The organism is Halomonas sp. H10-59, from assembly GCF_040070555.1.
GTDB lineage: Bacteria > Pseudomonadota > Gammaproteobacteria > Pseudomonadales > Halomonadaceae > Halomonas > Halomonas litopenaei.
Window position 1 is genome coordinate 506,836 of record NZ_CP098828.1, and the last position, 113,208, is coordinate 620,043.

Annotated in this window: 101 protein-coding genes, 1 tRNA gene and 1 pseudogene (2 of these 103 cut by a window edge); 54 read left to right on the forward strand and 49 right to left on the reverse strand. The window is 65.7% G+C overall.

The genetic code is table 11. The features are described from left to right. A protein-coding gene (locus NFG57_RS02340) for a hypothetical protein (RefSeq protein ID WP_045991348.1) crosses the window boundary here: on the reverse strand, positions 1-686 show its 5' portion. Its footprint begins 118 nt before the window's first position; 686 of the gene's 804 nt are visible here — the first part of the coding sequence; its start codon is at positions 684-686; its stop codon lies off the left edge, out of view. 62 nt (positions 687-748) lie between these two features. Between NFG57_RS02340 and NFG57_RS02345 the strand changes: the two genes are divergently transcribed. Further along, a complete protein-coding gene (locus NFG57_RS02345; protein WP_045991373.1) occupies positions 749-1,084 on the forward strand; it encodes a hypothetical protein in 336 nt (111 codons plus the stop codon). Between the two features lie 16 nt (positions 1,085-1,100). On the opposite strand, the gene NFG57_RS02350 is transcribed toward NFG57_RS02345, so the two are convergent. After that, positions 1,101-1,535, reverse strand: coding sequence for a hypothetical protein (locus NFG57_RS02350; RefSeq protein WP_222515822.1), 435 nt, complete (start codon positions 1,533-1,535; stop codon positions 1,101-1,103). Between the two features lie 83 nt (positions 1,536-1,618). On the opposite strand from NFG57_RS02350, the gene NFG57_RS02355 reads away from it, so the two are divergent. Next, entirely contained in the window at positions 1,619-2,803 is a 1,185-nt protein-coding gene (locus NFG57_RS02355; protein WP_348815279.1) for a PatB family C-S lyase, read from the forward strand. A gap of 104 nt (positions 2,804-2,907) precedes the next feature. On the opposite strand, the gene NFG57_RS02360 is transcribed toward NFG57_RS02355, so the two are convergent. Both NFG57_RS02360 and NFG57_RS02365 read right to left on the reverse strand, forming a co-directional pair. Then, complete coding sequence (locus NFG57_RS02360; protein WP_045991346.1) at positions 2,908-3,852, reverse strand: co-chaperone YbbN; 945 nt, start codon at positions 3,850-3,852, stop codon at positions 2,908-2,910. Between the two features lie 402 nt (positions 3,853-4,254). Then, a tRNA-Met gene (locus tag NFG57_RS02365) sits at positions 4,255-4,331 on the reverse strand. Positions 4,332-4,700: 369 nt separating this feature from the next. Here NFG57_RS02365 and phbB point away from each other — a divergent pair. Beyond that, positions 4,701-5,447, forward strand: coding sequence for an acetoacetyl-CoA reductase (phbB, locus tag NFG57_RS02370; protein ID WP_045991345.1), 747 nt, complete (start codon positions 4,701-4,703; stop codon positions 5,445-5,447). Positions 5,448-5,580: 133 nt separating this feature from the next. Here the strand turns inward: phbB and NFG57_RS02375 are convergent, their stop codons facing one another. Continuing rightward, entirely contained in the window at positions 5,581-8,358 is a 2,778-nt protein-coding gene (locus tag NFG57_RS02375) for a DUF349 domain-containing protein (RefSeq protein ID WP_348815280.1), read from the reverse strand. 258 nt (positions 8,359-8,616) lie between these two features. On the opposite strand from NFG57_RS02375, the gene minC reads away from it, so the two are divergent. The 4 genes from minC to sbcB all read left to right on the forward strand — a co-directional run bounded on the left by minC (position 8,617) and on the right by sbcB (position 12,285). After that, positions 8,617-9,357: a septum site-determining protein MinC gene (minC, locus tag NFG57_RS02380; protein ID WP_045991343.1), complete on the forward strand. Its 741-nt coding sequence runs from the start codon at positions 8,617-8,619 to the stop codon at positions 9,355-9,357. Between the two features lie 149 nt (positions 9,358-9,506). Next, positions 9,507-10,328, forward strand: coding sequence for a septum site-determining protein MinD (gene minD / locus NFG57_RS02385; protein WP_045991342.1), 822 nt, complete (start codon positions 9,507-9,509; stop codon positions 10,326-10,328). Further along, entirely contained in the window at positions 10,325-10,579 is a 255-nt protein-coding gene (minE, locus tag NFG57_RS02390) for a cell division topological specificity factor MinE (RefSeq protein ID WP_045991341.1), read from the forward strand. Before minD ends, minE begins: the two co-directional genes overlap by 4 nt. A gap of 215 nt (positions 10,580-10,794) precedes the next feature. Next, positions 10,795-12,285 carry an exodeoxyribonuclease I gene (sbcB, locus tag NFG57_RS02395; protein WP_348815281.1) on the forward strand — a complete coding sequence of 497 codons (1,491 nt, stop codon included), beginning with the start codon at positions 10,795-10,797 and terminating at the stop codon, positions 12,283-12,285. Between the two features lie 225 nt (positions 12,286-12,510). Here the strand turns inward: sbcB and NFG57_RS02400 are convergent, their stop codons facing one another. Together NFG57_RS02400 and NFG57_RS02405 are read right to left on the reverse strand one after the other, a co-directional pair. Further along, positions 12,511-15,435 (reverse strand): insulinase family protein, encoded by a 2,925-nt coding sequence (locus NFG57_RS02400; RefSeq protein ID WP_348815282.1) that lies wholly within the window; start codon positions 15,433-15,435, stop codon positions 12,511-12,513. Next, entirely contained in the window at positions 15,435-16,118 is a 684-nt protein-coding gene (locus tag NFG57_RS02405; RefSeq protein ID WP_045991338.1) for an SOS response-associated peptidase, read from the reverse strand. The genes NFG57_RS02400 and NFG57_RS02405 overlap by 1 nt, the downstream gene beginning before the upstream one ends. 180 nt (positions 16,119-16,298) lie before the next feature. On the opposite strand from NFG57_RS02405, the gene NFG57_RS02410 reads away from it, so the two are divergent. After that, positions 16,299-16,949, forward strand: a complete 651-nt coding sequence (locus NFG57_RS02410; RefSeq protein WP_108131203.1) for a TetR-like C-terminal domain-containing protein — start codon at positions 16,299-16,301, stop codon at positions 16,947-16,949. A gap of 41 nt (positions 16,950-16,990) precedes the next feature. Beyond that, positions 16,991-17,653, forward strand: a complete 663-nt coding sequence (locus tag NFG57_RS02415) for a 1-acyl-sn-glycerol-3-phosphate acyltransferase (RefSeq protein WP_260425391.1) — start codon at positions 16,991-16,993, stop codon at positions 17,651-17,653. A 229-nt stretch (positions 17,654-17,882) separates the two neighbouring features. On the opposite strand, the gene NFG57_RS02420 is transcribed toward NFG57_RS02415, so the two are convergent. Together NFG57_RS02420 and ccsA are read right to left on the reverse strand one after the other, a co-directional pair. Then, entirely contained in the window at positions 17,883-19,178 is a 1,296-nt protein-coding gene (locus NFG57_RS02420) for an HlyC/CorC family transporter (RefSeq protein ID WP_124804951.1), read from the reverse strand. 75 nt (positions 19,179-19,253) lie between these two features. Beyond that, the gene (gene ccsA / locus NFG57_RS02425) at positions 19,254-20,054 is read right to left on the reverse strand and encodes a cytochrome c biogenesis protein CcsA (protein ID WP_045991335.1); all 801 of its coding nucleotides are present in this window, start codon (positions 20,052-20,054) and stop codon (positions 19,254-19,256) included. 267 nt (positions 20,055-20,321) lie between these two features. Here ccsA and ffh point away from each other — a divergent pair, with 267 nt between their 5' ends. From ffh to recJ, 11 genes are all read left to right on the forward strand, one after another. Next, positions 20,322-21,731, forward strand: a complete 1,410-nt coding sequence (gene ffh / locus NFG57_RS02430; protein WP_045991334.1) for a signal recognition particle protein — start codon at positions 20,322-20,324, stop codon at positions 21,729-21,731. Between the two features lie 276 nt (positions 21,732-22,007). Then, complete coding sequence (rpsP, locus tag NFG57_RS02435) at positions 22,008-22,256, forward strand: 30S ribosomal protein S16 (RefSeq protein WP_045991333.1); 249 nt, start codon at positions 22,008-22,010, stop codon at positions 22,254-22,256. A gap of 50 nt (positions 22,257-22,306) precedes the next feature. Then, the gene (gene rimM, locus NFG57_RS02440; protein ID WP_045991332.1) at positions 22,307-22,876 is read left to right on the forward strand and encodes a ribosome maturation factor RimM; all 570 of its coding nucleotides are present in this window, start codon (positions 22,307-22,309) and stop codon (positions 22,874-22,876) included. Between the two features lie 42 nt (positions 22,877-22,918). Next, the gene (trmD, locus tag NFG57_RS02445) at positions 22,919-23,725 is read left to right on the forward strand and encodes a tRNA (guanosine(37)-N1)-methyltransferase TrmD (protein ID WP_213230526.1); all 807 of its coding nucleotides are present in this window, start codon (positions 22,919-22,921) and stop codon (positions 23,723-23,725) included. 110 nt (positions 23,726-23,835) lie between these two features. Further along, a complete protein-coding gene (gene rplS / locus NFG57_RS02450; RefSeq protein WP_045991330.1) occupies positions 23,836-24,192 on the forward strand; it encodes a 50S ribosomal protein L19 in 357 nt (118 codons plus the stop codon). A gap of 155 nt (positions 24,193-24,347) precedes the next feature. After that, positions 24,348-25,244, forward strand: coding sequence for a site-specific tyrosine recombinase XerD (gene xerD, locus NFG57_RS02455; protein WP_239452500.1), 897 nt, complete (start codon positions 24,348-24,350; stop codon positions 25,242-25,244). A 3-nt stretch (positions 25,245-25,247) separates the two neighbouring features. Then, a complete protein-coding gene (locus NFG57_RS02460; protein ID WP_045991329.1) occupies positions 25,248-25,985 on the forward strand; it encodes a DsbC family protein in 738 nt (245 codons plus the stop codon). A 104-nt stretch (positions 25,986-26,089) separates the two neighbouring features. Then, the gene (locus NFG57_RS02465; RefSeq protein WP_045991328.1) at positions 26,090-27,406 is read left to right on the forward strand and encodes a homoserine dehydrogenase; all 1,317 of its coding nucleotides are present in this window, start codon (positions 26,090-26,092) and stop codon (positions 27,404-27,406) included. 91 nt (positions 27,407-27,497) lie between these two features. Beyond that, entirely contained in the window at positions 27,498-28,889 is a 1,392-nt protein-coding gene (gene thrC, locus NFG57_RS02470) for a threonine synthase (protein ID WP_045991327.1), read from the forward strand. Between the two features lie 120 nt (positions 28,890-29,009). Beyond that, entirely contained in the window at positions 29,010-29,627 is a 618-nt protein-coding gene (locus NFG57_RS02475) for a glutathione S-transferase (RefSeq protein WP_045991326.1), read from the forward strand. A 131-nt stretch (positions 29,628-29,758) separates the two neighbouring features. Further along, a complete protein-coding gene (gene recJ / locus NFG57_RS02480) occupies positions 29,759-31,588 on the forward strand; it encodes a single-stranded-DNA-specific exonuclease RecJ (protein WP_348815284.1) in 1,830 nt (609 codons plus the stop codon). Between the two features lie 133 nt (positions 31,589-31,721). Here the strand turns inward: recJ and NFG57_RS02485 are convergent, their stop codons facing one another. The 3 genes from NFG57_RS02485 to NFG57_RS02495 all read right to left on the reverse strand — a co-directional run bounded on the left by NFG57_RS02485 (position 31,722) and on the right by NFG57_RS02495 (position 35,400). Then, positions 31,722-32,177 carry a VOC family protein gene (locus NFG57_RS02485; RefSeq protein WP_222515706.1) on the reverse strand — a complete coding sequence of 152 codons (456 nt, stop codon included), beginning with the start codon at positions 32,175-32,177 and terminating at the stop codon, positions 31,722-31,724. A gap of 95 nt (positions 32,178-32,272) precedes the next feature. After that, positions 32,273-34,954, reverse strand: coding sequence for a heavy metal translocating P-type ATPase (locus tag NFG57_RS02490; RefSeq protein ID WP_222515705.1), 2,682 nt, complete (start codon positions 34,952-34,954; stop codon positions 32,273-32,275). After that, positions 34,951-35,400 (reverse strand): MerR family transcriptional regulator, encoded by a 450-nt coding sequence (locus NFG57_RS02495; protein WP_045991319.1) that lies wholly within the window; start codon positions 35,398-35,400, stop codon positions 34,951-34,953. The genes NFG57_RS02490 and NFG57_RS02495 overlap by 4 nt, the downstream gene beginning before the upstream one ends. Positions 35,401-35,794: 394 nt before the next feature. On the opposite strand from NFG57_RS02495, the gene NFG57_RS02500 reads away from it, so the two are divergent. The 3 genes from NFG57_RS02500 to NFG57_RS02510 all read left to right on the forward strand — a co-directional run bounded on the left by NFG57_RS02500 (position 35,795) and on the right by NFG57_RS02510 (position 40,516). Next, positions 35,795-37,123 carry an outer membrane protein transport protein gene (locus NFG57_RS02500; protein WP_308812410.1) on the forward strand — a complete coding sequence of 443 codons (1,329 nt, stop codon included), beginning with the start codon at positions 35,795-35,797 and terminating at the stop codon, positions 37,121-37,123. 364 nt (positions 37,124-37,487) lie between these two features. After that, positions 37,488-39,422, forward strand: coding sequence for a TonB-dependent receptor (locus NFG57_RS02505; RefSeq protein WP_222515704.1), 1,935 nt, complete (start codon positions 37,488-37,490; stop codon positions 39,420-39,422). Between the two features lie 47 nt (positions 39,423-39,469). Then, on the forward strand, positions 39,470-40,516 hold the full coding sequence (locus NFG57_RS02510) for an MBL fold metallo-hydrolase (RefSeq protein ID WP_108131208.1): 1,047 nt from the start codon (positions 39,470-39,472) through the stop codon (positions 40,514-40,516). 104 nt (positions 40,517-40,620) lie between these two features. On the opposite strand, the gene NFG57_RS02515 is transcribed toward NFG57_RS02510, so the two are convergent. The 5 genes from NFG57_RS02515 to NFG57_RS02535 form a co-directional block, all read right to left on the reverse strand. Next, a complete protein-coding gene (locus NFG57_RS02515; protein ID WP_108131209.1) occupies positions 40,621-42,255 on the reverse strand; it encodes an ABC transporter ATP-binding protein in 1,635 nt (544 codons plus the stop codon). Positions 42,256-42,275: 20 nt separating this feature from the next. Beyond that, complete coding sequence (locus tag NFG57_RS02520; RefSeq protein WP_045991316.1) at positions 42,276-43,160, reverse strand: ABC transporter permease subunit; 885 nt, start codon at positions 43,158-43,160, stop codon at positions 42,276-42,278. A gap of 9 nt (positions 43,161-43,169) precedes the next feature. Continuing rightward, positions 43,170-44,096: an oligopeptide ABC transporter permease OppB gene (gene oppB / locus NFG57_RS02525; protein WP_045991315.1), complete on the reverse strand. Its 927-nt coding sequence runs from the start codon at positions 44,094-44,096 to the stop codon at positions 43,170-43,172. 75 nt (positions 44,097-44,171) lie between these two features. Further along, a complete protein-coding gene (locus tag NFG57_RS02530) occupies positions 44,172-45,785 on the reverse strand; it encodes a peptide ABC transporter substrate-binding protein (protein ID WP_239452499.1) in 1,614 nt (537 codons plus the stop codon). A 229-nt stretch (positions 45,786-46,014) separates the two neighbouring features. Further along, positions 46,015-47,646: a peptide ABC transporter substrate-binding protein gene (locus NFG57_RS02535; RefSeq protein ID WP_287163291.1), complete on the reverse strand. Its 1,632-nt coding sequence runs from the start codon at positions 47,644-47,646 to the stop codon at positions 46,015-46,017. 386 nt (positions 47,647-48,032) lie between these two features. Between NFG57_RS02535 and prfB the strand changes: the two genes are divergently transcribed. The 7 genes from prfB to NFG57_RS02570 all read left to right on the forward strand — a co-directional run bounded on the left by prfB (position 48,033) and on the right by NFG57_RS02570 (position 54,862). Continuing rightward, positions 48,033-49,131 (forward strand): peptide chain release factor 2 gene (gene prfB / locus NFG57_RS02540; RefSeq protein WP_197037043.1). Its coding sequence is split into 2 segments (ribosomal slippage): positions 48,033-48,107 and positions 48,109-49,131, totalling 1,098 coding nucleotides; the frame shifts between segments, so codons are not numbered across the junction. Positions 49,132-49,281: 150 nt separating this feature from the next. Next, the gene (lysS, locus tag NFG57_RS02545) at positions 49,282-50,811 is read left to right on the forward strand and encodes a lysine--tRNA ligase (protein ID WP_124804943.1); all 1,530 of its coding nucleotides are present in this window, start codon (positions 49,282-49,284) and stop codon (positions 50,809-50,811) included. Between the two features lie 159 nt (positions 50,812-50,970). Further along, entirely contained in the window at positions 50,971-51,357 is a 387-nt protein-coding gene (locus NFG57_RS02550; protein WP_045991311.1) for a hypothetical protein, read from the forward strand. A 163-nt stretch (positions 51,358-51,520) separates the two neighbouring features. Continuing rightward, the gene (locus NFG57_RS02555) at positions 51,521-52,987 is read left to right on the forward strand and encodes an MFS transporter (RefSeq protein WP_108131212.1); all 1,467 of its coding nucleotides are present in this window, start codon (positions 51,521-51,523) and stop codon (positions 52,985-52,987) included. Positions 52,988-53,059: 72 nt separating this feature from the next. Next, a complete protein-coding gene (locus NFG57_RS02560; RefSeq protein WP_045991309.1) occupies positions 53,060-53,371 on the forward strand; it encodes a BolA family protein in 312 nt (103 codons plus the stop codon). Continuing rightward, the gene (locus NFG57_RS02565; RefSeq protein ID WP_124804942.1) at positions 53,368-54,309 is read left to right on the forward strand and encodes a hypothetical protein; all 942 of its coding nucleotides are present in this window, start codon (positions 53,368-53,370) and stop codon (positions 54,307-54,309) included. The genes NFG57_RS02560 and NFG57_RS02565 overlap by 4 nt, the downstream gene beginning before the upstream one ends. Further along, positions 54,281-54,862 carry a GNAT family N-acetyltransferase gene (locus NFG57_RS02570; protein WP_231498432.1) on the forward strand — a complete coding sequence of 194 codons (582 nt, stop codon included), beginning with the start codon at positions 54,281-54,283 and terminating at the stop codon, positions 54,860-54,862. The genes NFG57_RS02565 and NFG57_RS02570 overlap by 29 nt, the downstream gene beginning before the upstream one ends. Before the next feature lie 171 nt (positions 54,863-55,033). Here the strand turns inward: NFG57_RS02570 and zapB are convergent, their stop codons facing one another. Together zapB and rsmD are read right to left on the reverse strand one after the other, a co-directional pair. Then, positions 55,034-55,255, reverse strand: a complete 222-nt coding sequence (zapB, locus tag NFG57_RS02575; protein ID WP_045991307.1) for a cell division protein ZapB — start codon at positions 55,253-55,255, stop codon at positions 55,034-55,036. A gap of 164 nt (positions 55,256-55,419) precedes the next feature. Beyond that, positions 55,420-56,094: a 16S rRNA (guanine(966)-N(2))-methyltransferase RsmD gene (gene rsmD / locus NFG57_RS02580; RefSeq protein ID WP_348815287.1), complete on the reverse strand. Its 675-nt coding sequence runs from the start codon at positions 56,092-56,094 to the stop codon at positions 55,420-55,422. 171 nt (positions 56,095-56,265) lie between these two features. Here rsmD and ftsY point away from each other — a divergent pair, with 171 nt between their 5' ends. The 4 genes from ftsY to rpoH all read left to right on the forward strand — a co-directional run bounded on the left by ftsY (position 56,266) and on the right by rpoH (position 60,515). Then, entirely contained in the window at positions 56,266-57,813 is a 1,548-nt protein-coding gene (gene ftsY / locus NFG57_RS02585; protein ID WP_348815288.1) for a signal recognition particle-docking protein FtsY, read from the forward strand. Then, positions 57,810-58,478: a cell division ATP-binding protein FtsE gene (ftsE, locus tag NFG57_RS02590; RefSeq protein WP_045991304.1), complete on the forward strand. Its 669-nt coding sequence runs from the start codon at positions 57,810-57,812 to the stop codon at positions 58,476-58,478. The genes ftsY and ftsE overlap by 4 nt, the downstream gene beginning before the upstream one ends. After that, positions 58,475-59,518, forward strand: coding sequence for a permease-like cell division protein FtsX (gene ftsX / locus NFG57_RS02595; RefSeq protein WP_045991303.1), 1,044 nt, complete (start codon positions 58,475-58,477; stop codon positions 59,516-59,518). Before ftsE ends, ftsX begins: the two co-directional genes overlap by 4 nt. Before the next feature lie 130 nt (positions 59,519-59,648). After that, a complete protein-coding gene (rpoH, locus tag NFG57_RS02600) occupies positions 59,649-60,515 on the forward strand; it encodes an RNA polymerase sigma factor RpoH (RefSeq protein ID WP_045991302.1) in 867 nt (288 codons plus the stop codon). 175 nt (positions 60,516-60,690) lie between these two features. Here rpoH and NFG57_RS02605 read toward each other — a convergent pair whose 3' ends face one another. The 4 genes from NFG57_RS02605 to NFG57_RS02620 form a co-directional block, all read right to left on the reverse strand. Then, on the reverse strand, positions 60,691-61,725 hold the full coding sequence (locus tag NFG57_RS02605; RefSeq protein ID WP_108131605.1) for an SPFH domain-containing protein: 1,035 nt from the start codon (positions 61,723-61,725) through the stop codon (positions 60,691-60,693). Positions 61,726-61,865: 140 nt separating this feature from the next. Continuing rightward, positions 61,866-62,330, reverse strand: a complete 465-nt coding sequence (locus NFG57_RS02610) for an NfeD family protein (RefSeq protein WP_108131216.1) — start codon at positions 62,328-62,330, stop codon at positions 61,866-61,868. 385 nt (positions 62,331-62,715) lie between these two features. Beyond that, positions 62,716-64,179, reverse strand: coding sequence for a DASS family sodium-coupled anion symporter (locus tag NFG57_RS02615; RefSeq protein ID WP_348815289.1), 1,464 nt, complete (start codon positions 64,177-64,179; stop codon positions 62,716-62,718). Positions 64,180-64,451: 272 nt separating this feature from the next. Beyond that, positions 64,452-64,856 carry a DoxX family protein gene (locus NFG57_RS02620; protein WP_045991298.1) on the reverse strand — a complete coding sequence of 135 codons (405 nt, stop codon included), beginning with the start codon at positions 64,854-64,856 and terminating at the stop codon, positions 64,452-64,454. A gap of 227 nt (positions 64,857-65,083) precedes the next feature. Between NFG57_RS02620 and NFG57_RS02625 the strand changes: the two genes are divergently transcribed. Then, the gene (locus tag NFG57_RS02625; protein WP_222568265.1) at positions 65,084-65,545 is read left to right on the forward strand and encodes an META domain-containing protein; all 462 of its coding nucleotides are present in this window, start codon (positions 65,084-65,086) and stop codon (positions 65,543-65,545) included. 24 nt (positions 65,546-65,569) lie between these two features. On the opposite strand, the gene NFG57_RS02630 is transcribed toward NFG57_RS02625, so the two are convergent. Then, positions 65,570-66,385: a hypothetical protein gene (locus NFG57_RS02630; RefSeq protein WP_348815290.1), complete on the reverse strand. Its 816-nt coding sequence runs from the start codon at positions 66,383-66,385 to the stop codon at positions 65,570-65,572. 258 nt (positions 66,386-66,643) lie between these two features. Between NFG57_RS02630 and NFG57_RS02635 the strand changes: the two genes are divergently transcribed. Then, a complete protein-coding gene (locus NFG57_RS02635) occupies positions 66,644-66,886 on the forward strand; it encodes a helix-hairpin-helix domain-containing protein (protein WP_348815291.1) in 243 nt (80 codons plus the stop codon). An 11-nt stretch (positions 66,887-66,897) separates the two neighbouring features. Further along, on the forward strand, positions 66,898-67,245 hold the full coding sequence (locus NFG57_RS02640) for a DUF3024 domain-containing protein (RefSeq protein WP_348815293.1): 348 nt from the start codon (positions 66,898-66,900) through the stop codon (positions 67,243-67,245). Positions 67,246-67,365: 120 nt separating this feature from the next. Here the strand turns inward: NFG57_RS02640 and NFG57_RS02645 are convergent, their stop codons facing one another. The 4 genes from NFG57_RS02645 to NFG57_RS02660 form a co-directional block, all read right to left on the reverse strand. Continuing rightward, entirely contained in the window at positions 67,366-70,212 is a 2,847-nt protein-coding gene (locus NFG57_RS02645; RefSeq protein ID WP_108131221.1) for a valine--tRNA ligase, read from the reverse strand. 232 nt (positions 70,213-70,444) lie between these two features. Beyond that, the gene (locus NFG57_RS02650; RefSeq protein WP_348815295.1) at positions 70,445-70,996 is read right to left on the reverse strand and encodes a DNA polymerase III subunit chi; all 552 of its coding nucleotides are present in this window, start codon (positions 70,994-70,996) and stop codon (positions 70,445-70,447) included. A 66-nt stretch (positions 70,997-71,062) separates the two neighbouring features. Further along, a complete protein-coding gene (locus NFG57_RS02655; protein ID WP_045994721.1) occupies positions 71,063-72,157 on the reverse strand; it encodes a branched-chain amino acid aminotransferase in 1,095 nt (364 codons plus the stop codon). A gap of 241 nt (positions 72,158-72,398) precedes the next feature. Further along, positions 72,399-73,916 (reverse strand): leucyl aminopeptidase, encoded by a 1,518-nt coding sequence (locus tag NFG57_RS02660; RefSeq protein WP_045994720.1) that lies wholly within the window; start codon positions 73,914-73,916, stop codon positions 72,399-72,401. A gap of 194 nt (positions 73,917-74,110) precedes the next feature. On the opposite strand from NFG57_RS02660, the gene lptF reads away from it, so the two are divergent. The 5 genes from lptF (at position 74,111) to bfr (ending at position 78,221) form a co-directional block, all read left to right on the forward strand. Beyond that, a complete protein-coding gene (gene lptF, locus NFG57_RS02665; protein ID WP_083970631.1) occupies positions 74,111-75,193 on the forward strand; it encodes an LPS export ABC transporter permease LptF in 1,083 nt (360 codons plus the stop codon). After that, positions 75,190-76,254, forward strand: coding sequence for an LPS export ABC transporter permease LptG (gene lptG, locus NFG57_RS02670; protein WP_222515692.1), 1,065 nt, complete (start codon positions 75,190-75,192; stop codon positions 76,252-76,254). The genes lptF and lptG overlap by 4 nt, the downstream gene beginning before the upstream one ends. Before the next feature lie 82 nt (positions 76,255-76,336). Then, positions 76,337-76,816 carry an RDD family protein gene (locus NFG57_RS02675; protein ID WP_124804931.1) on the forward strand — a complete coding sequence of 160 codons (480 nt, stop codon included), beginning with the start codon at positions 76,337-76,339 and terminating at the stop codon, positions 76,814-76,816. Between the two features lie 362 nt (positions 76,817-77,178). Next, entirely contained in the window at positions 77,179-77,385 is a 207-nt protein-coding gene (locus NFG57_RS02680) for a (2Fe-2S)-binding protein (RefSeq protein WP_045994717.1), read from the forward strand. 350 nt (positions 77,386-77,735) lie between these two features. Then, positions 77,736-78,221 (forward strand): bacterioferritin, encoded by a 486-nt coding sequence (gene bfr, locus NFG57_RS02685; RefSeq protein WP_045994716.1) that lies wholly within the window; start codon positions 77,736-77,738, stop codon positions 78,219-78,221. 364 nt (positions 78,222-78,585) lie between these two features. On the opposite strand, the gene NFG57_RS02690 is transcribed toward bfr, so the two are convergent. Genes NFG57_RS02690 through NFG57_RS02700 form a run of 3 tightly spaced genes read right to left on the reverse strand, consistent with a single transcriptional unit; the run spans position 78,586 to position 80,412 of the window. Further along, the gene (locus tag NFG57_RS02690) at positions 78,586-78,819 is read right to left on the reverse strand and encodes a DUF1653 domain-containing protein (protein WP_348815296.1); all 234 of its coding nucleotides are present in this window, start codon (positions 78,817-78,819) and stop codon (positions 78,586-78,588) included. Positions 78,820-78,838: 19 nt separating this feature from the next. Then, the gene (gene tcdA / locus NFG57_RS02695) at positions 78,839-79,636 is read right to left on the reverse strand and encodes a tRNA cyclic N6-threonylcarbamoyladenosine(37) synthase TcdA (RefSeq protein ID WP_045993071.1); all 798 of its coding nucleotides are present in this window, start codon (positions 79,634-79,636) and stop codon (positions 78,839-78,841) included. Next, complete coding sequence (locus tag NFG57_RS02700; protein ID WP_045993072.1) at positions 79,636-80,412, reverse strand: pseudouridine synthase; 777 nt, start codon at positions 80,410-80,412, stop codon at positions 79,636-79,638. Before NFG57_RS02700 ends, tcdA begins: the two co-directional genes overlap by 1 nt. 161 nt (positions 80,413-80,573) lie before the next feature. Here NFG57_RS02700 and NFG57_RS02705 point away from each other — a divergent pair, with 161 nt between their 5' ends. The 6 genes from NFG57_RS02705 (at position 80,574) to NFG57_RS02730 (ending at position 88,256) form a co-directional block, all read left to right on the forward strand. Beyond that, positions 80,574-82,052, forward strand: a complete 1,479-nt coding sequence (locus tag NFG57_RS02705) for a TrkH family potassium uptake protein (protein ID WP_045993073.1) — start codon at positions 80,574-80,576, stop codon at positions 82,050-82,052. 165 nt (positions 82,053-82,217) lie between these two features. Next, complete coding sequence (aceK, locus tag NFG57_RS02710) at positions 82,218-83,960, forward strand: bifunctional isocitrate dehydrogenase kinase/phosphatase (protein WP_108131228.1); 1,743 nt, start codon at positions 82,218-82,220, stop codon at positions 83,958-83,960. A 47-nt stretch (positions 83,961-84,007) separates the two neighbouring features. After that, positions 84,008-84,730, forward strand: coding sequence for an NAD-dependent deacylase (locus tag NFG57_RS02715; protein ID WP_045993075.1), 723 nt, complete (start codon positions 84,008-84,010; stop codon positions 84,728-84,730). 171 nt (positions 84,731-84,901) lie between these two features. Continuing rightward, positions 84,902-85,783 (forward strand): DTW domain-containing protein, encoded by an 882-nt coding sequence (locus NFG57_RS02720; protein WP_348815298.1) that lies wholly within the window; start codon positions 84,902-84,904, stop codon positions 85,781-85,783. Between the two features lie 241 nt (positions 85,784-86,024). Next, positions 86,025-87,551, forward strand: a complete 1,527-nt coding sequence (locus NFG57_RS02725; RefSeq protein ID WP_348815300.1) for a hypothetical protein — start codon at positions 86,025-86,027, stop codon at positions 87,549-87,551. 141 nt (positions 87,552-87,692) lie between these two features. Next, positions 87,693-88,256 carry a carboxypeptidase-like regulatory domain-containing protein gene (locus tag NFG57_RS02730; RefSeq protein WP_348815301.1) on the forward strand — a complete coding sequence of 188 codons (564 nt, stop codon included), beginning with the start codon at positions 87,693-87,695 and terminating at the stop codon, positions 88,254-88,256. Here NFG57_RS02730 and NFG57_RS02735 read toward each other — a convergent pair. From NFG57_RS02735 to NFG57_RS02745, 3 genes and pseudogenes are all read right to left on the reverse strand, one after another. Then, positions 88,253-89,404: pseudogene (locus NFG57_RS02735) on the reverse strand (alpha-hydroxy acid oxidase). The gene NFG57_RS02730 and the pseudogene NFG57_RS02735 sit on opposite strands and share 4 nt — an antisense overlap. 179 nt (positions 89,405-89,583) lie before the next feature. After that, the gene (locus NFG57_RS02740) at positions 89,584-90,816 is read right to left on the reverse strand and encodes a TraB/GumN family protein (RefSeq protein WP_045995236.1); all 1,233 of its coding nucleotides are present in this window, start codon (positions 90,814-90,816) and stop codon (positions 89,584-89,586) included. A 97-nt stretch (positions 90,817-90,913) separates the two neighbouring features. Further along, positions 90,914-91,483: a lactoylglutathione lyase family protein gene (locus tag NFG57_RS02745; protein ID WP_348815302.1), complete on the reverse strand. Its 570-nt coding sequence runs from the start codon at positions 91,481-91,483 to the stop codon at positions 90,914-90,916. A gap of 99 nt (positions 91,484-91,582) precedes the next feature. Between NFG57_RS02745 and NFG57_RS02750 the strand changes: the two genes are divergently transcribed. Beyond that, the gene (locus tag NFG57_RS02750; protein ID WP_348815303.1) at positions 91,583-92,470 is read left to right on the forward strand and encodes a LysR family transcriptional regulator; all 888 of its coding nucleotides are present in this window, start codon (positions 91,583-91,585) and stop codon (positions 92,468-92,470) included. A 39-nt stretch (positions 92,471-92,509) separates the two neighbouring features. Here the strand turns inward: NFG57_RS02750 and NFG57_RS02755 are convergent, their stop codons facing one another. The 6 genes from NFG57_RS02755 to def all read right to left on the reverse strand — a co-directional run bounded on the left by NFG57_RS02755 (position 92,510) and on the right by def (position 98,922). Next, positions 92,510-93,958 (reverse strand): TrkH family potassium uptake protein, encoded by a 1,449-nt coding sequence (locus NFG57_RS02755; protein ID WP_108448511.1) that lies wholly within the window; start codon positions 93,956-93,958, stop codon positions 92,510-92,512. A gap of 132 nt (positions 93,959-94,090) precedes the next feature. Next, the gene (trkA, locus tag NFG57_RS02760; RefSeq protein WP_348815304.1) at positions 94,091-95,464 is read right to left on the reverse strand and encodes a Trk system potassium transporter TrkA; all 1,374 of its coding nucleotides are present in this window, start codon (positions 95,462-95,464) and stop codon (positions 94,091-94,093) included. Between the two features lie 178 nt (positions 95,465-95,642). Continuing rightward, positions 95,643-95,849 (reverse strand): dodecin, encoded by a 207-nt coding sequence (locus NFG57_RS02765; RefSeq protein WP_045995219.1) that lies wholly within the window; start codon positions 95,847-95,849, stop codon positions 95,643-95,645. A gap of 59 nt (positions 95,850-95,908) precedes the next feature. Next, complete coding sequence (gene rsmB, locus NFG57_RS02770; protein ID WP_045995222.1) at positions 95,909-97,213, reverse strand: 16S rRNA (cytosine(967)-C(5))-methyltransferase RsmB; 1,305 nt, start codon at positions 97,211-97,213, stop codon at positions 95,909-95,911. 71 nt (positions 97,214-97,284) lie between these two features. Further along, positions 97,285-98,262, reverse strand: coding sequence for a methionyl-tRNA formyltransferase (fmt, locus tag NFG57_RS02775; RefSeq protein ID WP_108448512.1), 978 nt, complete (start codon positions 98,260-98,262; stop codon positions 97,285-97,287). 147 nt (positions 98,263-98,409) lie between these two features. Further along, positions 98,410-98,922 (reverse strand): peptide deformylase, encoded by a 513-nt coding sequence (gene def, locus NFG57_RS02780; RefSeq protein ID WP_045992735.1) that lies wholly within the window; start codon positions 98,920-98,922, stop codon positions 98,410-98,412. A 218-nt stretch (positions 98,923-99,140) separates the two neighbouring features. Here def and dprA point away from each other — a divergent pair, with 218 nt between their 5' ends. The 4 genes from dprA (at position 99,141) to aroE (ending at position 103,044) form a co-directional block, all read left to right on the forward strand. Next, positions 99,141-100,400, forward strand: coding sequence for a DNA-processing protein DprA (gene dprA, locus NFG57_RS02785; protein WP_348815305.1), 1,260 nt, complete (start codon positions 99,141-99,143; stop codon positions 100,398-100,400). 177 nt (positions 100,401-100,577) lie between these two features. After that, entirely contained in the window at positions 100,578-101,138 is a 561-nt protein-coding gene (locus NFG57_RS02790; protein ID WP_045992737.1) for a Sua5/YciO/YrdC/YwlC family protein, read from the forward strand. Positions 101,139-101,233: 95 nt separating this feature from the next. Further along, positions 101,234-102,166, forward strand: a complete 933-nt coding sequence (gene hemF / locus NFG57_RS02795) for an oxygen-dependent coproporphyrinogen oxidase (protein WP_348815307.1) — start codon at positions 101,234-101,236, stop codon at positions 102,164-102,166. 56 nt (positions 102,167-102,222) lie between these two features. Beyond that, positions 102,223-103,044 (forward strand): shikimate dehydrogenase, encoded by an 822-nt coding sequence (aroE, locus tag NFG57_RS02800; protein ID WP_045992778.1) that lies wholly within the window; start codon positions 102,223-102,225, stop codon positions 103,042-103,044. Between the two features lie 142 nt (positions 103,045-103,186). Here aroE and NFG57_RS02805 read toward each other — a convergent pair whose 3' ends face one another. After that, entirely contained in the window at positions 103,187-103,459 is a 273-nt protein-coding gene (locus NFG57_RS02805; protein WP_045992739.1) for a hypothetical protein, read from the reverse strand. A gap of 169 nt (positions 103,460-103,628) precedes the next feature. Continuing rightward, positions 103,629-104,432: a M48 family metallopeptidase gene (locus NFG57_RS02810; RefSeq protein ID WP_108131243.1), complete on the reverse strand. Its 804-nt coding sequence runs from the start codon at positions 104,430-104,432 to the stop codon at positions 103,629-103,631. Between the two features lie 180 nt (positions 104,433-104,612). Between NFG57_RS02810 and NFG57_RS02815 the strand changes: the two genes are divergently transcribed. After that, complete coding sequence (locus NFG57_RS02815) at positions 104,613-105,488, forward strand: ATP-binding protein (RefSeq protein ID WP_045992741.1); 876 nt, start codon at positions 104,613-104,615, stop codon at positions 105,486-105,488. 166 nt (positions 105,489-105,654) lie between these two features. Here the strand turns inward: NFG57_RS02815 and der are convergent, their stop codons facing one another. The 7 genes in view from der to pilW are tightly spaced (at most 60 nt apart) and all read right to left on the reverse strand, a layout consistent with a single transcriptional unit that may run on beyond the window. Next, positions 105,655-107,058, reverse strand: a complete 1,404-nt coding sequence (der, locus tag NFG57_RS02820; protein WP_045992742.1) for a ribosome biogenesis GTPase Der — start codon at positions 107,056-107,058, stop codon at positions 105,655-105,657. Continuing rightward, the gene (gene bamB, locus NFG57_RS02825) at positions 107,055-108,221 is read right to left on the reverse strand and encodes an outer membrane protein assembly factor BamB (RefSeq protein ID WP_045992743.1); all 1,167 of its coding nucleotides are present in this window, start codon (positions 108,219-108,221) and stop codon (positions 107,055-107,057) included. Before bamB ends, der begins: the two co-directional genes overlap by 4 nt. Continuing rightward, a complete protein-coding gene (locus NFG57_RS02830) occupies positions 108,218-108,877 on the reverse strand; it encodes a tetratricopeptide repeat protein (protein ID WP_045992744.1) in 660 nt (219 codons plus the stop codon). Before NFG57_RS02830 ends, bamB begins: the two co-directional genes overlap by 4 nt. A 28-nt stretch (positions 108,878-108,905) precedes the next feature. Continuing rightward, complete coding sequence (hisS, locus tag NFG57_RS02835) at positions 108,906-110,189, reverse strand: histidine--tRNA ligase (protein WP_261395062.1); 1,284 nt, start codon at positions 110,187-110,189, stop codon at positions 108,906-108,908. Positions 110,190-110,249: 60 nt separating this feature from the next. After that, positions 110,250-111,362: a flavodoxin-dependent (E)-4-hydroxy-3-methylbut-2-enyl-diphosphate synthase gene (ispG, locus tag NFG57_RS02840; protein ID WP_045992780.1), complete on the reverse strand. Its 1,113-nt coding sequence runs from the start codon at positions 111,360-111,362 to the stop codon at positions 110,250-110,252. 9 nt (positions 111,363-111,371) lie between these two features. Continuing rightward, entirely contained in the window at positions 111,372-112,451 is a 1,080-nt protein-coding gene (locus NFG57_RS02845) for a helix-turn-helix domain-containing protein (RefSeq protein WP_348815310.1), read from the reverse strand. Positions 112,452-112,482: 31 nt separating this feature from the next. Beyond that, positions 112,483-113,208: the 3' portion of a type IV pilus biogenesis/stability protein PilW gene (gene pilW, locus NFG57_RS02850; RefSeq protein WP_348815312.1), read on the reverse strand. It continues 6 nt past the right edge of the window; the window shows 726 of its 732 coding nt (coding positions 7-732); its start codon lies beyond the right edge, outside the window — the gene reads right to left on this strand; it ends in the stop codon at positions 112,483-112,485.

Here is a 113,208-nt window from a genome sequence, read left to right on the forward strand (position 1 = left end):
GACACCACCAGGGCGTAGCACAGAAGCGAGCCCAGGCCCGCAGGATAGTGCTTGATGACCGTGGCCACTGGCGCTGCCCCCTGGGTCAGGTGGAGGATCACCAGGAACGGGTACATGGTCACCGGGAACGCCGCCATGACCCCGGCCCAGGCGCTCGGCACCACATGGGCGAGGCCGGTGATCAGGAAGATGATGCCCGCGGCGAGCCCTGCCCGAAGCGCCAGCGCCGGCCAGGAGAAACCGCCCTTGGGGGTGGCCTTGACGTCGGGGACCCGGCGATAGAGCCAGGTGAAGACGATGATGGCGGCCAGGGTGGTGAGGGTGCCTCCGAGGCGGCTGAAATCGACCTGGGTCAGCAGGCTGCTGGCGGCGAGCCAGGCGGCAAGGCCTCCCGCGGTTCCCTGGGCCACGCCCTTGAGCCCGTCACCGCGTGCGGCCAGCAGGTAGCCGCCGCCCAGCGCCAGGGTCGCGGTGAAGCCGGCCAGGGTGTGTACGGCGCTGTCGCTGGCGAACTGGGGCGACAGCTCCAGGCCAATGAAGAACAGTGCGATGGCGGTGCCCAACGGGTAGCCGGAGAGCAGGCCGGCGACCCGGGTGCTGACCCGCTCGGCGATGACCGACAGGCCGAGCACGACGCCGACGGAGATAAGCAGTTTGGCCAGTTGCCAATGAAGGGGGACGTCCATGAGGGGAGGGGGTTCCTTGGGTTATCGTAGGTATCTGGTGACCAGGTTCAAGCGAGATGACCATGACCGAGCTGTCGCCGCCCCCGAGGCCAGAGCGCTGCGAGCTGTGCGCGCGAGGGGCGCCCCTGACCAAGCATCATCTGATACCGCGTTCGCTGCACGGCAAGGCGCGCTATCGCAAGCGCCACGATCGCGTCGAGCGCCTGACGGCGATCCTGTGGGTGTGCCACGGCTGCCACCGCCATCTTCACGCGCTGCTGAGCGAGCGTGAGCTGGCCGACCATTATCGCAGCCGCGAGGCGCTGCTGGCACATCCGGAGATTCGTTCCTTCGTCGAATGGCTGTCGACCAAGCCCGACGGCTTTCGGCCCAAGAGGCCGACCCGGCGAAGAGGCTAGGGCTTCAGCGCGGTGCCTAGACCAACCTGAGCCCCTGACGATCGACCCAGGCGGCGGTCACCGCGGCAGCCAGCGGTTGGCGAAGGTGTTCCGGCAGGGCGTCGACGGCGGCGTCGCGGCTGTCGAAGGCGCGATTGCGCAGCCAGCAGTAGGCCCAGGCGCAGGCCTCGGTCTCATCGCCGGGTGTCGGCCGCGCAGGCATCTGGACCAGCAGGAACAGCGCGGTACGCACCGCCCAGTGGGGTGGGATCTCGTCGTTGTCGGCGGCGGCCCAGCGCTCCAGTGTGGCGCCGTCCGGGGTCTCTCCCGGGTCGCCGAGGCCGGCGACCCGGGCGGTTTCTGCCAGGATCAGCGCCAGGCGATCGGGGTCGCCGCGTCCAAGCGCCAGCCACTGGCCGATCAGGGCAGGCATTCCTCGGCATACCTTGGCGAAGAATCCGTGATGCGGCATGGTGCTTGTCATGGGGGAAGCGTCCTTCAAGTGCTTGGCCAGGGTATCCTGGCAACCGACCAGCCATCGTCAGGGAGATGACCATGAAACCCGATTTTGCCACGCCGATCGATCGACGACAGCCCCGCGGTGATGATCGTTCGCCACATTGGCCGTCACAGAAGTGGCACCGCCACGGTGATGACGTCCTGCCGCTGTGGGTCGCGGACATGGACTTCCGCTCGCCCGAGGCGGTGGTCGAGGCGCTGTCGGCGCGCATCGATCACGGCGTCTTTGGCTACGGTCTGGTGGCGGAAAGTCTGGAACAGACGCTGATTGACTGGAGTGCCAGCCACTATGGCTGGGACATCGAGGCCCGCTGGCAGCACTGGCTGCCGGGGGTGGTTCCGGCGTTGCACCTGGCGAGCCTGGCCTTTACCGAGCCTGGCGATGGGGTGCTGACGGTGGCGCCAATCTATCCGCCGTTCTTGCAGGTGGCCAGGCGCACCGGGCGCCTGCCCCAGCAGGCAGCCATGCGCCCGCCCCAGGCGCCGGGCGAGCCCTGGACGCTGGACCTCGAGGCGCTGGAGGCGGCGATCACCGAGCGGACCCGGCTGCTGTTGTGGTGCCAGCCCCACAACCCCACCGGACGAGCCTGGCGCCGCGAAGAGCTCGAAGGACTGGCCGAACTGGTCGAGCGTCATCGGTTGATTGTGGTCTCAGACGAGCTGCACTGCGACCTGCTGCTCGACGAAGGAGCGCGCCACCAGCCCCTGGCCGCCGCCTTCCCGGCGCTGGCTGATCGCATCATCACCCTGTGGGCGCCCTCCAAGACCTTCAATCTGGCTGGGCTGACCGCCGCCTGCGCGATTTGCCCCGACGCCGGCCTGAGAAAGCGCTTTCGTGATACCGCCAAGGGATTGATGCCGGACGCCAATGTGCTCGGGCTGGTGGCGGCTGAGGCCGCCTATCGCCACGGCGAGCCCTGGCGCCAGGAGTTGTTGACGGTACTGCGTGGCCACCGCCAGACGCTGGTCGAGCGTGTCGCTGGCTGGCCCGGCGTGGGCTTCAGCGCCCCCGAGTCGACCTATCTGGCCTGGCTCGATCTGCGCCAGTCGACCCTGGGGGCCGAAAAATCGCCTGCCTCGGCATTGCTCGAGCGAGCCGGGGTCGCGCTGTCGGATGGCGCCGACTTCGGCTGGCCGGGCTTTGCGCGGCTCAATTTCGGCACCACGGCCACCCAGCTTGACGAGGCGCTGGCGCGCCTGGACCAGGTGTTGGGCGGCTGAGTGGCGCTGGCGTAATATCCTCAACAACGAAAACGGGGCCCTCGAAGGGGCCCCGTTTTCATACCGAGGCGATGAGCGGCAAGGCGCTCGACGTCTCGATCCACTCAGTAGAGCAGGGCGAACAGCTTGCGGCGGTAGCTCACCGTCAGCGGATGATCGGCGCCGAGTGCGTCGAACACCCGCAGCAGGGTCTTGCGCGCCAGGTCGTCACCGTAGGCACGGTCGCGCTTCATCACTGCCAGCAAGCCTTCCAGACCGGGTTCATAGTCACCGTCGGCCACCTGGCGCAGCGCCCTCAGATAGTTGGCCTCGCTGTCGTCACGCCCCTCCAGGGCGGCCAGGGTCTCGGCGTCGGGGGCTTCTTCGCCGAACTCGATGCTGGCACGAACGCCGCGGGCCTCGGGACCGTCGCGGTCTTCCGGAGGTAGCGCGTCGAGCAGGGCGCGCGCTTCGTCATTGCGACCTTCCGCCACCAGCACTCGGGCCATCTGGATCTGGTAGGCCAGGTGGTCGGGGTACTGCTGCGTCAGCTGCTGCAGGATCTCCAGCGCGGTGGCGGTGTCGCCCGCCGCCAGGGCCTGCTCGGCCTGTTCTTCGGGGCTTGCCGGAGCATCTTCCGGGGCCGGGAAGTAGCGGCCCAGCCACTCGCGAATTTCCTTTTCCGGCAAGGCGCCCTGGAAGTGGTCCACCAGACCGCCCTGACTGATCAACTTGACGTCGGGTACCGAGCGTACGCCGAGCTGGCCGGCGATGTCCTGGTTGTCGTCGATGTTGAGCTTGGCCAGCAGGAAGGTTCCGGCGTACTCGCGGGTCAGCTTTTCCAGCACCGGCATCAGGTTCTTGCAGGGCTCGCACCAGGGGGCCCAGCAGTCCAGCAGCACCGGGATGCGCATGGACAGCTCCAGCACCTGCTGAATGTTGCTGCGGTCGACGTCGAAGATCAGGTCGCTGTCGGCCGGCCCCTGGGACGCCGCGGCGGCACCCTGGGCGGGTTCGCTGCTCGGATCGCTGCTCAGAGGTTCGCCTGTACGAGGGTCGACGATGGGCATGGGGCACAACCTTGTCAAAAGTGAATTGCCCTAAAGATGCGGGCGACGACCACCGACTTCAAGGCGCCTGCCGATACGCCGGCGCATGCCTGGAATCGATGACTGGCCAGCGGTGTGCTCAAGACGCGGTAAAGGGCCGCGGCGACGGTCGATTCTTGACCGACTCGGGTTGATCGAGGTCAGCTCTTCGACGAAAGAAGGAGGGGTGGATGGCTAATCCGGGGACACGGAAGCGCCTAAAAATATCGAATTGGCACAGAAAAATTAAGATTTAATCAGGGGGCGGGCTTCGCAATACAGGGATGCCGCAATGGCGTCTAGTGGCGAAGCGCTGGCCTCGGCCAGCACCGGACAGCCAACAAAAAACGAGGCAGTCCCGAAGGACTGCCTCGTTTTCGTATTTGGTAGCGGGGACCGGATTTGAACCGATGACCTTCGGGTTATGAGCCCGACGAGCTACCAGACTGCTCCACCCCGCATCAACGAGGACGTAGTATACGGATAATTCTGGCTGCGTCAACCCTGTGCGATTTCGGGTGTGATGGGTCGTGCCGTTCGGGCGCTGTGGTCCATACTGGAGGGGCTGTCATGCAAATGTCAGTGCTAGACGCTAGCCTGGTGGATAGTCGTTGTGGACGTTGATTCGACGCAGTACCACGACGAAGGCCTGCCGAGGTAGGCAGGTGGGGCTGGGCGTCGCAGTGGCAGGAGGCCACCCGCGATCGCTCTGGGCCCGAGGTTCCTGGTTGCGCGAATGCGCAGCACCAGAGCATCCACTGCTATACATGTTTGCAACAACAAGTGCCGTCGCCAAGCGGCGGCGTGAAGGACAATCAGGGAGGTCGTCTATGACTCAGCAAAAGCCCGTCGCGTGGGTCACCGGTGGTACTGGTGGTATCGGAAGCTCAATCTGTCGCGAACTGGCGGATGCCGGCTATCAGGTAGTGGCCGGTTACAACAATCCTGACAAGGCCAAGACCTGGCTGGAGACCCAGAAGTCGGATGGCTATGACAATATCGACATCGCCGGCATCGATCTGACCGATTTCGAGGCCTGCCAGAATGGCGTCAAGGCGATCGAGGACCAGCATGGGCCGATCGCAGTGCTGGTCAACTGTGCCGGTATCACCAAGGATGGCACCTTGAAGAAGATGTCGGCGGACCAGTGGAACGTGGTCATCGACACCAACCTCAACAGCGTCTTCAATACCTGCCGCAGCGTGATCGAGAGCATGCTGGAGCAGGGCTACGGACGGATCATCAATATTTCGTCCATCAACGGCCGCAAGGGGCAGTTCGGCCAGGTGAACTATTCCGCCGCCAAGGCCGGCATGCACGGTCTGACCATGGCGCTGGCGCAGGAAACTGCGACCAAGGGCATCACCGTCAACACCATCTCGCCTGGCTATATCGCCACCGACATGATCATGAAGATTCCGGAGAAGGTGCGCGAGGCCATTCGCGAGACCATCCCGATGAAGCGGTACGGCACGCCGGAAGAGATCGGCCGCCTGGTCAATTTCCTGGCCAGCAAGGACAACGGTTTTATCACCGGTGCCAATATCGACATCAATGGCGGTCAGTTCATGGGCTGACAGACGTCGCGCCGGGCTCACGAGGCTCGGCGATGTACATTTCGCCAGAAACCACGATGCGAGGCCAAAAGGCCTCGCATCGTGGTTTTCAGGGGTTGAAAGAGGGGGGGAGGCACGGCAAGCCGTGCATCGCTCAGGGTGGTGGCAGTTGACTCAGCCCATCCAGCAGGGCGTCGAGCTCCTGTACCTCGCGCTCCCACTGCTGGCGCGACACTGGACCGGTGGCCAGCAGCCCGCACAGTACCGAGATCAGCTCGTCTTCCCGGCTCGGCGCCTGGCCAAGGCTGTCGTTGAGGCGGTCGACCTGGATCGCCAGGCGCAGTGGCTCGTCCTGGTGGCCGATCGGATGGCCCGCCAGGAGCGCCAGGTGCACCCGCAGTCGTGCCAGACGCTCGGCGACTTCCTCCGCTGGAGCAGGATCGCGTCGTGCGGCGTTGCGCTGTGCGTGGGCCTGTTTCAGCGCCGGCGGCAACGATAACGCGGCGGGAATCTCCACATCACTGCAGAGGCGACCGGCGAGGCAGTCATCGTCGGCCTCAAGGTGCTCGAGAATCAGCGGTTTGACCTCGCGCCAACGACCGACGACCTCTGCCACGGAGAGCCGTTCCAGGCGCTCGCGCCGAGCCCGTACGATGCCGGTCCAGCGCTTGCGCATGCCTTCGGTGCGCCGGCCCGAGGGCAGCGGTTCCAGCGCGCTGGCCTCATCCACCGCCTTGTCCAGCCAGTCGGCCTCGCTGCTTGCCGCGGGTTGCCAGGCATCGATGCGGTCGATCAGGGCCTGCATCTGTTCCAGCCGCTCGCGAGCGCGCTGGGCACGATCATCGCGCTCGGCGTCACGCTGGGCGAAGATCTGGTCGCATAGTTGGCGGAATTCTCGCCACAGGGTCTGCTCCTCGCCCTTGGGCGCGCGTCCCAGTTCGCGCCAGCGCTGTTGCAGTGCCTTGGCCTGGTCGGCTCGCTGGCGTGCCGGCAGTCGTGCATCGACCAGCGCTCGGGCCTGGTCGATCACCTCACGCTTGGCGTCGGCGATCTCGTTGGCGCGGCGATCGATCAGCGCCTGCAACTGGTGCCGGATGCGGCCGAAGCGTCGTCCGATGGCCTCAGCGTGATCGCGCGGGACAGGGGCGGTGCGGCGCCACTGTTCCCTGGCCTGGTCGCGGATCTCGCGCAGCGCGTCGGGGTCGGCCTGGGCGGCGGGCTGCTCCAGAAGGGCCTCGATCTGCTCGCACAGCGCTTCGCGTTCTGCCAGGTTGGCCTCGCGCAGGCGCTGTTGTTGTTCACGCCAGGCCTTGAGCGACTCGCGAATACGTTCGGAGGTTGCCCGAAAGCGCTCGGACTGCTCGCGGTTGGCCGCGGCGTCGCCCAGTGCCTTCCACTCCTTGACCAGCTGGCGATGGCGGCGGTCACGGTCACGGTCGGTGAGGGCGGCGTCCTGCTCCAGGGCCTCGATGGCCTGGCACAGTTGCTCGCGCTTGGGACCGGCGACGAAGCCGCGCCAGTCGCGCAGTTCGGCGAGTCGTGCGCCGAGGCGCTTGAGTCGAGACTGCTGGGCGCCGGCCGAGGACGGCAGCTGATCGGCGAGGTGGCGAAGCCGCTGGTGCAGGCGGCTCGCTCCCTTGAAGGTACCCTCGTCGAGCAGCGCCTCGAGACGATCCAGTTCCTCATCGAAGCGTGTGAGCTGGGACTCCGACGGTTCGTCTCCGGAAAGATCCTTCTCCAGGCGAAGATGGTGTCGGGCACGTTCGAGCCTCGGGTCTGGCGGCAGACCTTCGGGCCACTTGCAGTCGCTCACCAGCTGCTTCAGCGCAGCCTCGTCGCCGGCCCTGATGGCTTCCTCCAGCGGCAGGGCGCGCTCGACCAGGCGCTGGTGGGCCTGGTTGATGGCGTCGTAGTTCTTCAAGGCCTTGTCGTAGCGCTGGCGCAGGCCGTCGTCGGCCAGGTGGATCTCGGACAGTGCCTGCCAGCGGTTGGCCATCAACTGCTTCTGAGCGCGCAGGCTGGCCAGGTCCTGTTCACCGACATATTCGCCCTGGTAGAGCGCGGCCAGGCTTTCTTCCAGCGCCATGACCAGTGCCTCTCGGTCCTGGTCGGCCTGCTCGCGGCGCTGTCGGTCGGCACGCAGGGCGTGTTCCTGGGCCTCGTGATCGTGAATCACCTTGCGACAGCGCAGGCTGGCTTCCTGGTAGCGCTGCTCCTGCCCGGCGTCGGGCAGATCCGCCAGTCGAGACCACTCGCGCTCCAGATGGCGGAAGCGCCCAGCGTAGAGGGGCTCCCAGGTGGCGCGGGCGTGCTGCTCGAGACTGGCCAGCAGTTGCTCGCGTCGTTCCCGAGCCTGTTCCACGGCGTCGGCGTCGGCGCGCAGTCGACCCAGGCGTTCCTTGGCGTCGCGCACCACGTGGCGATCCCGGCGGGCCGCCTGGGCCAGCTGCTTGAGACCTTCCTCGGAGGTGACCCGCTCGGCGGCGGCGTGACGTACGGCGGCGATGCCGTTGTCGCAGGCCTGGCGAATCAGGGCGGCCTCGTCATCGAGCCTGGCCAGGGCGGCGAGTCGCAGCTGCTGGTTATCGCCCTGGAGGGCGATCTCCTCGAGCATCGCCGCGTCGTCCAGGGACTCGACGATCTGCTGGCGGCGGCCAAGTTCGATGCCGCCCTGGCGACCGATCAGCAGCGCGATGAGCTGACGATCCAGCTCGCGTGATCCTTTACCCTCGACGCGCAGCTCCAGCAGTCGCTGTGGGTCGTCCAGGCGTCTCGCCGCGGCGAGACGGACGTCGGGCTCGGTGTCCTGGACCAGGGTCTCGAGGGCCTCGCGTTGGCTCTGGGGGTCGAGCCGTTCGGCGGCGTCGCGTCGGACCTGTGGATCGGGATGTCGCCAGCGTGGCGAGAAAAGGCGGCGGAGGAGTCCGGGCATGGGGCTTCCTGCAAAGAAATAAAGAAAGGTGGCGAAACGGCTTCACCATCTTGTTATTGCGCCAGGCAAAGCCGGGCGTCGAGATAGAAAGTTTATCTAAGCATGCGCGCCACCATCAGAAAAGGCCTCAGCGCAGGGCTGTGGCTGATTGGAGACACTGACAGGAGGACAATTGAGGCTTATGATCGGTTGCAGGACCGGGGGCTCTGACTTAGCTTGAGATCATCCCCCGACCAACACCCGACGTGGAGTTCGGCAATGAGCCTCAAAGTGGACAGGGACAGCATGGCGTTTACGTTCAAGGGTGGGATGCTGCCCATGACGGTGATGGAGCTTTCCAGTGCGGATCCCGAGGAAATTCGCGATCAGCTCGCGGGCAAGCTCTCGCAGTCGCCAGCCTTCTTTCAGCACACCCCGGTGGTGCTCAGCGTCGAGAAGCTCGACGAACCTCACCTGGCCCTGGAACGTATCTGTGCGGTGTGCCGGGCGCACAAGCTGCTTCCGGTAGCGGTGCGTGGTGGTGCCGATCCGGTCAAGCAGTCCGCCTGGGCGCTCGGACTTGGCTGGTTCCCCCCCCAGGATGCCGCCCGTGCGCGTACCCTGGAAAGCGTTCCGGTGCAGGAAGACGAAGACGTCACCGTGGTCGAGGAAGTGGAGGCTGACGCGCCTCATGGCGGACGTATCTTTCGTGGCACCGTGCGTTCCGGCCAGCAGATCACCGCTCCCGACGGCGACCTGACCGTGATCGGTGCGGTCAATGCCGGGGCCGAGGTACTGGCGGCGGGCAACGTCCACGTCTACGGTGCCCTCAGGGGGCGTGCCCTCGCTGGCATTCACGGCGACCACCAGGCAGGCATCTTCTGCCGTGAGCTGCATGCGGAGCTGTTGTCGGTGGCGGGCAACTACAAGCGTCTCGAAGATATCGACCCCCAGCTGCTCGGCTCCTCCGTCCAGGTCGTGCTGACGGACGATCAGTTGGGGATCACCGCGTTGAAGTGAGCCTTCAGCCGGGCTTGTGAAGCGCCTTCAGCGGGGCATTGCCGCATCAGCGGGCGCTTTAGCGCGGGACAGCGATTTTTATAAGGCCGTGCCTGGTCACTGCGGTGACCACACAGGACCAACAACTTTACGACGACAGGATGCGACACTTGGCCAAGATCATCGTTGTGACCTCCGGTAAAGGCGGGGTCGGCAAGACAACCAGTGCGGCAGCCATTGCCACCGGGCTGGCACTCAGAGGCAACAAGACGGTAGTGATCGACTTCGATGTCGGTCTACGGAACCTCGACTTGATCATGGGCTGCGAGCGCCGTGTGGTCTACGACCTGGTCAACGTCATCCAGGGCGAGGCCGGGCTGAACCAGGCGCTGATCCGTGACAAGCGTGTGGACAACCTGCATATCCTTCCTGCCTCCCAGACTCGGGACAAGGATGCCTTGACCCAGGAGGGCGTCGAGAAGGTGCTGGACACCCTGACCAAGGACTTCGACTACATACTGTGCGATTCACCCGCCGGTATCGAACGTGGTGCCCAGCTGGCCATGTACTTCGCCGACGAAGCCATCGTGGTGACCAACCCCGAGGTGTCTTCGGTGCGTGACTCCGACCGTATCCTTGGGCTGTTGTCATCGAAGACCCGGCGGGCCGAGCAGGGCAAGGACCCGATCAAGGAGCACCTGCTGATCACCCGCTACAACCCCGGACGGGTCGACCAGGGAGACATGCTGAATCTCGAGGACATTCGCGAGATCCTGGCCATCAACCTGGTAGGTTTGATTCCCGAGTCCGAGGCCGTGCTGAGAGCCTCCAACCAGGGGGTCCCGGTCACCCACGACGACAGCAGTGACGCTGGCCAGGCCTATATGGATACGGTCAGCCGCCTGATCGGAGAGGAGGTGCCCTTGCGCTTCCACGAGTATCAGAAGAAAAGCCTGCTGAGCCGCATGTTCGGAGGAGGAGGTCGCCGGTGAAACTACTCGATTTCCTGAAGCGCGAACGCAAGAAGTCCGCGTCTGTCGCCAAGGAGCGGCTGCAGATCATCGTGGCGCACCAGCGTAGCCAGCGGGGACAGCCTGACTTCCTGCCGATGCTGGAGAAGGAGTTGCTTGAGGTCATCCGCCGTTATGTCGAGGTGGACGACGATGCCATCAATATGTCGCTGGACAGCGAGGACAACTGCTCGGTGCTCGAGCTCAACGTGACCCTGCCGCGCAGCAGTTGATGCAGCGCCTGGTGTTGCTTGAACGTCGTGATATCGTCGATGCCACATCGCCGATGCGATATCGACAATGCCAGCCATCAAGATGACGCCCCTTGGGCGTCTTTCGTGTATTTCCTTCCCGCGCCGGACCCGACCTGTGATCGTGCAGGCTGAGCCCGGCGTTGGCCTGTGCTAGGCTGACGGGCCTTTGACGTACGCGTGGAGACCGCAATCCCATGGCGCAGCCGAAAGCCGCTCCGCTGACCTTTCTGTGGCACGACTACGAGACCTTTGGTGCCGATCCTCGGCGCGATCGTCCCTCGCAGTTCGCGGCCATCCGTACCGACGCCGAGTTCAACGAGATTGGCGAGCCGGTGGAGCTGTTCTGCAAGCCCGCCGATGATGCCTTGCCGCACCCGATGGCCTGCCTGATTACCGGTATCACGCCCCAGCAGGCGAGGCGCAACGGTGTGCCCGAAGCCGAGTTCGCCGGCGCCATCGTCGACGAGATGAGCGTCGCCGGGACCTGTGCGGTGGGCTACAACAGCCTGCGCTTCGACGATGAGGTCAGTCGTCACCTGTTTTACCGCAACCTGATCGACCCCTATGCACGGGAGTGGCAGAACGGCAATTCGCGCTGGGATCTGATCGACGTGGTGCGCGCCTTCCACGCCTTGAGGCCAGAGGGCATCGAGTGGCCAAGGCGCGAGGACGGCAGTCCCAGCTTTCGCCTGGAAGACCTGACCGCGGCCAACGGCATCGAGCATGCCGGCGCCCACGACGCCCTGGCCGATGTACGCGCTACCATCGCCCTGGCGCGACTGTTGCGTGGCGCCAATGCCAACCTGTTCGACTACCTGCTGTCGCTCAGGGCCAAGCGCGAGGTGCGTAAACGCCTGGATACGACCCAGCGCAAGCCGGTGGTGCATATCTCCCGGCGCTATCCGGCCAGCCGCGCCTGCGGGTCTCTGGTGATGCCCCTGGCCGAACACCCGACCAATCCCAATGGCGTCATCGTCTACGACCTGTCGCTGGATCCTGCTGACTTGCTCAGTCTCTCGCCCCAGGAGATTCGTGCTCGGGTATTCGTCAGCAATGACGACCTGGCCGAGGGCGAAAGCCGGATTCCGCTGAAGGTGGTGCACATCAACAAGTGTCCGGTGATCTTTCCGCCCAGTGCGCTCAAGGATGTGTCGGGGCCCCATCAGGGCGAGTACGGCGAGATCGTGGCGCGCATGGGGCTCGAGATGGACGCCTGTCGCGGTCACTACCAGCGGCTGGCCAAGGACCCCGATATCGTCGCCAAGGTGCAGGAGGTGTTCGCCGAGCCACCGCCGGAGCCGCCGAGGGATCCGGACCTGATGCTCTACTCCGGTGGGTTCTTCTCTCCTGCCGACCGCCAGCAGATGGAGCGCGTGCGTGCCATGGATCCCTGGGATCTGGTCGACGCCAGCTTTGCCTTCCAGGACCCGCGCCTGGAGGAGATGCTGTTTCGCTACCGCGCCCGCAGCTATCCGGACACCCTGACCGGCGAGGAGCAGGCGCGCTGGGAGACCTTCCGGTGGGAGCGGATGAACGACTCGGCGCTGGCGAGCCTGACGCTAAAGGACTTCGCGCGTGAAATCGAGCGTCTGAACCAGACCTCGCTGAGCGATCGCGAACGCCAGATCCTCGAGGAGATGGTGATGTTTGTGGAGTCGATCATGCCCGCCCAGGCGTTCGGCTAGGGGACCAGCCTGGCGCAGACGCACGGCGTCGCACTGGTCGTGTCGGGCATCATCAATATGGCGCCATGAATCAGGTGTGATGAAGCGGGTGAAACGACAAGGCCCGACCGGCGATGCCGGTCGGGCCTTGTCGTCACTGCTGTCGGCGGCGGCGTCGCCAGCCGGGCGGGATCGCCCCCAAGCAGGGGGCGATGGGGTGGGCCAGGGCCTTTTGGCAGAGCCCTGTCAGGGTTTGGCCGCCTGGGCGCTGGTGTCCGCCGGCGTCGGTGACAGCGCTTCTTCCTCGTCACCGGGCAGGGCTTCCAGGTCGCCTTTCAACGCCATGACGTCGCTGGGTGCGGCGCCCGGATCGAAGGTCACGTCCACCACTGCGGCGCCACCCAGACGCTGCCAGCTGTCCTTCAGGCTGGCGGCGTCGACCTCGAGCACCGCGGCGGCCAGCCGCTCACGCCTATCGAAGTCGGTGTCGCCGTAGGACAGCGCCTGCCACAGGCGGGTGGTGCGCTCCTCGAGGCCTGAATCACGCTGGGTAATCTCGTCGTGGACCGCCTGGCGATAGGTGGCCAGGGTGTCGTCATCCAGGCTGTCCAGACGCTCGGGCACACGGTCGAGGAAGTCGCTGACCCTGGCCTTGAGCTCGTCGCTCTGGGTGGAGGGAGACTGCACCAGCAGGCTGATGCCCGGAGCGTGCAGCAGCGGTGAGTAGCCTGCGCTGACGATGTACCCGAGCTGCTGTTCGGTACGCAACTGCTGGTAGAAGGGAGTCTCTAGCAGCTTGCCGAGCACCGCGATGCGGGCCTGGGTGGCGATACCCTGGTCCGGCCCCTGCAGGTAGCGAATCAGCAGCGACTCGTCTCGGCTGGAGTCCGGCGTCAGGCTCGGCAGATCCACTGCCTTGAGTACCTGCAGGTCGGTGATGGCGTCCGCGCCAAGGCTGGGCTCAAGCGCCGCGATGGCCTGCTCGGCCTCGTCGCGTGCCAGCGACTCTTCCAGGTTGCCGACCACCAGCGCCTGCAGGTGCAGCTCGTCGAGGAAGCGCTCGCGGAAGTCGCGCAGGTCCTGGGCCTCGAGGTCGGACAGTGCCTCGAGCAGCACCTGGGGGGACCACTGGGGCCGAATCAGCGCCTCGGACAGGGTGCGTTGACCCTGGTGATAGAGCGGATTGCGTGGTGCATTGCCCCATTGCTTTTCCAGGCCGTAGCGTACTCGGGCAACGCTTGCGTCGCGGATCTCACCCTGCTTGAGCTGGTCGATCACCTCCCGTATCACCCTGTCCTGGCGGTCACGCCAGCCGGTGAAGGACAGCGTCATGCCACGTGAGTGGGCATAGGCTTCATACTTCTGTCCCGCCAGACGTGCGGCGTAGAGCTTCTCGTTGAGGCTGTCGTTGAGCCAGCCGGCCAGCAGTTGTGTCAGCACGGCCTGGTGCGGGGACTGGCTGGCGCCAGGGTGCTGCAGGCTGAAGCGCCAGGAGGCCTTGGGCGTATCGTACTCGGCATCGGCCTTGTACCAGGCGTCGGCCTCGGGGGTGTCGATCAGCAGTGAGGGGCGCTCGTCGTGGGCCTCAAGCAGCGCCAGGTCCTCGGCGATAAAGGGATTGGGCTCGGGCAGTGCCAGCCCCGCCAGGGGGTCGGCTGCGGTGTCGGCCAATGGCGTCTCCTGCCAGGCGGTGTCGTAGTAGCGGCTGCGCTGGTCGCCTTCGACCTCGGGGCCGGTGTACAGGCGGATCATGTTGTCGGGGCGCAGCGCATCGAGCCAGCGACGCACTTCCTCTGCGTCGAGCCCGTCCATGCGGTAGCCGGCGCGGTTGACGTCCTCGAGCGGGTAGTGGGTCAGGCTCATGGACAGGCGCATGGCCTCGTCCAGGGCGTTACCGTGCTGCTGGAACTGGAACGCCTGCTCGGACAGGCTGGCCTGCTCGTCGTAGCGCTCCTCGCTGATGCCCTGTTGGCGAATCTGCTCGATGGTGGCAAACAGACTGGCCTGGATGCGATCGAGATGCTCGCGCCCCTCGGGGGTCAGGCTGGCATCCACGGCCAGCAGTGCATGGCGGCCGTCACCTCGGGTGACGCCGGCGGACAGGCCGTCGGCCCAGCCGGCCTCGCGCAGGCGGCTCAACAGGCTGCCGGGTCCCTCATGACCGATCAGGTTGGCGATGTAGCTGGCCGGCTTGTGGCGATAGCTGAGCACGGGGTCGGGCACCGGGAACAGAAAGCTGACGCGGCGAGCGTCGCGCAGCGACTGGGCCTCGGCGGCCAGCGGCAGGCGTGAGCGATCCACCAGTGGGGTGTCGATGACGGGTGCCTCGAGGCCGCGATCGGGCACCTCGGCGAAACGTTCGACCACCAGTGTCTGCAGTTGATCCAGCGGCATCGGCGCCACTACCGCCAGATGCATGACGTTGGCACCGTAGTGGTTGTCGTAGAAGTTCATGACCCGCTCGCGCAGGCTGGGCTCCCCTTCGGGCCGCTCGGCCAGGGTCTCCTTGCTGCCCACCGAGAAACCCACGGTGGGGTTGGCAGGATTGAGCAGGGCGTCGAGGACCTCGTTCTCGCGGCGTGCGTCATCGCGCAGGCGCGCCTGATATTCGGAGTGCACCACGTTGCGCTCGCTGCCCAGGCGGTCGGCGTTGAACAGCGGGTCGATGAAGAACCGACTGAAGCGATCCAGAGCGCCTTCGAAGGCCTCGGGTTCCACATCGAAGAAGTAGTTGGTGTCCAGCGAGGCGGTGAAGGCGTTGTGGCGCCCGCCGTGGCGGCTGATGTAGCCCTGGTAGGCGTCGGGCTCGGGGTAGGCCTCGGTGCCCAGAAACAGCATATGTTCGAGCAGGTGGGCGAGCCCCTGCAGGTCATCGGGATCCTGGGCGCTGCCCACCGACACATTGAGTGACGCCGCCGCCTTGTCGGCCTCGGGATCGCTGACCAGCAGGACGTCGAGGCCGTTGTCCAGGGTCAGTACGCGATAGTCGCGATCATCGTGGGGGCTGACGATCGGCGTCGTGGCGGTGGCCACGTCGGCGTCGGCCTGAGCCGTGGGCGGTTGCTCGCTGGTAGCGGTCGGGGCCGCGGAAGCCTGAGCCAACGGCAGCCACAGGCCGATCAGGGTGGCGACGAGGGCGCTGGCGCCGCGTCGTGTGAGGGTCGAAGCCATCACGTCTCCTTGGAAGTCTGGCGCCACATCTTGCCGATGGGATGGGCACAGGATGGGTCTTGCTCTTGAGGATTGTTCACTCGTCTTGATACCGGAAAAGCGCCCAACAGTTCCCCGGGAGGGGGGCTCAACAGTGACTTGAGGTCCTCGGGATCGCTCTGCGGGTCCAGCCAGGCCCTGGCTTGACCGGGGGCTATGACCGCCGGCAGACGGTCGGTCAGGGGGGCCAGAAAGCCAGGGCTAGGTACCGTGATCAAGGCGAAGGAGTCGTTATAGTCGGTAAGGGTGGTGTGAAACCTACACCATAGTCCGGCCAGCAGCATCGGCCCGCGGTCTGCCCTGGTGATCAGGAAGGGCTGCTTGTAGTTTGGACGCGGCTGCCAGGCGTAGGCGCCGGCTACCGGCACCAGGCAGCGCCGCGCGCGGAAGGCGTCACGGAACATCGGGCGCGAGTCGAGGCTTTCGGCGCGGGCGCAGTGGGGGGCGTGATCGAGCACCTGCAACCAGGGCGGTGTCAGGCCCCAGAAACCGATCCCCAGGGTAGGGCGTCCAGCTTCCAGGCGGATGATCGACAGTGGACGGCGCGGGGCCATGTTGACGCCGCTGATGGCCTGGGCCGGAGCATCGAGGTCGTCGAGGGCGGTCTCGATGGCGCGGGCGGGAATATAGAGACGGCCGGTCATGGGGGCTCCTGCGATCTGGAGGGCCAGCGTACCCAAGCTCCCGGTGTCAGGAAAGCCTTGAGCCCGTTGTTGCGGCGAAGGGGGCATAATGAGCGGTCGAAAACAGTGTTCGATTAATGTATGCTGAACGATACCGCTGAACCTGAAGCCGCCGATGTCCGGCCGCGAGAGAGAAGAGCGATGGCGCGTCCAAGACAGCATGCCCCCGAGGAGCTTCACGCCCAGGTGATGGCCGCCTGCGATGCCTGGCTGGCTGAGCAGCCGGTGCATGCCCTGTCGCTGCGCTCGTTGGCCCGGGAGGTGGGCTGTGCGCCGAGCACCCTGCTGAAACTCTACGGCAGCTTCAACAACCTGCTTCAGCACGTCAACCTGGAAAGCCTCGGTCGGCTGCGCACGGTGATGGAGCCCCTGCTGGTGGACACCACCGAGCCCGAGGCCCGGCTGCGTGCCCTGGCCCAGGGGTACTGGAAGTTCGCCCGCGAAGACGCCCATCGCTGGCAGCTGATGTTCGACTATCCGCTGGCCCAGGAAGGCGAGCTCGATCAGCGCCAGACCGATATGATCGGCGCACTGTTTGCCCGGGTCGAGGGGACCCTGACCGAGTATCAACCGGACCTCGAATCGCTCGAGGCGCAGCGCCTGGCGCGAACCCTGTGGGGCAGCGTTCATGGCCTGGTGCAGCTGGGGCTCAATGATCGTCTTGGCTATTCCCAGGGCGGCGCCTTTGAGGTCGAGGAGCTGCTCGATCAACTGCTGTCGACCACCCTCGCCGGACTCAAGCAGATAGGCCGTGACCAGAGGGGCGATAGACAGGTGAACGACACGCCGTGATCGACGTACTCGTCTGGGGCCTCGTCGGCCTGCTTGCCTGCATCGCTGCCTGGCGCTTCTATCGCGCCCCGGCGGTGTATATCCGACGTTTCGTGTTTGCCTTTATCCATGTGTTGTACCGACTTCGCTTCCAGGGGCGTCGCTTCGTGCCCCCGCGCGGGCCGGCGCTGGTGGTGTGCAATCATGTCAGCTTCATGGATGCGCTGGTGATGGGCGGCGGCAGCCCCAGGCCGCTGCGCTTCTTGATGGATCGCCCGATCTACGAGTCGAAGCGCCTCAACTGGCTGTTCCGCATGGTCGGGGCGATACCCGTGGAGTCGGATCGTCGTGACCCGGGCAATGTGCGTCGCGCCTTGGAAGAAGTCAGCCGCGCCTTGAGAAACGGCGACGTGGTGATGCTGTTCCCGGAAGGACGGCTGACGTCGGATGGTGAGGTCAAGACCTTCCGCCGGGGCCTCGATCTGATCCTGTCGAGGGACCCGGTGCCGGTGATTCCCGCCGCGCTGTCGGGCCTGTGGGGCTCGTGGACGTCCAATCGTCACGGCAAGGCCCTGGCCCATTTCCCCAGGCGCTGCCGCGCCCGGGTGGCGCTCTACTTCGACGAGCCGGTGCCGCCGGGGCAAGCCACCCGTCAGTCGCTGGAGGCCCGGGTGCGCGAGCTCAAGGCCGAAGCCGACCGCTGGGTCGAGACCGGTAAGCCCTGAGGCAACCGCCGCCGGGGTGTGGAGGCTCCGACAGAGGGAAGGTCGGGTTAGGGAAGGGATAACGCAGAAAGGGACGGTCTCGGCCGTCCCTTTCTCGTAAATACCTTGCTTGTCAGTGCTTTGCTTGTCAGTACTTTGCTGGCAAGTACTCTGCTTGCTGGTGCCTTGCTCGCCGGTTCCTTCCCTGCATGTCGCGTCGCGACTGACGTACCTCTGGTCCTTGCGGTGGTCAGTCGTCCGCGTCGGACTCTGCCAGGACGCGGCGAGTGCCGGGCCAGCAGCTGACCGAGGTGATCAGGTTGTCGCGCATTTCGAGGATTTCCATGCGGATGTTGCCGATCTGCAGGCAGGCCGGGCCGTCGGGGAAGGACTCGAGGTGTTCCAGTATCACCCCGTTCAGCGTCTTGGGGCCGTCGGTGGGCAAGTGCCAGCCCAGCGACTTGTTGATATCACGGATATTGGCGGTGCCGTCGATCACGTGGCTGCCATCGCTCTGGGGCAGCATGTCCTGTTCCTGGCCGGCCACGTCGGTGGTGAATTCACCGACGATCTCCTCGAGGATGTCCTCCAGGGTCACCAGGCCCTCCACGTCGCCGTACTCGTCCACCACGATGCCAATGCGGCGCTTCTGCTTCTGAAAGTTCAACAGCTGGGTGTGCAGCGGCGTCGATTCGGGGATGAAGTAGGGCTCCCGCGCTTCCTGCACGATGGCCGCCTTGGTCACCTCGCCTCTGGACAGGAAGCGGGCGGCATTGCGCAGGTGCAGCATGCCGATGATGCTGTTGATGTCGCCCTTGAACACCGGCAGCCGGGTGTGCTGGCTGGTGCGGATCTGGGTCAGGATATCCTCGAGACTGTCGTCGAGATCGATGCCGACCACCTCATGGCGCGGCACCATGATGTCGTTCACGGTGACATTCTCGAGATCCAGAATCGACAGCAGCATGGCCTGGTGGCGATGGGGAATCAGGGTGCCGGCCTCGTGGACCACGGTGCGCAACTCGTCGCGGGTGAGGTTGTCACCATTACCGTCGATATTCTTGACGCCAAGCAGCCTGAGCAGGCCGTTGGAGATCACGTTGACCACCCACACCAGCGGATACAGCAGCTTGAGCAGCGGCTCCAGGATCATCGAGGCGGGGTAGGCGATGCGCTCCGGCTTCACCGCAGCAAAGGTCTTGGGGGTGACCTCGGCAAAGATCAGCACCACGATGGTCAGGATCGCCGTGGAGATGGCGGGTCCGCTGACATCGCCAAAGAAGTGGATGGCGATGATGGTGGCGATGGAGGCCGCCAGGTTGTTGACGAAGTTGTTGCCGATCAGGATGACGCCGATCAGCCGGTCGGGACGCGCGAGCAGGCGCATCACGCGCTTGGCGTTGCGCTGTCCGCTGTTGGCCTGGTGGCTCAACCGATAGCGGTTGATCGACATCATGCCGGTCTCGGAACTGGAGAAGAAGCCCGATAGGGCAATCAGCAGAAAGAGCAGGCCGAACAGCAGGCCCACCGGAAAGTCGTCGTTCAAGACGTGAAATCCTTGGTCGCGAGTAGGGGTCGAGTTGTAGGGGGTCGGGCCGGGAGTGTCAAGGAGACCTCCTGTCTAGCTGTGCGCTAACAGCACCTCAAGGACAAACTTGCTACCAAAGTAGGCCAGAAGCAGTGCGATATAGCCTCCCAGGGTCCAGCGCACCGCCCGCATGCCTCGCCATCCAAGGCGGTAGTGACATAGCAGCAGTACCGCGAACACCAGCCAGGCCAGCAGCGACAGCACCGTCTTGTGGACCAGGTGCTGGGCGAACATGTTGTCGAGGAACACGAACCCGCTAGCGATGGCCAGCGTAAGCAGGGCCATGCCCACCCAGATCATCTCGAACAGCACCCGCTCCATGGTGGTCAGCGGCGGCAGTGCCTGTACCACGCCGCGTATCCGGTGATGCTTGAGGGCCTTGTTCTGGACACCTACCAGTATCGCCTGCAGCGAGGCGATGGCCAGCACCGCGAAGGCCAGGGCGGAGCTGACGGCGTGGAAGGCGATGCCGGGGGTCATGCCGTTGGCGCTGGTGGGGGTCGGTAGTTCGGTACCGAGCAGCAGCACCACGCCGGCAAAGGGGAACAGCACGGCGGCGATATTGAGTACCGGCTTGAACAGGCTGGCGCCCAGCAGCACCACCACCGCCAGGGCGGTGACCAGCACCGCGCTGGTGGACAGTCCTGGCAGCATCGAGCCCTCGAGGGCAAGCAGGCCGCCGGCGACGACCAGGTGGAGAGCCGCCGCCAGGGTGCCGAAGCCACGCACCAGTAGGTCGCGCGGAGGTACCCGGCGAATCAGGGTCAGCCCTTGCCAGGAGGCAGCCGCCAGATAGAAGACAAAGGCCAGTAGAGCCAGAGGTAACGCCTGCATGCTGTGCTGTCCGTGCGCCTTGCCGGCGCCTTTGAAGATAGGGATCCTGGGTCCGGGGAATGCCTTCCCCTCGACACCGACTATACCGGATAGCGCCTCGGCTGACAGCCAGCGGGCGGCCTTCTTCGGCTGTCTTGCCGGCAACTGCATGGAGAGTCCGCGTCACAAGGCGTATAATTTGCGCCATCGTCAAGGCCGCGCACCGGCGGCCGTCTCAAGGGGCGTCTCGACAAGGGCGCCTTGAGGCCATCGCATTTGGAGAGGCCCATGTTTCAGAACCTGAGCGAGCGTCTGTCCCAGACGCTGAAGTCGATCAAGGGTCAGGCACGCCTGACCGACGACAACATCAAGGACACCCTGCGCGAGGTGCGCAAGGCGCTGCTCGAGGCGGACGTTGCCCTGCCGGTGGTCAAGGCGTTCATCGAGCGAGTGCGCGAACGTGCCGTGGGCCAGGAGGTCTCCCGCAGCCTGTCGCCGGGCCAGCAGTTCATCAAGATTGTCCAGCAGGAGCTGGAAGTCACCATGGGCGAGGCCAACGAAGGGCTGTCGCTCAAGGGCACGCCCTCCGTGGTGCTGATGGCCGGCCTGCAGGGTGCGGGCAAGACCACCTCGGTGGCCAAGCTGGGCAAGTATCTGCGCGAGCGCGAAAAGAAGAAGGTGCTGGTGGTTTCCACCGACGTCTACCGCCCCGCCGCCATCGACCAGCTCGAGACCCTGGCCAAGGAGGTCGAGGTCGACTTCTTCCCGTCGCGCTCGGATCAGGCCCCGGTGGACATCGCCACGGCGGCGCTGAAACACGCCAAGATCCAGTTCCATGACGTGGTACTGGTCGATACCGCGGGTCGCCTGGCCATCGACGAAGCGATGATGCAGGAGATCCAGGGGCTGCATCAGGCCATCGAGCCCTCCGAAACGCTGTTTGTGGTCGACTCGATGACCGGCCAGGATGCGGCCAACACCGCCCGCGCCTTCGCCGATGCCCTGCCGCTGACCGGGGTAGTGCTGACCAAGGCCGACGGTGATGCCCGTGGCGGTGCCGCCTTGTCGGTGCGTCACGTCACCGGTCGTCCGATCAAGTTCATGGGTGTCGGCGAGAAGGTCGATGCCCTCGAGCCCTTCCATCCGGATCGTGTGGCCTCGCGCATCCTCGGCATGGGCGACGTGCTGTCGCTGATCGAGGAAGCCGAGCGTACCGTCGACAAGGGCAAGGCCGAACAGCTCGCCAAGAAGGTCAAGAAAGGCCAGGGCTTCGATCTCGAGGACTTCCGCGAACAGCTCCAGCAGCTCAAGAAGATGGGCGGCATGAGCGGCCTGATGGGCAAGCTGCCGGGCATGGGGCAGATGGCCGAGATGGCCCAGGGGCCTGGGCCCGAAAAGGAGCTTGGCAAGCTCGAGGCGCTGATCAACTCGATGACGCCGAAGGAACGCCGTAATCCGGACATCATCAACGGCTCGCGCAAGCGCCGTATCGCCGCCGGTGCCGGCCTGCAGGTGCCGGACCTCAATCGTCTGCTCAAGCAGCACAAGCAGATGCAGAAGATGATGAAGAAGGCCGGTAAGAAAGGCGGCATGCAGAAAATGATGAGGGGCATGTCCGGCATGATGGGCGGAGGTGGCCCTGGCGGCCCCGGAGGCATGGGTGGCATGGGTGGCCCCGGCGGCATGCCCTGGCGCTGAGTTAGTTTTTTCGCTGATGCTGTTTTTAATGCCAAGCGCCCAAGCGTGATGAAGATGCAATACGCTGGGCCCGCCACTCCCGGTCCTGGCACCGCTGGTGCGCCGCTCGTCAAGGGATGAGCGGCAAAAAAGGTTCCCTTGGGGGGTGGTTTTCCGTAGAATACTGCCTCTTCACTCGAGGACCGCGCCTGGCGCGGCCCTCGTCGTGAGCGAAACACCGGTGGCTGGCCTGGCCGTCGCCGTTATCTGAAATCCCAACCGAAGGACAGTCAACGTATGGTTACCATTCGTCTGGCACGTGGTGGCGCCAAGAAGCGTCCCTTCTACCACCTCGCCGTGACCGATTCCCGCAACGCCCGCGACGGCCGCTTCATCGAGCGTCTGGGCTTCTTCAACCCGGTGGCCCGTGGCCAGGAAGAGCGTCTGCGCATCGACCTCGACCGCATCGCCCACTGGCAGTCCCACGGCGCGCAGCTGTCTGACCGCGTCGCCGAGCTGGTCAAGGAAGCTCGTAAGCAGGCCTGAGGCGCAAGCCTTGCCTGTGAATGTCCCGGTGTGAAAGAGGTTTGACCCAGATGGCATCGCCACAACGCCCTAGCGCGCAGCGCCAAGCGCAAGACGATCGCCACAGCGACGATTACGTCGTGCTGGGCAAGCTGACCAGTCCTTACGGCATCAAGGGCTGGCTGAAGGTGTATTCCTACACCTCACCCATGGAAGGCATTCTCGACTATGCCGAATGGGTGGTCCGTCACGACGGACAGATTTCGCGCCATCGCCTCAAGCAGGGGCGCAAGCAGGGACAGGGCCTGGTCGCCCAACTGGACGGTGTCGATGACCGTGACCGCGCCGAGAGTCTGGCCGGAGCGGACATCCTGCTGGCCAAGCAAGACTTGCCCGAACTCGACAGTGAAGAGTACTACTGGCACCAGTTGGAAGGCCTCAGGGTCGTCACGCTGGAAGGGGTGTCTCTGGGACGCCTGGCCTACCTGTTCGAGACCGGTGCCAACGACGTCATGGTCGTGAAGGGCGGCGACGCCCCGGACGATCGCGAACGTCTGCTTCCCTACCTGCCCGATGACGTGGTCAAGCGCGTCGATCTCGAGGCAGGAGAGATGCTGGTCGACTGGGACCCGGAGTTTTGAGCGCAGTGCGTTCGAAAACCGCGTCGACAGGAGATCGATAACGTGTGGATAGGGGTGGTGTCACTGTTTCCGGAAATGTTCGAGGCGATTACTCGTCACGGCGTGACCGGCAGGGCCGTCGACAAGGGCCAGGTGACGCTGGAGTTCTGGAACCCCCGGGACTACGCCACCGACCGCCATCGCACCGTGGATGATCGCCCCTATGGCGGTGGTCCCGGCATGCTGATGAAGGTCGACACCCTGAGAAGTGCCATCCACGACGCCCGCAGCCGGGCCCTGGCGGCCACCGGCGAGCGTCCCAAGGTGATCTACCTGTCGCCCCAGGGGCGCAGACTGGATCAGCAGGGCGCGCGGGAACTGGCGTCCGGACCGCCCCTGGTGGTGGTGGCGGGGCGTTACGAAGGCATCGATGAACGCGTGGTCGAAGCGGACATCGATGAGGAGTGGTCGATCGGCGACTATGTCCTGAGCGGGGGAGAGCTGCCCGCCATGGTGCTGATCGATACGGCGGCAAGGCTGGTGCCCGGTGTACTGGGGCATCAGGATTCCGCGGTCGAGGACTCCTTCAACGACGGTCTGCTGGACTGTCCGCACTATACGCGCCCGGAGGAAATCGACGGTCGCAAGGTGCCGGACGTGCTGCTCAGCGGTCACCACGGACAGATCCGTCAGTGGCGGATGAAACAGTCCCTGGGGCGTACCTGGCAACGGCGGCCCGACCTGCTCGAGGGCAGGCAGCTGTCGAAGGAGCAGAAGCGGCTGTTGAACGAGTTCATCGACGAACACGCCGACAAGGCGGAGGTGCAGGACGAACGTCGGGATTCCGACGAGGCGGCCAGTCGCCGCTGACGGACCTGCGTCATCAACGACCCGCGCGCTCGAGCTTCGAGGGCCGGGATCACGATCCATCGGCACCCACGACCGATCGATGGATCACAACGATTTCAGGAGTGAGTCAAATGAGCAGCAAGAACAAGGTGATCCAGGCGCTCGAAGCCGAGCAGATGAGCAAGCAGGTGCCGGACTTTGCACCGGGCGACACCATCGTCGTTCAGGTCAAGGTCAAGGAAGGCAACCGCGAGCGTCTCCAGGCCTTCGAAGGCGTGGTCATCGGCAAGCGTAACCGCGGTCTGAACTCCGCTTTCACCGTGCGCAAGATCTCCCACGGCGTCGGCGTCGAGCGTACCTTCCAGACCTACAGCCCGCTGGTCGACTCCATCAGCGTCAAGCGTCGCGGTGACGTGCGCCAGGCCAAGCTGTACTACCTCCGTGAGCGTAGCGGCAAGTCTGCACGGATCAAGGAAAAGCTGGCCTAAGACGCGTAAGCGTCTGCCAGTCCGAGGGAGGCCCTGCCTCCCTCGCCCGACACCCCGTCACCACCTTCGTGGGGCGGGGTGTCGGTGCATTGGGGGCCCTCTCGTGCTTCACCAGTGCCCTCGATGGCTAGCCACCAGAGCCCAGGAGGTGTTGCTTGAGCGCCGGCGATCGTCAGACAATCGACCGCTTCCTCGACCAGCTATGGCTCGAGCAGGGCGTCAGCGACCATACCCTGAGCGCCTATCGCCACGATCTGGAGGCCTGGGCCAACTGGCTTTCAGGTCAGTCGTGCGCGTTGCTCACGCCGGGTGAGCGGACCTTGCCGGACTGGCTGGACTCGCGTCGCGAGCAGGGCTACAAGCTCACCAGCAATGCCCGGCTGCTGTCGAGTCTCAGGCGCTTCTACCGCTGGGCCCTGGCCGAAGGGATGATCGAAGCGGATCCGCTGGCCCGGGTGCGCCTGCCGCGGGTGCGGCCATCGTTGCCGGACACCCTGGACGAGGACGAGGTCGAGCGCCTGCTGAATGCGCCGGACCTGTCCACCGCCCTGGGACTGCGCGATCGCGCCATGCTCGAGGTGCTGTATGGCGCAGGGCTTCGCGTCAGCGAACTGGTCGGTCTGACCACCGATGCGGTCAATCTGCGTCAGGGCGTGGTGCGGGTGCGCGGCAAGGGGCAGAAGGACCGTCTGGTGCCGCTGGGCGAGGAAGCCGGCCACTGGCTCGAGCGCTACCTGCGCCAGGGGCGTAGCGAGCTGATGAGCGATATCCAGCGTCCGGCGCTGTTCCCCGGACGGGGCGACGGCGCCATGACCCGCCAGACCTTCTGGCACCGAATCAAGCACTACGCCAGTGTGGCAGGCATCGATCGTCCGCTGTCGCCACACACCCTGAGGCACGCCTTTGCCACCCATCTGTTGAATCATGGGGCCAATCTGCGTGTCGTACAGATGCTGCTGGGGCACTCGGACCTGTCGACGACCCAGATCTACACCCATGTGGCGCAGGCGCGACTGGAAGCCCTGCACGCCGACCATCATCCTCGAGGCTGACCCATGAAACGCCCTCTGTTCGTGCTTTCCCTGCCCGCTCTGCTCACCGCTGCCCTGTGGACCAGCGGTGCGCTGGCGGCCCCCCCCGCCGCGCTCAACGAGCTTGAGGTGAACGGCCAGAAGATGCCGGTGAGTCAGGTGCTGGATACCCCCATGGACGGCATCTACGAGGTGCGTCTGGAGACCGGGGAGTCCTTTTACACCAACGAGAGCGGCAGCCACTTCCTGGTGGGGGATCTGTACCAGAACGCCGAGGACGGCCTGGTCAACCTGTCCGAGCAGAGCCGCAACGCCAGCCGCGCCAGCCGCGTGGCGGCCATCGACGAGTCCGAGCAGATCGTCTATCGCGGGGTCGATGAGCCCAAGGCCACCATCCACGTCTTCACCGATACCACCTGTCCTTACTGCCGCAAGCTGCACGAGGAAGTGCCGCGCCTCAACGAGCTGGGCATCCAGGTCAACTACCTGGCCTTCCCGCGTGGCGGCATGCAGAGCGAAGGCGCCCGCCAGCTCGAACAGGTGTGGTGCGCCGACAATACCAGCGAGGCGATGACCGCCGCCAAGAGTGGAGAGGTTCCGAGCGGCGCCACAAGCTGCGACAATCCGGTGGAGCGGCAGTATCATCTGGGGCTGGAGCTGGGCGTGCAGGGCACGCCGGCGATCATCCTGCCCGACGGCACCATGGTCCCGGGCTATGTGCCCGCCGAACGGCTGGCCGAGCGCCTCGGCATCGACGGCTGAGCCCGTCTGACAACACAATCGAGAAGGCTCGAGCCAGACTCGGGCCTCGCCAAATCGCTGACACAGCCGTCGCTTGCGGCGACGGTCGAGAAGGGAGAATGACATTGAAACCGGTGAGAGTGGGAATCTGTGGGCTGGGTACCGTCGGTGGCGGCACCTTCAATGTACTGACGCGCAACGCCGACGAGATCGCTCGGCGTGCCGGTCGCCCGCTGGTGATCGAGCAGGTCGCCCATCGCAGCATCAATCCCGCCTGTGACCTTACCGGTATTCGTACCACCAAGGACGTCTTCGAGGTGGCGACCAACCCCGACATCGACGTGGTGGTGGAGCTGATCGGCGGCTACGACGTGGCCCGCGAGCTGGTGATGATGGCCATCGAGAATGGCAAGCACGTGGTCACCGCCAACAAGGCGCTGATCGCGGTGCACGGCAACGAGATCTTCAAGGCGGCCCATGAAAAGGGCGTGATCGTGGCCTTCGAGGCCGCCGTGGCCGGCGGTATCCCGGTAATCAAGTCGCTGCGCGAGGGCCTGGGTGCCAACCGCATCAGCTGGGTGGCGGGTATCATCAACGGTACCGGCAACTACATCCTGACCCATATGCGCGACGAGGGCCGGGCGTTCGAGGACGTGCTCGCCGAGGCCCAGGCGCTGGGCTACGCCGAGGCCGATCCGACCTTCGACGTGGAAGGCATCGACGCCGCCCACAAGCTGACCATCCTGGCGTCCATCGCCTACGGTGTGCCGCTGCAGTTCGAGAAGGCCTACACCGAGGGTATCTCTCGGGTCACCGCGGAGGACGTCGAGCAGGCCGACAACCTGGGCTACATCATCAAGCACCTGGGCATCTCCAAGCGCACCGGTGACGGCCTCGAACTGCGCGTCCATCCGACGCTGATTCCCAAGGAGCGGCTCCTGGCCAGCGTCCACGGGGTCAAGAACGCCATCGCCGTGATGGGTGACGCCGTCGGTCCGACCCTCTACTACGGTGCCGGCGCCGGTGACGAGCCCACCGCCTCGGCGGTGGTCGCCGACCTGCTCGACGTGGCCCGCGACATCTCCACCGAGCATCGCTATCGCACGCCTTATCTGGCCTTCTGCGGCGTCACCGATGACTGTGACGAGCTGCCGATCATGCCCATGGAAGACATCACCACGGCCTACTACCTGCGCCTGCTGGCGGTGGACCGCCCCGGCGTGCTGGCGCGGGTGGCGACCATCCTCTCCGAGGAGGGTATCTCCATCGAGGCGCTGATCCAGAAGGAGGCCACCGAGGGCGAACTGGTGCCGATCATCCTGCTGACCCACCGTACCCTCGAGAAGCACATGAACGAGGCCATTCGCCGCATCGAGTCCCTGGCCGACATCGCCGGCTCGGTGACCCGCATTCGCGTCGAGAGCCTCGACGAGCAGGACTGATGATGCCTGCGGGAGCGGGCCCAGGCTCGCTTTCGCGGGCGCTTCGCTGGAATCTCAGGCCGCGCCCCGGGCGGCGGCAAGGAATCACAAGATGCGCTATATCAGCACCCGCGGGCAGGCGCCCGCGCTGTCCTTCGAAGAAGTCGTCCTTACCGGCATGGCCGCCGACGGTGGCCTCTACGTTCCCGAGGACTTCCCTCACCTGAGCGCCGACGACCTGGCCGACATGGCCGGGCTGTCCTACGCCGAGATCGCCTTTCGGGTGATGAAGCCCTTCGTCGGTGGCGAGATCGACGACGACACCTTCCGTGGCCTGGTCAAGGACGCCTACGCGACCTTCAGTCACGACGCCGTGGTGCCGCTCAATCAGCTCGACGCCAACCACTTCCTGCTCGAGCTGTTCCACGGTCCGACCCTGGCGTTCAAGGACGTGGCCCTGCAGCTGCTCGGACGTATCCTCGATCACTTCCTCAAGAAGCGTGGCGAGCGCGCGGTGATCATGGGCGCCACGTCCGGCGACACCGGCTCGGCGGCGATCGAGGGCTGTCGTCACTGTGACAACCTCGACATCTTTATCCTGCACCCCCACAACCGGGTGTCCGAGGTACAGCGCCGGCAGATGACCACGGTACTGGCCGACAACGTCTTCAACGTCGCCATCGAAGGCAACTTCGACGACGCCCAGGCCATGGTCAAGGCCAGCTTCGCCGACCAGAGCTTCCTCGATGGGGCTCGGCTGGTGGCGGTGAATTCGATCAACTGGGCGCGGATCATGGCCCAGGTGGTCTACTACGTGGCCTCCGCCGTGGCGGTGGGTGCGCCCCAGCGTCAGGTCAGCTTCTGCGTGCCCTCGGCCAACTTCGGCAACGTCTTCGCCGGCTACGTGGCCTACCGCATGGGGCTGCCGGTGAAGCAGTTCATCGTCGCCACCAACGCCAACGATATCCTCCACCGTACCCTGGCCGACAACGACTTCTCCAAGCAGGAACTGCTGGCCACCCTGGCGCCGTCCATGGACATCGTGGTGTCGTCCAACTTCGAACGTCTGCTGTTCGAAGCCTACGACCGCGACGGCGGCGCCGTGGACGAGCTGCTCGGGCGCTTCCAGAACGAGCCGACGGTGCTGGCCGAAGCCCCGCTGGGCCGGCTGCGCGAGGTCTTCTCGAGCCACAGCGTGGATGACGACACCATCCTCGAGGTGATCCGCGAGGCCCACCACCGCACCCAGGAGATCCTCGATCCCCACACCGCGACCGGCTATCGTGCCGCCGAGCGCGAGCGCAGGGACGCCTCTACGCCGATGATCACCCTGGCCACCGCCCACCCGGCCAAGTTTGCCGAGGCGGTGGTCAAGGCCGGCTTCCCGGGTGTGCCGCTACCGCCACATATGGACGATCTGCTCGAGCGCGAGGAACGCTACGAGGTGCTGCCGGCTAGACTCGAAGCGGTACAGGCCTTCGTCGCCGAACATCGTCGTCGCTGAGGCCTTCGGCATGGGGCCGAGCGCCTTGCGGCGTTCGGCTCGGTTTTGTGCCAATCGGTTCTTATCCATCGGTTTTTGCCAAGGGTGCCCGCTGCCGGGCATCCCGACAGGGAGACTTCCATGAAGCTGTGGGGACGCAACAACTCGGTCAACGTCAAGAAGCCCGTCTGGTGTGCCATCGAGCTGGGGATCGACCTCGAACGGGTCGATCTGGGAGGGCCCTTCGGTGGGCTCGATACGCCGGAATTCCTGGCCAAGAATCCCAACGGCCTGATTCCCTGTCTCGAGGACGGCGACCTGGTGCTGTGGGAATCCCACACCATCGTCCGCTATCTGGCCGATGTGCACGGTGACGGTCGGCTCGCGACCGACTCTGCCGGCGCCAGGGCGCGCTGCAGCATGTGGATGGACTGGGCGCTTGGCAGTCTGGCGGGCCCCTATCGGGATCTGATCATGAACCTGGTGCGCGGCACCCCCGAGACCCGCGACGATGCGGCCATCGAGCGTGGCCTGGCCGGGTTCGAGAAGAGCCTGCGTATCGCCGACGGTGCGCTGGCCCGCCAGCCCTGGCTGTCCGGCGAGGAATTCGGCATCGGTGATATTCCGCTGGGGGCCTACGTCTACCTGTGGTTCGCCCTGGATATCGAGCGCCCGAGCCTGCCGAACCTCGAGGCCTGGTACGAGAAGCTGACCCAGCGCAGCGCCTATCGCGAACACGTGATGCTGCCGATCAGTTAAGTCGATCCAGCTGCGTTGGACGCGCCGGTATCGCGTCGGCGCAGGTGGCGGTCAGCACGCCATCTGCGCCGACCTTCTCGGTTCCCGACACCCTCCTGCGCCAGCCTCGCTTCAACCTTCCAGAGAATCCGATGTCCCACTCTTCTCCGGCAAATACCGGCTCGAGCGAGCATGCCGAGCCGCGTCCGCGTATCGAACCGCGTCCGCGTATCGAACCGCGTCCTCGCAACGAAAGGCTGTATCGGCAGGGACTCGAGGCCGGGCTGTCGGAGCTTCAGGCCCGGCTGCTGGCCGGACGCCTGCCCGACTACCAGGGCGAACTCGGCCCGCTGGTCGACCCGAGTCTACGTCATCTGGTCCATCCCGAGCGTCTGGCCGATGCGCCGAGAGCGGCCGAGCGCATCGCCCAGGCGGTGGCCGAGGGCGAGCACATCGGCATCCTCACCGATTACGACGTGGACGGCATCACCTCCCACGTGGTGATCCGGCGCACCCTGAACGAACTGTTCGGGGTGCCAGAGTCACGTCTGCACAGTCTGATCGGTCACCGTATTCATGACGGCTATGGCATCAGCCTGCCGCTGGTGGAGCGCACCCTGAAGCTGACCCCGCGGCCCAGCCTGGTGATTACCGCCGACTGCGGCAGCAGCGACGAGGCGCGTATCGCCAGGCTCAAGGCGGCGGGAATCGACGTGGTGGTCAGCGATCACCACGCTCTGCCCCAGGAAGGGCCGCCGCCCTCGGCCTATGCCACGGTCAATCCGACCCGAGCCGACTGCGACTACCCGGACGCCACCATCGCCGGCTGCATGGTGGCCTGGCTGTTGATGTCGCTGACCCGCCAGGTACTGATCGAACAGGCGGTACTGTCGCCGTCCACGCCCAAGCTCTCGCCCTGGCTGTCCTACGTGGCGCTGGGCACCGTGGCCGACTGTGTGTCACTGGGTGGCAGCGCCATCAACCGGGCGGTGGTGCGCCACGGTCTGGCGCTGATCAATCGCATGGGCGAGCCCTGCTGGCGGGTAATGGCGGAGCGCCTGGGCGCCGACAGCGTGCCCTTCGACGCCGAGACCCTGGGCTTCCAGATGGGGCCGAGAATCAACGCCCGTTCGCGTCTCGACGATCCCTACGCGGCGCTTCACTTCATGCTCGCCGGGGATGACGGGGTGGCGCGGCGTCACCTGGAGACCCTGGACGCCGACAACCAGTCGCGCAAGGCCATCGAAGCCGACATGGTCGCCGAGGCCAGGCTGCTGGCCCGCCGGGCGCTGGACGCCGACGAGCCGGTGGTCATCGTCTATCTGGAGAACGGCCATCCGGGGGTTCAGGGCATCGTCGCCTCGCGCCTGGTGCAGGCCTACGGACGGCCGACCCTGGTGCTGACCCCCGCCGCAGAGGCCGGCATGCTGACCGGCTCCGGACGCTCGGTGGAGGCGCTGCACCTGCGCGATGCTCTGCAGCGCGCCCACGACCTGGCCCCCGAGGCGCTTACGCGTTTCGGCGGCCACCGGGGCGCCGCCGGCGTCGGCGTGGTACAGGAACGTCTCGACGACTTCCGCCAGGCGCTGATCACCGCGGTCAGCGAACAGCTCGGCGATCTGGAACTGGTGCCCAGGCTCTACACCGACGGTGAACTCGGCGAGCATCAGCTAAGCCTCGAGACCCTGGCCGAGATCGAGGGCCTTGGCCCCTTCGGCCGCGAGTTCGAGGCGCCGCTGTTCGAGGGGCGCTTTCTGGTGGAGCGGCTCAAGCCGGTGGGTGACGGCAGTCACCTGACCCTGGAGCTGTCCTGTCGCGGACTGACCCTGAAGGCCATCTGGTTTCGCTGCCTGACCCCCGGCCAGTTGCCGGACTTCGACGTGGGCGCCACCCTGCACTGCGCCTACAAGCTCAATCGCAACCGCTTCCGCGGACGTGAGTCGCTGCAGCTGATGGTGGAGCACGCAGAGCCCATCGAATAAGCCCGTCGAATAAGCCCGTCGACTAGGCCCGTCGAATAAGCCCATCGACCCAGCCCGTCGACTGGGCCTGTCGACGGGGCCGCTCGGCTGACGTGCCCGATCGAGTCGTCCCGCGACAGTGTCGATGCTGTTATCAATAGTTCGGCCAGATGCCCGGGGTGGCGAGTTCCAGCAGGTGGCCGTCGGGGTCGCGGAAGTACAGGCTCTCGCCGCCCTTGGGCCAGTGGGTACGACCCTCGATCTCGACCCCGTGGGCGCCGAGGCGCGTCTCCCAGGCACCGAGCTCCTCGCGGTCGATGGCCAGAGCCATATGCACCCAGCCGCGGCCGTCGTGGGGCGGGATGGTGCCCATGTCATCCGGCAGCACCACCGTCTCCAGGGTCTCGCCCTCGAGAAACAGCAGCAGCACCGAAGGGCCGACCTGGTAGGCGGTGAAGCGATGGTCGGCGTTGAAGGGGGCAAGCCCCATCACCTCCTCGAAGAAGGCTCGCGCCCGCGCCATGTCGGCCACGTACAGGGCGGTTTCCAGCACCGACCTGAGGCGGGGGCTGGGGCTCGAATCCAGGTCACTCACGGAAGGCTTGCTCATGGGGCGCTCCTTGGCGTGGCGGTCTCTTCAGGATAGCCAGAACCACCACACAATCAGGCCGATCAATCCCAGTCCCGTCAGGGTCACCACGATACTCATGACAGCACCTCCTGCGATGGCGGGGTGGCGGCCTGCGACGTGCGCTCGCTTTCAGCGCGCAGGCGCTTGAGTCGCAGTCGGTTGGCGTTGGCCACCACGGTGATCGACGAGGCAGACATGGCGGCGCCAGCGATCATCGGTGACAGCAGGGTGCCGGTGAGCGGGTAGAAAAGGCCGGCCGCGATGGGGATGCACAGGGCGTTGTAGCCCAGTGCGCCCCACAGGTTCTGGCGGATATTGGCCAGGGTCGCCTGACTGATCTCGATGGCGGCGGCGACGCCGTGAAGCGATGAGCGCATCAGCGTCACCCCGGCGCTTTCGATGGCCACGTCGGTGCCCTGGCCGATGGCGAAGCCGACGTCGGCCCGGGCCAGGGCGGGGGCGTCGTTGATGCCATCGCCCACCATGCCGACGACTTCGCCCTCGGCCTGAAGGCGCTCGATCTCGGCGTGCTTGTCCTCCGGCGACAGTTCGGCGTGGACCTCATCGATGCCGACCTCTTCCCCAATCGCGCGGGCGGTGGCGCTATTGTCGCCGGTCAGCATCACCACCTTGAGGCCATCGGCCCGCAGTCGCGCCACCGCGTCGAGGCTGTCCTCGCGCAACGGATCCTCGATGGCGAAGCCCGCCGTCAGGACGCCGTCCAGCGACAGATAGACCAGGGTGCGGGCCTGGGCCTGCCAGTCGTCGAGCTCATGGTCAGCGAGTGTGACGCCTTCTTCCTGCATCATCGCCGCATTGCCGATGGCCAGGCGGCGTCCCTCGGCGTCCCGGGCACGCACGCCGCGCCCGGTCAGGCTTTCGAAGGCCTCGATGGTGCTGTTGGTGGTAGAAGAAATGTTATAGGCGTTGTTGCCAGGTTCGTCGCTGGTGCCGGCGTCGGCATGGGCATGGTCGTGGGTATAGCGGCCCAGGGCCTCGGCCAGGGGGTGTTCGGAACGGGCCTCGATAGCCGCGACCAGACCCAGCAGCCGGGTGCGGTCGTCGCTGGTGCTGGCCTTGCCATCGAACCAGCGGCAGTCGGTGACCCGGGGGCGACCCTCGGTCAGGGTGCCGGTCTTGTCCACCACCAGGGTGGTCAGTCGACTGGCGGTCTGCAGCGCTTCGCCGGAGCGTATCAGCACGCCGTGCTCGGCGGCCTTGCCCACCCCGATCATGGTCGACAACGGGGTAGCCAGGCCCAGTGCGCAGGGGCAGGCGATGATCAATACCGTGGTGGCGGTGACCAGCATATGGATGACCCGCGGCTCGGGGCCGAGGTGGTACCAGGCCAGGGCGGTGAGCACGGCGATGATCATCACACTGGGCACGAACACCGCCGAAACGCGATCGGCCAGGTTGCCGATGGGCGGCTTGGAGCCCTGGGCGTTGGCTACCTGTTCGGTGATGCGCCCCAGTCGGGTATCGGCACCGACGCGGGTCGCGCGGAACACCAACGACCCCCGGCCGTTGACCGTGCCGGCGCTGACCTCGTCGCCCGGGCCTCGGGCGACCGGCGCGGGCTCACCCGAGAGCATCGATTCGTCGATATGGCTGTCGCCTTCGACTACCTCACCGTCCACGGGCAGGCGCTCGCCGGGCCGCACCCGGATCAGATCGCCCTGGCGAACCTCGTCGATGGGCAGGTCCAGCTCGCCCTCTTCACGTACCACTCGGGCGCTCTGGCTCTGCAGGTCGAGCAGGCGATGCAGGGCGTCCGAGGTCCTGCCCTGGGCACGCAGTTCCAGCGCCTTGCCCAGCAACACCAGGCCGATGATCATGCTCGAGGCCTCGAAGTAGAGCCCTCGGGCGGCCTGTGGCAGCCAAGGGGCAGCCACCACCACCGCCATGGAGTAGAGCCAGGCGGTGCCGGTGCCCAGTGCGATCAGGGTATCCATGTTGGCCTGGTGGTGACGCAGCGCTTTCCAGGCGCCGACGAAGAAGGCGCGTCCCGGGAACGCCAGCACGGCCAGCGTCGCCAGGCCCACCAGTCCCCAGCCAAGGCGGGCAAGACCCGTCGGCTCAGGGTGATGGATCAGCATCATCACCATCAGCGGAACCGCCAGCGCCAGCGAGGCCAGGCTGCCCTTGAGCTTGCGTCGGTATTCGCGCTGGTTGCGTTCGGCACGCTGGCGTTCGGCCTGGCGCAGGTCGACGATGGGTTCGGCGCCGTAGCCCACGGATTCCACCGCTTGAACCAGCGCCTCGGCGTCGACGTCGCCGTGGATCCGCGCGGTATGGGAGGCGAAGTTGACCTCGGCGCGCTCGACCCCTGAGGTGGCGGCCAGCGCCTTTTGCACACTGGCCACGCAGCCGGCGCAGGTCATGCCCTGGATCGCCAGACGCTGCGAAGGCGCTGAGGGCGCTTCTTGCAGCGACGCTGAGGTCTCTCTATGCGGCGACGCTGAGGACGCTTCCTGAGGCGATGGCGCCTCGGCGGGCGCTAGCGGCGTGGTCGTGCTGTCGCTGGCTATCTGCTCATCGGTGGCACTCGCCTCGGTGGGGTAGCCGGCTTGCGACAGCAGGGCGGCTAATTCGTCGGCGCCGAGGCATGAGGCAACCGACAGCGTGCCGCTCCCGGGGTCGCCTTCGACCTGGGCTTCGGCGTCGTGCTCCTGGATGGCCCGGCGCATGCGCCCGACGCAGCCCTGGCAGGACATTCCGGTCACCTGAAATTGGTGCTCCTCGAGGCGATTCATGACGACTCCCGCTGTCTGGCAGTGGCGGATTGTGGTACGGACGCCGTCGGCACGCTTTCGATCAGACGGCACAGGCTGTGTCCGTCCGGCACGCCGTCGGGCAGGTGTTGCCAGCTCTGCATGGCGTCTTCCATGCGCGCTGCCAGGGCCTCGAGCTCGGCGATGCGCCTGCGGATCTGCGGCAGCCGTTCGGCCAGCAGGTCGCGCACCATGGGGCAGGGCGAATCCCCCTGATCGGCATGGGACAGGATGTCGCGAATCTCGGCCAGGCTGAATCCCAGGGTTCGGGCGCGCTGGATAAAGTCCAGACGCTCGCGATCGCGGTCGCCATAGAGGTGATAGCCGTTGTCAGGGTCTCGATCGGGCGCCAGCAGGCCCTCGCGGGTGTAGTGGCGCACCGTCTCGGCGGTCACGCCGGTGATTCTTGCCAGTTCACTGACCTTCATGTGCACTCCTCGGCGCCCATCGGCGCTGCGCATGGGAGAACGATGGGGATAGTGTAAAACCTGTGTGTTGCACAAAGGTCAAGGGCGCCTGAAGTATGCAGGAAGCGTTTTGTTTAGCTTGTCTAAGTCTTTGAAATGACTGAATTGGCAAATGTTCTTTGACCAAAGTATGAGTAATTTGGCCATTAAAACGAACGTTTGGCCTTGAACTCTTTGGCGCCTTCGCAAACACTGCGAGCAGGCCCGTCGACAGGGCCAAGCAATTCAGGTCAAACAAATTACAAAGAGTGCTCGAAAGGAACTGCGCCCGGACAAGTGTGCGGACGCAACTGCACAATAACCACTACGCCATAACAAGTACGCCGACACGCTTGCTGATAATAAGGACGCCGACATGATGCACAACAACTTCAAGCCTTTGACCCTGGCGGTTGCCGTGGCCACCGCTGCTCTTTCCGGCCAGGCGATGGCCGGCGCCTTTCAGCTCAACGAGCAGGGTGTAAGTGGCCAGGGCACCTCCAACGCGGGCCGTGCCTCCACCGTGACCGACGCCACCATCGTGTTCGGCAACCCGGCCGGCATGTCGTTTCTCGATCGTGCCCAGGTCACCGCCGGTACCGCCTTCCTGACCGTGGACACCGACATCAAGAATGCCGACGGCAGCGCCACGGGCTCCAACGAAGGCGATATGGTGCCGGACACCTTTATTCCCTTCGGCTTCTACGTCCAGCCGATCAACGACAACCTGCACTTTGGCCTCGGTGTCTACGCGCCCTTCGGTCTGATCACCGACTACGAAGGCCAGTTCCAGGGCCGTTTCTTCGGCGATCGCAGCAAGGTCGAGGTGGTCACCGTTCAGCCGACCATCTCGGTGAAGTTCAGCGAGCAGTTCTCGGCCGGCTTTGGCCTGACCTACAACCAGATCGATGGTGAGCTGACTGCCAATACTCAGGGAGGCCCGGTGGGCTTCTTTGACCAAACCGGTGCCTTCACTCCTACCGGAGTCGCAGGCGAAGGGGATGTGGACATCGAGGGTGACGATAACGCCTGGGGCTTTACCTTCGGCGCCATGTACAAGCCCTGGGAGCACACCACCTTCGGTTTCGCCTACCACTCTGAGGTGGAGTATGACCTCGAAGGCAAGGCGCGCTTTACCAATGTACGTGGACAGGGTGACCCGACGGTCGTTGCTGGTATCGGCCCCGTAGTCCCTGTAGGCACTGCGAGCCAGCAAGTCGACGCCGATCTGTCGATCACCCTGCCCGAGGTGTGGGACTTCTCGGTAACCCACGAGCTCAATGATCGCTGGACGGTGATGGCCGGCGCCGCCATGACCAACTGGAGCGAGTTCGATGAGCTGCGTGTCGAGAACGATGTTCGCGAGATCGTCGAGGCCCAGAACTATGAGGACAGCTGGCAGTACTCCATCGGTACCGCCTATCAGCTCAACCCCCAGTGGGTGCTGCGTACTGGCCTCGCCTACGACGAGACCCCGATCAAGGACGAGTACCGCAGCGTGCGTGTGCCGTCTGATGATCGCATCATCTTCTCGCTGGGTGCCGGCTGGACCCCGACCCCGGATCTGACCGTGGACGTGGCCTACTCCTATATCCACGAATCCGACGCCGAGCTGTCCCAGGAAGAGGAAAATCGCGGCACCTACGAGGCGGACTTCGAAAACACCGCCCAGGCCTTCGGTGCCCAGCTGACCTATCGCTTCTGACCTATCGCTTCTGACCGGCCACCACCTCGGTCCAGGCGACCGATATTGGCTTCCGCTAGAACATAGTCAGACCCTGCGCAGCGCCCCCTCCCAGGAGGGGGCGCTGTCGTTCGTGGAAGCCAGCCATGCCAAGAGAAGATATCAGCGTTGCAAGTGGAGGCCTTTCTGGAAGGGCAGGGGGTAACAACAGCGATGCTTCACCGTCAGGGTGATAGCACGCGAATCGGCGAAGTCCACTATTGTCGAACATCCCGTTGCATCGGTTTGCCGGTTTTCTGATCGCTAAACGCTGTCTGGACGTATCCCGGTTGGTTAACATTGCGAATCAATCGTATTTGGTCAATACAACAACCTGGTGCTCCGGATGTCCCTTCGCTTGATGATTCGCTGGTCTGTTCTGCCCCTGGGGGCGGCTTCCCTGTCTGTTCAGGCGCAACAGGATCTCGCCCTGGACAATATCGTCGTTACCGCTGCGGGCTATGAGCAGACGCAGACCGAGGCACCGGCTTCGATCAGCGTGGTGACCCGGGAATCGCTTGAAAAACGTGCCTACCGGGACATCACCGATGCGCTACAGGATGTGCCCGGCGTCGTGGTGACCGGCGGTGGCGATGGCGAAGACGTCAGCCTGCGTGGCATGCCGGCGCAGTACACCCTGTGGCTGGTAGACGGTCGCCGGCAGACTTCGCGGGAATCCCAGCCGAGCGGCGGGGGCGGCTTCCAGAAGGACTGGCTGCCACCGTTGAGCGCCATCGAGCGTATCGAGGTTATCCGCGGCCCCATGTCGACCCTGTACGGGTCCGATGCCATCGGTGGAGTCATCAACATCATCACCCGCAAGGTCGCGGAGGATTGGGTCACCCAACTGCGTACCGAGGCGACGATTCAGGAAGACAGTGACTCCGGCAACGAATTCAACAATCAGCTGTATGTGTCCGGTCCGCTGGCCGACGACGTCCTCGGGTTGCAGCTGACCGGTCAGTACCAGCATCGCCAGGAGGACAAGATCGAGCGCGGCTATGCCAAGCGCGAGTTTTCCAACCTGGCCGCGCGGCTGTCGCTGGAGGCCACGCCCGATCACTCACTTTCGCTTGATGTCAGTCGACGAGAGCAGGATCGCACCAGTCGTGCCGGATTCTCGCTGCCCGAGCGTTCGAGCGACGCCGAGACCGAAAATCGACACAAGACCGTTGCGCTGTCCCACCAGGGCAACTGGGGGTTGCTGACCTCGGATTCCTACGTGCAGCTGGAGGAAACCGACAACGTCGGTCGCGATATCGAGATTCACAATACGGTGGCGGATTCACGCTGGGTACTGCCGCTGGGCGACCACTTCGTGACCTTCGGCGGCACCTGGGAGGACGAGAAACTCGAGGACACCACCACCAACGCCCTGGCAGGCACCGACGAGATCACCGTCTACCAGTACGCGCTGTTTCTCGAAGACGAATGGTATCTGACCGACAGCTTCTCGTTGACCGCCGGGCTGCGCATGGACGATCACGAGTTCTTCGGCGACCACTACAGCCCAAGACTCTACGGTGTCTGGAGCCTGCTGCCCGACTGGACCCTGAAGGGCGGTATGTCCACCGGGTTCCGCGCGCCCAACCTGCGCGAGCTGTCAGGCGACTGGGTCCAGGAGAGCCGGGGCGGCGATATCTACGGCAACCCGGATCTGGACGCGGAAGAGTCCCGTAGCTACGAGATGGGGCTGGTCCATGACGGCGCCAACGGCCTTCAGGCCAGCCTGACGCTGTTCTACAACGACTTCGATGACAAGATCTCCACCATCGCCTGTGGCGATCGCGACTGCGGTGATGCGGCGGCCGGCGACCCGGACGCCCGCACCAACGTCAATATCGATGACGCCATCACCAAGGGCATCGAGGCTGGTGTCCAGATGCCGATCGGCGAACGCTGGCAGGCCCAGGCCTCCTACACCTACACCGATTCCGAACAGAAGAGCGGTGACAACGAGGGTCAGCCGCTGACCCAGGTGCCTCGCCACCTGTTCAATACCACCGTCAACTGGCAGGCCACCGAGGCCCTCGTTCCCTGGCTGCGCTTTACCTTCCGCGGCGAAGAAAGCCAGCCGGTGAACCTCTCAAGCAACAGCAGCACCTCCATCCGGGCCCCATCCTACGCTACCTGGGACGCGGGGCTCAGCTGGCAGGCGACACGACAGATCCGTGTGCTTTCCGGCATCTACAATCTGACCGACAAGGACATCGAGTTCGATAACTTCGGTCATGTGGACGATGGACGGCGCTACTGGGTCGGGCTCGACCTGGAGTTCTAAAGCGCGCAGCGACCCACCTAAACGAACAGCAGCGAACAGGAAGGACCATGAAAGCGATGATCGCAGGGGCCGTGGTAAGCCTCACCCTGAGTCAGACCGCCCTGGCGGTGGATGAACCTCCCCAGCAGCTGCCCGAGCAGCTGGCCGAGCAGCTGGCTGAGCGGGGCCTGGCGGCCGGACAGGCCTTCCCCGGGCTGTCCAGCCTGTGTGACCTGTCGGCCAGGCTCAAGGTGGCGGGCCAGCGTCCGAAAGGCGAGGCGGCAGAGCGGGAGCGTCGTGAGTCCAGTCGCGATGACCGGCGCCAGCGCGGCCCGGCCGAGCCGATGCCGACCCAGGTATTCGACAATCTCTACTACGTCGGCACGCCCGGCGTCGCCAGCTGGGCGCTGACCACCAACGAGGGGATCATTCTGATCGATGCCCTCAACAACAACGAGGAAGCGCAGAAGTTTATCGAGCAGGGGCTGGTGGATCTGGGCCTGGATCCCGAGGACATCACCTATCTGGTGGTGACCCACGCCCACGGTGATCACTACGGTGGTCAGCAGTACCTGGTCGACAACTACGGAGCCCAGGTGGTCATGAGCGATGCGGACTGGACCGCCCTCGAACAGCCGGAGCTGGCCATCGACAATCCCCGCTGGGGCGAGCCTCCAGTGCGCGATATCACCATCGCCGACGGCGACACCCTGACTCTTGGCGATACCGCCCTCGAGGCCTACGTGACCCCCGGCCATACCCTCGGCACGCTGTCGCTGGTGATTCCGCTGAAGGATGGCGACAGTACCCATCGGGCGGTGCTGTGGGGCGGTACCGGTTTCAACTTCGGGCCGGACGAGGCCCGCTTGCGGGAGTACTCGGCCTCCGCCTCACGAATGAAGACGATCTCTGAACAGCAGGGCGTGGACGTCTTCCTGTCCAACCATCCCACCCGCGACAACACCCTGGCGCGGATCGAGGCGTTGGAGCAGCGGCAAGCCGGCGATCCCCATCCCTTCGTCAGCGACCAGGCGCTGGGTGCCCTGGACCTCTTGATGAGCTGTTCGCTGGCCCAGGCCGAGCGTGTCTACGCAGGCGAGCATCCGACAGAGTAGAGACGTTCATACGAGCCAAAGCAGCGGCCGCTGCCTTCGCACAACAGGCGCTGCTCAAGCAGCGCCTGTTACGTTACGTAGGTAGAGCTCGTAGATCGCTTGGCCTAGGCCACCTGATCGAGCATGGCGGCGGCCAGCAGCTTGCGGGTGTATTCGGTCTTCGGCGCGGCGAACAGCGCCTCGGCGCTGCCCTGTTCCACTATCTCTCCGTCCTTCATCACCAGCACGGTGTCGGCCAGCGCTCGCACCACCGCCAGGTCGTGGCTGATGAACAGGTAGGTCAGGCCGTGTTTCTGTTGCAGGTCACGCAGCAGGTCGATGACGGTGACCTGCACCGAGCGGTCCAACGCTGAGGTGGGTTCGTCGAGCAGCAGGAACTCCGGCTTGAGCACCAGCGCCCGGGCGATGGCGATCCGCTGGCGCTGGCCGCCGGAGAACTCGTGGGGGTAGCGATTGCGCATCGAAGGATCCAGCGACACCTCCTTGAGCGCCGCCATCACCTGGGCCTCGCGCTCGGCGCGGGACAGGTGCGGGGCGTGGACCTTGAGCCCTTCGCCGATGATGTCGCCAACGGTCAGCCGCGGCGACAGCGAGCCGTAGGGGTCCTGGAACACCACCTGCAGCTTCGAGCGGATCGGCCGCATGGCGGTCTTGTCCAGCACGTCGAGGCGGGTGTCGTGGAAGCGGATCTCGCCCTGGCTCTTGAGCAGCCTCAGCAGGGCGCGGCCCAGGGTCGACTTGCCGGAGCCCGATTCGCCGACGATGCCCACCGTCTGGCCGCGACGGATGCTGACGTCGATGCCACGCACCGCCTCGAAGTACTCGCTGGGACCGAATAGGCGCTTCTTGAGGGCGAAGCGTACGCGCATGTCCTTGGCCTCGAGCACCATGGGCTCGCTGTCGGCCACCGGCGCCTTGCGCCCGCGTGGCTCGGCGTCGATCAGCATGCGGGTGTACTCGTGGCGCGGGTTGGCGAAGACCTCCCGGGTCTCACCCTGCTCGACCAGCTCGCCGTGGCGCATCACGCAGACCCGGTCGGCGAAGTGCTTGACGATGGTCAGGTCGTGAGTAATGAACAGGATCGCCATGCCGTAGCGGCGTTGCAGGTCCTTGAGCAGCTCGAGGATCTGGGCCTGGACGGTGACGTCCAGCGCGGTGGTGGGCTCGTCGGCGATCAGCATCTCCGGCTCGCCGGCCAGGGCCATCGCGATCATCACCCGCTGGCGCTGGCCGCCGGACAGCTCGTGGGGGTAGCTCGACACCCGCCTTGCCGGTTCGGGGATGCCGACCTGCTCGAGCAGGTCGATGGCCTTGGCGGTGGCGGCGCGCCCCTTGAGGCTCTGGTGGCGGTCGAGCACCTCCTTGATCTGGTCGCCGATGCGGTGCAGCGGATTGAGCGAGGTCATCGGCTCCTGGAAGATCATGGCGATATTGCCACCGCGAATCCGGCGCATGCGCTTGGCGGTGGCACCCAGCAGTTCCTCGCCCTTGAAGCGGATGACGCCCTCGGCCCGGGCGAGCTCCGGCAGCAGGCGCATGGCGGCGGTGGAGGTCACCGACTTGCCGGAGCCGGATTCGCCCACCAGCGCCAGGGTCTCGCCGGGATTGATGGCAAAGCTGACGTCCCTGACCGCCTGGACGGTGCCGTGGGGCAGCTCGAAGCTGACGCTGAGCCCCTCGATCTCGAGCAGCGCCTCGCGGGCGGGACGACGGGGGTTCTTGGGTTGTGTGTCGGTCATGGTCGCGTCTCCGTCGTCGATCAGCGGGTCTTGGGGTCCAGGGCGTCTCTGAGGCCGTCGCCGAGGAAGTTCAGGCAGAACAGCGTCAGCGCCAGGAACACCGAGGGCACCAGCAGCATCCAGGGCGAGGTCTGCATCATGTCGGCACCCTCGGAGATCAGCACGCCCCAGCTGGTCAGCGGCTCCTGCACGCCGAGGCCGAGGAACGACAGGAAGCTCTCGAGCAGGATGACCTTGGGCACCGTCAGGGTGACGTAGACGATCACCGGGCCGATGGCGTTGGGGATCAGGTGGCGGGTGACGATCTTGCCGTCCTTGACGCCGAGGGCGTGGGCCGCCTCGACGAACTCCCGCTGCTTGAGCGCCAGGGTCTGGCCGCGCACGATACGCGCCATGTCGAGCCACTCCACCGCGCCGATGGCGGCGTAGATCAGGAAGATGTTGCGGCCGAACACCACCATCAGCAGGATCACCAGGAACATGAACGGCAGCGAGTACATGATGTCGACGAAGCGCATCATCAGGTTGTCGACGCGCCCGCCGACATAGCCGGACACGGCGCCGTAGAGCACCCCGATGATCAGGCTGACGAAGGTCGCCACCAGCGCCACCGACAGCGACACCTGGCCCCCATAGAGGGTGCGGGTCAGCAGGTCGCGGCCGTTGGCGTCGGTGCCGAGCCAGTGGCCGCCTTCCAGGGTCGGGCCCACGTCGAAGGCGTTCCAGTCGACGTCGGCCAGCCCCCAGGGGGTCAGCCAGGGACCGATAAAGCAGGCCAGGGTCATCAGGCCGAGCAGCCACAGGCTGGCCATGGCCGCGCGGTTCTGGCTCAGCCGGCGCCAGGCGTCGCGGCCGAGGCTGTCGCCGACGGGGGCGGCGGTCGGGGCGAGGGAATCGGTACTCATGGCGTCGCCTCAGTCGTCATAGCGGATTTGGGGATCAAGGGCCGAGTAGATCAGGTCCACGATCAGGTTCATCAACACGATCAGGGCGCCGTAGAACACCACCGTGCCCATCACCAGGGTGTAGTCGCGGTTGAGCGCGCCCTGGACGAAGTAGCGGCCGATGCCGGGGATGCCGAAGATCTGCTCGATCACCACGGAGCCGGTGATGATGCCGGCGATGGCCGGGCCCAGGTAGGAGGTCACCGGCAGCAGGGCGGGGCGCAGGGCGTGGCGCCAGACCACCTCGGCCTCGGTCAGTCCCTTGGCTCGGGCGGTGCGAATATAGTGGCTGCCCATCACCTCGATCATGCTGGCGCGCATCATCCGCGCGATGTAGGCGATCTGCTGGATCGATAGCGCGATCACCGGCAGGATCAGGTTGGGCAGGGCGCCGTCGTTCCAGCCCCCCGCCGGCAGCCAGCCGAGCAGCACCCCGAACACCAGCGCCAGCACCGGCGCCACCACGAAGTTGGGCACCGCGATGCCGGCCAGCGCCGTGCCCATCACCGTGTAGTCCACGGCGGTATTGCGCTTGAGTGCGGCGATGATGCCCAGCGGCAGGCCGATCGCCAGCGCCAGCAGGATCGCCAGGCCGCCGATCTGCAGGCTTACCGGGAAGCCCTGCATGATCAGCTCGGTGACGGTGAAGTCCTTGTACTTGAACGAGGGCCCGAAGTCGCCCTGGACCAGGTTGCCCAGGTAGCGGAAGTACTGCTGCCACAGCGGTTCGTCCAGGTGGTAGGCGGCCATCAGGTTGGCCTCGATCTCCGGCGGCAGGGCGCGCTCGCCGTCGAAGGGCCCGCCGGGGGCGATGCGCATCAGAAAGAAGGCGATGGTGATGACGATCAGCATCGTCGGTATGGCCTGGGCCAGGCGTTTCAAGGTGTAGCTCAGCATGGCGCCGTTCCTCGGTTGACATGGAGGGCGGGCCATCCCTGGCCGCGCCCGCGATGGGGTTGGAGCGGGTGATCGTCAGGGCGCGTCGGCGTCCACGGACACGTAGCGCAGCGGATGCACGTCGAGCGTCGTGGGCTGCCAGCCCTTGACGTCCGGCGAGACCAGGTTGACGACCACGTAGTCGTAGATCGGCAGCATCACGTCGGCTTCCAGCAGGCGCTGCTCGGCCTCGCTCATCAGCGCGGCGCGTCGGTCCGCGTCGAGCTCATGGGTGCTGGCCTCGACCAGGGCGTCGTACTCGGGGTCCGCGTAGCCGGTGCTGGCCGCCGCCGAGCCTCCCGCGGCGTAGGCGTTGAGGAAGTCGTAGGGGTCGTTGACCGTGGCCACGAAGCCGTAGCGGGCGATCTCGAAGTCGCCCTGGCGCAGGCCGGCGAAGTGCACCGCCGCCTCGCGGTTGACCAGCTCGATCTCCACCCCCAGCGGGCGCCACATGGCGGCGATGGCCACGGCGATCTTCTTGTGGTCTTCCAGGGTGTTGTAGGACAGCTCAAGTTCAAGCGGTCGATCCGGCCCGTAGCCGGCCTGATCCAGCAGCTCCCGGGCCCTAGCCCGGCGGCTGTCCATGTCCTGATCATGGAAGTCGAGGCTTGCCGAGGTAGGCGAGGCGATGGTGCGGGGCACAAACCAGTAGGACGGCGTCTGGCCCATGCCCAGCAGGCGCTCGGTGATCACCTCGCGGTCGAGCGCCAGGTTCAGCGCCTCGCGCACCCGCTCATCGCTGAGCGGCGTGCCTTCACGCAGGTTGAGCATATAGAAGTAGCTGCCGATCAGCGGCCCGACGCGCAGCGACTCGCCCAGGTTCTCCTGGGCCCACTCGAAGCGCGCGGAAGGCACCGCACCGTAGGCGATGTCGAGCTCGCCTGAGCGAAAACGGTTCATCAGCGCCGAGGTGTCCTCGATGGCGTGGAAGTCGACACCCTCCAGTGCCACCTCATCGACGGCGTAGTAGCGAGGGTTGCGCGCCACCTCGACCTTGTCCTGGGGCTTCCAGTCGGTGAGCACGAAGGGTCCACTGGCCACCAGGGTGCCTGGCCGGGTCCAGTCCTCGACGTCGCTGGTGAGCAGGTGGCGGGGCAGAGGTGCGGCCTCGGTCATTGCCATGGCCTGAAGAAAGTAGGCGGTGGGCTCGGACAGCCGGATTTCCAGGGTGTGGGAATCCAGAGCGGTGACGCCGAGGCTCTCGGGTTCGGCCGCGCCGGTGTTGATCGCCCGGGCGTTGATGATGGGGTAGTAGAGATTGGCGTTGTGGTTGGCGGTGGCCGGCGTCACCAGGCGTCGCAGGGCGAAGACGGCGTCGTCGGCGGTGATTGGCTCGCCGTCGGACCACTGCGCCTCGCGCAGCCGGAAGGTGATGACCCGACCGTCGTCGGACAGCTCCCAGGATTCGGCCAGGCCCGGCACCAGCGCGCCGTCGGGGCCGTAGTTGATCAGACGATCGAACAGTTGGCGGGTGATCCGGCTCTCCCAGTTGCCGTTGACCTTCTGCGGATCCAGGGTGCTGGGTTCGGCGCCGTTGCCGACCTGCAGGGTGGCGGCCTGGGCGTCGGCAGCGGGCAGACAGAGTCCGAGGCTTGTCGTTGCCATCAGGCCGGCAAGTGCCAGCGGACGAAAGGCGTCCATGGAGACCATAGTGAAGTCCTTGTGGGGTAGGCAGAGCATCGGTAGGGGACTCGCCTCCTGGTGGAGGCGAGTCCTTGAAGCGAGTCCTTGAAGATAGCCCAGCGCTGCTGTTTACAAGTCCCAGCGCTGCTGTTTACAAGTCCCAGCGCTGCTGTTTACAAGTCCCAGCGCTGCTGTTTACAAGTCCCAGCGCTGCTGTTTACAAGTCCCAGCGCTGCTATCTACAAACCCAGCGCTGCTACTCGTCGAAGGAGATCCAGCGAGACGGGTGATCGTCCTCGATATTGTCTTCCCAGCCGCTGATCTTCGGGTTCACCAGGTTGCGCGAGACGTAGTAGAGCATCGGGATCAGGGCGTCGTCGTCCATGGCCAGGGCCTCGGCGCTTTCCATGACGGCCTTGCGCTCATCCAGGTCCAGGGTGGCAGCGGCCTGGTCGTAGAGGGCGTCGAACTCCTCGTTGGCGTAGGCGCCATAGTTGTTGCCGACGCCGGAGCGCAGCAGCGCCAGAAAGTTCTCGGCGTCGTTGTAGTCGGCGATCCAGCCGGCCCGGGCCACGTCGAAGTCTCCCTCGGCGATGGTCTGGTAGTGCACCGTGGCCTCGGCATTGACCAGCTCCACCTCGACACCCAGCGGGCGCCACATGGACGACACCGCTACCGCGATCTTCTTGTGCTCGTCGGTGGTGTTGTAGCGCAGGCGCAATTCGAGCGGTGACTCCTGGCTGTAGCCGGCCTCTTCCAGCAATTGCTTGGCGCGGGCCATGCGGGCGTTCATGTCATCGGTGATGTCATTGCCGTCGGCGTCTTCGAAGCTGGTGTTCTGCACCTGGTAGTGATCGATGCCGTCAGGCACGAAGGACAGCGACTTCTGGAAGGTGCCGCCCATGATCTGCTGGGCGATGACGTCGCGGCGCACCGCCATGTTGAGCGCCTCGCGCACCCTGGGGTCGGCGGTGGGATGACCGTCGCGGTGGTTGAACACGTAGTAGTAGCTGCCGAGGTAGGTGGCCATGTGGGTGGCCTCGGGAATCTCTTCCTTCAACAGCGGATACATGCTCGAGGAGTACTCGCGCATGATGTCCAGCTCGCCCGCGCGAAAGCGCGAGACGCCGGCGTTGCGATCCTCGATGGTGTGGTAGCGCACACCGTCCAGCGCCACCTGGTCGGCCTCGTAGTATTCGGGGTTCTTGGCCACGGTGATGCGCGACTGGGAGATCCACTCGGTGGGGGTGAAGGCGCCGTTGGTAACGATATTGTCGAGATCCACGTAGTCCCGGCCGTACGCCTCGAAGGTGTGCTGCGGCTGGGGGTAGCCGGTGTAGTGGGTCAAAAGCTGCAGGAAGTAAGGCGTCGGTTGAGTGAGCTGGACCACGAAGGTGCGGCCATCGTCGCGGCTTTCCACGCCAAGCTCTTCCAGGGGCAGCTCGCCGGTGTTGACCTCCCTGGCGTTGACCACCGGGTACAGCATGTAGGCGTACTTGGAGGCGTTGGCCGGATCCAGCAGGTGGCGCCAGCCGAACACGAAGTCCTCGGCGGTGACAGGCTCGCCGTCGGACCAGCGGGCGTCCTCGCGCAGGGTGAAGGTGTAGGTCTTGCCGTCCTCGGAAACCTCCCAGTCGGTGGCCATGCCGGGCAGGATCTCGCCGTCCGGGGCGTTCTTGACCAGGCCCTCGTAGACATCCATCAGGATCTGGGACTCCCATACGCCGCCGGAGATCTGGGAGGTGTCGAAGGAGGCGAGTTCGCCGGTGACGCCAAGGTCGAGGGTCTCGGCCATGGCCGGTGCACTGATGGCGGCGGCCAGGGAGGACAGGGTCAGGCCGGAGGCCAGCGCCAGGCGGCGGGCCCAGCGAGCACGGATCGCGATCATGTCAGTTCCTTGTTCGTGTTGGCATTGTTGTCACGGGCAGGGCCGTTGGCAGCGCGGTTCGCTGCGACCACGGCGATGGTATGACGGCCGCACAAGGTGTGCGACTTCGCCTAAGCCCGCTTAGTCGTCAATGACCATCGCGCCGTGACTCCGCTGCTGTCCAGACGAAAATTCTCATGACGTCTTGCGTTTCGTCGATAGCCCTGTGGGAGCCCTTGTGGCAAGGGGGCTCGATGGCAGGAGCAGGATGACGGGGTTAGACGTTTTGGCTACAATGCATCCCCTTTATCGCGGCCTGGCCGACGATCATCGCAACTGGCCCGTCGCCACCGGCGCATCGCTAGCGCATGCCGGCACCCGGCGAGGGACGACAAAAGGCGAACTTCATGTTGGAAACCAACCCGATTCACAACCTCATCAAGGACCTGTCTGAGCGGACAGACGTCCTGAGGGGGTATCTTTGACTATGCCGAAAAGAAAGATCGGCTAGAGGAAGTCACCCGCGAGCTTGAGGACCCGGCGGTCTGGAACGACCCGGACTACGCCCAGAAGCTCGGTAAGGAACGTGCCTCGCTGGAGCTGGTGGTCGCCACCATCGACGAGCTGGACCAGGGCCTCGGCGACAGCCGCGACCTGCTGGAGCTGGCCGAGATGGAAGACGACGAGGCCACCGTGGCCGAGGTCGAGAAGGAACTGGCCTCGATGCAGGCCAACCTCGAGAAGCTCGAGTTTCGGCGCATGTTCTCCGGCGAGATGGACGAGAACAGCGCCTATCTCGACATCCAGGCGGGCTCCGGCGGTACCGAGGCCCAGGACTGGGCCAACATGCTGCTGCGCATGTATCTGCGCTGGGCCGAGTCCCACGGCTTCAAGGCCGAGATCATCGAGCTGTCGGCCGGTGAAGTGGCCGGGATCAAGTCGGCCACGGTGCACGTCCAGGGCGAGTACGCCTTCGGCTGGCTGCGCACCGAGACCGGGGTGCATCGTCTGGTGCGCAAGAGTCCGTTCGACTCCGGCGGCCGCCGCCACACCTCCTTTGCCTCGGTGTTCCTGTCGCCGGAGATCGACGACAGCTTCGAGGTCGAGATCAATCCGGCGGATCTGCGCGTCGACACCTACCGCTCCAGCGGCGCCGGTGGTCAGCACGTCAACACCACCGACTCGGCGGTGCGGATCACCCACGAGCCGTCCGGCGTGGTGGTGTCGTGCCAGAGCCAGCGCAGCCAGCACGCCAACCGCGACTTCGCCATGAAGCAGTTGAAGGCGAAGCTGTGGGAGCTGGAAATGCAGAAGCGCAATGCCGCCAAGCAGGAGGCCGAGGACTCCAAGGCCGACATTGGCTGGGGCAGCCAGATCCGCTCCTATGTGCTGGACGACCAGCGCATCAAGGACCTGCGCACCGGCGTGCAGTCGAGCAACTGCGACAAGGTGCTCGACGGCGATCTTGACCAGTACATCGTCGCGAGCCTCAAGCAGGGGCTTTAAGCGACCGTCGCCAAGCCCACCGCGTCGCGACCTCGCCCCGGGAGCCAAGTGGCCCCGGGGCGTTTCGCCACCACCATTCATGGGTCCCGTGCCGGGGCCGTTCGGGGAACCGCCGTGGCGGCTTCCCTGCCGTGACAGAGACGAGTAGCCATGGCCAACCAGGATACGCCTTCCACCAATGACGCCGTTGCCGAAGAGAACCGCCTGATCGCGGAGCGCCGCGCCAAGCTGGCGGCTCGTCGCGAGCGCGCCGAGGCCGAGGGCGGCAGCGCCTTCCCCAACGACTTTCGCCGTGACAGCCTGGCCGCCGAGCTCGAGGCGGAACTCGGTGAGTACGATAAGGAAGCGCTGGAGTCGCTGGGCCGTGAGGCCGCGGTCGCCGGGCGCATCATGCGCAAGCGCGGTCCCTTTATCGTGATCCAGGACGTCAGCGGCCAGATCCAGCTCTACGTCGACAAGAAGGGGCTGGATTCCGCCCTGCTCGAGGACATCAAGGGCTGGGACATCGGCGACATCGTGGCCGGCCAGGGCCCGGTGCACAAGTCCGGCAAGGGCGACCTGTACGTGATGATGCGCGAGGCCAAGCTCCTGACCAAGAGCCTGCGCCCGCTGCCCGACAAGTTCCACGGCCTCACCGACATGGAAGCGCGTTACCGCCAGCGCTATGTCGACCTGATCATGAACCCGGACTCGCGCCGGGTGTTCGAGACCCGTGCCGGCATCATCAGCGCCATGCGCCGCTTCTTCGAGGATCGCGGCTTCATGGAGGTGGAAACGCCGATGCTGCAGCCGATCCCCGGCGGCGCCACGGCGCGTCCCTTCATCACCCACCACAATGCGCTGGACATCGACATGTACCTGCGTATCGCGCCAGAGCTTTACCTGAAGCGCCTGGTGGTGGGGGGCTTCGAGCGGGTCTTCGAGATCAACCGCAACTTCCGTAACGAAGGGCTCTCCACCCGCCACAACCCCGAGTTCACCATGGTCGAGTTCTACTGGGCCTACGTGGACTACCAGGCGCTGATGGATCTGACCGAGGCGATGCTGCGCGAGATCGCCCAGAAGGTGCTCGGCACCACCACCCTGAACTACCAGGGAGCGACCTACGACCTGGGCCAGCCGTTCGTGCGGATGACCCTGCGCGAGGCGATCCTGGCTCACGGCGAAGGCATCGAGGCCGCGGACATCGACGACCTCGACGCCGCCCGTGCCCTGGCCGAGCGCCTCGGCATCAAGGTCAAGGATGGTTGGGGACTCGGCAAGCTGCAGACCGAGATCTTCGAGGAGGTGGCCGAGGCGCGCCTGGACCAGCCGACCTTCATCACCGAGTATCCGGCCGAGGTCAGCCCGCTGGCGCGGCGCAACGACGCCAATCCCTTCGTCACCGACCGCTTCGAGTTCTTCGTCGGCGGCCGTGAGATCGCCAACGGCTTCTCCGAGCTCAATGACGCCGAGGACCAGGCCGAGCGCTTCCGCGCCCAGGCGGCCGAGAAGGACGCCGGTGACCTGGAGGCGATGTACTACGACGCCGACTACGTGCGCGCGCTCGAGGTAGGCCTGCCGCCCACCGCCGGCGAGGGCATCGGTATCGACCGCCTGGTGATGCTGTTCACCGACAGCCCCTCGATCCGCGACGTGCTGCTGTTCCCGGCGATGCGCCCGGAAGCCGGCGAGGCCTGAGCCGTTCGGCCTGGCCACCGAGGACAATGTCCCCAGTGGTCGGGTCGATGGATTGTCGGCGGGGTCGGGCCGATGGATTGTCGGCGGGGCCGGGCTTTTGCTGGCAAGCGAGGCCCTTAGCACCCATAATGGCTGCGATTCGACGTCGAGGAGACCGCGATGAAACTGCTCAACCGCTCCGCCCTGAGCGTCAGACCCACCCAGCACTTTGTTGACTGGATCAATGCCCTGGAACCGACCATGGGCGATGACGACCTCACGCTCGCCGACGTCGACCGGGAAAGCACGGTCTACCTGATCCCGGAGATGGACACCCCCGAGGCGCTGGAAGCCTTCGTTCGCGAGCGCTATCTCGAGGTGCTCGAGAACGAACTGCGCGCCTGGGAAGAGGACGAACGGCAGTGGCCCGAGGCCCTGAACTGGGAGCTGTTCCAGCGCTTCTTGCAGGTCGAGCACAGCTATCTGGCGATCGATCTGGATGGCGAGGCTGCGCTTGAGATCTCCGAGGTGGACGACGAACTGCTGGCCGACCTCGAGCAGGACTGAAACAGCGCGGCCTGCCGCCGCTGATCAGTGTCTGCCGGATGTACCCCGCAGGTGTCGACGAGACCGGCCACGGCCGGTCTCGTTGCGTGCCGGCATGACCTCCTGTGCCTGACCACCCCGATGCAAGACAACACCCGCCTAGACAACACCAGGAATTGCCCCGATGAGTCGACTGTTCTCCACCCGTGACGGCGACGACGGCCTGCCCGGGCCGGAGCGACGGCTGGCGGTCATCGCCCTGGTGCTGGGGACCCTGATGGCGGTGGTGGACACCACCATGATCAATATCGCGCTGCCCTCCATGGCGCGGGATCTGGGCGTGTCCGATGCCCGCGCGGTGTGGATCACCAACCTGTTCCAGGTGGTCTGCGCGGCCATGCTGCTGGTGTTCGCCGCCGCCAGTGAGTTGCTCAGTCGGCGCAAGGTCTACGTGGCAGGGCTCACCCTGTTCGTAGTGGCGGCGCTAGGCAGCGCGCTGTCGCCCAACTTCGAGACCCTGCTGGTGTTTCGTGCCCTGCAGGGCGTCGGCGCCGCCGCCACCCTGTCGATCGGGCCGAGCCTCTATCGCTCGATCTTTCCCTCGCGCCTGCTCGGCAGCGCCCTGGGCCTGTCGTCGCTGGTGGTGGCGGGGGGCTACGCCGCCGGCCCGTCGATCGGTGGTCTGGTGCTGTCGGTGGCCAACTGGCCGTGGCTGTTCGCCCTGAACGTGCCGCTGGGCGCCGCCGCCGCGGTCATGGCCTGGCGAGCCCTGCCCAGGGAGGAACGCCGCGAGGGCAACTTCGACGCCTTCGGCGCCCTGGCCTCCATGGCCATGCTGGCGGGACTGTTCATGTGCATGGACGCCGTCGGTCATCGCGCGCCGCTGGCCGAGATCCTGGCCTGGCTGGCGGTGACGGTGGTGTCGGCGGTGGCCTTTATCCGTCGCCAGGGGCGGGCTCCCCATCCGCTGCTGCCGCTGGGGCTGTTTCGTGAACCGCGTTTCAGCCTGGCAGTGTCCGCCCAGGGCACCGCCTTCATCGGACAGGGGCTGACCTTCGTTGCGCTGTCGTTTCTCTACCAGCAGCAGATGGGCTACTCGGCGCTGCATACCGCCTGGTTGTTTACCCCCTGGCCGCTGACCATCATGGTGGTCGGGCCGCTGTCTGGTCGTCTGGCCGATCGCTTCAACCCGAGCGTGGTGGCGAGCGTCGGCCTGGTCATGCTGTTGCTGGGGCTGGTCAGCCTGGCGGCGCTGCCGCAGGACGCCAGCGCGATCGACAGCCTGTGGCGTACCGCCCTGTGTGGCGCAGGCTTCGGCCTGTTCCAGCCGCCCAACAACCGTGAACTGATGACCAGCGTACCCAAGGCCCGCAGCGCCAACGCCTCGGGGGTGATGAGTACCACCCGCACGGTGGGGCAGTCGCTGGGGGTGGCCCTGGTCGGGCTGTGCCTGGCCGCCGGCGCTGGCGTTCAGCAGGCGTTGTGGGTCGGCGCTGCCACCACCTTGCTGGCGCTGGTGATCAGCCTGGTGCGTATCCCCCGGGCCCATCGTGCGTATCGTGCGGCGCGGGAGCAGAAGAAGGCCGCGCGGGCCGGCTACTCCGAACGAGTGGGCGAGGACTCCCCGAACCGGGTCGCGGATCGGGCTTAGTCAGCGGCTGGGCGAGGGCGTACAATGGCACAGTATGTACAAAATTAACCGTCACAGACGCGAGTACCCATCATGAGTATTCAGGCGACCATCGAACACAAGCTAAAGGCCCTGGAGCCCACCGAACTGGTGGTCGAGAACGAGAGCCACATGCACAGCGTGCCGCCGAACTCGGAAACCCACTTCAAGGTGACCCTGGTCTCCGAGCGCTTTTCCGGGCTGATGCCGGTCAAGCGCCACCAGCAGATCTACTCGCTGCTGGCCGATGAACTGTCCGGCCCGGTCCACGCCCTGGCGCTGCACCTTTACACCCCCGGTGAGTGGGATAGCCGCAGTGCACCGCGTCCGGACTCGCCCAACTGCATGGGCGGCTCACGCTCGTGACGCCGGAGCCGACACGGCTCGCCTATCTGGATGCCATGGGGCTGACCGCCTGGGTGGCCCGCTATCAGCTACCCAACGCCCGCGAGACCGAAGCCTGCGACTGGCCCGAGCCGGTACCCGAAGAGCGGCCCCAGCCCGGTGCCAAGGGCCTGCATGCGCTGCTCGATGACATGCCCGCCTCGGCCGGCGGTGGCGACACGTCCGCCGGGGCGACCGAGCAGGCCGCTGTCGCTGATTCGTCCTCTGCCGTCCAGGCTCCTGCCCCCCAGGCGCCGGCTGGTCCGCGCAAGGCCAGGGCGCTGCTCGGTGATATCGTGCCCGATGCAGACGACGGTGCAGCGACGGCCCCTACGGCCATGCCGGCAGAGGATGAGGTGGAGGAAGGCGCCGAGCCGCTGCGCTTCGGCTGTCAGGTGGCCTGTCTCGACGGTCGCTGGCTTTTGCTGGTTGCCCGTGACGAACCGCTGGGGCCCCTGCACCAGCGGCTTCTGCTCAATATCCTGACCGGCGCCGGGGTCAGGCCGTCGCAGCGACCGGTGTTCGACTCCCTTGCCTGGCCGCTGGAAGAGGGCTTGCCGGTCAGGCGGCCGTTGGACGAGGCGCGTCAGGGGCTCAAGGCCTTTGTGGCCGGTCGCGCTCGTCGTGGCTGGGCTCCGGAGCGGGTGCTGGTATTCGGCCGCCAGGAGGCGCTGATGCAAGCACTGGCCCCGTCTGACACCACCGACAACAGCGCGCAGCCTCCGCGCAGCCAGACCCTGGCGCTGCCGTTGTGGCAGGGCCCGGGGCTCGACGAACTGCTCGCCGATGACGGCGTCGGTGCCGAGGCCAAGCGCCGGCTGTGGTCGCAGATCGGCGAGTGGCAGGCACAGTGGAGCGACGGCACTCGAGGTGATGGTGCTGGAGGCGATGGTGCCAGAGACGACAGCGATGGCGCTTGAGGCGACAGCGGGCCAGCAGAGCTGTCCGCATAGCGGCGGCTACGGTCCTGTCCGTGTCCTTGGCGCCGCCGATCTTGACGCCCTCTTGCGACTGGAAGCGATGGCGTCAGCGCCGTTGTCCAGCCCTCAGGCGCTGGCCCAGGCACTGGAAGATGACCAGCGCCTGCTGCTGGGGATCGATCGGCTGGGTCCGGCGGGTGATGTCGGCGTTGAAGGCGGCCTTGATGCGGGCATGACGGGGCAGAGGGCTATTCACGCCTACGCCTTGCTGGCACGCCAGCCCTTCGAGGCCGAGCTGGAAGCGATCCTGGTGGCCCCGCAAGCTCGCCGCCAAGGGCTTGCCGCACGGCTGCTGACAAGCCTGATTGCGGTAGCGCGCCAGTGGGGCTCGGAGCGACTGCTGCTGGAGGTGCGTGCCGACAACGGCGCGGCGATCGCCTGCTACCGAGCCGCCGGCTTCGCCGAGGATGGTGTGCGTCGCGGCTACTATCCGCCGCTGGCCGATGGCGGCGAGCGTGTCGATGCCTTGCTGATGTCGCTGGCGCTTGACTGAAACAGCCTGAAGCGCTCGGCTTTCTTTAGTCTGGGCCGCCTGCGGCTGGGCTTCCATCGTACGCGCAATGCAAAAGGGCTCCCCATGGGAGCCCTTTTCATTCGTGTCGATCGTTCGCGTCAGCCGTTCGAGTCGGCCGTTCGAGTCGACACTGCCGGCACACAAGGCAGGTCAGAGGCTATGGGCGGGCGCCTGTTCGGTATTGCCCGTTTCGCCTTCCACCTCATCGAGCTGGCCCAGGATGGCGGTCAGGCGACGTTCCCACTCTTCGCGATCCTGCTTCAGGCGAGCGTTTTCCTCGCGCAACTCCTCGGCTTCCAGTTTCAGCAATTCCAGGGCCTCAAGGGCGCTGGAGACCTTCTTTTCGAGTTGGTTGAAGAGTTCCGTGCTCATCCTCGTCTCCTGACATGACGTGGGGTGAAGGCGCGACGCGCGCCCCGATGGAACGAGCGTAACGCCGCCGCCGCCGGCGAACAAGCGTCGCCGGGCGGCGACGGGGCTGCTTTGCTGATTCGGCTCAGGAATTGCGACAGTCGCGTGCTTGGGGTACTGCCGGCTCAGCTCTCAGGCGCAGCGTCCTTGAGCGAGTCGGCGTCGCTTTCGCTGCGTCGATACAGACGCCCCATGCTGTCTCCGGCGCGGACCTCTCGGTGTAGCTGCCAGGTGGGGGGCACGGCGGGAGTCAGACCGCTTTCGACCTCCACGTAGATCCAGGCCTCATCCGCCAGCCAGCCGGCTTCCAGGGCCTGGCAGCAGGGCTCGGCAAGGCCCTGGCGAAAGGGCGGGTCGAGAAACACCAGGTCGAAGGGGCTGGCGGTATCGTCTTTCAGCAGCGCGGCGGCGTCGGCGCGGCGTACCTGGGCGCGATCGATCGCCAGCGTCGCCAGGTTATCGCTGATCGCCTGGGCCACCTGGGCATCGCGCTCGACGAACAGGGCCTCGCTGGCGCCGCGCGATAGCGCCTCCAGGCCCAGGGCACCGGTGCCGGCAAACAGATCGAGCACGCGAACGCGGTACAGCTCGCCCCCGAGCCAGTTGAATAGGGTCTCGCGCACTCGGTCCGGGGTCGGGCGCAGGCCGGGCTTGTCGAGCACCGGTAGCTGGCGGCGGCGGTGTTCGCCACCGATGATGCGCAGCTTGCCAGGCGGCCGACCGCTCGCGGGACTCTTGCCCGAGCGGGGTTTTCCGGCGCCGCCGCGCGGACGGTTTCTTGAAGGACGTTGTCGACTCATGGGCGGCGATTCTACCCCCATGGCAGGGTGCCGTCATGCCTTCGCCATCGCTTCTGTGGCAGGCTGTGGGCAGCGTCGCGTCGCCGCCTCGGGGCTGTCCTGTGTCCACAGCGAGCGGGCAGGGTGGTAGGATGTGGCGGTTCGTTCACCGGCTGAGGCGTCAGGTCATCCATGTTCGGTATTTTCAAGCGCAAGAAGAAGCACACGGGCGAAGAACCCGCCAAGGACCAGGAAGTCGTCGATCAGTCGTCTGCAGATGAGGCGGAAGGCGCGGCTGACAGGGAGGCTGAACAGCCCCTCGGCGACGAGCTGTCGCAAGGCTCACCGTCGGATGCCGAGCCGCCCCAGCAGGGCCGGGAATCTGGCCCCGAGCCGACCGAGACCGCCGAGGCGGTGGTGCCGGAGCCTGTCGAGCCGGCAGCGCCAGCGCCTGCCGAGCCGTCCACCCCTGCCGAGCAGGCGCCCGTTGAACCTGAGCCCGACAAGCAAGAGCCCGTCAAGCAAGAGCCTGTCGAGCAGAAGTCCGGCGAGTCGCAAGCCGACCAGGCGCCGCCTGCCGCCCCCCAGCCGGCTGGCGAGCCCGCCGAAGATGAATCGCCGGCCTCGGCGCACAAGTTGGCCGAGGCGGAGGTGCCCGAGCCTGCAAGTCCGCCAGCTCCCGACGCTGGCACCGGCCAGCGCGAGCACGCCGAGGTGATCGAGCCCAGCCGTCCCACCGGCCCGGCCCTGCAGGAAAAGCCCAGAGCGCCGGTGCAGGGTGGCAAGGGTGGCGAGAAGAAGGGCTGGTTTACGCGCATGCGCGAGGGCCTTGGCAAGACTCGGGCCAACCTGAGCGACGGCCTGGCCGACCTGTTCATGGGTGCCAAGCAGATCGATGACGAGCTGATCGAGGACATCGAGACCCAGCTGCTGATGGCCGACGTCGGTATCGAGGCCACCAGCGAAATCATCGAGGCGCTGACCGATCGCGTCTCGCGCAAGGAGCTGAAGGACCCGGAGGCGCTGTATCGTGCGCTGCAGCAGGAGCTGGCCGCCATGCTCGGCGAGGTCAGCCAGCCCCTGAGCCTCGAGACCGCCGACGGTGGGCCCTTCGTCATCCTGGTGGTGGGCGTCAACGGCGTCGGCAAGACCACCACCATCGGCAAGCTGACCCAGCGCTTCCAGCGCGAGGGCAAGAGCGTGATGCTGGCGGCGGGGGATACCTTCCGCGCGGCTGCGGTAGAGCAGCTCAAGGTGTGGGGCGAGCGCAACAGCGTGCCGGTGGTGGCTCAGCACACCGGCGCCGACAGCGCCTCGGTGATCTATGACGCCGTGGCGGCGGCCCGTGCCCGTGGCGTCGACGTCTTGATCGCCGATACCGCTGGTCGCCTGCACAACAAGAGTCACCTGATGGAAGAGCTCAAGAAGGTCCATCGGGTGATGGGCAAGCTCGATGCGCAGGCGCCTCACGAGGTGATGCTGGTGCTCGACGCCGGTACCGGCCAGAACGCCTTGTCCCAGGCGGCCACCTTCAACGAGGCGGTTCCGGTCAGCGGGATCACCCTGACCAAGCTCGACGGTACCGCCAAGGGGGGCGTGATCTTCGCCCTGGCCAAGCAGCTGAAGACGCCGATCCGCTTTATCGGGGTGGGTGAGAGTCTGGATGACCTGCGGCCGTTCAAGGCCGAGGACTTCGTCGACGCCCTGTTCGATCGTCGCCCGAGTGACGCCGACGAATGATCGCCTTCGAGCACGTCGGCAAGCGCTATGGAGGGCGCTTCGAGGCGCTCTCCAATATCGATTTTCGCGTCTCGCGGGGCGAGATGGTGTTTCTCACCGGCCATTCCGGTGCCGGCAAGAGTTCGCTGCTTCGGCTGATCATGCGCCTGGAGCGACCCAGTCGCGGACGGGTGATGGTCGCCGGTCACGATATCGACAAGCTGCATCCCAGCCAGTTGCCGTTCTACCGGCGTCAGATCGGGGTGGTCTTCCAGGACCACCAGCTGCTGTTCGACCGCTCGATCTATCACAATGTGGCGTTGCCGCTGGAGATCCGCGGCCTGGCGCCGCGGGATATCGCGCGGCGGGTCCGCGCCGCACTCGACAAGGTCGGCCTGCTGCACCGCGAAAAGGCGCTTCCCATCGAACTTTCCGGCGGCGAGCAGCAGCGCGTGGGCATCGCCCGGGCGGTGGTCAACAAGCCCGCCCTGCTGCTGGCCGATGAGCCTACCGGTAATCTCGACCCTCAGTTGTCCGCCGATATCATGGGGCTGTTCGAGGACTTTCATCGCATCGGCACCACGGTGATGATCGCCAGTCACGATCTGGCGTTGATCGCCAGGCTGCGTCACCGCACCCTGCGCCTGAGCGAGGGGCGCCTGGTGGCCGACGAGGAGGCCGCATGAGCGCTCGCCATTCGCGCAAGGGCGCGGCGACGCCCAGGGGCGCCTCGGCCGCCGCACGTACGGGCGGCCGCCAGGAGGCCTCGACGTCACCTCGCGGTGCGCGTCAGCAGACGGTGCGCGCACAGGGGCAGTGGCAAGCCTGGCTGCGCCACCATCGCGCCATGTGTGTGGACAGCCTGCGCCGGCTGGTGCGCCAGCCGGTGGGTAGCCTCTTGACCATGCTCGCCATCGCCATCGCCCTGGTGCTGCCCAGCGCCCTGTGGCTGTCACTGGACAGCGCCAAGCTGGTGGACGCCGAGCTGGACGCCAGCGCCACCCTGACGGCCTACCTCGACAAGGGGGTGAGCGAGTCCGAGACCGGTCGCATCCTGGAAGCGCTGGAGGCTCAGTCGGAGGTCGCCGCCACCGAATTGATCACCGCCGAGCAGGGCATGGCGGAATTCCAGCAATCCCTGGGGCTCGATGATGCCCTGGCGCGGCTCGACGAGAATCCGCTGCCCGCCGCGGTGGTGATCTCGCCGACGACGCCGTCTCCGGAGGCCATGGCGGCGCTGTCCGAGCGCCTGTCGGCGATGTCCGGGGTGGCCGAGGTGCGCCTCGACCTGGCCTGGATCGAGCGTCTGCGGCAACTGGCTGAGCTGGGTCGTCGCCTGACCCTGGCGCTGGGGGTGCTGTTTGGTCTGGGCGTGCTGCTGGTGGTGGGCAACACCATCCGCCTGGCGGTGGAGAACCGGCGCAAGGAGATCGAGGTGGTGACCCTGATCGGCGCCACCCATGCCTTTGTACGCCGACCCTTTCTGTACAGCGGCGCCTGGTATGGCCTGGGCGGCGGACTGCTGGCGTGGGGGCTTCTGACCCTGGGCAGCGACTGGCTGGCGGCGCCGGTGGCATCGCTGGCGGCCAGCTACGGCGCGCACTATCAGCTACCGACCCTGGGCCTTGTCGGCTCTACAACATTGCTGACTTGTAGTACACTATTGGGCTGGTTGGGAGCCTGGATCGCCGTCAGCCGCCACTTGGCGGGCATCAAGCCACGCTAGCGGCAACAGGTAATCACCCGTTTCTTGTACGGTTTCGTCGGATGTCTACGACCAAAGGGGAACTTCTTCCTATTTTTATCCTCCAAGGTGCATCCGAAATCTTGTTGGTCTTCGAGGAGACAACCTGCACATGAGCAACAGTCTTCTGCCGGTGGGTCATCTTTCACCGGGGCACGACCTCAACGGCTATATTCAGGCCGTCAATCGCATTCCGCTGCTGACGGTGGATGAAGAGCAGGACCTGGCCCATCGCCTTCAGCAGGAAGGCGATCTGGAAGCCGCCCGCCGTCTGGTCATGTCCCATCTGCGTTTTGTCGTGCACATCGCACGCAGCTATTCCGGCTATGGACTTCCCCAGGCTGACCTGATTCAGGAAGGCAACGTCGGCCTGATGAAGGCCGTCAAGCGTTTCGACCCGACCCAGGGCGTACGCCTGGTGTCTTTCGCGGTGCACTGGATCAAGGCCGAGATCCACGAGTTCGTGCTGCGCAACTGGCGCATCGTCAAGATCGCCACCACCAAGGCCCAGCGCAAGCTGTTCTTCAACCTGCGCGGCGCCAAGAAGCGCCTGGCCTGGTTGAACAGCGACGAGGTCGACGCCATCGCCAAGGACCTGGACGTCAAGCCCGAGGTGGTGCGCGAGATGGAAGGTCGTCTGGCCTCCCATGATGCCGGCTTCGATGCTTCACCGTCCGAGGACGAGGATTCGGCCTATCAGGCACCGGTTCACTATCTGGACGACGCCAGCCAGGACCCGGCGACCCAGCTCGAGGACAGCGACTGGGAGCAGGACGCCACCCGCCGCCTCCAGGGCGCGCTGGCCGAGCTCGACGAGCGCTCGCGGGATATCCTGAGCCAGCGCTGGCTCGCCGAAAACAAGGCGACCCTGCATGAACTGGCCGATGTCTATGGTGTGTCCGCCGAGCGCATTCGTCAGCTCGAGAAGAACGCCATGAAGAAGATCCGCGAACGTCTGGGTGATAGCATGGCGGCCTGACCGCCATCGATTGCGCCAGCCGCTGGCAGGACGAAAACGCCCGAACCTCACGGTTCGGGCGTTTTCAGTTGTGGCTGAGCTTGTACCAGGGCGACTGCCACAAGGGCTGTAGGGTGGTTGCCTGAGCCGCTATACCAGCCGCTATACCAGTCGCTACACGCCCTGGTACCAGCGCCTAGCCCTGGGCGCTGGCAGCACCCGTCAGGCCGCCAGCGGCGGCTGCGCGGCGGGCAATGTCGCCCAGCGCCTCGTCACCGGCGCTGAGATCGCGAAAGGCGCCCATGGCGCCGAGCAGGGCCGAGCTCTCGTAGGGCACGAACACACGCTCTCCCTGCTTGGCCATCTCCGGCAGCATCGAGATATAGGACTGGCCGAGCAGATAGCCGATGACCGCCCTGGTGCTCTTCTCGCCTTCGCCCATGGCACCCAGTACCAGCTCGATGGAGCGACTTTCGCCCTGGGCACGCAGAATGGCGGATTCCTTGTCGCCCTGGGCGTTGAGGATCGCTGACTCCTTCTGGCCCTGGGCCTTGGCGATGGCCGCGGCCTTTTCGCCCTCGGCCTCGGTGACGGTGGCTCGACGGCGACGTTCGGCGGACATCTGCAGGTGCATGGCCTCCTTGACCTCCGTCGGCATCTCGATGTCCTGCACCTCGATGCGATTGATCGCCACCCCCCACTTGGAGGCAGGTTCCTCCATCTGTTCCTTGATCTTGGCGTTGACCTCGGCGCGGGACTCGAAGATTTTGTCCAGCTCCATCTGGCCGACCACCGAGCGCAGCGTCGTCTTGGCCAGTACCTCCACCGCCTGACTCATGTTCTCGATCTTGTAGACGGCGTTGGCCGGATCGATGATCTGAAAGTAGATGGCGCCGTCGATGCGCACCGTCACGTTGTCGGTGGTGACCACCGGCTGGGACGGGAAGTCCATGACCGACTCGCGCAGGTCGATGCGGGTCTCCTGACTCAGCACCGGGGTGAACTCCTGGCCCTTGCGCAGGTAGCGCACCATCTTGATTGGTCTTGGCTTGTCGAAGAACGGAACGATGAAGTTGATGCCCTTCTGCAGCGTGCGGTGGTAGGCGCCGAGGCGCTCGATCACCATCACCTCGGACTCCTGAACGATCACCAGTCCCTTGATCACCATGATTACGGCGATGACGACCACCACCAGGGCAATCAATAGCCCCGGGTTTATGGCATACGGCAACATGCAGGTACCTCCTTGGTATCGAGAGTGTCGCCCAGGGCGACCGACGGCATCCCGCCGCCGAAAGCCAGCTTAGGCAATGGGCGGGCGAGTGGCGATAGCGTCTGGCGGCCGCTGCCCGAACGAGCGCATGACCGGGATCAAGAACCTTCGCCGGCGGGACGGACCACCGCCTGGGTGCCCTCGAAGCGGACCAGCGTTACCTCGTCACCCGGACGAAGGGCAGGACCACTCCCTGCTTCGTCCGCCAGGCTGGCACGGTAGAGATCACCGTCGAGCTTGATGCAGGGTGCGTCATCGAAGTCGCGGCTGACCAGCACGAAGCGTTGACCGCGGCCTCCACCGCTGCCAGCCACGCCGAAGCCTTTTTTCGCGCCTCGGCCGCGTCGTCTGAGCTGTCGAATCGCCAGCGGCACCAGCACGGCACAGGCGAGCGCCAGGACGATCAGTTGCAGGGTGAAAGTGGCGCCCAGCCAGGCGGCCAGGGCGGTGAGGGCGAGTGCCGCCGCCAGGGCCAGCAGCACGTAGGAACCGGTCAGCAGCTCGACCAGCAGAGCCGCGAGTCCGGCCAGCAGCCACCACAGCGCGGGAGATAGAAAATCCATGAGGGGCCTCTTGGAAGCAGCGAAATGACGTCCTGTCCTGTCCGATTCTGCGCCGCCGGCCGTGACCCGGCAAGCCGGCGAGACCCGCAGATGACAGCGCCACCGCGATTGCGGTGGCGCGTGGTCCAATATCACGAGGCCTGGAAGTCTGTCGTGTTACGGGGCTTACCAGTACCCCAGCACCTTCCACCGTAGAGAGTCTGCGACACCGACCCAGACGGTCAGGTTGACCAGGCTCCTGCCCTGATCAAGAGCGGACCCGCCTTCCGGGCGTCTTGCCAGTACCCCAGCACCTTCCACCGTAGAGAGTCTGCGACACCGACCCAGACGGTCAGGTTGACCAGGCTCCTGCTCTGATCAAGAGCGGACCCGCCTTCCGGGCGTCTTACCAGTACCCCAGCACCTTCCACCATAGGCTGCCGACACCGACCCACACTGTCAGGTTGACCAGGCTCATCACCAGTCCGGCCTTCCACCAGGTGCCGAGTTCCACATAGCCGGAGCCGAAGATGATCGGGGCGGTGCCGGTGGCGTAGTGGGTCAGCGACATCATCAGCGAGGAGGCGCCGGCCAGCAGCAGGGCGATGTACAGGGTAGGGATGCCGAGGGCGATACCGGCGGCCAGGAAGGCGGCGTACATGGCGGTGATATGGGCGGTGGTGCTGGCGAAGAAGTAGTGCGCGTAGAAGTAGACGCCGGTCAGCGCCAGGGCCATGCCGAACCAGCCCATATTGAAGCTGCTGATGCCCTCCTCGATGACCCCGGAGAACCAGCCGATCAGTCCGAGCTTGCCCAGGAAGCTTGCCATCATTACCAGAGCGGCGAACCACACGATGGTGTCCCAGGCGGACTTCTCGCCGAGGATGTCATCCCAGGTCAGCACATTGGTGACCAGCAGGATGGACAGTCCCAGCAGCGCCACCGCGGTGGAGTTTACCTTGAACTCGGGGCCGAACAGCATCGCCGGGATACCGGCCCACAGGATCAACAGCAGGCCGAACACGCCGATCATGATCTTTTCGGCGCGGTCGAGCGCGCCCATGGCGGTGAGCTGCTCGCGGGCGAAGGAGGTGGCGTCCGGGGTGCGCTTGAGCTCCGGCGGATACAGCACGTACAGCACCGCCGGCATCAAGGCGATGGCGACCAGGCCGGGCAATAGCGCGGCCAGCGCCCACTGGGTCCAGGTGATCGAGATGGCGGAGTCGGTAGCCTTGGCGATCAGGTCGACGATAAGGGGGTTGGGGGCCGTTGCGGTGATGAACATGGCCGAGGTGATGGGGTTGGCGTGATAGTTCACCAGCGCCAGGTACTCGCCGATCTTCTTGCTGGTGCCGGACTCGGGGGAGGAGCCGAAGCTGTCGGCGATGGAGCGCATGATCGGGTGCATGCTGCCGCCACCCCGGGCGGTGTTGCTGGGGGTGATCGGGGCGATGGTCAGCTCCGCCAGGGACAGGGCGTAGCCGATGCCGAGGGTGCGTTTGCCGAAGGCGGCGATAAAGGCGTAGCCGATGCGGTTGCCCAGACCCGTCTTCGACAGCCCGCGGGAGATCATGATGGCCAGGCCGATCAGCCAGATCAGCGGGTTGGAAAAGCCCGAGAGGGCGTCGGAGACCGCGCCCTTGGAACTGTCCGGGTTGGTGACGCCGGTCAGCGCGACCACGGTGATGGCAATGATCGCCAGGGCGCCGATGCGCATGGTCTTGCCGATGATGGCGGCGATGGTGGCGACGAAGATCGCCAGCAGGTGCCAGGCCTCGGGATTGACGCCGTCAGGTACGGGGATTACGAACCAGAGCGCCAGCCCCAGGGTCACCGAGACCAGGGCGGGGAGCGGTTTGAATGCGAGCATAAGCGAGCTCCTTTGGGGAAGATCGAGTGATCACCTCTCCACAGAGAGAATCCGAAGGTGTTGTGCTCATTTACGCATAGACGAAGCGACGTCCGAATGACGGACATCAAGCAGAAGTACGACTTTCGTCGAAATGGTCATGTCGAGTGCAACTTGCGCTGAGGAGGTCGCAGCGCCAAGGCAGGAGATAACGGTGCAGGAGTTGGGTGAGGGCTGCGGCCGACGCCATGCCGGGAACTGCCCGGCATGGCGCGAGAGGAGGTGAACGGTCCCTAGTCGGGCTTGATCGCGGTGCGGCCGCTGCCCAGGAACATCATCGCCAGGGCGCCGAACAGGAACATGCCCTGCAGCTCCAGCGCCCAGCCGCCGCTGCTGGTCAGGCTGAACAGCTCACCCATATGCGCCAGATAGATGGCCACCACCATGTTGCCGGCGATCAGCAGACCGGCGATGCGAGTGTTCCAGCCGAGGATCGCCATGACAGGTGCGACGACCTCGCCCAGCAGAACGCCATAGGCGAGCACCGTGGGCAGGCCATGGGAGGCCAGGGTTTCACCGATCCAGGACAGGCTGCCGGGGTTGATCAGCTTGCTGACGCCGTGCAGCAGGATCATCACGCCAAGGGCCAGGCGCAGGATCAGCTTTCCCAGGTCGTCGTTGTCGAGGGCGTTGAGCATGGTGACTTCCTTTTCACTAGGGGCTTTTTTTGACTCGAGAGCCTTTCACTTCAGGTATTGGTCGGAAAACAGGCGCACCGAGTTGTTCGAGACTTCGCAGCATGATCGCGATGACGTCGGCATGGTGCCTTCGGTCGCAGCACCAGAATCGTCGAAACGGTCGGACCACGCAGGCAATTCTGGCATATTAGGCATCATCCAGATGACTCAGCTGCAAGGAAGATAGCATGGTTCCGTCACGACTTCGCCGCACCGCCGCTTTCGCTCTTTTCACCCTGGCGCTCAGTGCCTGTTCCAGCCAGCCCGCGCCCACGGCGGGTGGTGGCGACACGGCGGCCCCAGGCAGCGTCTCGAGCCCGCTGGTCGGCAAGCGCTGGAACCTGTTGCTGGTGGGCACCAGCGATCGCCTGTCGATGCCGCAGAAGCCGTACTTCGAGGTGGCTTCCGATGGCAGTGTCAGCGGTAGCGACGGCTGCAATCGCTTCACCGGCACGGTGAGCTTCGGTGACAGCCAGCGTATCGACTTCAGCGAACTGACCGCCACCCGCATGGCCTGCGCCAATCCCCAGGGGGCCCAGCAGGTCCGCGACATGCTCGACAACGCCTATCGCTACCTGATCGACCACGATCGACTGGTGTTCTTCGGCCCCAACTCGCTGGTGCTGGGCGGTTTTCGCGACGCTAGCTGACCGGGCCAGTGTTCATCGGGGCGATCAGCGACTCCGGTTGTCCCTCCTGGGCGCGGTACTCGAGATGTCGGCTGCAGCGCGGCTTGCATGATGCAGGCAGGATCGCAGGCTGTGCTTTCGCTGTTGGAAGCGATCGAGCCACCGGGGATGGATCGCCACCACGCGCACCGGAACGCTGGCCAATCCCAGCAATTGCACGATGGCCAGGCGGTGTGAGCCGCCGTAGCCGAGCACGACCTCGCCATCCCGGGTAATCAATACCTGCATTTCGTCATCGGGGTGGCGACTGTCGTCGGGGTGTTGGCGAGCCAGTTCTTGCTGGGTCTTGTAGCCGTGTCGGCGAATGCCGTGGTAGGCACGAGACAGCGTCTCGAAGTAGCGAGCGATATCCTCCTCGCTGCGACACCAGTAGGCGCCTTGCTGTGCTGGGTCGGTGCACTCGCCGGAACGATAGCGAGCCACCGCTTGATGCATCTGGGCGTACTGGGCGGTCTCGCGGAAGTGCCTGTCGTGGGCGAAGATGTCCTCGACTGCAGCGGTCTCGTTCAGGCGTGCCTGGCAAAGTGGTGAAACATGGCTGAGGTCCCAGTCGCCTTCACTGATCAACTCACGACTCAAGCCAGAGCGCGTAACGCAGCGCGCGATGCGCCTTGGGTCGATGTCGACCAGCGGCAGGTCGTTGGCATTCAGCCAGCGACGTTGAAGGTCGACACGGCCACACAGCTCGGCCAGGTACAGCAGGGCACGCCGTGTTCGGCGGCGAAGGCGTGGCAGGGCGGCGAGCCCGGCAGTGCCAGGGAACGCCAGGGGGGAAAGGCCCGAGTGCGTCATGTTGTACATGTCTATTGTTGTTGTAGTCGTTGGTATGGCCGTTGTTCGGTCTGTTGTCGTATCTGCGGCCGAATCGGCGATTGGCCTGAAGGAGCGGCTGTGCTGACAGCTTCACTGTGCCGCAAAAGGCTTTAATAGAAGAAACTGAATTTTGTAGTCATACCGTCATCTCTGTGTCGTACCCGATCAGGCTGAGGCGACGCAGACGGTTGCCTGAGGCGAGGGGCAGGCACGCACCAATAGCGACGTTCCGACAGGGGGGGCTGGATGGCCTTCAGCAACGAAGAGAGAGCGGCATTGCTGGCGCTTCACGGGGTAGGGCCGACCGTCATCAGTCGCTTCGAGCAGCTTGGTATCGACTCCTTCGAGCATCTGGCGACGTTCGAGGCCCGGGAGATCGCCGAGCAGGTGGCATCGATGCTCAACACCAGCTGCTGGAAGAATTCGCCACGCGCTCTGGCGGCGGTGGAGGCGGCCATCGGGCGTGCCAGGCAAGGTCTACAGGAATAGGGGGCCGTCTTATGGCATTCAATGATCTGGAGAGAAAGCGAGTGGAGAAGGCGGCAGTGGCTTTTGTCGAGAAGCATCGTGCACCGCCTCAATTGAGATCAAAGCTTGATCTCGCCTTTCGTATCGATGGGCAGAGCCTGGAGATCTTCGAAGTCAGTCCTCGCTATGACAAACCTGACGAGAAACTGGAGATACCCGTCGCCAAGGCGAAGTACGTGCGTAGTCAGGATGTCTGGAAGGTCTACTGGCAGCGAGCGGACCTGAAGTGGCACGGTTATACGCCCTGTCCCCAGGTGGGGACGGTGGAAGCCTTTCTCGAACTGGTGGGTCGCGACGAGATGGCCTGTTTCTTCGGTTAGCCGAGCGTGCTGGGAGCCGATGGATTCTCTGTTGCTATCACGTCTGAATAAAGTCGACCCCGCCAGTGGCGGGGTCGACTCGGCTGGTGCTCAGGCCGGTTGAGCCGGTTTAGGCCCAGACTACAGGGCCGCGATCTTGTCGCGCTGTTCGACCAGCACCCGGCGGGCGGCCTGGTACTCCTCGAGCTTGCCGCGCTCCTTGTCGATGACGGCGGCCGGGGCCTTGGCCACGAAGCCTTCGTTGGCGAGCTTCTTCTCGACGCCGCCGATCAACTTGTCCTGCTTGTCGATCTCTTTGCTCAGGCGGGCGAGCTCGGCGTCCTTGTCGATCAGGTCTGCCATCGGCACCAGCACTTCCATGTCGCCGACCAGCTGGGTGGCGGACAGCGGCGCCGTGCTGGCGTCATCGAGCCACTCGATGGACGACAGCTTGGCCAGCTTGGACAGGAACAGGCGATTGGCGCTCAGGCGCGCCTGGTCGGCCTCGCTGCCCTTGGTCAGCAGGGCGTCGAGCGGCTTGCCCGGGGCGATGTTCATCTCGGCGCGGATATTGCGCACCGCCACGATCACCCCCTTGAGCCATTCGATGTCACGGATCGCGTCCTGGTCGATCAACGCCTCGTCCGCCAGCGGCCAGGCCTTGGCCATCAGCGAGTCGTTGTCCCCCTCCAGGGTGCCGGCGAGCGGCGCCACGCGCTGCCAGATCTCCTCGGAGATGTAGGGCATCATCGGATGGGCCAGGCGCAGGATGGCTTCCAGCACCCGTACCAGGGTGCGCCGGGTGCCGCGCTTGGCGGCCTCGCTGGCGCCTTCGTCCCACAGTACCGGCTTGGACAGCTCCAGATACCAGTCGCAGTACTCGTTCCAGACGAAGTCGTAAAGCGCCTGGGAGGCGTGGTCGAAGCGGAACTCCTCCATCGCCCGGGTGACCTGATCCACCGTCTGCTGCAGGCGGGCCTCGATCCAGCGGTCGGCCAGCGACAGCTCGACCTCGCCGCCTTCGCGGCCGCAGTCCTCGTTCTCGGCGTTCATCAAGACGTAGCGAGAGGCGTTCCACAGCTTGTTGCAGAAGTTGCGGTAGCCGTCCAGCCGGCCCATGTCGAACTTGATGTCGCGACCGGTGGTGGCCTGGGACAGGAAGGTATAGCGCAGGGCGTCGGTGCCGTGGGCCTCGATGCCGTCGGGGAACTCCGAACGGGTCGCCTTGGCGATGGCCTTGGCCTTCTGCGGCTGCATCATGTTGCCGGTGCGCTTGTCGACCAGCGCCTCCAGATCGATGCCGTCGATCAGGTCGATGGGGTCGAGTACGTTGCCCTTGGACTTGGACATCTTCTGGCCCTGGCCGTCACGCACCAGGCCGTGGACGTAGACCGTCTTGAACGGCACCTCGTCGGTGAACTTGAGGGTCAGCATGATCATCCGCGCGACCCAGAAGAAGATGATGTCAAAGCCGGTCACCAGCACGCTGCTGGGATGGAAGGTCTTGAGCTCTTCGGTCTGCTCGGGCCAGCCGAGGGTGCCGAAGGTCCACAGCCCGGAGCTGAACCAGGTGTCGAGTACGTCCTCGTCCTGGGTCAGGGCGACGTCGCCTGCGATGCCGTGCTTTTCGCGGGCCTCGGCTTCGGTGCGCGCCACATAGACGTTGCCCTCCTGGTCATACCAGGCAGGGATACGGTGGCCCCACCACAGCTGGCGCGAGATGCACCAGTCCTGCAGGTCGCGCATCCACGAGAAGTACATGTTCTCGTAGTTTTTGGGCACGAACTGGATGTCGCCGTTTTCTACCGCCTCGATGGCCGGCTTGGCCAGGGTCTCTACCGCCACGAACCATTGATCGGTCAGCAGCGGCTCGATCACGTCACCGGAACGATCGCCGTAGGGCAGGGTGTTGTTGACCGTTTCGGTCTTCTCGAGCAGGCCCTTGGCCTCCATGTCGGCGACGATGGCCTTGCGAGCGGCAAAGCGGTCGAGGCCGGCGTAGGCCGCAGGCAGGCTAGTGTCGATGTCGGTCAGCGGACGGCCCTGGATGTCGAAGGCCTCGGCGGCTTCGAGGATATGGGCGGTCTTCGAGAAGACATTGATCAGTGGAAGACCAGCGCGCTTGCCGACTTCATAGTCGTTGAAGTCGTGGGCCGGGGTGATCTTCACGCAGCCCGAGCCCTTGTCCATGTCGGCGTGCTCATCGGCGACGATGGGGATGCGACGGCCGACCAGCGGCAGCTCGACAAACTTGCCGACCAGCGAGGCGTAGCGCTCGTCGTCGGGATTGACCGCCACGGCGCTGTCGCCGAGCAGGGTCTCGGGGCGGGTGGTGGCGACCACCAGATGGTCGAGGCCGGCGTCGGTGGTGACACCGTCGGCCAACGGATAGCGGAAGTGCCAGAACTGACCCTGCTGGTCGCGATTCTCGACCTCGAGATCGGAGATGGCGGTGTTCAGCGTCGGGTCCCAGTTGACCAGGCGCTTGCCGCGATACACCAGATCCTCTTCGTACAGGCGGACGAAGACCTCCTGCACCGCCTTGTAGAAGCCCTCATCCATGGTGAAGCGCTCGCGGCTCCAGTCGAGGCTTGCGCCCATGCGACGGAGCTGGCGGGTGATATGGCCGCCGGACTCATGCTTCCATTCCCACACCTTGTCGATGAAGGCCTCGCGCCCCAGGTCGTGGCGCGTCTTGCCTTCCTCGGCGGCGACCTTGCGCTCCACCAGCATCTGGGTGGCGATGCCGGCGTGGTCGGTGCCCACCTGCCACAGGGTGTTGCGACCCTGCATCCGCCGCCAGCGGATCAGGGTGTCCATGATGGTGTCCTGGAAGGCGTGACCCATGTGCAGGCTGCCGGTGACGTTGGGCGGCGGAATCATGATGGCGAAGGGGTCGCCCTTGCCCGAGGGCGCGAACCGTCCGTCGTTTTCCCAGCGCTCGTACCAGCGGGCTTCGATGCTTTCAGGTTGGTAGGTCTTGTCCATGGGGTACTCTTGCTAGCGGAGCCCGGGGCATGCCAGGCACGAGACAGAGGCTCGCGCATGGCGCTGGGCTTGGAGTTCGACAGCCGGCGCTCGGGCTCGCAAGCTTCCCGCCGAAGAGCGGTTGCGCGAGTGAGGCCTGCGAAAAATGGGCTCGATTATACCCTGATCCGACGCGGGGCGTCAGGGGCTGACGGGATGACCGGCAGTGTCCAGAGGATTTGGTGACAGGAGCCTACCCCTGACCCTTGAGGTGGTGCGGTGTGACCGGGTAGCCGCGCTGCTTGTAGGTCTTCCAGCACTCGCGCTTGACCGTCAGTACGTCCTGGTGCTGGTTGATGATCTCGGCCACCCGCTCGAAGCGAGAAAACCACTCGGGGATTTCCGGCGACAGGTTGAGCATCGCCTGGGGCGGCGGGTCGAGGCTTTGCGTCGGCCCCTGCCAGCCGATGGTGACGGGTACCGGCCTTGCGTTCTCGATACCGGCCTCGTGCGACCCGCCGCCGGGCTCTTGCATACCGGCCCCGCCCCCGGCCGCTCTTGCATCGGCCCCGCCCCCAGCCGCTCTTGCATCGGCCCCGCCCCCGGCCTCGAGCGCATGGGGGACGAAGGCGTCGGGACGAAAGTCCCACAGACGCTGGTCGAGCTCCCGGGCCATGGCTTCGTCTTCGGCGTACAGGTAGAGCCGGTAGCCCTTGCGGGCGATGGTCTCGGTCAGCCGACAGGCGAAGGCGAGGCGGGCCTCGAGGGTGGTGTCCGGCAGGATGTAGAAGTCGATCTTGGTCATGCGCTCTGACTTGATGGCTGAACGAAGGCCGCCCGGGGGCGGCCTTTTGGTAGGGAAAGCGCCGGATCAGGCAAGACGGGTCAGCCAGCCATGGGTGTCTTCGACACGGCCGTACTGGATGTCGAGCAGACGCTTGCGCAGTCGGCTGGCCACCTCGTTGCCCTCGGGGTGCTCGATCACGCCGTCCTCGCTGACCAGTCGCCCGATGGGGGTGATGACCGCGGCGGTACCGCAGGCAAAGACCTCGGTGATTTCGCCGGAGGCCACGCCATCGCGCCACTCGTCGATGCTGATGGGGCGCTCTTCCGGGGTCAGGCCTTCATCCTTGGCCAATTCGAGCATGGAATCCCGGGTCACCCCCTCGAGGATGGTGCCGGTCAGGCGCGGGGTGACCAGGCGGCCGTCGCGGGTGACGAAGAACAGGTTCATGCCGCCGAGTTCCTCGATCCAGGTGTTTTCCACGGCGTCGAGGAAGGCCACCTGGTCGCAGCCGTGGTCGGCGGCTTCCTTCTGGGCCAGCAGCGAGGCGGCGTAGTTGCCGCCGCACTTGGCGTAGCCGGTGCCGCCGGGGGCGGCGCGGTTGTAGTTCGACGACAGCCAGATCGATACCGGCTTGACCCCACCCTTGAAGTAGGCCGCCACCGGCGAAGCGATGACGTAGAAGTCCACCTCCTTGGACGGGCGCACGCCAAGGAAGGCCTCGGAGGCGATCATGAAGGGTCGCAGGTAGAGGCTGGATTCCTCGGCTGCGCTTGCCGGCGTCGGCACCCAGTCGATGTCCTGGGCGACCAGCGCCTTGACCGCGCCGATGAAGTCCTCGTCGGACAGTTCCGGCAGGGCCAGGCGACGGGCGCTGGCGCGAAAGCGCGCGGCGTTCTTTTCCGGACGGAAGGTCCAGACGCTGCCGTCGGCGTGGCGGTAGGCCTTCATGCCCTCGAAGATTTCCTGGGCGTAGTGCAGCACCGAGGCGGCCGGGTCCAGTGACAGCGGGCCGTAGGGACGTACCTGATGGCCGTGGAAGCCGGCGTCCTCGGTCCAGCGGATGTGGGCCATGTGGTCGGTGAAGTGACGACCGAAGCCCGGGTTCTCGAGAATGGTGTTACGGATGCTCGCGTCGGTGGCGTTGGCGTTGGGCTCGAGCGAGAAGCCTTGGATGGACACGGGTCGTTCTCCAGAATCGTATCGCGCCGCAAGGGCTCTGCGGCGACAGCGGATCGAGGTCGAGTCAGGGGGCTCGACCGGGATGGGGTGGGCAGGCATCGCGCCTGCCGATGGAATCAGAATGACACAGGCTCGCCCTTTCGGGAAAGCCTGTGGGTCGGGAAAGCCTGTAGGACGGGGAAGCCCGCCGGGGCGGGTGCCGACGTCTGTCGGCGCCCGCGTGGACGGCGGACTTGCCGGGTCAGTCCTGGTCGGTGTTGACCACCTCTGCCTCGCGGTCGAGCAGGTAGCGGGTCAGCAGGCCCACCGGGCGGCCTGTGGCACCCTTGGCGCTGCCGCTGTTCCAGGCGGTGCCGGCCACGTCCAGGTGCGCCCAGGGGAAGTCGGTGGCGAAGCGCGACAGGAAACAGCCGGCGGTGATGGTGCCCGCCGGGCGCCCGCCGATGTTGGCAAGGTCGGCGAAGTTGGAGTCCAGCTGTTCCTGGTACTCGTCCCACAGCGGCAGATGCCAGGCGCGATCCCAGGCGGTTTCGCCGGCGTCGAGAAGGTCCAGCGCCAGGTCGTCGTCGTTGGACATCAGGCCGGTGGCGTGGTGGCCAAGCGCAATGATGGCGGCACCGGTGAGGGTGGCGATGTCGACGACGCTGGCCGGCTCGAAGCGCTCGGCGTAGGTCAGGGCATCACACAGCACCAGGCGGCCCTCGGCGTCGGTGTTGAGCACCTCCACCGACAGCCCCTTCAGCGTCTTGATGATGTCGCCAGGCTTGGTCGCGCGACCGCTGGGCATGTTCTCGGCGGCGGCGACGATGGCGACCAGGTTGATCTTCGGCTTGATTGCCAGGATCGAGGCAACCGCGCCGAACACGCTGGCGGCGCCGCACATGTCGAACTTCATCTCGTCCATGCCGGCACCGGGCTTGAGCGAGATGCCGCCGGTGTCGAAGGTGATGCCCTTGCCGACGAGCACGTGGGGCGACTCGTTTTCGTCGTCCGCGCCTTGATAGCGCATCACGATCAGTCGCGACGGCTCGTCGCTGCCATGACCGACCGACAACAGCGAGTGCGCGCCGAGCTCCTCGAGGGCTGCCTCGTCGAGGATCTCGGTGGTCAGGGCGCCATCGGATTCGCTGGCCAGGCGCTCGGCCTCGCTGGCGAGGTAGCGCGGCGTGCAGACGTTGCCCGGCAGGTTGCCGAGCTGGCGGGCCAGGTTGATGCCCTGGCCCACGGCGGCACCCTGGCGGGCGCCTTCGCTGGCCGCGTTCTGGTCTTCGCCCTCACTGAGCAGGATCGACACCGTCTTGAGGCTGGGAGCCGGGCCACTCTCCTTCTTGAAGTCGGTGAAGCGGTAGCTGGCGCGCAGCGCGCTCTCGGCGATCTTGTGGGCCTTCCAGCCGGCGTCGCGATCCTCGACGGGCACGTCGGTGAGGGCTACCGAGACTTCGTCCACGGTCAGCTGACCGAGGCTCGCGAAGGCGGCGTCCACGGCCTTGCAGAAGGCACCTTCGTGGCACTTGTCGCGCTCGCCGAAGCCGACCAGCAGCAGGCGGTCGGCGCACAGCCCAGGCGCAAAGGGCACCAGCTGGACGTTGCCGAGCTTGGCGTTGAAATCGCCACGCTCGATCAACTGTCCGATCAGACGCTCGCTGGCGTCGTCGAGCTTGGCGGCGGCAGGAGTAAGTTCACCGTCCTTGAACACCGGGATGACCAGGCAAGCGGTCTCGATCTTGACCGGGTTGGCCGTCTTTACAGGGAATTCCATGCTGACTCCACAAGACAAGTGTGGGGGGATTCTGGATAATGCCGGCACGATGCCGAGTCCATCCAGTGTACCCAAGGCCCCCGGGGTTTGCATGATCACCGTGGCCGCAGCGATCGATCGGGTAGAGACATCGATCAGGGACCTATACTGGATCAGGGACGACCGGTGAGGACGACCGAGAGCAGGAGCGCGCATTGATCATATTCCGTTACCTCACCCGCGAGATTCTGCTGACCATGTCGGCGGTGGCCGGGGTGCTGCTGCTGGTGATCATGGGCAGTCGGTTTATCCGCTATTTTGCCAACGCCGCCGAAGGCGAGATCCCGGCGAACATCCTCGGCTCGCTGATGCTCTATCACATGCCGGGCTTTCTCGAGCTGATCCTGCCGCTGGCGTTCTTTCTCGGAATTCTGCTGGCCTATGGCCAGCTCTACCTCAACAGCGAGATCACCGTGCTGGTGGCCTGCGGCACCAGCCCCAACCGCTTGCTGACGGTCAGCCTGGTGCCCGCCGCCCTGGTGGCACTGCTGGTCGGGATATTCAGCCTGTGGCTGACCCCCGCTGGTGCCTTGCACAACGAACTGGTGCTGGAAGAACAGCGCAGCAAGCTCGACTTCTCGGCGCTGGCGCCAGGGCGTTTTCAGGAGTTCGGCAGTGGGCGTATCGCCTACGCCAGCGACGTGTCCGAGGACGGCGAGCGCATGCAGGAGGTGTTCATCAGCGAACGCCAGAAGCGCAATGACGGCTCCCCCGAGAGCGTGGTGACCCGGGCGACCCAGGGCTACCAGTCGGTGGATCCGGACACTGGCAGTCGCTATCTGGTGCTGGAAGACGGTGAACGCTATAGCGCAGAGGCCGGTCGCGCCGACGCCGAGCGGCTCGAGTTCGGTACCTACGCCGTGCGTCTGGCGCGGGCGGTGGAGGCGGTCGAGACCGACTCGGCGGAGTTTGCCACCACCACGACCCTGCTGAATGACGCTTCGCCCGAGGCCAGGGCCCAGTTGCAGTGGCGACTCGGCGCTCCCCTGATGGTGTTCGTGCTGACCCTGTTGGCCCAGCCGCTGTCCCGGGTCAATCCACGCCAGGGCCGCTTTGCCAAGCTGCTGCCGGCGATCTTTCTGTACGTGGCCTACCTGAGTCTGCTGCTGGCGGCCATGGACGCCATCGGCAGCGGCAGCCTGCCTGCCGTCATCGGCATGTGGCCGATCCACGCAGGCTTCCTGATCCTCGGCCTGGGACTGGCCTTCAATGCCCAACGCAAGGGAATGAGCGGATGATTCTCGATCGCCTGGACGGCTACATCGCCCGCAACGTCCTCGCTGCCATTCTGGTAGTGCAGGTGGTGCTGCTGGGCCTGGACCTGATCATCACCTATATCGATGACCTCGGAGACATCGAAGGCGGCTATGGTGCCTTCGAGGTCTTCCTGTTTCTGTGCATGCGCCTGCCCTGGCGCTTTTATCAGTATGCCCCGGTAGGCGTGCTGATCGGCGCCCTGATCGGACTCGGCAGCATGGCTTCCAACAACGAGCTGACGGTGATGCGGGCGGCGGGACGGTCGCTGGCGCGCATCGTCTGGGGGGTGATGAAGCCGATCATCCTGGTGGTGGTGATCGTGCTGACGGTGGCAGAGTTCGTCAGCCCCAGAACCGAGCAGTTCGCCCACGCCTGGAAGGTGCAGCAGATGCAGGGCGAGGGCGCGGTGGTCACCGAACGCGGTGGCTGGCAGCGCGAGGGCGACGACTTCTATCGCTTTGGTGCGATTCGCGCCGACGACACCGTGCTGGATCTGACCCGCTACGAATTCGACGGCCACCGGCTGGATTCGGTAACCACTGCCAGGCGTGCGGTGTGGCAGGGCGACTTCTGGGAGTTGCAGCAGGTCGAGACGACCCGCTTTGCCGATGACCGCACCGAGGTCGACAAGGTGGCTAGCCTGCGCTGGGACACCAGCCTGTCGCCGACTCAGCTGTCGCGTCTGCTGCGCGACGTGGAGACCCAGGCACCGAGCGAGCTGTGGGCCTATGCCGACTATCTGGACGAGCAGGGCCTGGAGGCCACCCAGCCGCTTCTGTACTTCTGGCAGAAGATGCTGATGCCCCTGACCATGGCCTCGCTGGTATTGGTAGCGGCGTCCTTCGTGTTCGGCCCGCTGCGCACCGTGGCCGCCGGGACGAGGGTATTCTACGGGGTCATCACCGGGCTGGTGTTCAAGTACCTGCAGGATCTGCTGGCACCGGCCTCCACGGTATTCGGCTTTTCGCCGGCTTGGGCGGTGCTGGCCCCCACACTCGTGTGCGCCCTGCTGGGACTTCACCTATTGAGGCGGTCGGGGTGAAGGGCGGCATGGACACTCTCGATAGTCCCGGCGCCAACGTTAGTATGCGCCTTGCCGAGACTTCACCTGCTGAGCAAACCCAATGACACGACGCTTTCCCCTTCTCGATGATGTCTGGCCCGCGGGGTTGGGCCGACGTCTGGGCGCCATGTTCTACGACAGCTTTCTGTTGCTGGCCATCTGGATCGCGATTACCACCTTGCACGTGCTGGTGGTGCGCAAGCTGCTGGGCCTGGCCCCGGAAGAGGTGGGGGCAGGCGTTTGGCAGGTGCTCAGCCTGCGACTGCTGCTGGTGGTCGCGGCCTTTGCCTTTTTTGCCTTCTTCTGGCGCCGCGGGGGCATGACCCTGGGGATGCAGGCCTGGCGCCTGCGCGTCCAGACCCTCGACGGCGGGCCCATCAGCCTGCGTCAGACCATGCTGCGCTTCGCCGTGGGAGCGTTTTCCTTCGTGCCGCTGGGGCTGGGCCACTGGTGGGTGCTGTTCGACGCGGAACGGCGCAGCTGGGCGGATCTGGCGTCTGGCACTCAGGTGGTAGTGCTGCCGAAGGCGGCGAAGCGATAATCCTGCAACGAGCGCTTACGCGAGACTCCTGAACAGGGCAGCTTACCCCTCAGCCCGACTCGGGCGTCTGCCATCGACCCTTCACCCTCTGCAGCGCCCGGCCGACGTTCTCACTGAGATGCTGCTCGGCCCCTCCCCATCCAGCCTGCACGAGTCGCTCCCCTCTGTTTCCTTCCTGGTTTTCTGGATGCTGTCGATTGGCTGTCGATTGGCTGTCGATTGGCTGTCGGCAGGGGCAGCGCTTGAGCTGAGTCATGTAAATTCAAATCTTTAGCTAAGGTAAATACGAATTACTCTTGAAAAGGTTGCACGTCGCTATGGGAATCATTTACATTGGCTATAGTGATTCAGGAGAGATGGCGATGTACGTATGCCTGTGCAAAGGGGTCAGTGACCGACAGATTCGTCAGAGCGTCGATGACGGCGCGCGTAGCTGGCGTCAGGTTCAGCGTGAGACCGGTTGTGGCACCCAGTGCGGCAAATGTGCCTGTGTGGGCAAGCAGATCACCCGTGACGCCATCCAGGAAGCGTCGAGTCTGGAAGTCGAAGCGCTGGCCTATGCGGTATAGCCTTGGTCGTCGGTACGCTCTTGCGCTACTTCCTTTGCGGTAGTCTTTTGAATTAGCAATCGATATCGTTGTAGTTGCGGTTTTCAAGATTCTGATTTTATTGAGTTTTTTCATGGATGCCCTATACTGCTTCTTGACGGGAGCTGGTAGGGCATTGCTTGTCGTGCCAGTGTGTCTGTAGCCCCGCGTCTGTTGCCCTGTGAAGGCGGGCGAGGCCAAGGAGAGACGTCGCCTCTGCGGCGTCCGATGCAAGACGGTTCGATCAACGACGACTGGCCACGGCCGGTCGGCAATCACCGGCAAGCACATGACCGGCAAGCACAAGTCCGGCAAGCACTGAGGAGTTTTCCATGAAAGGCGATCCCAAGGTCATCGAGCATCTCAACAAGGTGCTGGGCAACGAGTTGGTGGCCATCAATCAGTACTTCCTGCACGCCAAGATGTACAAGGACTGGGGCCTGGCCCGGCTGGCCAAGTGGGAGTACGACGAGTCCATCGAAGAGATGAAGCACGCCGACATTCTGATCGAGCGGATCCTCTTTCTCGAAGGCATCCCCAACCTGCAGGACCTCGGCAAGCTGCATATCGGCGAGGACACCCGCGAGATGCTCGAGGCCGACCTGGCCGCGGAGCATACCGGGCGTGACGACCTGATCGAAGCCATCACCTACTGTGAGCAGGTGCGGGACTACGTCAGCCGTGACCTGTTCCAGAAGATCCTCGACGACGAGGAAGAGCACATCGACATCATCGAGACCGAGCTGGGTCTGATGGACAAGGTCGGCTTGCAGGCGTATCTGCAGACGCAAATGCAAAAGGCCGGCGGCGAAGAGTGATTTAGCGCTGGCGCATTGCATCGACAGCGCCCAGGCAAGCAAAAGGGGAAGCCAGCGGCTTCCCCTTTTTGCGTCTGCGTGTTCCGTTGCCTGCGTGCTGGCCAGGTCGTGTGGACTTGTGTCGCCGGGCTGGCGCTGTTGGACCAGCGTTATCGAACTGGCAGCGTCGGACCGGCGACATGGATCCGGGCGCCGTCAGGGCCTGCTAGGCGCTGTCGGAAAAGTCGACGAGCGATGGTTAGACAAGGCAAAAATCGGTGAGAAAGCGCAGTTTACGGGGTGTAAATGAGCATTTTGACCGGGCTGGCGCACCAGCCGATTTTTAACGCCGTATTACCGAGCGCAGGCAGTTTTCAGACAAGCCCTAGAACGCCTTCTCGAGGGCAAAGCGTGGAGTGGTAACACCTTCGACGTCGATGCTCTCGCAGAACATCTCAAGCGGGCGCACCCACAGGCCGTAGTCCCCGTAGAGCGCGCGGTACACCACCAGGGCCTCTTCGCTTTCGCTGTGATGGGCGACGCCGGTCACCTCGTAGAGCGGGCCCTTGTAGTGGCGATAGATGCCGGGCACCGGAAGGGGGGATTGCGGGGTTGTCATGGTCGGTTCCTTGTCTGGCTCATTTCACCCGGGTCAGTCTGGCCAGCGCCCGCGAGGCGGCGACAAAGCCGAAGCTGCCGGTGACAAAGGTGGCGGCGCCGAAGCCGCTCTCGCAGTCCAGGCGCGTGGACTCGCCGGCACCAGGCTTGGTGTGGCAGACCTCACCGTCCTGGCCGGGGTAGACCAGCTGCTCGTCGGAGTAGACGCACTCGACGCTGAAGCGGCGCTTGGGGTTGCGCGAAAAGCCATGGTCGCGGCGCAGGCGCGAGCGCACCTTGGCAAGCAGGGGGTCATGCTCCGTGCGGGTCAGGTCGGCCACCTTGATCCGGGTGGGGTCGGTCTGTCCGCCGGCGGCGCCGGTGACTGTCAGCGGCAGCTTGCGGCGCTTGCACCAGGCGATCAGTGCGGCCTTGGCCACCACGCTGTCGATGGCGTCGATCAGATGATCGGCGTCCTCGGGAATGCGTTCGGCGAGATTGGTCGGGGTGGCGAAGGCGACATCGGCGACGACCTCGATGCCGGGGTGGATGGCCCGACAGCGCTCGGCCAGCACTTCCACCTTGGGCCGCCCGATGGTGCCGTCGAGGGCGTGAAGCTGGCGATTGACGTTGGATACGCAGACGTCGTCGAGGTCGATCAGGGTCAGCTTGCCGACGCCGCTTCTGGCCAGCGCCTCCACCGCCCAGCTGCCGACACCGCCGACCCCGACCACCACCACGTGGGCTTGCGCCAGGCGGGCGCTGGCGGTGGTGCCGTAGAGACGGCGAATACCACCAAAGCGCAGGTCATAGTCGTTGTCGCTGGGGTCAGTGCTCATCAGGAATCTCGCTGGGTCGTTGCGGTCACGTTGGCGTTGGTGGTGCTGACTGGCCGGGGCAGGTGGGCGCGCCAGCCGAAACGGTCGAACAGCCGCGTCATGCAGGCGTCCAGTGGGCAGCACAGCGCCATCGGGGTGCGATGGCGAGGATGCTCGAACTCGAGCGAGGTCGCCGCCAGCAGCAGCCGATCGCAGTCCAGGCTGTCGCGAAAGAAGCGGTTGTGATTGCCCTTGCCGTGCTTGGCGTCGCCGATGATCGGGTAGCCGATGCCGGACAGATGACGGCGTATCTGGTGGCGCCGGCCGGTCAGCGGGCGGGCTTCCATCAGCGAGTAGCGAACCTGAGGGTAGCGGTCGATACGTACCGGCAGCTCCACGCTGTCGAGTCGGCGCACCTCGGTGATCGCGGGCATCGCCGGCATCTCGGCCTTGGGCCGGCTACCGTCTTCCTCGCGCAGTGCCCGGTCGATGCGCTCGGTCTCGGGGCCGATGCCGCGCACCACCGCCAGGTAACGCTTGGTCACCTGGCGCTCGGTGAAGGCCTCGGCCAGCCGCCGGGCCATGTCCGAGGACAGCGCGAACACCATGACCCCCGAGGTAGGCCGGTCGAGCCGATGCACCGGGTAGACCCGCTGGCCCAACTGGTCGCGCAGGCGCTGCAGCAGGAATTCGCGCTCGCCACGGGCCAGCGCGCTGCGATGCACCAGCAGCCCGGACGGCTTGTGCACCGCCACCAGATCGTCGTCCTGGTAGAGAATGGGCAAGGGCAGGGACATCGCGGCGATACCTATGGCGTGAATGCGGGCTCGAGGCGCGCTATTGTCGCCATGTTGCGGCGATCTGTCATCCGGATTGCGACGACTCCGTGAGTCGAGGGGCATCTCTGGCTACGGCTTTGGTCTATGATGGGCCCCGACAATCGGTGAGAGAGCAGGCTATGACCCGAGGGATAGGGATGCTGCGCTGGTGCAGGGACTGGGCACCGGTCCTCAAGGTACTGTCGGTACTTTGGCTGGTGCTGGCGCTGTTCATGCTGCTGCCCTGGGGGGTGCTGGTATGGGAAGGCGACGCTGACGCGCCGGCCTTCGCTCGTTCTCTGCTGGTGGTGCTGGCCACGGTGCTGATGTGCTGGTGGCTGACCTGGCGGATACCGGTGGCGCTCAAGACCCAGCAGATGTTCGTGCTGACCACCCTGAGCTGGGTCAGTATCAGCGGTTTCGCCAGCCTGCCGCTGGTGCTTGGCGCGCCCCATCTGTCGCTGACCAATGCGGTGTTCGAGTCGGTCTCGGCGATCACCACCACCGGCTCCACCATCCTCACCGATATCGACCAGCTGTCCGATGGTCTCAAGCTGTGGCGGGGTTTGATGCAGTGGCTCGGCGGCATCGGGATCATCGTCATGGGCATCGCCATCCTGCCTTTTCTCAAGGTCGGCGGCATGCGCCTTTTTCAGACCGAATCCTCGGACTGGTCGGACAAGGTGATGCCGCGTACCGGCGGCATCGCCAAGGCCACGCTCGGCATCTACGCCCTGGGCACCCTGGTGGCGATCCTGGCCTACGGTATCGGCGGCATGGCACCGGTAGACGCGGTGGTACACGCCATGAGCTCGGTGTCGACCGGCGGCTTCGCCAACTCGGATGCCTCCTTCGGGGCCTACGCCGACCAGCCGCATCTGTTGTGGATGGGCACCTTGTTCATGTTGCTTGGCGCCTTGCCCTTCGTGCTCTACATCCGCTTTCTGCGCGGCTCGCCGCTGGCCTTGTGGCGCGACGAGCAGGTCCGTGGGCTGGTGTGGCTGCTGGTGGTGGTGACGCTGATCCTCAGCCTATATCGGGTATGGCGAGGCGAGGCGATGTTCGATGCCCTGACTCACACCGCCTTCAACGTGGTCTCGGTGGTGACCACCACCGGCTACGCCAGCGACGACTACAGCCAGTGGGGCCCGTTCGCCGCCATGGCGTTCTTCTATCTGACCTTTGTCGGTGGCTGCAGTGGTTCGACCAGCGGAGGCATGAAGATCTTTCGCTTCCAGGTGGCGATCAAGATGCTGCTGAGCCAGCTGCGCTTCTTGATCCACACCCATGGGGTCTTCGTCTCTCGCTACAACGGTGCGCCGCTGTCCGATGAGATCAGCCGGGGCGTGGTGGCCTTCTCCTTCTTCTTCTTTCTGACCATTGCCGGCCTCGCCCTGGCCCTCGCCATGCTGGGACTCGATCTGGTCACGGCACTGACCGGGGCGGCCACGGCGGTGGCCAACGTCGGGCCAGGACTTGGCGATATCATCGGCCCAGCCGGCAACTTTTCCACCCTGCCCGACGCCGCCAAGTGGCTGTTGTGTGTGGGCATGCTGATGGGCCGCCTGGAAATCCTGACCGTGCTGGTACTGTTGACCCCGATGTTCTGGCGCAAATAGGTCTTTGGCGGCGGTGGGGGAGGTGATCGAGGGCGTAGTGTGCCGGGTTGGACAGACGGCTTGGCGGCTGCCATGTTGCACGGCAACATGACAGTCGACATTGGTCGTCTCGCCGAAGGTGGCGGCGGCGGTCATTCTGAGCTGACGTCCGTCGGGAGCCCCGTGATGAAACTGTCCCCTGCCTATCGCATCGCCGCCACCATCCTGCATGGATTCGACGAGTACCGCTCGCGCTTCAAGCAGATCACCCTGGACGCCAATCGACGCTTTCGCGACGCCGCCTGGCGCGAGGCCCAGCAGGCCTCGGCGGAGCGGATCAACCTCTATCAGGAGAAGGTCGACGAGACCCTGGGGCGCCTGCAGCGCACCTTTGACGAGGACATCCTGACCCACTGCGAGTGCTGGCGTGAGGCCAAGGGGCACTATGTCGAGCTGATCGGTCAGCGACTCGATTACGAGCTGGCCGAGACCTACTTCAATTCGCTGTTCTGCTCGATCTTTCATCACCGCCACATCCGCGATGACTGGATGTTCGTCAACTCCTCCAGGGACGCCGCGTCACACCACTCGGGCATCGAGCTGTGCCGACACATCGCGGTGGAGGGGGACTGGTCGAGGGCCATCGCAGAGGCGCTGGAGGGGGCCGAACTGGGCATGGAGTTCATCGACCTGGGCCACTGCGGACATCTGGCGCGTGACTTTCTGGTCGAGCACCTGCCGCAAGGGCTGGCGGACGGCACGGACACCGAAATCGAACTGCTGAAGAGCGTCTTCTACCGCAACAAGGGCGCCTACCTGGTCGGCCGCATCCACCGCGATGGCGAGCAGGTGCCGCTGGTGCTGCCGGTGCTCCACGAGGAGGGCAAGGGGCTGCACCTGGATACGGTGCTGATCGAGCCCGACGAGGTGTCGATCATCTTCTCCTTCACCCGGGTCTACTTCCAGGTCGATGCCACCGTGCCCCGTGAGTTCGTGGCCTACCTGCACATGCTGATGCCGGACAAGCCGATCAGCGAACTCTACGCTGCCATCGGCTTCTTCAAGCACGGCAAGACCGAGTTCTTCCGCGCCCTGAACCAGCAGATCGCGCGGCGCGAGGACAAGTTCATCATCGCCCCCGGGGTGCGCGGCATGGTGATGGCGGTGTTCGTGCTGCCCTCACACCGCACCGTGTTCAAGATCATCAAGGACCGCTTCGACCCGTCCAAGGCGATGAGTCGCGACAACGTGCGCGAGAAGTACGGCCTGGTCAAGCGCCATGACCGGGTCGGCCGGATGGCCGATACCCAGGAGTTTTCCTACCTGGTATCGCGCAAGGACCACTTCGATCCCGAATGCCTGGAGCACTTGCTTGAGGTGGCGCCGAGCAACGTCTACCTGAAGGACGACAAGGTCATCATCAAGCACTGCTACACCGAGCGCATGATGACCCCGCTGAATCTGTATCTGGAACAGTGCGACGAGACCGAGACCCGTGCGGTGCTCAAGGACTACGGCAATGCCATCAAGCAGATGGCGGCGGCCAACATCTTCCCCGGCGACATGCTGCTGAAGAACTTCGGGGTGACCCGCCACGGGCGGGTGATCTTCTACGACTACGACGAGGTGAGCTATCTCACCGAGTGCAACTTCCGGCATATCCCGGAGCCCCTCTACCCCGAGCAGGAGCTGGCCGACGAACCCTGGTACTCGGTGGGGCCCAATGATATTTTCCCCGAGGAATTCGGGCCCTTCCTGTTCGCCAATGTGCAGTTGCGCAAGCTGTTCTTCGAACTGCATCCGGAGCTTTTCGATGCCGACTACTGGAAGAGCCTGCAGGCGGCGATCACCGACGGTCAGGTGATCGACGTCTACCCTTATCGCAACAAGCAGCGCTTCGCCTCGGACCCCGGGGGCCTGACCTACTGAGTCCGTGGCGGCGCTGATTCAGACTCTCAAAGCTGTGGAGCGAGTTCATGTCCAAGGCCCCCCACCTGGTGGTGCTGACCGGCGCCGGCATCAGCGCCGAGAGCGGAATCCAGACCTTCCGTGCCGCCGATGGCCTGTGGGCGGATCATCCCATCGAGGACGTCGCCACCCCCGAGGGCTGGGCACGAGACCCGCAGCGCGTGCTGAGCTTCTATGACGCCCGTCGGGACCAGGTACGTGGCGCGCGTCCCAACGCCGCCCACCGGGCGTTGGCCAACCTCGAGGCGCGTGGCTTCGAGGTCAGCATCGTCACCCAGAACATCGACGATCTGCACGAGCGAGCGGGCTCCCGGCGGGTGCTGCACCTGCATGGCGAGATCATGATGGCGCGCTCCTCGGTGGACGAGCGCATGCGCTATCCGCTGGGGCGTCGCAATATCGCCATGGGCGACGTCTGTGACCGTGGCAGCCAACTGCGCCCGGACGTGGTCTGGTTTGGCGAGGCGGTGCCGGCCTATCAGGACGCCTGCGAGATCGTCGCCGAGGCGGACCTGTTGCTGGTGGTCGGCACTTCGCTGGCGGTGATGCCGGCGGCGGCCCTGATCAACGAACTGCCCTTCGATGCCGACTGCGTGCTGGTGGACCCCGACGAATCGCTCAGGGTGCCTGCTGGCGTTGCCCGGCTGGTGATGCCGGCAGGTGAGGGCGTGCCCGCCCTGACCCGTCACTGGCAGCGTGAAGGTCGACTGTTCATGCCGCAATTGGGCTAGGCCCGGGCGAAGGTGGCGCCGTCGAGCGGGTTGTCTAAAGAGCCTTCGAGCTGCCTGTGTAGAGAGCCATCGAGCGGGTGGTAGAGAGAGCGGTCTTTCGCGTGGCTTGCCTGACGCAGGCAATGGGGCGTGGTAGATTGGGCGCCCTTTGCCGCAGCCTGCATCCCGCCCATGTGTGACTCTCGTTTCGCCGATTCCGCCCCCTCCCAGCAAGACGCCCGCTCCGAAGATTCCGGCTCGACTCACGAAGCTTCAACTACCGAGGAGGCGTCCGCCGAGCGCCATCCGGGTGAGCCGAGCGCTGTCGGGGATCCGCACCTCGGCGAGAGCCGGAGCCTCGACCGGGACCCTGCCACCGGTCATCCGCGTCCCCCGCGACGAGAGTTCAAGGCGCGCGGCAGTTTCGTCACCCGTTGCGCCGGCTGCAATCTGCCCGAACTCAACTGCCTGTGCCCCTATCAGGCCAAGGCCGACTCTCGGGTCCAGGTGTGGCTGATCACCCATCCGCTGGAGCACCACAAGCCGACCAACACCGGCCGTCTGATCGCCGACGTGCTGGCGCCCACCCGAGTCTTCACCTGGTATCGCACCACGCCCGATGAAAAGCTGCTGGCGCTCCTGGCCGACGAGCGTTACGCCCCCTTCGTGGTATTCCCCGACGACCAGCCCGACTACGCCGACCGCGTGGTCGAGGTGGAGGCGGTTCGGCGAGTCCCCCGTGAGCGCATCCCGGTGCTGATCCTGCTCGACGGTACCTGGCGTCAGGCGCGGCGGATCTTTCGCAAGAGCCCCTACCTGGAACGCCTGCCGGTACTGCCGTTGAGAACCGATCGACTGACGCGTTATCGGTTGCGCAAGCCCGCTTCCCAGGCGCATCTGTGCACCGCCGAGGTGGCCGCCGAGCTATTGCGTCAGAGCGGCGAGGAAGACGCCGCTTCGGTGCTCGACGATTACTTCGACGTCTTCAACGACAGCTACGCCGCCAGTCGGCGCTACCACAAGATCGAGACGTCAAGCCCGGCCATGCGCAGGTTGGCCGCCCGGCGAGGGTGAGAGGGCGTGGTCAGGCATCGAGGCGAGGCGACGACAACGCCAGGATCGGTGTCGGTATACGCATAACTATGCCGTATTGAGCGGGTTTTTTCGGACCTGTCGGTATAGAACTACATTCCCTATCCACGACTGCTGGCTTGTGGTGTCGCGAATATCCTAGTTCGCCCGGGCTTTTTCTGGGAGACGCTCTTCTTTTGACACAGTTTCGTCAATCTGTGCGGCTTGGCGCACGAGGAGCGTTATGGATTTTCGTAGGCGTTTTCACCCCTGCCGACCTCTCCCGGGAGATCGCTGTCCTTCGCTGGCGGTGGATGGTGATGCCGCATTTTCCGTGGCGACGCTGGAGCGTCGCTTGGAAAAGGACCGTACCCGGGTCGTCCACAGTGCCAGCCTGCGTCGATTGCAGTTGCTGCCCCAGCAGGGCGCGGTGCTGGCCCACGCAAGCCAGAGGCGCCTGCTGTCGGCCTCGCTGGAGCGACAGCAGATGGGGCGCCGGATCGTGCAGATGGTCTATCGCAAGCTGGGCAAGCGGGCGGGTGACTGTGGCCTCGATGGTCTGGAAGACGCCTTCATCTGTCTGGTCGAGGTGGGCAGCCTGCTGCGTGATATCGGTCGACCTCCCTTTGGTCAGGCCGGAGAACTTGCGCTCTGCGGTTGGTTCGACAGCCATATGTCGGCCCTGGGAGGCCGCCAGCTGCCGCTGGCCAAGGACGATATCCAGGGCGCGGCCCTGCTCAACGAGCTGTGTCGGTTCGACGCCCAGGCCCAGGCGCTCCGCACCATCAGCAAGCAGGAGGGGATCTCGCTGACCCATGTCCAGGGCGCGGTGCTGCTGGGGGAGCAGGCGGTGTGGCGCGAAGTGGGCGACGATGGCCGTGGCCGCCAGGGCTACTGCTATCGTGCCGAGAGCGACCAGGAGACGGCCATGCGTGGTGTCCTGGGGCTGGGCCAGGATCATCGCCATCCGGCCAGCTATGTAGTGGATGCCGCCGAGGTCATTGCACGGACCCTGTCTCGTCTGGAGGCGGTGGTGGAGCGGGGGTTGATCGACCCGACGTCCCTGGTGGCATCGCTCAAGCAGGCCTACATAGAGGGGCTGGCCCGCCAGGGAGAGCCCTGGGCGAGTCTGGAGGAGCGGCGCTTCTCGCGCCACGGAGTAGTACGCCGCTGGAGCCTCGGTGGCATGCTGGACTGGGCGCTGCGCCGCTATGAGCGGGACAACGTCGAGGAACTGGGGCGCTTCTTTCACTACCTGCGACTGGCGCTGGGGCGCACCCTGGTCAATCACGCCGCCGATGCCTTCGTGGCCCACCTGGAGAACATTCGGGAGGGACAGCCTCAGTTGAGGCTGCTGAGCGCGGAGGTCGGCTGTCGCGCTCTGCTCGAGGCCTTCGACAGCCTGGCCACCCGGGTCGAATATCGGGATCCGGAGCTGGAACGGCTGGAGCTCGAGGGCTACCGCACCTTATGTGGACTGCTCGATGCCGCCCTGCCGGCGTTGCGCCTGCCGGAAGCGGCCTTCGTGCGACTGCTGGACGAGGGCCATGGCGCCTCGCCGCGGCTGACGCTGTGGGTGAAGCGGTTGCCACCCGGCGTGCTCAGGGTGTACCGCCAGGCCATGGCGCAGCCCTGGGAAGGGGCGAGCCGCGAGGTCTGGGAGGCCTACCATCGTGGACGCCTTGTGCATGACTGGATCTGCAGCATGACCGAATCATCGGCGCTGGAAGAGTACAGTCGCCTGCGTGTGGCCGGTCGTTCGCTGGCCTGACGGTCTGGAACTGTCGCGTCACCACCGGCCCGCCCAGCGTTGAAACGATGGGCCAGGGATGGCGTAGAGTTTCTGTCGACGATTCTGCACAGGCGAAGTCCCATGAGGCTGGCGACGGGTGGTAGGCGAAGCATCTCGTTGATGGCGGTGCTGGCACTGTTGCTGGTACTGATGTCGCTGGTTTCTGGCTGCGTGCCGGTGATCAGTGAGCGCTGGGCGCGCCAGCCATTGCAGGGGCAGGTCATCGACGCCCGTACCGGGGCCCCATTGGCGGGGGCCAGGGTCTCGGCCGAGGCCTTTGCCGAGGCCGCCGACGTGACCGACAGCAACGGGCGGTTCGCCATTCCGGGACATTCGTATATCGGTGGGCAGTTGTTGATGGCAGCAAGCGGGCTCCGTCCTCAGTGCTGGAAGATCGAGCGCGACGGCTACCGGACGCTGTGGATCGAGGTGATGGAGATGGTCCCGGATACGCTGCGCCAGCCGATCACGGTGAACCTGCCCATGTTGGCGTTCGATGCCGAGGCGCCCGCTGGACGCTCTGCCGAGACGATGGTCAAGGAAAAGAGCCCCGGGGATCACGCCGGGGATCAGGTCGGCAATCACGTCGCCAAAGAGGCGATTTCCCGCGCAATACAACGCGACAATTACCGGTGGCGCCTGGCGGAAGGCAACGACTGTGGCGCAGCGCCGCCGCCCGGCTAACGATCGATGAGATCGCCGTTCGCTGCCAGCGCGCGTGCATCCACTTCCCTGATACTCGAACAGCCGCACATGGCGAGGCCCTGATCCAGCTCCCGGCGCAGGATCGACAGGCAGCGCTCGACGCCGGCTTCGCCCGCGTCGGCCAGTCCATACAGATAGGGGCGGCCGATATGCACGGCGTCGGCGCCCAGGGCCAGCGCCCGAAGGATGTCCAGGCCGCTGCGAATCCCTCCATCCAGATGCACCTCGAGACGCTCGCCCACCGCCGCCACCACCTCGGGAAGCGCCGCGATGGTGGCCCTGGCGGCGTCCAGTTGGCGCCCCCCGTGATTCGACACCACCACGGCGTCGGCCCCCTGCTCGGCGGCCTGGCGCGCCGAGTCCGCGTCCAGTACACCCTTGACGACCAGCGCGCCCGGCCAGCGGGCGCGGACCCAGCCCAGATCACTCCACTCCAGTGAGGGATCGAGCTGGTCGTCGAGCCAACTGGCGAGTGAGGCGATGCCGTCCGGGGCCGAGAGCGGTCCGTCCAGATTGCCCAGGGCGAAACGACGGCTGCGCAGGTGGCGCCACCACCAGCCGGGGTGACGGCCCAGCCCTCAGGCGAGCTTGAGGGCGGTGGCCGGATCGGGCCTGACGTCGTGGCCGAGTCCCCGGTGGTGATCGGCCAGCAGCGGCATATCGATGGTCAGCACCAGCACGCGGCAGCCGACGTTCAGGGCATCGTCCATCAGTCGCTCGCTGAGACCGCGATCCTTGAACACGAACAGCTGAAACCAGGGTGGGCGCGGGCAGTCCCGGGCGATATGCGCAAGGGGGGCGTTGGACAGGGTGGCGACGGTGTAGGGGACCCCGGCTCGCGCAGCGGCGCGTGCGGCCAGGCGTTCCCCGTCGGCCCAGGCCAGGCCACCCAGGGCCACCGGCGAGAGCACCAGCGGCAGCGCGATATCTTCGCCCAGAATGCGAGTACCGAGGGTGCGCCGGCTGACGTCGGCCAGGCGCGGTGCCAGCGCCACTCGTGACATGGCCTGGAGGTTGGCGGCCAGCGCCTGCTCGGCGCCGGAGCCTCCTTCGATATAGTCGAAGACCAGCCGTGGGAGTCGCCGTCTCGCGCCTTGGCGAAGCGCCTCGATGGTGCTGCGGGTCATGGGGCCGACTCCGTTCAGCAGGCTGTTCCTTTGAGCATAGTCTAAGCGGGCTTCGGAGCCGGTTTCGATGGCGGGCTGGCGCGGACCCGGAGCGGGTTCGCGTTGATGGTAGGGGGCGGCGAAACGACACCGCCGCCCGAGCGGGCGGCGGCGCGAGGGTGCCGAACGAGGCGGCCGGGCTAGCCGAACAGACTGTCGGCGATACGAAAACCGGCGATCCAGGTGCCGGCGGCGGAGCCCAGGGTCGCCGTCAGAAACACCAGCAGGGTGCGCGAGACACGGTTCTTCCACCAGCCCTTCACCTGGGTAACGTCGTGACGCAGGGTGGAGAAGTCGCGCACCTTGGGCTTGCGCATGGCCAGTTCCACCCCGGCGGCGACGAAGCCCGCCCCGATGGTCGGATTGAGCGAGGTCAACGGGGCGGCGAACACCGTGGCGATCACCGTGACCGGGTGGGCCAGGGCCAACAGGGTGGCGCCCCCTGACAGCACGCCGTTGATCACGAACCATTCCGCCACCAGCTGCCAGCCGAGCTCGGTGTTGCGCGAAAAGCCGATGGCGAAGCCGGTCAGTACCAGGGCAGTGATCAGCCAGGGCAGCATCTTCCACACCTTCGACGGCGGCCGGGTGGCCTCCAGCGCGGCGATTTCCTCGGCCGGGTCCTCGGCAGGCGGGCCTTCCAGGTGCTCGGCCATGCCCTTGAGGTGGCCGGCGCCGATCACCACCAGCACCCGCTTGAACTTGCCAGGTGGGCACTGCTGGGCCAGGCGCATCACCATGTAGCGATCGCGCTCGCTGATCAAGGGGGTGAACAGCGACTGCGACTCGGCAGCGAATTCGCTGAAGGTGGATTCCAGCACGTCGCCCTGCTTGAGCCGCTCGACCTCCTCGGCGGAGACTTCCTGGCGCGACAGCACGCTGCCGAGCAGGCCCGACAGCAGGCTAAAGCGCTGCCACCAGGGCACGTTCTGGTAGATCCGCTTGAGCGTCAGACCCACGTCCCGGTCGATCAGCAGCAGCGGAAGCTCGTGGCGCTGACTGGCCTCCAGGGCAGCGCGCATCTCGGCACCGGGCTCGATGCCGGACTGCTCGGCGATGCGCTGCTGGAAGGCGCCGAGGGCCAGGTTGGCGGCGACCATGCCGGCCTTGCCCTGACGAAAGATCTGGAACAGGTCCTGGTCACCCAGGGCGTCGGGATTGGCCAGGTTGCTGTGGCGGGCGTCGCACAGCTCGATGGCGACGGCGTCGAAGTCGCCGGAATCGATCAGGTCGCGCACCTCGTCGGCGCTCTCGGCGCTGACGTGGGCGGTGCCCAGCAGGGTAAAGGTGGTGTCGCCGACGCGGAGGTCACGTCGGGGGCCGCCTCGGGTCTCGGGCCGCTCGGCCAGCGCAATGTCGTCGATCTCGCTCATGGGGCTCGGGGCCTTGAGAATGTGAAGGATCGATTATCCATGAACGAGGAGGGCAGGCCAAACCCTGGCCTGCCCTCGAGCTGACATTGTCTGGCGTTCAGTCCTGATAGGCGCCAGCGGAATAGGTCAGTTCGTAGCTGTGGGAGTAGATCTCGAGGATGTTGCCGAACGGATCTTCCATGTAGATCATCCGGTAGGGCTTCTCGCCGGGATAGTACTCGCGCACCTTGGGCATGCGCTTCTTGCCGCCGGCGGCGACGATGCGCTCGGCCAGGCCCTCGACGTCGGGATCCTGGACGCAGAAGTGGAACACGCCGGTCTTCCAGTACTCGAAGTTGTTCTCCGGGTCCTCGTGGTTGGCGAACTCGAACAGCTCCACGCCGACCCGGTCACCGGTGGACAGGTGGGCGATACGGAAACTGCCCCAGCCAGGGCCGAAGACGTCGGTGCACATCTCGCCGATGGCGGAGTCGTCTTCCTCGATGGTGGTCGGCGCCATGATCTGGTACCAGCCCAGCACCTGGGTGTAGAACGCCACCGCGGCCTCCACGTCCGGCACCGAGATGCCGATATGGGAGAAGCTGCGGGGATAACTGTTTGGAGAGTTGCTTGAAGAGTTGGCGGGAGCGTCGTGGTTGGCGTTTGCCAAGTCGTCTTGCTGGCTCATGGAGTGTCACCTCTTGATGCAGGAATGATGAGCACAGTCTGGGCCGGGATCGCTATAATGAAAATCGACGCTACGTTATGGTGATGATAATAGATGCTTATGGCAAATCCGCTCTGGCTACGCTCGTTTCAGGCGTTGGTGGAGCAGGGCAACTTTACCCGCGCCGCCGAGCGCCTTGATCTGACCCAGGCGGCGGTCAGCCAGCATATCCAGCGCCTGGAGGCCGAGCTGGGACTGTTGTTCATTCGCCGGCCTCGGCGGCTCGAGCTGACCCCGGCCGGCCACGCCCTGCTGGACTATCTGAACGAACGTGAACGGGTCGATCAGCGCCTCACCCAGCGCCTGGCCGGTGACCTGGACGATCATGGCGAGATCAGCCTGATGACGCCAGGGAGCATCGGGCTTGCGATCTACCCGCGTCTGCTGGCGTTGCAGAAGCGCGCGCCGGGGCTGGCGATTCGCCATCGCTTCGGTCCGACGCGGGAGATCGTCGAGGCCGTCATCGACGGCAAGGTGGAGATGGGGCTGGTGGGCGAGCGTCCCGACGACGCCAGTCTGACGGTCAGCGAGTTTGCCACCGAGGCGCTGGAACTGGTGGTGCCGGCCAACACCCGTGTCGAGACATTCGATGAGCTGATGGCGCTGGGCTTTGTCGACCATCCGGATGGCAAGGCTCTGGCCACCCGTCTGCTCAGTCGGCGCTTTCCGGGCTCGCCGGGCTACGCTCGCTGGCCGCGCAGCGGCTTTACCAATCAGATTGGCCTGATCCTGGCGCCGGTGGCCCAGGGGCTGGGCTTCAGCGTGTTGCCACGCTTTGCCCGGGAGGCCTTCGAGGACCAGCACGCCATCCGTGTGGTCGAGGGTGCCCCCGAGGTCAGCGATACCCTCTACCTGATCCAGCGCGCCGAGTGGCCACTGTCGGCCCGGGCACAGCGGGCGCTTTCGGTGATGCGAGAGGCGGTGGCGGGTGCCGACACCGCCCTCTAGCGAAGGGCTACGGCAAAGGAAAGGGCGCCAGGATCGGTCCTATTTGCGCCAGAAGGCCGGGGTAAACAACACCAGAACGGTAAAGATCTCCAGGCGGCCCATCAGCATCGCCATCACCAGGATCCACTTGGCCATGGTCGGCATGTCACCGTAGTGCAGACTGGCCTCGCCCAGCGCCGGCCCCAGATTGTTGAGCGCCGAGCCCACCGTGGACCAGGCGGTGACCTGGTCGACCCCGGTGGCCATCACCCCCACCAGCATCAGGAAGAACAGCAGCACATAGGCCGAGAAGAAGCCCCACACCGCCTGGGCGATGCCGTCGGGTACGCTGACCTTGCCGATCTTGACCGCGATCACCGCATTGGGGTGGATCAGGCGCATGATCTCGCGCATGCCCTGCTTGATGATCAGGATGATGCGGATGACCTTCATGCCGCCGCCGGTGGAGCCGGAGCTGGCGCCGACGAAGGCGGCGATGAACAGCAAAAGCGGCAGGGCGCCGGGCCAGGCGGAGAAGTCGGCCACCGAAAAGCCGGCGGTGGTGGCTACCGAGACCACCTCAAAGATGCCGTGGCGAAGTCCCACGGTGGTCTCTTCGGTACCGGTCAGCCACAGCACCACCACGGTGATGCTGGCCAGCCCCGTCAGGTACAGCAACAGAAAGCGCGCCTCGGAGTCTTCCCAGTAGTGGCCGATACGGCGTTCGCGCCAGGCCAGGAAGTGCAGGCTGAAACTGAGCGCGGAGATCAGCATGAAGACGATACAGATGGCCTCGATCACCGCGCTGTCGAAGTAGCCGATGCTGGCGTCGTGGGTCGAGAAACCGCCGATGGCCACGGTGGAGAAGCTGTGGCCCAGGGCGTCGAACCAGTCCATCCCGGCGGCCATGTAGGCCAGCATGCACACCACCGTCAGGGTGGCGTAGATGTACCACAGTGCCTTGGCGGTCTCGGTGATCCGCGGGGTCAGCTTGGAATCCTTGAGTGGCCCCGGTATCTCGGTACGGTACAGCGCCATGCCGCCGACCCCCAGGGTCGGCAGGATCGCCACCGCCAGCACCACGATGCCCATGCCACCGAGCCACTGCAGCTGCTGACGGTAGTAGAGGATCGCCTCGGGCAGGAAGTCGATGCCGGTGATCACTGTGGCGCCGGTGGTGGTCAGCCCCGAAAACGATTCGAACACCGCGTCGGTGAACGACAGTGCGGTGCTGCCGGTGAGCATCAGCGGCAGCGAACCGAACAGCCCCAGCACCGTCCAGAACATGGCGGCGATCAAGAAGCCATCGCGGGTGCGCAATTCCCGCCGGGCACGACGATTGGGCAGGAACATCAGCGCGCCGGTCAGCACGGTGATGGCGATGGCGATCAGAAAGGCGTCCCAGGTGCCGTCGCCGAACAACAGCGAGATGGCGATGGGCGGCACCATGGTCAGGCTGAACATCATCAGCAGCAGCCCGAGAATGCGCAGGATCATCCTCAGGCTCATGGCGTCCTGCCTCCTGGCTGACGGCAACAGGCGGGGGACATGTCGGGACGGGTCGTCGTCTCAAGCCCGGTCGGCATCGGACTCATGCGGCGGCTCTCCTTGGTATGGCGGCAGGGGCGAGGGGCGCGCCCATCAGAAAAAGGTCAATCCGACCTGGAACAGGCGTTCGACGTCACGGATCTTGCGCTTGTCGACGACGAACAGGATGACGTGGTCACCGCTCTCCACCACCACGTCGTCGTGGGCGATCAGCACTTCCTTGCCGCGCACCACCGCGCCAATGGTGGAGCCACCGGGCAGGTCGATGTCGCCGATGGCACGACCGACCACCCGGGAGGACTGGCTGTCGCCGTGGGCGATGGCCTCGATGGCCTCGGCGGCGCCGCGGCGCAGCGAGTGGACGTTGACGATGTCACCGCGGCGCACATGGGTCAGCAGGCTGCCGATGGTGGCCTGCTGGGGCGAGATGGCGATGTCGATCTCGCCGCCCTGGACCAGATCCACGTAGGCGGCGTTGTTGATCAGGGTGAGCACCTTCTTGGCACCCATACGCTTGGCCAGCATCGACGACATGATGTTGACCTCGTCGTCGTTGGTCAGCGCGCAGAAGATATCGCAGTCCTCGATGTTCTCCTCTTCCAGCAGGCGTTTGCTGGTCGCGCTGCCGTGCAGTACCACGGTGCGGTCGAGGCGTTCGGAGAGCTGGGTGCAGCGCTCGAGGCTGTGCTCGATCATCTTGACCTGGTGGCTGTGCTCGAGGTGCTCGGCCAGGCGCTCGCCGATGTTGCCGCCGCCGGCGATCACCACCCGGCGGAAGTCGCGATCCAGTCGCCTCAGCTCGCTCATCACCGCGCGTATATCGCGCCGGGCGGCGATGAAGAAGACCTCGTCGTCGGCCTCGATCACGGTGTCGCCACGCGGAATGATCGGACGGTTGCGCCGGTAGATGGCGGCCACCCGGGTGTCGACGCTGGGCATGTGACGGCGCAGGAAGCCGAGCTCCTGGCCGACCAGCGGACCGCCGTAGAAGGCCTTGACCGCCACCAGCTGGACCAGTCCACCGGCGAATTCCAGCACCTGCAGGGCGCCGGGGTGCTCGATCAGCCGGCGAATATGGTCGGTGACCACCTGCTCGGGGCTGATCAGTACGTCGATGGGCACCGCCTCGTGGGCGAACAGTCCCTTGCGCGCCAGGTAGGCGGTGGCGCGCACTCGGGCAATCTTGGTTGGGGTACGAAACAGGGTATGGGCGACCTGACAGGCGATCATGTTGACCTCGTCGGAGTTGGTCACCGCGATCAGCATGTCGGCGTCTTCGCAGCCGGCCTGGCGTAGCACCATGGGGTAGGAGGCCGCCCCGGAGACGGTGCGGATGTCGAGCCGGGTATGCAGATCGCGCAGGCGCTCACCGTCGGTGTCCACCACCGTGATGTCGTTCTCCTCGCGGGCCAGGTGCTCCGCCAGGGTGCCGCCAACCTGGCCGGCGCCGAGAATGATGATCTTCATCGTCGTCGTGTCCGAAGAGGGGTTCAGAGCCTATGGTGCGTTGCAGCATTGAGCCAGCATACCCGAGCTCTGAACAGTACAACAGGGCGGGAGAGTCCCGCCCTGTGCTGAAAGGAAACACCGCAGGACTTGTGCAATGCAAGTCCCGTGGGTCTCCGGGTCGAATCAGCCTCGGAGGTCAGTCGAGGGTGAAGCCGACCTTGACCGTGACCTGCCAGTGGGCCACCCGGCCATTCTCGATATGGCCGCGGGTATCGGTCACCTCGAACCAGCGCAGGTCATGCACGGTTTCCGAGGCCTTGGTGATGGCCCGCTGTACCGCATCTTCGATGCTGGTTTCCGAGGAACCGGTCAACTCGATCTGCTTGTAGACGTGTTGGCTCATACAGACTCCCTGTTGGAGAAGCATAGGTCACGGGCGGCCAGGCCGACGTCCTGGTCGGACTAGCGGCCCGCCTTCACCAGTCTGGCATAGAAGAAGCCGTCATGGCTGTCGACCTTCGGTAACAGTTGGCGTCCGGCCCCGGAAACCTGGCCCCAGGCGATGCCGTCGGGCATCTGCTCGCTGGCGTCCGGGGTGCGCGCGAGAAAGTCGCGGATCTGGTCGCGATTCTCTTCCGGCAGCACCGAGCAGGTGGCGTAGAGCAAGGTGCCGCCGGGCTTGAGCAGCGGCCACAGATTGTCGAGCAACGCGCGCTGAAGCTGGGCCAGCTGGGCAATGTCGCTGGGCCGACGCAGGCGCTTGATGTCGGGATGACGGCGGATGACGCCACTGCCGGAGCAGGGGGCGTCGAGCAGGATGGCGTCGAACGGGGTGCCGTCCCACCAGTCACGCTCGGTGGCGTCGCCCTGGGCCAGGGTCGCCGACAGGCCCAGACGAGTCAGGGTGTCTTCCACCCGTGCCAGGCGCGCGGCATCGGAGTCGATGGCGTGCAGGTCGACGTCGAACAGCTCGAGCAGGTGAGCGGTCTTGCCACCGGGGGCGCAGCAGGCGTCGAGCACGCGCGCACCCGGCCGCGGTGCCACCACCGGGCCAAGCAGCACCGCAGCCAGTTGGGCGGCCTCGTCCTGGACACTGACGTGGCCCTGGGCGAAGCCGGGCAGGGCCTCCACGTCGCGGGCGGTCTCCAGCACCAGCCCGTCCGGGGCGTGGGCGCATAGCCTGGCGGAGATGCCGGCACCGTCGAGGATATCCAGGTACTGCTCGCGGTCGTTGTGGCGACGATTGACCCTCAGGGTCATCGGTCCCGGCTGGTTGTTGGCCTCGCAGATCGCCTGCCAGTCATCGGGCCAGGCCTGGCGCAGCGACTTGAGCCACCAGCGTGGGTGCAACAGCGCCACCGCCGGGTCACGGTCGACTTCGGCTTCCAGCGTCGACGACTCGCGCTGCAGCCGGCGCAGACAGCCGTTGAGTACCCGGGTGGCCCAGGCCTTGCCGAGCAATCGCGCGGCACCGGCGGTCTCGCCTACCGCCGCGTGGGCCGGGATGCGCAGGTACAGGAGTTGATAGGCGCCCAGCAGCAGCAGCGCCTGAATGTCGGCATCGCGACTCTTGAACGGTTTCTCGAGCAGCTGGGCGGCCAGTGCCTCGAGCCGTGGCAGGGTGCGGCAGACGCCGAAGCACATGGCCTTGAACAGGGCACGGTCGCGGGCCACCACCTGATGGTCGTCCAGGGTGGCCAGCGAGCCCTTGCCGGTGATCACCGGCACCAGCGCCTTGGCTGCGGCGGCGCGGACACAGTCACCCATGTCGCGTCGGGCGTTGGCGTGACGACGGCCATGGTGGGGTGGCTTGCGATCGCGTGGGGGTTGAGAATCGCTCATGCGGAGGTCTCCGGGAAAGGACGTCCCAGCAGCGTGCCCTGGGGAAAGCGTTCGGCCCTGGCGCGCAACAGCTCGGATACCGCCAGCGCCTTGCCGCCGGGCAGCTGGGCCCGGGTGATGCGAAGGCGCTCGCGGCCCTCGGCGCCACAGGCCACCAGCAGCTCTGAGTCGGCGCGGGTGATGGTGCCGGGCGACTCTGGTGCGCCGCCATCGGCCGGCTCGGCCAGGTGGATACGTAGACGCTCATCGCCCAGCGCGCACCAGGTCACCGGCCAGGGATTGAAGGCGCGCACCCGGGCGGCCAGGGTCGCGGCGGGCTGGGCGAAGTCCAGCTCGGCCTCGGCCTTGCTGAGCTTGGAGGCGTAGGTGACGCCCTGTTCGGGCTGCGGCGTGGCGGCAAGCTCACCGTCGGCAAGTCGGTCGAGGGCCTCGACCATGGCCTTGCCACCGATCTCGGCCAGGCGATCGTGCAGTTCGCCGCCGGTGGTGGTGGGCAGGATCTCGGTGCGCCGGATGATCAGCATGTCGCCGGTATCGAGTCCCTCGTCCATCTGCATGATGGTGACGCCGCTCTCGTCATCGCCGGCCTCGATCGCCCGCTGAATCGGCGCTGCACCGCGCCAGCGCGGCAGCAGCGAGGCGTGGACGTTGAGGCAGCCCAAACGCGGTGCCTCGAGTACCGGCAGCGGCAGGATCAGGCCGTAGGCCACCACCACCATGACGTCGGCGTCCAGCGCCGCCAGGGCGCGCTGTTCGGCTTCGTCCCTGAGCCGCTCGGGCTGGTACACCGGCAGGCCGTGCTCCAGCGCCAGCGACTTGACCGGGCTTGGCGTCAGCTTGCGGCCGCGTCCGGCGGGGCGATCGGGTTGGGTATAGACGGCAATCACCTGGTGGTGACTGGCCAGCAGCGCCGAGAGACTCTCGGCGGCGAAGTCGGGCGTGCCAGCGAAGATCACGCGCAGCGATCGGGTCATGTTCAGGGCCTTGGCCGAAGAATGCGGAGACAATAGTAACGGAGACGGGCGAAACGACGAAGACCGACAACGTGATTCACGTTGTCGGTCTTCGTCGTAGGCGGTTGTGGGGCCGAGATGGCGGCGGCTTGAGGGCTGCGCAGCGGCTCAGGCGCCCTGCATCTGGCGATGACGCTTCTGCATCTTCTTCATCACCCGGTCACGCTTGAGCGGTGACAGGTAGTCAACGAACAGCACGCCCTCGAGGTGGTCGAGCTCATGCTGGATGCAGTGGGCCAGCAGTCCGTCGGCTTCGAGCTCGTAGGGCTCGCCGTCGCGTCCCTGAGCCTTCAGCTTTACCCGCAGCGCGCGCGGCACCTCGGCGTAGTACTCGGGGATCGACAGGCAGCCTTCCTGCATCGGTTCCCGTTCGTCCCCCAGCGGGGTGACCTCGGGGTTGATCAGCACCAGCGGGGTGGACTGATCTTCGCTGACGTCGATCACGATGACTCGGCGATGCACGTCCACCTGGGTGGCGGCGAGGCCGATACCCGGTGCGGCGTACATGGTCTCCAGCATGTCATCGACCAGCTGGCGGACCTCGTCATCGACGTTTTCGACGGGCACTGCCTTGTTGCGCAGCCGCTCGTCGGGAAACTCGAGAATGGGGAGTCTGGCCATGCTGTGGTACCACCGTTATTCGTTCGGTTCGTGTTGCCCATTCTAGGACGACGCCGGGGGTGACCCTAGTCGTTGGCGCCAATGAGCGTGATAGGTCGCTACTATAACATGCCAGAATCGCCGTCGCGCACCGCCTGGAGCCGAGACGGCGAAGACCGCCAAGGCGTGTCGCGCCTGCCTGCCTATACTGCCGGCACTCGGCCAGGGAGGGCTCTGTCATGGAACTTGGCTTCGCACGCTGGATGGCGTTGAACGCACTGCCTCAGGTGGGCCCACGACGGTTGGCTCGCCTGCGCCAGTTAAACCCTGACTGGCCCGGTGGCTGGCTGGCCCGGCTGCCGCCCGGGGCCGCGGCGGAACTGCGCTTGTGGCTGGATCATCCCAGACGCAGCCCGCTGACGGCGTTGATCGAGCAGGCCGAGGCGTGGCTGGCCGGCGACGGCGGGAAAGCGCGTAGCGCTGCCAATGGAGGCCGCCTCCATGAGCGGGCCGAGGCGCGCCACCTGCTGCATCCCGATCATCCGCGCTGGCCGGCCCTGCTCGACCAGATCCCGGACCCGCCGGTGCTGCTGTGGGCGCTTGGCGATCTCGATGCCCTGGTACCGCCGAGGCTTGCCCTGGTGGGGTCGCGGCGGCCCACCCGCGAAGGCTTGGTCAATGCGCGCAGTTTTGCGGTGGCGCTGGCGGAGGCCGGCTGGTGTCTGGTCAGCGGCATGGCGCTCGGCATCGACGGTGCCGCCCAGGCGGCGGCGCTGGATCTCGGAGGGCGCAGTATCGCGGTGCTGGCCGGCGGCGTCGACGTGGTCTATCCCGGCCAGCACGGCGCCCTGTATCGGCGCCTGCGCGACGACGGGGGCCTGCTGCTGGCGGAGTCTCCCCCTGGCGTGCGGCCACGCTCGGGGGATTTTCCCCGGCGCAACCGCATCGTCACCGGGCTGTCCTGCGGTGTGCTGGTGGTGGAGGCCGCCGAACACAGCGGCTCGCTGGTCAGTGCCCGCCTGGCCGGTGAGCAGGGCCGCGAGGTATTGGCGCTACCCGGCTCCATCCACTCGCCCCAGGCCAGGGGCTGCCTGCGGCTGATCCGCGAGGGCGCCGCCCTGGTCAGACACCCCGACGACCTGTTCGAGGAACTGGCGTGCTGGGGGCCGCGACGCGCGACCCCGCAGTGCATTGCGGCTGGTGCCGCCGATGGTCGTGTAGTTCGCCATGTAGATGGTCCTGTAGATAGCTCTGTCGATAATCCTGTCGATAGTCCTCTAGACAGCGCCTCCGAGCGCACCGGGGCAAGGGCCGCGCCTTCCCCCGGTCGCAAGCTGCTCGATCTGCTGAGCGCCACCCCGTTGGCGGTGGACGATCTGATGGGGCTGGCGGGATGCGATGTGGCCGCCTGCCAGCGTGAACTGACGTTGCTCGAGATCGCAGGACAGGCCGGGCTGGTAGCCGGCGGCTGGGTGCGTCTGGATGGTGGCGGGAGCTAGCGGATCAATGACGAGGCCCGGCCGAACAGGGTGCCCATGGCCGTGGGGGAATGGGCGGATCGCCTACGTCGGCGGCGACAGCGGCGTGCGACGCAAGTCCCGACGCCGTGCTAGCATGGCGCAACGATACTCCCTACCCTGATCTTTCGATTCGGTACCGATTCAGATAACGACCCCATGAGTGATTCCGATTCCTCCCTCGTGCCCGTCGTCGACGCCCTGCGTCGTGGCGGTGTCATTGCCTATCCCACCGAGGCCGTCTGGGGCCTGGGCTGCGATCCCGACAACGAAGAGGCGCTGACCCGGCTGTTGCGCCTGAAGCGCCGTGACCCGGCTAAGGGGGTGATCCTGATCGCCGCCACCATCGAGCAGTTTGCTCCCTGGCTCGAAGGATTGCCCGCCGACCTTCATGCGCCTCTTGTCGCCAGCTGGCCGGGCCCCAACACCTGGCTGGTGCCGGACAATGGCCGCACCCCGTCGCTGGTGCGAGGCTGCCACGACAAGGTGGCGCTGAGGGTCAGTGATCATCCCGGTGTACAGGCGCTGTGTCGTGCCTTCGGCGGTCCGCTGGTGTCCACCTCGGCCAACCGGGCAGGAGAAGCGCCGGCCATGAGCGAAGCGGACATTCGGCGCATCTTCGGCAACGAGCTGGACGCGGTCGTGCCGGGAGCGTTGGGCGGCAATCCTCGCCCCAGCACCATCCGTGACCTGCTAAGCCGCGAGACCCTGCGCCACTGACATGGCTCTCGGCCCGGCCCTGGGGGCACCTTTTTACGAATCGCTTTTGTTCATCGTTTTTACTCATCGCTTTTTACTTAACAACAGGAGCAGACGTGTCCGAGCCCAATCTCGAAGAGGTCAAACGCTACCTGCTGGAATTGCAGGATCGCCTGTGCGAGGCCCTGGCCGAGGCCGACGGCGAAGGGCGCTTCCATGAAGACGACTGGGTGCGTGAGGAAGGCGGCGGCGGCCGTTCCCGGGTCATCGAGGAAGGCGCGCTGTTCGAAAAGGGCGGGGTCAATTTCTCCCACGTCCACGGCGCGACCCTGCCCCCGGCGGCCACCGCAGCACGCCCGGAACTCGCCGGGCGCGGCTTTCAGGCGGTGGGGGTGTCCTGGGTGCTGCATCCGCGTAATCCCCACGTACCCACCAGCCACGGCAATGTGCGCTTCTTCATCGCCAGTGCCGAGGGCGAGGCGCCGGTATGGTGGTTCGGCGGTGGCTTTGACCTGACGCCCTTCTATCCCCAGCTTGAAGACGCCTGTCACTGGCACCGGGTGGCCCACGACCTGTGCCAGCCGTTCGGTGACGACGTCTACGACCGCTACAAGCGCTGGTGCGACGACTACTTTTTCCTCAAGCACCGAAGCGAGACCCGTGGTGTCGGCGGTCTGTTCTTCGATGACCTCAACGAGGGGGGCTTCGACCGCTGCTTCGCGTTTCAGCGCGCGGTAGGGGATGGCTTCCTGAACGCCTATCTGCCCATCGTGGAACGTCGTCGCGATACCCCCTGGGGCGAGCGCGAACGTGAATTCCAGCTGTATCGGCGAGGTCGCTACGTGGAATTCAACCTGGTCTGGGACCGTGGCACCCTGTTTGGCCTGCAGAGCGGCGGTCGCACCGAGTCCATCCTGATGTCGATGCCGCCGCTGGCGCGCTGGCAGTACGACTACCAGCCGCAGCCCGGCTCTCCCGAGGCGGCGCTGGATGCCTATCTGGTGCCCCGGGACTGGCTTGGTGAAGAGGCCTCGAGCCAAGCGCGATGACCGTCAGCGGTCACAATGCGGCATACGACAACGTCAAGAGCGAGGTTAACCGTCCGATGAACGATCGTTACTGTGTGTTCGGCAATCCGGTGGGGCATTCGAAATCGCCGGTGATCCACAGCACCTTTGCCGAGCAGACCGGTGAATCGCTGGAATACACCGCCATCGAGGCGCCACTGGAGGACTTCGGCGGAGCCTGGCGCGCCTTTGTTGCCGAAGGCGGGCGCGGCGCCAATGTGACGGTGCCGTTCAAGGAAGACGCCTACCGGCTGTGCGACAGCCTGAGCGAACAGGCGCAGCGGGCCGGGGCGGTCAACACCCTGACGCTCAAGGCCGATGGCAGCGTCGAGGGTCACAATACCGATGGTATTGGCCTGGTGGCGGACCTGGAGCGCCAGCAGGTAAGGCTTGAGGGTGCACGTATCCTGGTGCTGGGTGCCGGAGGCGCGGTGCGCGGCGCGCTGGAAACGTTGCTGTCGCGACGTCCCGCCTCGCTGCGGCTGGCCAACCGCACCGCCGCCAAGGCCGAGGCGCTGGCGCGGGATTTCGCCGACCTGGGCCCCGTGCTGGGCGGCGGCTACGACGCCGTCGACGAGCGCTATGACCTGGTCATCAACGGCACCAGCGCAAGCCTTGCCGGGGACCTGCCGCCGCTGCCGGAGGATCTCTTCAACGAGGGGGCTGTCGCCTACGACATGATGTACGGCGCCGAGCCGACGGTGTTTCTGGCCTGGTCGGCCGAGCGAGGGGCGAGCACCAGCGATGGTCTCGGCATGCTGGTGGAACAGGCGGCGGCGGCCTTTGAACGCTGGCGTGGCGTCACGCCGGACACAGGCCCGCTGCATCGAAAGCTGCGAGCAGAGCTCGACGCCGGCTGAAGCCGCTTTCGCGGACACATCGGCAGCAACGACAACGGCGCCCCTGGCTCACTGCCATGGGGCGCCGTTGTCGTTGGGCGTCGATGTCGTCGGTCAGGAGCCGTCAGCCCCTGGTCGTCAGCCAGCAGCCACGCGCCGCGTTTCAGCCGCGTCGACGGTAGAGCCCCAGCATGCACAGCCCCAGCCCGACCACCGACACCAGCAGGCCGCCGTTGACCAGCCAGGGGCTGCGAACGATCCAGGGAACGAAGGGCGACGGCGTGTCGCCACAGTGGCCGGCCAGGTAGTTCCAGTGGCCCTGGTCGACCAGTTCGCACTGGCGGATATCGCCGAGTTCCACAAAGAACAGGGTCAACAGCACCACAATGGGCACGACGAGCAGGATCAGGCCGAGCCTGGTGGAGGTGAGTTTCATGGCACCAACGAAGCGTGGAAGTGACGGGAGCCGAGGCCTCCAGGAATAGAGGCCTCGGCGATAGATGCCCCCTTGTCAGCAGCCTGGGGACGGGCTGCAGGGCCTGGGCTGTTCTGGTTCAGGGCGCCTTGCAGCTGGGCGTCAGGCCACGGGCCTGGGCTGTTCTGGTTCAGGGCGCCTTGCAGCTGGGCGTCAGGCCACGCGCCTGGGCTTGCTCGTAGCGCGCCATGGCGTCGTTCATGCCCGCCTCGAGCCCGGCGATACGGTTGCCGTGTGCCGGGTGGGTGGACATCCACTCCGGCGGCTGGCCGCCGCCGGCGGCGCTCATGTTCTGCCACAGCTGGACGCTGGCGCGGGGATCGAAGCCGGCGTCGGCCATCAGCTGCAGGCCGATGGTGTCGGCCTCGCTCTCGTGACTGCGCGAGAACGGCAACAGGATGCCGTACTGGGCGCCCATGCCCATGGCCGCCATCAGCTGGTCGCTGCCGGTGACACCCTGGGAGCCGAGGGCGGTACCGACCACCGACATGCCAAGCTGGGTCGCGCTTTCGGTGGAGGCGCGTTCGTTGGCGTGGTGGGCCAGCACGTGGCCGATCTCGTGGCCGATGACGGTGGCCAGCTGGTCCTGGTTGGTGGCGACGTCGAGCAGGCCGGTGTTGACCCCCACGTAGCCGCCCGGCAGGGCAAAGGCGTTGGCGTCCTCGGACTCGAACACCTTGACCTGCCAGTTCTGGTTGCGCTGGTCTTCCGGCAGCGCCTGGACCACGTTGCGGGTCACGCACTGCACGTACTCGAGCTGGCGCCCGCTCACGGTGGGCAGCTCCTGCTGGTACTGGTCGAAGGCCTGGGCCCCCATCTGGCTGAGCTGCTGTTCGTCCAGCAACAGCATCTGGGAGCGACCAGTGGGTGAGGTGGAACAGGCAGCAACGGTAACCATCAGGGCGCAGGCGCCCACGGCCTTCATCCAGCGCATGGGGGGTCTCCTTGTCATGATCCGCCGGGGTCGAGCCCGAGCGTGTAGAATCGGTGGCAACTGGCCTCAAGATACCCGGACTGCTGGAAGGGTCAACAGCAAAGGTAGTGCACGGCCGGTCGCTATCCAGCGACAGACCCTGACCGGCGGCCATCATTTGTTACAAGGACACCTGCCCCGATGGACACTCAACTCGCCCAGCGCCTGCTGGCCCTTCTCGATCGCGTCGAACCCTGGCTGCCCGAGCCCCGCCCTGCGGTGGACTGGCGTCGTGACGTCGCTGCGCTGTGGCAGCGCCACGCCCTCGGCGGGCAACTGGTGCCGGTGCCGCCTCGGGATGCCCTGAGCCTGGACGACCTGGTCGGGGTGGAGCGCCAGAAGCGCGAGCTGCTGGCCAATACGCGGGCCTTTCTGCGTGGCCTGCCGGCCAATCACGCGCTGCTGTGGGGCTCTCGTGGCAGTGGCAAGTCGTCGATGGTGCGCGCGCTGCTCAACACCCTGGCTGACGAAGGCCTGCGGCTGATCCAGGTGGACCGCCACGACCTGGCCGGACTGCCGCTGCTGGTGGAGCAGTTGCGTCACGAACCGGCACGTTTCGTGGTGTACTGCGATGATCTGTCCTTCGAAGGCTCCGACGACGCCTACAAGGCGCTCAAGAGTGTCCTCGACGGCACCCTGACCGGCCCCCCGGAAAACGTGCTGATCTACGCCACCTCCAACCGGCGCCACCTGATGCCGGAGCATATGAGCGACAACCAGCAGAGCCACCTGACGCCGGACGGCGAGGAGCTGCATCACGGCGACGCGGTGGAGGAGAAGATCTCGCTGTCCGACCGCTTCGGGTTGTGGCTGGCGTTTCATCCGTTCAACCGAGAGACCTATCTGGATACCTGTCGCCACTGGGTCGAGCGCCTGGGCCAGCCGCAGGACTGGGATGACGAAGCGCCGGTGGCGGCCACCCGCTTTGCCACCATGAGAGGCGGACGCAGCGGCCGCTGTGCCTACCAGTTTGCGCTGGACTGGGTAGGGGCTCGTCGCCTGGCAGAGCAAGCCTGAGGCGCTGCCGCAGGCTTGCAGGCCAGGCTCAGCAGCGAGCGAGGCATGGTCTCGACATCCGGCAGCATGCGTGCACGAAAACGCCCGGTTCTTCTGGCGAGGGACCGGGCGTTTCGTTGTCGTTCAACACCAGGGGCGAAAGAGCGGCGAGTGACGCCGGTGACGCTTAGCGGCGGCTCTTGCGCGCCTCCTTGGTGCGCCCCAGTTCGCGCTTCTTGGCCTTTTCCTTGTCGGAGGCTTCGGCCAGACGGTCGTAGGGGTTCTTGCCGGAGCGGAACTCGAAGCGCATCGGCGTGCCTCGGACCTTGAGCACCTTGCGGAAGGTGTTGGTCAGGTAGCGCTTGTAGGCTTCGGGCAGCTTGTCGGTCTGGTTGCCGTGGACCACGATGATCGGCGGGTTGCTGCCGCCCTGGTGGGCCATGCGTAGCTTGATCCGGCGGCCATGGACCATCGGCGGCTGGTGCTGCTCGACGGCGTCCTGCAGCAGCGTGGTCAGACGGTTGGTCGACCAGTGGCTGTTGGCGGAGGCGAAGGCGCGCTCCAGCGACGGGTACAGGTCGCCCACGGCGGTGCCGTGCAAGGCCGAGATGAAGTGCAGCTCGGCGTAGTCGGCGAAGCCCAGACGGCGCTTGATCTCGGCACGCATCTTGTCCTTGGCCTCGCTTTCCAGGCCGTCCCACTTGTTGACCGCCAGTACCAGCGCGCGGCCAGAGGTCAGCACATAGTCGAGCAGGTGCAGATCCTGCTCCACCAGGCCGGTGCGGGCATCGAGCACCATGATCGCGACGTGGCACTCCTTGATCGCGTCCAGGGTCTTGATGATCGAGAACTTCTCGGCCACCTCGGTGACGTTCTTGCGCCGCCGGACGCCGGCGGTATCGACCAGTACGTAGGGCTTGCCGCGACGCTCGAAGGGGATCTCGATGGCGTCGCGGGTGGTGCCGGCTTCATCGAATACCACTACTCGGTCCTCGCCCAGCAGGCGGTTGACCAGGGTCGACTTGCCCACGTTGGGACGACCGATGACACCGATGCGGATACCCTTGCTGCCTGTGTCCGCGGGGATGTCCATGTCGCGCTCGGGGAACGGCGAGAGCACCTCGTCAATCAGCGCGGTGACATTACGGCCGTGGGCCGCTGCGATGGGCCGGGGATCGCCGAGACCGAGCTGCCAGAAGTCGGCCATGGCCGAGTGTTCCTCGAGGCCGTCGGTCTTGTTGACCACCAGCCAGGTCTTCTTCTGGTTGACCCGCAGGTGGTTGGCGATGGCCTCGTCGGCGACATTGAGGCCGGCACGCGCGTCCACCAGGAACAGCACGATGTCGGCTTCGTCGATGGCCTGCAGCGACTGTTCGGCCATGGCCGCGTCGATGCCTTCCTCGTCACCGCTGATGCCGCCGGTGTCGATGACGGTGTAGGCCTTGTTGCCGAGCATACCGTTGCCGTACTTGCGATCCCGGGTGAGGCCGGGGAAATCGGCCACCAGGGCGTCGCGAGAGCGGGTCAGGCGGTTGAACAGGGTCGACTTGCCCACATTGGGCCTGCCGACCAGTGCGATCACGGGGGTCATGGGCGGATGTCCAGAGCCTCCAGGCTTCCGTCATTGGCCAGGGCGTACACGCGCTTGCCGTCGGTGAGAGGGCGCACGCTGATGCCTGAGCCGTCAATATGGGTGCGGCCGACCAGGCGTCCGCTGCTGGCGTCGATAAAGTGCACATAGCCTTCGGCGTCGCCGAGCACGATGCGGCCGTCGGCGAAGGCCGGGGCGGTCACCGAGCGACCGTAGAGGTCCTCCAGGCGCCACAGCTCGTTGCCGCTGTTGGCGTCGAAGGCGATCAGGCGGCTGGCCTCGTCGACCACGTAAAGCGTCTCGCCCACCAGCACCGGGGTGTGGTAGCTGGACAACGGCGTCGACCACAGGGTCTCGCCGCTCTGGGCGTTGAGCGCCACCAGGCGACCATTGAAGCTGGTCACGAACAGGCGGCCGTCCGGAGTCAGCACCGGCTGGCCGGCCAGGTCGACCAGACGGTCGATGTCATTCATGCCGGTGGCCACGGCGATGGTGCGCTCGGAGATCTGCTGGCCCGAGCGGTTGTCGATGATCGACAGACGGCCGTTGGCAAAGCCGGCGAAGGTCACCTGATCGATGGCGGTGGGGGTGCCGGTGCTGCGCAGGGTCAGCGACGGCATATTGGCGCTGAACACCCACTGGCGGTCACCGGACAGGCGATCCAGGGCGGTCACGGTGCCGTCCACCGCCTGCACGATCAACAGCTGGGTGGTCGGCTGGGGCGCGGCCAGCACTTCGCTGGGCACACGGGTACGCCACTTGACCCGGCCATTGCGCTGGTCGAGGGCGACCACCTCGCCATTGCGGGTGGCGAGGAACAGATCGCCGTCCACTGCGGTGATACCGCTGGAGATCGGTGAATCCAGTTCGGCTTCCCATTGGGTGTCGCCGTTGGCGGTGTTGAACGCCTCGACCAGGCCTTCCTCGTCGGCGGCGAACAGGGTGGAACCGGCCAGGGCGGGTTCGATGGGGTAGGTGGCCTCACCCAGGCCTGCGCCCACGCCTTCGCTCCAGCGGGTTTCGACCCGGGTGGACTCGGCGAAGTCCTTGAGCTCCTTGGGCGGATACTGGGGCTCGGACTTGCTGGCGCAGCCGGTCAGCAGGGCGGTCAGGGTGACGGCGGTCGCCAGGGCGATCCGGGTTCGGTTAAACGGGGTCTTCATAGGGTGGCCTCCTGATCACCGAGGTCGTCGAGCTTGAGCGAGATACCGTAGAGCGGCTGACCGCTTTCTTCGGCCAGTGACTGGGCGCTCTGCCAGGCCTCGGCGGCCTGGTCGTGTTGGCCGGTGGCGTGGTAGATGTCGCCGCGCACGTTGTCGCGCTGGGCGGCCAGGGCCTCGGGGATGTCACCGTCGAGGGTGGCAAGGGCGGTCTCGTGGTTGCCCTCGGCGCTCTGCAGGCGCGCCAGACGCAGGCGGGCGAGGCCGGTCAGGTAACCATCGTCGCTGCCCTCGATGAGGGTCTCCAGCGACTCGCGGGCGCCCTCGACATCGCCTGCGTCGACCTCCAGGCGGGCCTCGAGCAGCAGCGCAAGCTCGCTGTACAGGGTGCCGTCGTGGTCTTCCTGCAGGGTGTCGACCAGCCCCTGGGCCTGGGCCAGGGCCCCGTCGTCGAGGCTGTCGCGGCTGGCCAGGTCAAGAAGCTGCTGGTAGCTGCTGGAGGCGGCCACGGCCTGCCCCTGCTGGTAGTCCTGCCAGGCGTTCCAGCCGAACACGCCAGCGGCGGCCAGTACCGCACCGGCGAGCAGCGAGGTGCCGTTTTCCTTCCACCAGCGCTTGATCGCCTCAAGCTGTTCTTCTTCGGTTCTCAGCTCCGCCACGGGCGGTCTCCTTCTAATGGTCGTGCCGTCACTCGGACAGCAGGCTCGTCAGGGTGGTGGCCAAGGACGCTTGCTCGACCACGCGTTGTTCGCGGTCGTCACGCAGGAACTTGATCGCCACCTGGCCGTTTTCACGTTCGTTTTCGCCGATCAGTAGGGCGAGGCGGGCACCGCTGCGATCGGCCTTCTTGATGCGGCTCTTGAAGCTGCCGCCGCCACAGTGCAATTGCACGCCAAGGGCCGGCAGTTCATCGCGCAGGCGCTCGGCCAGGGCCATGGCGTCGCCGTCGGTGCTGGCGTCCATGCCTAGCACGTAGGCGTCGAGCGGGGCACGGGCCTCCTGCGGCACGATGTCCAGGGTCTCGAGCAGCAGGATCAGACGCTCGATGCCCATGGCGAAGCCCACCGCCGGGGTCGGCTTGCCGCCGAGTTGCTCGACCAGGCCGTCGTAGCGTCCGCCGGCGCACACGGTGCCCTGGCTGCCGAGGGCGTCGGTGGTCCACTCGAACACGGTGCGGCAGTAGTAGTCGAGACCGCGCACCAGGCGCGGGTTGATCACGTAGTCGATGCCGGCGGCGTCGAGGCGCGCGGTCAGCGCCTCGAAGTGCTCGCGGGACTCCTGATCCAGGTGATCCATCAGCTGGGGCGCCTGGCTCAGCATCTCGGCCATGGCCGGATTCTTCGAGTCGAGGATACGCAGCGGGTTGCTGGTCAGGCGGCGCAGCGAGTCCTCGTCGAGGACCTCGCGGTGCTGCTCGAAGTAGGCCACCAGGGTGTCGCGGTAGGCCGCGCGCGCCTCGTTGGAGCCCAGCGAATTGAGCTCCAGAGTGACGTGATCAAACAGGCCGAGCTGCTTCCACAGACGCGCCGACAGCAAGATGACTTCGGCGTCGATGTCCGGGCCTTCCAGGCCGTAGGTCTCGACCCCGACCTGATGGAACTGACGGTAGCGGCCCTTCTGCGGGCGCTCGTGGCGGAACATCGGGCCGGTGTACCACAGCCGCTGGGTCTGGTTGTACAGAAGGCCATGTTCCATCGCCGCGCGAACCGCGCTGGCGGTACCCTCGGGGCGCAGGGTCAGGCTGTCGCCGTTGCGGTCCTCGAAGGTGTACATCTCCTTCTCGACGATGTCGGTGACCTCGCCGATCGAGCGGGCGAACAGGGCCGTCTGCTCGACGATAGGGGTACGGATCTCGTTGTAGCCGTAGCGCTTCATCAGCGCCTGAACCTGGGACTCGAAGTACTGCCACACCGGCGAGGCGTCGGGCAACAGGTCATTCATGCCACGGATGGCCTGGATCTTCTTGCTCAAAACTTGCTCCTTGGTCTCGCCGTAGTCACGGCCCTCGCCCGGCCTCACCGGGCGAGAGCGTTACAGGCGAGCGATGACGTCGCGTTCTGTCGCTTCCTTCTCGGCGACCTTCTGGCGAATCAGCGCCTCGAGATCGTCGACCAGGTGGTCATTGCGCAGTTTGCTGGCGGGCTTGCCGTCGATGTAGACGAGGTTGGCCGGGGTGCCGCCGGTCAGGCCCAGGTCGGCTTCCTTGGCCTCGCCGGGGCCGTTGACCACGCAGCCGATGACGGCCACGTCCAGCGGCGTCATCACATCCTCGAGGCGCTCTTCGAGGGCGTTCATGGTGCTGATGACGTCGAAGTTCTGACGCGAACAGCTCGGGCAGGCGATGAAGTTGATGCCCTTGGCCCGCAGGCGCAGGCTCTTGAGCATGTCAAAGCCGACCTTGACCTCTTCGACCGGATCCGCTGCCAGCGATACCCGGATGGTGTCGCCGATACCGTCCATCAGTAGCATGCCAAGGCCGATGGAGGACTTGACGGTGCCCGAACGCAGACCGCCTGCCTCGGTGATACCCAGGTGCAGCGGCTGCTCGATGCGTGAGGCCAGGTCACGGTAGGCGGCCACCGCCATGAACACGTCGGAGGCCTTGACGCTGACCTTGAAGTCGGGAAAGTCGAGGCGATCCAGGTGATCGATATGGCGCATCGCCGATTCGACCAGGGCCGCCGGCGTCGGTTCCCCGTACTTCTTCTGCAGGTCCTTCTCCAGCGAGCCTGCGTTGACGCCGATACGGATCGGGATACCGTTGTCACGGGCGGCGGAGACCACCGCCTGGACGCGGTCTTCACGGCCGATATTGCCGGGATTGATGCGCAGGCAGTCGACGCCGAGCTCAGCCACGCGCAGGGCGATGCGGTAGTCGAAGTGGATGTCGGCCACCAGCGGCACCTGGGTGCCCTGCTTGATGCGACCGAAGGCCTCGGCGGCGTCCATGGTCGGCACCGAGACGCGTACGATATCGGCGCCGGCCTGTTCGAGGGCACGAATCTGGCCAAGGGTGGCCTCGACGTCCAGGGTGTCGGTGTTGGTCATGCTCTGCACCGAGATGGGAGCGTCGCCCCCGACCGGTACCGAACCGACATGAATCTGGCGTGACTGGCGTCTTTTGATCGGTGAGTGCGAATGCATGGCGATCAATCACTCTCCCAGGGTAAAGCGGGCGACATTGTTTCTGCCGGCGCGCTGTTGCAGGTCGACGGTTTCTCCGCCCCACAACAACTCCACGCCGGTGGCGTTGCCGACAGTCATGCGGAAGGGCGGCTCGCCCTCCACGGTGGCTTCGGTGCCCGGGGACTGCAGGCCGACGAAGACACGGGTATTGGTGCTGTCGAAGATCTCGGTCCAGGACTGCTCGTTAAAGGTCAGCTTGAGGATACGACGGCTGTCGGCAGCCGACGCGGCCTCGGCGGCGTCCTCATCCTCGGCGCCCTGGGCATCGTCGACGCTAGCTGTCTGCTCGTCGCTGGCGTCGTCGGCACCAGCGCTTGCAGCCTGGTCGGTGCTGTCGTTGGCGCTAGCGTCAGCGGGCTCGCTGGCTTCGGCGGCAGCCGCTTCGGTGGCAGCCACGGTGCTCGGCGTCGAGGCGCCAGGCTCGGCGCTGGCGCTTTCTGCAGCGCTGTCGGCGCTGGCCTGCTCGCCATCGACCAGTCCCATCTCGCTGTCCTCGGCGGGCAGCGGGGGCAGGTTGTCGTCGCCCTCGGTGCCCTCGTCGCTGACCGCGGCGTTGCCGTCGATGGTGTCCACCGAGACCGGGCCGTTGTCGCTGACCTCGGGCGGCTCGCTGCCACCACGGCTCTGCCACCACATCAGGGTCAGCCCGATCAGGCCGGCGATGACCACCAGGGTCATCAGCCGAAACAGCCAGGCGCCCAGGCGCGAGGGGGGCTTGTTGATGTACACCGGGGTGACCTTGCGCTCGACTTCCTCGTTGCCCATGCGCGCTTCGTACAGCGCCATCACCCGGCCGACATCGACGCCGAGCAACTGGGCGTAGCTGCGCAGGTAGCCGCGTCGGTAGGTCACCACCGGCACTTCATCGTAGTTGTCGATCTCCAGCCCCTCGATCACGGCGGGACGGAGGTTGAGGGCTGCCCCGACTTCCTCGCGGGTCAGCCCCTGGCTCTCTCGTTCATGGCACAGCAAGGCGCCGGGAGAGGCGTCCCCGGAGGGCGTTTTGGACAAGGAGACCTCGGAGTCGGTGTACTGACTGTCGCTCATGGCTGAGCTTCCTTCATCGTGTAAACAGTGATCAAAGCGCGCGTGAAGGCTGGTCGGGTTCGGCCGATGACCGGGCGCCGATGTCGGCGTCTCCCAGGCTAGCGGCAAGCTGCCTGGCGGCGGTGGTCCATCCCGCCTGGCTCACGAAGCGATCCAGCTGTGATCGGGCGCGCATAAGGTTGCCCTGTGCGTATTCCAGTTCGGCGAGGGTCAAGTGGCTCGCGGGCAGGCTCGAGTCGATGCGTTGGGATCGCTCCAGCGCCGCCCTGGCCGTCTCGACCTCGCCGAGTTCCCACCGGCAGCGTCCCAGGTTGGCAAACAGCTGGGCCCGGTGGGCATAGTGTATATCGTGACTGGCCTGTTCAAGCTGCTCGCAGGCCTCACCGGTTTGCCCCCGATCATACAGGAAGGCGGCGTAATTGTTGCGTGCCCGGGTGAAGTTCGGGTCTTCATCGAGGGCGCGTCGAAAGAACTCGTCCGCCAGCGCCGCTTCCCCCTGGCGTTGGTGAATCAGTGCCAGGGCCTGCAGCGCGGCGGCGTCATCGGGATCGAGCGAGACGGCGCGATCGAGTGCCGCCGTGGCGCGGGGAAGGTTGCCCTGGCGCAGGTAGGCTTCGCCGAGGTTGCGATAGGCGACGGCGGGAGACTCGTCGGACTGGGGCACGGCGACGGCGCAGCCTGCAAGCGTCAGGGGAAGCGCGATGGCCAGTCCGATGACCAGGCCGCGCAGGCCGGCGCTTGAGCTGTCTGCCTGGCA

Excerpts from the sequence above, each read along its gene's own strand:
- NFG57_RS02345 (WP_045991373.1), top strand. The coding sequence starts at position 749 with ATGACCGAGCTGTCGCCGCCCCCGAGGCCAGAGCGCTGCGAGCTGTGC.
- NFG57_RS02350 (WP_222515822.1), bottom strand. The coding sequence starts at position 1,535 with ATGCCGCATCACGGATTCTTCGCCAAGGTATGCCGAGGAATGCCTGCC.
- NFG57_RS02355 (WP_348815279.1), top strand. The coding sequence starts at position 1,619 with ATGAAACCCGATTTTGCCACGCCGATCGATCGACGACAGCCCCGCGGT.
- NFG57_RS02360 (WP_045991346.1), bottom strand. The coding sequence starts at position 3,852 with ATGCCCATCGTCGACCCTCGTACAGGCGAACCTCTGAGCAGCGATCCG.
- phbB (WP_045991345.1), top strand. The coding sequence starts at position 4,701 with ATGACTCAGCAAAAGCCCGTCGCGTGGGTCACCGGTGGTACTGGTGGT.
- NFG57_RS02375 (WP_348815280.1), bottom strand. The coding sequence starts at position 8,358 with ATGCCCGGACTCCTCCGCCGCCTTTTCTCGCCACGCTGGCGACATCCC.
- minC (WP_045991343.1), top strand. The coding sequence starts at position 8,617 with ATGAGCCTCAAAGTGGACAGGGACAGCATGGCGTTTACGTTCAAGGGT.
- sbcB (WP_348815281.1), top strand. The coding sequence starts at position 10,795 with ATGGCGCAGCCGAAAGCCGCTCCGCTGACCTTTCTGTGGCACGACTAC.
- NFG57_RS02400 (WP_348815282.1), bottom strand. The coding sequence starts at position 15,435 with ATGGCTTCGACCCTCACACGACGCGGCGCCAGCGCCCTCGTCGCCACC.
- NFG57_RS02405 (WP_045991338.1), bottom strand. The coding sequence starts at position 16,118 with ATGACCGGCCGTCTCTATATTCCCGCCCGCGCCATCGAGACCGCCCTC.
- NFG57_RS02410 (WP_108131203.1), top strand. The coding sequence starts at position 16,299 with ATGGCGCGTCCAAGACAGCATGCCCCCGAGGAGCTTCACGCCCAGGTG.
- ccsA (WP_045991335.1), bottom strand. The coding sequence starts at position 20,054 with ATGCAGGCGTTACCTCTGGCTCTACTGGCCTTTGTCTTCTATCTGGCG.
- ffh (WP_045991334.1), top strand. The coding sequence starts at position 20,322 with ATGTTTCAGAACCTGAGCGAGCGTCTGTCCCAGACGCTGAAGTCGATC.
- rpsP (WP_045991333.1), top strand. The coding sequence starts at position 22,008 with ATGGTTACCATTCGTCTGGCACGTGGTGGCGCCAAGAAGCGTCCCTTC.
- rimM (WP_045991332.1), top strand. The coding sequence starts at position 22,307 with ATGGCATCGCCACAACGCCCTAGCGCGCAGCGCCAAGCGCAAGACGAT.
- rplS (WP_045991330.1), top strand. The coding sequence starts at position 23,836 with ATGAGCAGCAAGAACAAGGTGATCCAGGCGCTCGAAGCCGAGCAGATG.
- NFG57_RS02460 (WP_045991329.1), top strand. The coding sequence starts at position 25,248 with ATGAAACGCCCTCTGTTCGTGCTTTCCCTGCCCGCTCTGCTCACCGCT.
- thrC (WP_045991327.1), top strand. The coding sequence starts at position 27,498 with ATGCGCTATATCAGCACCCGCGGGCAGGCGCCCGCGCTGTCCTTCGAA.
- NFG57_RS02475 (WP_045991326.1), top strand. The coding sequence starts at position 29,010 with ATGAAGCTGTGGGGACGCAACAACTCGGTCAACGTCAAGAAGCCCGTC.
- recJ (WP_348815284.1), top strand. The coding sequence starts at position 29,759 with ATGTCCCACTCTTCTCCGGCAAATACCGGCTCGAGCGAGCATGCCGAG.
- NFG57_RS02485 (WP_222515706.1), bottom strand. The coding sequence starts at position 32,177 with ATGAGCAAGCCTTCCGTGAGTGACCTGGATTCGAGCCCCAGCCCCCGC.
- NFG57_RS02490 (WP_222515705.1), bottom strand. The coding sequence starts at position 34,954 with ATGAATCGCCTCGAGGAGCACCAATTTCAGGTGACCGGAATGTCCTGC.
- NFG57_RS02495 (WP_045991319.1), bottom strand. The coding sequence starts at position 35,400 with ATGAAGGTCAGTGAACTGGCAAGAATCACCGGCGTGACCGCCGAGACG.
- NFG57_RS02500 (WP_308812410.1), top strand. The coding sequence starts at position 35,795 with ATGATGCACAACAACTTCAAGCCTTTGACCCTGGCGGTTGCCGTGGCC.
- NFG57_RS02505 (WP_222515704.1), top strand. The coding sequence starts at position 37,488 with ATGTCCCTTCGCTTGATGATTCGCTGGTCTGTTCTGCCCCTGGGGGCG.
- NFG57_RS02510 (WP_108131208.1), top strand. The coding sequence starts at position 39,470 with ATGAAAGCGATGATCGCAGGGGCCGTGGTAAGCCTCACCCTGAGTCAG.
- NFG57_RS02515 (WP_108131209.1), bottom strand. The coding sequence starts at position 42,255 with ATGACCGACACACAACCCAAGAACCCCCGTCGTCCCGCCCGCGAGGCG.
- NFG57_RS02520 (WP_045991316.1), bottom strand. The coding sequence starts at position 43,160 with ATGAGTACCGATTCCCTCGCCCCGACCGCCGCCCCCGTCGGCGACAGC.
- oppB (WP_045991315.1), bottom strand. The coding sequence starts at position 44,096 with ATGCTGAGCTACACCTTGAAACGCCTGGCCCAGGCCATACCGACGATG.
- NFG57_RS02530 (WP_239452499.1), bottom strand. The coding sequence starts at position 45,785 with ATGGTCTCCATGGACGCCTTTCGTCCGCTGGCACTTGCCGGCCTGATG.
- NFG57_RS02535 (WP_287163291.1), bottom strand. The coding sequence starts at position 47,646 with ATGATCGCGATCCGTGCTCGCTGGGCCCGCCGCCTGGCGCTGGCCTCC.
- lysS (WP_124804943.1), top strand. The coding sequence starts at position 49,282 with ATGGCCAACCAGGATACGCCTTCCACCAATGACGCCGTTGCCGAAGAG.
- NFG57_RS02550 (WP_045991311.1), top strand. The coding sequence starts at position 50,971 with ATGAAACTGCTCAACCGCTCCGCCCTGAGCGTCAGACCCACCCAGCAC.
- NFG57_RS02555 (WP_108131212.1), top strand. The coding sequence starts at position 51,521 with ATGAGTCGACTGTTCTCCACCCGTGACGGCGACGACGGCCTGCCCGGG.
- NFG57_RS02560 (WP_045991309.1), top strand. The coding sequence starts at position 53,060 with ATGAGTATTCAGGCGACCATCGAACACAAGCTAAAGGCCCTGGAGCCC.
- zapB (WP_045991307.1), bottom strand. The coding sequence starts at position 55,255 with ATGAGCACGGAACTCTTCAACCAACTCGAAAAGAAGGTCTCCAGCGCC.
- rsmD (WP_348815287.1), bottom strand. The coding sequence starts at position 56,094 with ATGAGTCGACAACGTCCTTCAAGAAACCGTCCGCGCGGCGGCGCCGGA.
- ftsY (WP_348815288.1), top strand. The coding sequence starts at position 56,266 with ATGTTCGGTATTTTCAAGCGCAAGAAGAAGCACACGGGCGAAGAACCC.
- ftsE (WP_045991304.1), top strand. The coding sequence starts at position 57,810 with ATGATCGCCTTCGAGCACGTCGGCAAGCGCTATGGAGGGCGCTTCGAG.
- ftsX (WP_045991303.1), top strand. The coding sequence starts at position 58,475 with ATGAGCGCTCGCCATTCGCGCAAGGGCGCGGCGACGCCCAGGGGCGCC.
- rpoH (WP_045991302.1), top strand. The coding sequence starts at position 59,649 with ATGAGCAACAGTCTTCTGCCGGTGGGTCATCTTTCACCGGGGCACGAC.
- NFG57_RS02610 (WP_108131216.1), bottom strand. The coding sequence starts at position 62,330 with ATGGATTTTCTATCTCCCGCGCTGTGGTGGCTGCTGGCCGGACTCGCG.
- NFG57_RS02615 (WP_348815289.1), bottom strand. The coding sequence starts at position 64,179 with ATGCTCGCATTCAAACCGCTCCCCGCCCTGGTCTCGGTGACCCTGGGG.
- NFG57_RS02620 (WP_045991298.1), bottom strand. The coding sequence starts at position 64,856 with ATGCTCAACGCCCTCGACAACGACGACCTGGGAAAGCTGATCCTGCGC.
- NFG57_RS02625 (WP_222568265.1), top strand. The coding sequence starts at position 65,084 with ATGGTTCCGTCACGACTTCGCCGCACCGCCGCTTTCGCTCTTTTCACC.
- NFG57_RS02630 (WP_348815290.1), bottom strand. The coding sequence starts at position 66,385 with ATGTACAACATGACGCACTCGGGCCTTTCCCCCCTGGCGTTCCCTGGC.
- NFG57_RS02635 (WP_348815291.1), top strand. The coding sequence starts at position 66,644 with ATGGCCTTCAGCAACGAAGAGAGAGCGGCATTGCTGGCGCTTCACGGG.
- NFG57_RS02640 (WP_348815293.1), top strand. The coding sequence starts at position 66,898 with ATGGCATTCAATGATCTGGAGAGAAAGCGAGTGGAGAAGGCGGCAGTG.
- NFG57_RS02645 (WP_108131221.1), bottom strand. The coding sequence starts at position 70,212 with ATGGACAAGACCTACCAACCTGAAAGCATCGAAGCCCGCTGGTACGAG.
- NFG57_RS02650 (WP_348815295.1), bottom strand. The coding sequence starts at position 70,996 with ATGACCAAGATCGACTTCTACATCCTGCCGGACACCACCCTCGAGGCC.
- NFG57_RS02660 (WP_045994720.1), bottom strand. The coding sequence starts at position 73,916 with ATGGAATTCCCTGTAAAGACGGCCAACCCGGTCAAGATCGAGACCGCT.
- lptG (WP_222515692.1), top strand. The coding sequence starts at position 75,190 with ATGATTCTCGATCGCCTGGACGGCTACATCGCCCGCAACGTCCTCGCT.
- NFG57_RS02675 (WP_124804931.1), top strand. The coding sequence starts at position 76,337 with ATGACACGACGCTTTCCCCTTCTCGATGATGTCTGGCCCGCGGGGTTG.
- NFG57_RS02680 (WP_045994717.1), top strand. The coding sequence starts at position 77,179 with ATGTACGTATGCCTGTGCAAAGGGGTCAGTGACCGACAGATTCGTCAG.
- bfr (WP_045994716.1), top strand. The coding sequence starts at position 77,736 with ATGAAAGGCGATCCCAAGGTCATCGAGCATCTCAACAAGGTGCTGGGC.
- NFG57_RS02690 (WP_348815296.1), bottom strand. The coding sequence starts at position 78,819 with ATGACAACCCCGCAATCCCCCCTTCCGGTGCCCGGCATCTATCGCCAC.
- tcdA (WP_045993071.1), bottom strand. The coding sequence starts at position 79,636 with ATGAGCACTGACCCCAGCGACAACGACTATGACCTGCGCTTTGGTGGT.
- NFG57_RS02700 (WP_045993072.1), bottom strand. The coding sequence starts at position 80,412 with ATGTCCCTGCCCTTGCCCATTCTCTACCAGGACGACGATCTGGTGGCG.
- NFG57_RS02705 (WP_045993073.1), top strand. The coding sequence starts at position 80,574 with ATGACCCGAGGGATAGGGATGCTGCGCTGGTGCAGGGACTGGGCACCG.
- aceK (WP_108131228.1), top strand. The coding sequence starts at position 82,218 with ATGAAACTGTCCCCTGCCTATCGCATCGCCGCCACCATCCTGCATGGA.
- NFG57_RS02715 (WP_045993075.1), top strand. The coding sequence starts at position 84,008 with ATGTCCAAGGCCCCCCACCTGGTGGTGCTGACCGGCGCCGGCATCAGC.
- NFG57_RS02720 (WP_348815298.1), top strand. The coding sequence starts at position 84,902 with ATGTGTGACTCTCGTTTCGCCGATTCCGCCCCCTCCCAGCAAGACGCC.
- NFG57_RS02725 (WP_348815300.1), top strand. The coding sequence starts at position 86,025 with ATGGATTTTCGTAGGCGTTTTCACCCCTGCCGACCTCTCCCGGGAGAT.
- NFG57_RS02730 (WP_348815301.1), top strand. The coding sequence starts at position 87,693 with ATGGCGGTGCTGGCACTGTTGCTGGTACTGATGTCGCTGGTTTCTGGC.
- NFG57_RS02740 (WP_045995236.1), bottom strand. The coding sequence starts at position 90,816 with ATGAGCGAGATCGACGACATTGCGCTGGCCGAGCGGCCCGAGACCCGA.
- NFG57_RS02745 (WP_348815302.1), bottom strand. The coding sequence starts at position 91,483 with ATGAGCCAGCAAGACGACTTGGCAAACGCCAACCACGACGCTCCCGCC.
- NFG57_RS02750 (WP_348815303.1), top strand. The coding sequence starts at position 91,583 with ATGGCAAATCCGCTCTGGCTACGCTCGTTTCAGGCGTTGGTGGAGCAG.
- NFG57_RS02755 (WP_108448511.1), bottom strand. The coding sequence starts at position 93,958 with ATGAGCCTGAGGATGATCCTGCGCATTCTCGGGCTGCTGCTGATGATG.
- trkA (WP_348815304.1), bottom strand. The coding sequence starts at position 95,464 with ATGAAGATCATCATTCTCGGCGCCGGCCAGGTTGGCGGCACCCTGGCG.
- NFG57_RS02765 (WP_045995219.1), bottom strand. The coding sequence starts at position 95,849 with ATGAGCCAACACGTCTACAAGCAGATCGAGTTGACCGGTTCCTCGGAA.
- rsmB (WP_045995222.1), bottom strand. The coding sequence starts at position 97,213 with ATGGGTGACTGTGTCCGCGCCGCCGCAGCCAAGGCGCTGGTGCCGGTG.
- fmt (WP_108448512.1), bottom strand. The coding sequence starts at position 98,262 with ATGACCCGATCGCTGCGCGTGATCTTCGCTGGCACGCCCGACTTCGCC.
- def (WP_045992735.1), bottom strand. The coding sequence starts at position 98,922 with ATGGCCAGACTCCCCATTCTCGAGTTTCCCGACGAGCGGCTGCGCAAC.
- dprA (WP_348815305.1), top strand. The coding sequence starts at position 99,141 with ATGGAACTTGGCTTCGCACGCTGGATGGCGTTGAACGCACTGCCTCAG.
- NFG57_RS02790 (WP_045992737.1), top strand. The coding sequence starts at position 100,578 with ATGAGTGATTCCGATTCCTCCCTCGTGCCCGTCGTCGACGCCCTGCGT.
- aroE (WP_045992778.1), top strand. The coding sequence starts at position 102,223 with ATGAACGATCGTTACTGTGTGTTCGGCAATCCGGTGGGGCATTCGAAA.
- NFG57_RS02805 (WP_045992739.1), bottom strand. The coding sequence starts at position 103,459 with ATGAAACTCACCTCCACCAGGCTCGGCCTGATCCTGCTCGTCGTGCCC.
- NFG57_RS02810 (WP_108131243.1), bottom strand. The coding sequence starts at position 104,432 with ATGCGCTGGATGAAGGCCGTGGGCGCCTGCGCCCTGATGGTTACCGTT.
- NFG57_RS02815 (WP_045992741.1), top strand. The coding sequence starts at position 104,613 with ATGGACACTCAACTCGCCCAGCGCCTGCTGGCCCTTCTCGATCGCGTC.
- der (WP_045992742.1), bottom strand. The coding sequence starts at position 107,058 with ATGACCCCCGTGATCGCACTGGTCGGCAGGCCCAATGTGGGCAAGTCG.
- bamB (WP_045992743.1), bottom strand. The coding sequence starts at position 108,221 with ATGAAGACCCCGTTTAACCGAACCCGGATCGCCCTGGCGACCGCCGTC.
- ispG (WP_045992780.1), bottom strand. The coding sequence starts at position 111,362 with ATGCATTCGCACTCACCGATCAAAAGACGCCAGTCACGCCAGATTCAT.
- NFG57_RS02845 (WP_348815310.1), bottom strand. The coding sequence starts at position 112,451 with ATGAGCGACAGTCAGTACACCGACTCCGAGGTCTCCTTGTCCAAAACG.